The 112832-nt window shown below is 72.6% G+C and carries 101 protein-coding genes, 1 other RNA gene and 2 pseudogenes (2 of these 104 only partly in view); 58 read left to right on the top strand and 46 right to left on the bottom strand.

Features of this window, described 5'->3' with window-relative positions:
- From sucB to IE217_RS00750, 5 genes are all read left to right on the top strand, one after another.
- A protein-coding gene (gene sucB / locus IE217_RS00770; RefSeq protein ID WP_190175691.1) for a 2-oxoglutarate dehydrogenase, E2 component, dihydrolipoamide succinyltransferase crosses the window boundary here: on the top strand, positions 1-750 show its 3' portion. The gene continues 1107 nt to the left of window position 1, outside the view; the window shows 750 of its 1857 coding nt (coding positions 1108-1857); its start codon lies off the left edge, out of view; its stop codon occupies positions 748-750.
- 233 nt (positions 751-983) lie between these two features.
- Complete coding sequence (locus IE217_RS00765; RefSeq protein ID WP_189702964.1) at positions 984-1607, top strand: GntR family transcriptional regulator; 624 nt, start codon at positions 984-986, stop codon at positions 1605-1607.
- A gap of 1002 nt (positions 1608-2609) precedes the next feature.
- Complete coding sequence (aceE, locus tag IE217_RS00760; protein ID WP_190175690.1) at positions 2610-5312, top strand: pyruvate dehydrogenase (acetyl-transferring), homodimeric type; 2703 nt, start codon at positions 2610-2612, stop codon at positions 5310-5312.
- Between the two features lie 80 nt (positions 5313-5392).
- On the top strand, positions 5393-6394 hold the full coding sequence (locus IE217_RS00755) for a helix-turn-helix transcriptional regulator (RefSeq protein ID WP_190175689.1): 1002 nt from the start codon (positions 5393-5395) through the stop codon (positions 6392-6394).
- 56 nt (positions 6395-6450) lie between these two features.
- The gene (locus IE217_RS00750; protein WP_190176074.1) at positions 6451-6969 is read left to right on the top strand and encodes a DUF4240 domain-containing protein; all 519 of its coding nucleotides are present in this window, start codon (positions 6451-6453) and stop codon (positions 6967-6969) included.
- A 113-nt stretch (positions 6970-7082) separates the two neighbouring features.
- Here the strand turns inward: IE217_RS00750 and IE217_RS00745 are convergent, their stop codons facing one another.
- Complete coding sequence (locus IE217_RS00745) at positions 7083-7913, bottom strand: peptidoglycan recognition protein family protein (RefSeq protein WP_229864960.1); 831 nt, start codon at positions 7911-7913, stop codon at positions 7083-7085.
- 188 nt (positions 7914-8101) lie between these two features.
- Between IE217_RS00745 and IE217_RS00740 the strand changes: the two genes are divergently transcribed.
- A complete protein-coding gene (locus IE217_RS00740; protein ID WP_190175687.1) occupies positions 8102-9286 on the top strand; it encodes a MarP family serine protease in 1185 nt (394 codons plus the stop codon).
- Here IE217_RS00740 and IE217_RS00735 read toward each other — a convergent pair.
- A complete protein-coding gene (locus IE217_RS00735) occupies positions 9276-9770 on the bottom strand; it encodes a GNAT family N-acetyltransferase (RefSeq protein ID WP_190175686.1) in 495 nt (164 codons plus the stop codon). The two genes, IE217_RS00740 and IE217_RS00735, sit on opposite strands and share 11 nt — an antisense overlap.
- A gap of 72 nt (positions 9771-9842) precedes the next feature.
- On the opposite strand from IE217_RS00735, the gene IE217_RS00730 reads away from it, so the two are divergent.
- Positions 9843-10739, top strand: a complete 897-nt coding sequence (locus IE217_RS00730; protein ID WP_190175685.1) for a TIGR01777 family oxidoreductase — start codon at positions 9843-9845, stop codon at positions 10737-10739.
- 203 nt (positions 10740-10942) lie between these two features.
- On the top strand, positions 10943-12364 hold the full coding sequence (locus tag IE217_RS00725) for an NAD(P)/FAD-dependent oxidoreductase (RefSeq protein WP_190175684.1): 1422 nt from the start codon (positions 10943-10945) through the stop codon (positions 12362-12364).
- A 36-nt stretch (positions 12365-12400) separates the two neighbouring features.
- Here the strand turns inward: IE217_RS00725 and IE217_RS00720 are convergent, their stop codons facing one another.
- Complete coding sequence (locus IE217_RS00720) at positions 12401-14041, bottom strand: NsdA family TPR-like regulatory protein (protein ID WP_190175683.1); 1641 nt, start codon at positions 14039-14041, stop codon at positions 12401-12403.
- A 243-nt stretch (positions 14042-14284) separates the two neighbouring features.
- On the opposite strand from IE217_RS00720, the gene lipB reads away from it, so the two are divergent.
- The 4 genes from lipB to IE217_RS00700 all read left to right on the top strand — a co-directional run bounded on the left by lipB (position 14285) and on the right by IE217_RS00700 (position 17489).
- Positions 14285-15103 carry a lipoyl(octanoyl) transferase LipB gene (gene lipB / locus IE217_RS00715; protein WP_190175682.1) on the top strand — a complete coding sequence of 273 codons (819 nt, stop codon included), beginning with the start codon at positions 14285-14287 and terminating at the stop codon, positions 15101-15103.
- Between the two features lie 130 nt (positions 15104-15233).
- Positions 15234-16199: a lipoyl synthase gene (gene lipA, locus IE217_RS00710; RefSeq protein WP_190175681.1), complete on the top strand. Its 966-nt coding sequence runs from the start codon at positions 15234-15236 to the stop codon at positions 16197-16199.
- Between the two features lie 268 nt (positions 16200-16467).
- The gene (locus tag IE217_RS00705; RefSeq protein ID WP_190175680.1) at positions 16468-16668 is read left to right on the top strand and encodes an SCO2195 family GlnR-regulated protein; all 201 of its coding nucleotides are present in this window, start codon (positions 16468-16470) and stop codon (positions 16666-16668) included.
- Between the two features lie 119 nt (positions 16669-16787).
- Complete coding sequence (locus IE217_RS00700; protein ID WP_190175679.1) at positions 16788-17489, top strand: DUF4191 domain-containing protein; 702 nt, start codon at positions 16788-16790, stop codon at positions 17487-17489.
- Positions 17490-17609: 120 nt separating this feature from the next.
- Here IE217_RS00700 and IE217_RS00695 read toward each other — a convergent pair whose 3' ends face one another.
- Positions 17610-18077 (bottom strand): RDD family protein, encoded by a 468-nt coding sequence (locus tag IE217_RS00695; protein WP_190175678.1) that lies wholly within the window; start codon positions 18075-18077, stop codon positions 17610-17612.
- Positions 18078-18284: 207 nt separating this feature from the next.
- Between IE217_RS00695 and glnA the strand changes: the two genes are divergently transcribed.
- A complete protein-coding gene (gene glnA, locus IE217_RS00690) occupies positions 18285-19694 on the top strand; it encodes a type I glutamate--ammonia ligase (RefSeq protein WP_190175677.1) in 1410 nt (469 codons plus the stop codon).
- Positions 19695-19877: 183 nt separating this feature from the next.
- Here the strand turns inward: glnA and IE217_RS00685 are convergent, their stop codons facing one another.
- Positions 19878-20126 carry a hypothetical protein gene (locus tag IE217_RS00685; protein ID WP_190175676.1) on the bottom strand — a complete coding sequence of 83 codons (249 nt, stop codon included), beginning with the start codon at positions 20124-20126 and terminating at the stop codon, positions 19878-19880.
- A gap of 188 nt (positions 20127-20314) precedes the next feature.
- Between IE217_RS00685 and IE217_RS00680 the strand changes: the two genes are divergently transcribed.
- The 3 genes from IE217_RS00680 (at position 20315) to pspAB (ending at position 22265) form a co-directional block, all read left to right on the top strand.
- On the top strand, positions 20315-20572 hold the full coding sequence (locus tag IE217_RS00680; RefSeq protein WP_190175675.1) for an SCO2583/SCO2584 N-terminal domain-containing protein: 258 nt from the start codon (positions 20315-20317) through the stop codon (positions 20570-20572).
- Positions 20573-20754: 182 nt separating this feature from the next.
- On the top strand, positions 20755-21678 hold the full coding sequence (htpX, locus tag IE217_RS00675; RefSeq protein WP_190175674.1) for a zinc metalloprotease HtpX: 924 nt from the start codon (positions 20755-20757) through the stop codon (positions 21676-21678).
- Positions 21679-21680: 2 nt separating this feature from the next.
- Entirely contained in the window at positions 21681-22265 is a 585-nt protein-coding gene (gene pspAB, locus IE217_RS00670) for a PspA-associated protein PspAB (protein WP_190175673.1), read from the top strand.
- A 76-nt stretch (positions 22266-22341) separates the two neighbouring features.
- On the opposite strand, the gene IE217_RS00665 is transcribed toward pspAB, so the two are convergent.
- Positions 22342-22629 carry a hypothetical protein gene (locus IE217_RS00665; RefSeq protein WP_190175672.1) on the bottom strand — a complete coding sequence of 96 codons (288 nt, stop codon included), beginning with the start codon at positions 22627-22629 and terminating at the stop codon, positions 22342-22344.
- Between the two features lie 253 nt (positions 22630-22882).
- On the opposite strand from IE217_RS00665, the gene IE217_RS00660 reads away from it, so the two are divergent.
- Positions 22883-24067, top strand: coding sequence for a winged helix DNA-binding domain-containing protein (locus tag IE217_RS00660; protein ID WP_190175671.1), 1185 nt, complete (start codon positions 22883-22885; stop codon positions 24065-24067).
- A 145-nt stretch (positions 24068-24212) separates the two neighbouring features.
- Here the strand turns inward: IE217_RS00660 and IE217_RS00655 are convergent, their stop codons facing one another.
- Positions 24213-24521, bottom strand: a complete 309-nt coding sequence (locus IE217_RS00655) for a hypothetical protein (protein WP_190175670.1) — start codon at positions 24519-24521, stop codon at positions 24213-24215.
- A gap of 175 nt (positions 24522-24696) precedes the next feature.
- On the opposite strand from IE217_RS00655, the gene IE217_RS00650 reads away from it, so the two are divergent.
- From IE217_RS00650 to IE217_RS00625, 6 genes are all read left to right on the top strand, one after another.
- Positions 24697-25059: an arsenate reductase family protein gene (locus IE217_RS00650; protein ID WP_190175669.1), complete on the top strand. Its 363-nt coding sequence runs from the start codon at positions 24697-24699 to the stop codon at positions 25057-25059.
- Positions 25060-25177: 118 nt separating this feature from the next.
- The gene (locus IE217_RS00645) at positions 25178-25936 is read left to right on the top strand and encodes an SCO2207 family protein (RefSeq protein ID WP_190175668.1); all 759 of its coding nucleotides are present in this window, start codon (positions 25178-25180) and stop codon (positions 25934-25936) included.
- Positions 25937-26232: 296 nt separating this feature from the next.
- Positions 26233-27261 carry a glutamine synthetase gene (gene glnII, locus IE217_RS00640; protein WP_190175667.1) on the top strand — a complete coding sequence of 343 codons (1029 nt, stop codon included), beginning with the start codon at positions 26233-26235 and terminating at the stop codon, positions 27259-27261.
- 344 nt (positions 27262-27605) lie between these two features.
- Entirely contained in the window at positions 27606-28286 is a 681-nt protein-coding gene (locus IE217_RS00635; protein WP_190175666.1) for a winged helix-turn-helix domain-containing protein, read from the top strand.
- A gap of 85 nt (positions 28287-28371) precedes the next feature.
- Positions 28372-29382: an NAD-dependent epimerase/dehydratase family protein gene (locus IE217_RS00630; protein WP_190175665.1), complete on the top strand. Its 1011-nt coding sequence runs from the start codon at positions 28372-28374 to the stop codon at positions 29380-29382.
- A 173-nt stretch (positions 29383-29555) separates the two neighbouring features.
- The gene (locus IE217_RS00625) at positions 29556-31115 is read left to right on the top strand and encodes a DUF1996 domain-containing protein (RefSeq protein ID WP_190175664.1); all 1560 of its coding nucleotides are present in this window, start codon (positions 29556-29558) and stop codon (positions 31113-31115) included.
- A gap of 117 nt (positions 31116-31232) precedes the next feature.
- On the opposite strand, the gene IE217_RS00620 is transcribed toward IE217_RS00625, so the two are convergent.
- Entirely contained in the window at positions 31233-31640 is a 408-nt protein-coding gene (locus IE217_RS00620) for a hypothetical protein (RefSeq protein ID WP_190175663.1), read from the bottom strand.
- 142 nt (positions 31641-31782) lie between these two features.
- Here IE217_RS00620 and IE217_RS00615 point away from each other — a divergent pair, with 142 nt between their 5' ends.
- The 3 genes from IE217_RS00615 to IE217_RS00605 all read left to right on the top strand — a co-directional run bounded on the left by IE217_RS00615 (position 31783) and on the right by IE217_RS00605 (position 35009).
- Positions 31783-32283, top strand: a complete 501-nt coding sequence (locus tag IE217_RS00615; RefSeq protein WP_190175662.1) for a tetratricopeptide repeat protein — start codon at positions 31783-31785, stop codon at positions 32281-32283.
- 50 nt (positions 32284-32333) lie between these two features.
- A complete protein-coding gene (locus tag IE217_RS00610) occupies positions 32334-34250 on the top strand; it encodes a hypothetical protein (RefSeq protein ID WP_190175661.1) in 1917 nt (638 codons plus the stop codon).
- A gap of 69 nt (positions 34251-34319) precedes the next feature.
- Entirely contained in the window at positions 34320-35009 is a 690-nt protein-coding gene (locus IE217_RS00605; protein ID WP_190175660.1) for a TetR/AcrR family transcriptional regulator, read from the top strand.
- Positions 35010-35058: 49 nt separating this feature from the next.
- Here IE217_RS00605 and IE217_RS00600 read toward each other — a convergent pair whose 3' ends face one another.
- The 7 genes from IE217_RS00600 to IE217_RS00570 form a co-directional block, all read right to left on the bottom strand.
- Positions 35059-35415: a 5-carboxymethyl-2-hydroxymuconate Delta-isomerase gene (locus IE217_RS00600; protein ID WP_190175659.1), complete on the bottom strand. Its 357-nt coding sequence runs from the start codon at positions 35413-35415 to the stop codon at positions 35059-35061.
- A 36-nt stretch (positions 35416-35451) separates the two neighbouring features.
- On the bottom strand, positions 35452-40872 hold the full coding sequence (gene pulA, locus IE217_RS00595; protein ID WP_190175658.1) for a pullulanase-type alpha-1,6-glucosidase: 5421 nt from the start codon (positions 40870-40872) through the stop codon (positions 35452-35454).
- A gap of 129 nt (positions 40873-41001) precedes the next feature.
- Positions 41002-42384, bottom strand: coding sequence for an alpha-amylase (locus IE217_RS00590; protein WP_190175657.1), 1383 nt, complete (start codon positions 42382-42384; stop codon positions 41002-41004).
- Between the two features lie 362 nt (positions 42385-42746).
- Entirely contained in the window at positions 42747-44438 is a 1692-nt protein-coding gene (locus IE217_RS00585) for a glycoside hydrolase family 13 protein (RefSeq protein WP_190175656.1), read from the bottom strand.
- A gap of 182 nt (positions 44439-44620) precedes the next feature.
- On the bottom strand, positions 44621-45532 hold the full coding sequence (locus tag IE217_RS00580) for a sugar ABC transporter permease (RefSeq protein ID WP_190175655.1): 912 nt from the start codon (positions 45530-45532) through the stop codon (positions 44621-44623).
- 13 nt (positions 45533-45545) lie between these two features.
- On the bottom strand, positions 45546-46550 hold the full coding sequence (locus tag IE217_RS00575) for a carbohydrate ABC transporter permease (RefSeq protein WP_190175654.1): 1005 nt from the start codon (positions 46548-46550) through the stop codon (positions 45546-45548).
- 90 nt (positions 46551-46640) lie between these two features.
- Positions 46641-47915, bottom strand: a complete 1275-nt coding sequence (locus tag IE217_RS00570) for an extracellular solute-binding protein (RefSeq protein WP_190175653.1) — start codon at positions 47913-47915, stop codon at positions 46641-46643.
- Positions 47916-48275: 360 nt separating this feature from the next.
- On the opposite strand from IE217_RS00570, the gene IE217_RS00565 reads away from it, so the two are divergent.
- Both IE217_RS00565 and IE217_RS00560 read left to right on the top strand, forming a co-directional pair.
- Positions 48276-49304, top strand: a complete 1029-nt coding sequence (locus tag IE217_RS00565; RefSeq protein WP_268249121.1) for a LacI family DNA-binding transcriptional regulator — start codon at positions 48276-48278, stop codon at positions 49302-49304.
- 59 nt (positions 49305-49363) lie between these two features.
- A complete protein-coding gene (locus tag IE217_RS00560) occupies positions 49364-50182 on the top strand; it encodes a phosphatase PAP2 family protein (protein WP_190175651.1) in 819 nt (272 codons plus the stop codon).
- Positions 50183-50419: 237 nt separating this feature from the next.
- Here IE217_RS00560 and IE217_RS00555 read toward each other — a convergent pair whose 3' ends face one another.
- From IE217_RS00555 to IE217_RS00545, 3 genes are read right to left on the bottom strand one after another with little or no spacing between them, the layout of a single operon-like run.
- Positions 50420-53470, bottom strand: coding sequence for a bifunctional [glutamine synthetase] adenylyltransferase/[glutamine synthetase]-adenylyl-L-tyrosine phosphorylase (locus IE217_RS00555; protein ID WP_190175650.1), 3051 nt, complete (start codon positions 53468-53470; stop codon positions 50420-50422).
- A 55-nt stretch (positions 53471-53525) separates the two neighbouring features.
- Positions 53526-53714, bottom strand: a complete 189-nt coding sequence (locus IE217_RS00550) for a PIN domain-containing protein (RefSeq protein WP_373297936.1) — start codon at positions 53712-53714, stop codon at positions 53526-53528.
- A 4-nt stretch (positions 53715-53718) separates the two neighbouring features.
- Positions 53719-55392: a VOC family protein gene (locus IE217_RS00545; RefSeq protein ID WP_229864959.1), complete on the bottom strand. Its 1674-nt coding sequence runs from the start codon at positions 55390-55392 to the stop codon at positions 53719-53721.
- A 170-nt stretch (positions 55393-55562) separates the two neighbouring features.
- Between IE217_RS00545 and IE217_RS00540 the strand changes: the two genes are divergently transcribed.
- From IE217_RS00540 to IE217_RS00525, 4 genes are all read left to right on the top strand, one after another.
- On the top strand, positions 55563-56120 hold the full coding sequence (locus IE217_RS00540; protein WP_190175648.1) for a hypothetical protein: 558 nt from the start codon (positions 55563-55565) through the stop codon (positions 56118-56120).
- Entirely contained in the window at positions 56120-56956 is an 837-nt protein-coding gene (locus IE217_RS00535; protein ID WP_190175647.1) for a hypothetical protein, read from the top strand. Before IE217_RS00540 ends, IE217_RS00535 begins: the two co-directional genes overlap by 1 nt.
- Before the next feature lie 113 nt (positions 56957-57069).
- A complete protein-coding gene (locus IE217_RS00530; RefSeq protein WP_190175646.1) occupies positions 57070-57945 on the top strand; it encodes a helix-turn-helix domain-containing protein in 876 nt (291 codons plus the stop codon).
- Entirely contained in the window at positions 57942-58154 is a 213-nt protein-coding gene (locus tag IE217_RS00525; RefSeq protein WP_190175645.1) for a DUF397 domain-containing protein, read from the top strand. Before IE217_RS00530 ends, IE217_RS00525 begins: the two co-directional genes overlap by 4 nt.
- On the opposite strand, the gene IE217_RS00520 is transcribed toward IE217_RS00525, so the two are convergent.
- Positions 58102-58944 carry a PP2C family protein-serine/threonine phosphatase gene (locus IE217_RS00520; RefSeq protein ID WP_308432678.1) on the bottom strand — a complete coding sequence of 281 codons (843 nt, stop codon included), beginning with the start codon at positions 58942-58944 and terminating at the stop codon, positions 58102-58104. The two genes, IE217_RS00525 and IE217_RS00520, sit on opposite strands and share 53 nt — an antisense overlap.
- 383 nt (positions 58945-59327) lie before the next feature.
- Positions 59328-60689: a gamma-glutamylpolyamine synthetase GlnA2 gene (gene glnA2 / locus IE217_RS00515; RefSeq protein ID WP_190175644.1), complete on the bottom strand. Its 1362-nt coding sequence runs from the start codon at positions 60687-60689 to the stop codon at positions 59328-59330.
- A 334-nt stretch (positions 60690-61023) separates the two neighbouring features.
- Here glnA2 and IE217_RS00510 point away from each other — a divergent pair, with 334 nt between their 5' ends.
- The gene (locus IE217_RS00510; RefSeq protein WP_190175643.1) at positions 61024-62208 is read left to right on the top strand and encodes a globin domain-containing protein; all 1185 of its coding nucleotides are present in this window, start codon (positions 61024-61026) and stop codon (positions 62206-62208) included.
- A 33-nt stretch (positions 62209-62241) separates the two neighbouring features.
- Here IE217_RS00510 and IE217_RS00505 read toward each other — a convergent pair whose 3' ends face one another.
- Entirely contained in the window at positions 62242-62688 is a 447-nt protein-coding gene (locus IE217_RS00505) for an RrF2 family transcriptional regulator (protein WP_190175642.1), read from the bottom strand.
- Positions 62689-62891: 203 nt separating this feature from the next.
- On the opposite strand from IE217_RS00505, the gene IE217_RS00500 reads away from it, so the two are divergent.
- The 3 genes from IE217_RS00500 to IE217_RS00490 all read left to right on the top strand — a co-directional run bounded on the left by IE217_RS00500 (position 62892) and on the right by IE217_RS00490 (position 66481).
- Positions 62892-63620: a thioredoxin-like domain-containing protein gene (locus tag IE217_RS00500; RefSeq protein ID WP_190175641.1), complete on the top strand. Its 729-nt coding sequence runs from the start codon at positions 62892-62894 to the stop codon at positions 63618-63620.
- Positions 63617-64306: a DUF305 domain-containing protein gene (locus tag IE217_RS00495; RefSeq protein ID WP_190175640.1), complete on the top strand. Its 690-nt coding sequence runs from the start codon at positions 63617-63619 to the stop codon at positions 64304-64306. Before IE217_RS00500 ends, IE217_RS00495 begins: the two co-directional genes overlap by 4 nt.
- A 237-nt stretch (positions 64307-64543) precedes the next feature.
- Positions 64544-66481: a S53 family peptidase gene (locus tag IE217_RS00490; RefSeq protein WP_190175639.1), complete on the top strand. Its 1938-nt coding sequence runs from the start codon at positions 64544-64546 to the stop codon at positions 66479-66481.
- 69 nt (positions 66482-66550) lie between these two features.
- On the opposite strand, the gene IE217_RS00485 is transcribed toward IE217_RS00490, so the two are convergent.
- Complete coding sequence (locus IE217_RS00485; protein WP_190175638.1) at positions 66551-67432, bottom strand: alpha/beta hydrolase; 882 nt, start codon at positions 67430-67432, stop codon at positions 66551-66553.
- Positions 67433-67637: 205 nt separating this feature from the next.
- On the opposite strand from IE217_RS00485, the gene IE217_RS00480 reads away from it, so the two are divergent.
- Entirely contained in the window at positions 67638-69695 is a 2058-nt protein-coding gene (locus IE217_RS00480; protein ID WP_229864958.1) for an NAD(+) synthase, read from the top strand.
- A 26-nt stretch (positions 69696-69721) separates the two neighbouring features.
- On the opposite strand, the gene IE217_RS00475 is transcribed toward IE217_RS00480, so the two are convergent.
- From IE217_RS00475 to IE217_RS00450, 6 genes are all read right to left on the bottom strand, one after another.
- Positions 69722-70513, bottom strand: coding sequence for an ATP-grasp domain-containing protein (locus tag IE217_RS00475; RefSeq protein WP_190175637.1), 792 nt, complete (start codon positions 70511-70513; stop codon positions 69722-69724).
- A complete protein-coding gene (locus tag IE217_RS00470) occupies positions 70510-71475 on the bottom strand; it encodes an ATP-grasp domain-containing protein (protein WP_190175636.1) in 966 nt (321 codons plus the stop codon). The genes IE217_RS00475 and IE217_RS00470 overlap by 4 nt, the downstream gene beginning before the upstream one ends.
- A gap of 214 nt (positions 71476-71689) precedes the next feature.
- Positions 71690-72370 (bottom strand): class I SAM-dependent methyltransferase, encoded by a 681-nt coding sequence (locus IE217_RS00465; protein WP_190175635.1) that lies wholly within the window; start codon positions 72368-72370, stop codon positions 71690-71692.
- 9 nt (positions 72371-72379) lie between these two features.
- The gene (locus IE217_RS00460) at positions 72380-73429 is read right to left on the bottom strand and encodes an endonuclease/exonuclease/phosphatase family protein (RefSeq protein ID WP_190175634.1); all 1050 of its coding nucleotides are present in this window, start codon (positions 73427-73429) and stop codon (positions 72380-72382) included.
- A 197-nt stretch (positions 73430-73626) separates the two neighbouring features.
- Positions 73627-74265 carry a TetR/AcrR family transcriptional regulator gene (locus IE217_RS00455; protein WP_190175633.1) on the bottom strand — a complete coding sequence of 213 codons (639 nt, stop codon included), beginning with the start codon at positions 74263-74265 and terminating at the stop codon, positions 73627-73629.
- Between the two features lie 76 nt (positions 74266-74341).
- On the bottom strand, positions 74342-75931 hold the full coding sequence (locus tag IE217_RS00450; protein ID WP_190175632.1) for an MFS transporter: 1590 nt from the start codon (positions 75929-75931) through the stop codon (positions 74342-74344).
- 223 nt (positions 75932-76154) lie between these two features.
- On the opposite strand from IE217_RS00450, the gene panB reads away from it, so the two are divergent.
- On the top strand, positions 76155-77021 hold the full coding sequence (panB, locus tag IE217_RS00445; RefSeq protein WP_190175631.1) for a 3-methyl-2-oxobutanoate hydroxymethyltransferase: 867 nt from the start codon (positions 76155-76157) through the stop codon (positions 77019-77021).
- Positions 77022-77168: 147 nt separating this feature from the next.
- Here panB and IE217_RS00440 read toward each other — a convergent pair whose 3' ends face one another.
- Positions 77169-77330, bottom strand: a complete 162-nt coding sequence (locus IE217_RS00440; protein ID WP_190175630.1) for a hypothetical protein — start codon at positions 77328-77330, stop codon at positions 77169-77171.
- Between IE217_RS00440 and IE217_RS00435 the strand changes: the two genes are divergently transcribed.
- Together IE217_RS00435 and IE217_RS00430 are read left to right on the top strand one after the other, a co-directional pair.
- Positions 77329-78354 (top strand): ATP-binding cassette domain-containing protein, encoded by a 1026-nt coding sequence (locus tag IE217_RS00435; protein ID WP_190175629.1) that lies wholly within the window; start codon positions 77329-77331, stop codon positions 78352-78354. The genes IE217_RS00440 and IE217_RS00435 overlap by 2 nt on opposite strands.
- On the top strand, positions 78351-79178 hold the full coding sequence (locus IE217_RS00430) for an ABC transporter permease (RefSeq protein WP_190175628.1): 828 nt from the start codon (positions 78351-78353) through the stop codon (positions 79176-79178). Before IE217_RS00435 ends, IE217_RS00430 begins: the two co-directional genes overlap by 4 nt.
- A 55-nt stretch (positions 79179-79233) precedes the next feature.
- Here the strand turns inward: IE217_RS00430 and IE217_RS00425 are convergent, their stop codons facing one another.
- A complete protein-coding gene (locus IE217_RS00425) occupies positions 79234-83526 on the bottom strand; it encodes a BTAD domain-containing putative transcriptional regulator (protein ID WP_190175627.1) in 4293 nt (1430 codons plus the stop codon).
- 221 nt (positions 83527-83747) lie between these two features.
- Here IE217_RS00425 and IE217_RS00420 point away from each other — a divergent pair, with 221 nt between their 5' ends.
- Entirely contained in the window at positions 83748-84548 is an 801-nt protein-coding gene (locus IE217_RS00420; RefSeq protein ID WP_190175626.1) for a site-2 protease family protein, read from the top strand.
- Here IE217_RS00420 and IE217_RS00415 read toward each other — a convergent pair.
- Positions 84538-84789, bottom strand: a complete 252-nt coding sequence (locus tag IE217_RS00415; protein WP_190175625.1) for a hypothetical protein — start codon at positions 84787-84789, stop codon at positions 84538-84540. The two genes, IE217_RS00420 and IE217_RS00415, sit on opposite strands and share 11 nt — an antisense overlap.
- A gap of 4 nt (positions 84790-84793) precedes the next feature.
- Positions 84794-85507 (bottom strand): NADPH-dependent F420 reductase, encoded by a 714-nt coding sequence (npdG, locus tag IE217_RS00410; protein ID WP_190176072.1) that lies wholly within the window; start codon positions 85505-85507, stop codon positions 84794-84796.
- 226 nt (positions 85508-85733) lie between these two features.
- Here npdG and IE217_RS00405 point away from each other — a divergent pair, with 226 nt between their 5' ends.
- Both IE217_RS00405 and IE217_RS00400 read left to right on the top strand, forming a co-directional pair.
- On the top strand, positions 85734-86330 hold the full coding sequence (locus tag IE217_RS00405; protein ID WP_190175624.1) for a hypothetical protein: 597 nt from the start codon (positions 85734-85736) through the stop codon (positions 86328-86330).
- A 91-nt stretch (positions 86331-86421) separates the two neighbouring features.
- The gene (locus IE217_RS00400; protein WP_190175623.1) at positions 86422-87750 is read left to right on the top strand and encodes an MFS transporter; all 1329 of its coding nucleotides are present in this window, start codon (positions 86422-86424) and stop codon (positions 87748-87750) included.
- A 78-nt stretch (positions 87751-87828) separates the two neighbouring features.
- Here the strand turns inward: IE217_RS00400 and IE217_RS00395 are convergent, their stop codons facing one another.
- Positions 87829-88062 (bottom strand): hypothetical protein, encoded by a 234-nt coding sequence (locus IE217_RS00395; RefSeq protein ID WP_190175622.1) that lies wholly within the window; start codon positions 88060-88062, stop codon positions 87829-87831.
- 58 nt (positions 88063-88120) lie between these two features.
- On the opposite strand from IE217_RS00395, the gene map reads away from it, so the two are divergent.
- Complete coding sequence (gene map, locus IE217_RS00390) at positions 88121-88978, top strand: type I methionyl aminopeptidase (RefSeq protein ID WP_190175621.1); 858 nt, start codon at positions 88121-88123, stop codon at positions 88976-88978.
- Positions 88979-89164: 186 nt separating this feature from the next.
- Here map and IE217_RS35030 read toward each other — a convergent pair.
- Both IE217_RS35030 and IE217_RS00380 read right to left on the bottom strand, forming a co-directional pair.
- A pseudogene (locus tag IE217_RS35030) lies at positions 89165-89302 on the bottom strand (alpha/beta hydrolase fold domain-containing protein); the annotation flags it as partial.
- 156 nt (positions 89303-89458) lie between these two features.
- Complete coding sequence (locus tag IE217_RS00380) at positions 89459-90250, bottom strand: PhzF family phenazine biosynthesis protein (protein ID WP_190175620.1); 792 nt, start codon at positions 90248-90250, stop codon at positions 89459-89461.
- A gap of 157 nt (positions 90251-90407) precedes the next feature.
- Here IE217_RS00380 and efeO point away from each other — a divergent pair, with 157 nt between their 5' ends.
- Genes efeO through IE217_RS00360 form a run of 4 tightly spaced genes read left to right on the top strand, consistent with a single transcriptional unit; the run spans position 90408 to position 94695 of the window.
- Entirely contained in the window at positions 90408-91559 is a 1152-nt protein-coding gene (gene efeO / locus IE217_RS00375; protein ID WP_190175619.1) for an iron uptake system protein EfeO, read from the top strand.
- 11 nt (positions 91560-91570) lie between these two features.
- Entirely contained in the window at positions 91571-92857 is a 1287-nt protein-coding gene (gene efeB / locus IE217_RS00370; protein WP_190175618.1) for an iron uptake transporter deferrochelatase/peroxidase subunit, read from the top strand.
- 4 nt (positions 92858-92861) lie between these two features.
- Positions 92862-93734, top strand: a complete 873-nt coding sequence (gene efeU / locus IE217_RS00365; protein ID WP_190175617.1) for an iron uptake transporter permease EfeU — start codon at positions 92862-92864, stop codon at positions 93732-93734.
- Positions 93694-94695, top strand: a complete 1002-nt coding sequence (locus IE217_RS00360) for an SCO2278 family lipoprotein (RefSeq protein WP_190175616.1) — start codon at positions 93694-93696, stop codon at positions 94693-94695. The genes efeU and IE217_RS00360 overlap by 41 nt, the downstream gene beginning before the upstream one ends.
- 61 nt (positions 94696-94756) lie before the next feature.
- Here IE217_RS00360 and IE217_RS00355 read toward each other — a convergent pair whose 3' ends face one another.
- Complete coding sequence (locus IE217_RS00355; RefSeq protein WP_190175615.1) at positions 94757-95485, bottom strand: bifunctional DNA primase/polymerase; 729 nt, start codon at positions 95483-95485, stop codon at positions 94757-94759.
- A 317-nt stretch (positions 95486-95802) separates the two neighbouring features.
- Between IE217_RS00355 and ddaH the strand changes: the two genes are divergently transcribed.
- Complete coding sequence (gene ddaH, locus IE217_RS00350; protein WP_373297935.1) at positions 95803-96624, top strand: dimethylargininase; 822 nt, start codon at positions 95803-95805, stop codon at positions 96622-96624.
- Between the two features lie 27 nt (positions 96625-96651).
- On the opposite strand, the gene IE217_RS00345 is transcribed toward ddaH, so the two are convergent.
- The 3 genes from IE217_RS00345 to IE217_RS00335 form a co-directional block, all read right to left on the bottom strand.
- On the bottom strand, positions 96652-97662 hold the full coding sequence (locus IE217_RS00345) for a small ribosomal subunit Rsm22 family protein (RefSeq protein WP_190175614.1): 1011 nt from the start codon (positions 97660-97662) through the stop codon (positions 96652-96654).
- 845 nt (positions 97663-98507) lie between these two features.
- Positions 98508-99683, bottom strand: coding sequence for a serine hydrolase domain-containing protein (locus tag IE217_RS00340; protein WP_190175613.1), 1176 nt, complete (start codon positions 99681-99683; stop codon positions 98508-98510).
- The gene (locus IE217_RS00335) at positions 99635-100951 is read right to left on the bottom strand and encodes a multidrug effflux MFS transporter (protein WP_190175612.1); all 1317 of its coding nucleotides are present in this window, start codon (positions 100949-100951) and stop codon (positions 99635-99637) included. The genes IE217_RS00340 and IE217_RS00335 overlap by 49 nt, the downstream gene beginning before the upstream one ends.
- A 101-nt stretch (positions 100952-101052) precedes the next feature.
- Here IE217_RS00335 and IE217_RS00330 point away from each other — a divergent pair, with 101 nt between their 5' ends.
- Positions 101053-102102, top strand: coding sequence for a Gfo/Idh/MocA family protein (locus IE217_RS00330; RefSeq protein WP_190175611.1), 1050 nt, complete (start codon positions 101053-101055; stop codon positions 102100-102102).
- A gap of 100 nt (positions 102103-102202) precedes the next feature.
- Positions 102203-102961: an SDR family oxidoreductase gene (locus IE217_RS00325; protein WP_190175610.1), complete on the top strand. Its 759-nt coding sequence runs from the start codon at positions 102203-102205 to the stop codon at positions 102959-102961.
- 249 nt (positions 102962-103210) lie between these two features.
- Here the strand turns inward: IE217_RS00325 and IE217_RS00320 are convergent, their stop codons facing one another.
- Both IE217_RS00320 and IE217_RS00315 read right to left on the bottom strand, forming a co-directional pair.
- Positions 103211-104572, bottom strand: a complete 1362-nt coding sequence (locus tag IE217_RS00320) for a D-alanyl-D-alanine carboxypeptidase family protein (RefSeq protein WP_190175609.1) — start codon at positions 104570-104572, stop codon at positions 103211-103213.
- A 193-nt stretch (positions 104573-104765) separates the two neighbouring features.
- Complete coding sequence (locus IE217_RS00315; RefSeq protein WP_190175608.1) at positions 104766-105092, bottom strand: nuclear transport factor 2 family protein; 327 nt, start codon at positions 105090-105092, stop codon at positions 104766-104768.
- A gap of 132 nt (positions 105093-105224) precedes the next feature.
- On the opposite strand from IE217_RS00315, the gene IE217_RS00310 reads away from it, so the two are divergent.
- From IE217_RS00310 to IE217_RS34440, 3 genes and pseudogenes are all read left to right on the top strand, one after another.
- Entirely contained in the window at positions 105225-105770 is a 546-nt protein-coding gene (locus IE217_RS00310; RefSeq protein WP_190175607.1) for a DoxX family protein, read from the top strand.
- A gap of 42 nt (positions 105771-105812) precedes the next feature.
- Positions 105813-106172 (top strand): MazG-like family protein, encoded by a 360-nt coding sequence (locus IE217_RS00305; RefSeq protein WP_190175606.1) that lies wholly within the window; start codon positions 105813-105815, stop codon positions 106170-106172.
- A 173-nt stretch (positions 106173-106345) separates the two neighbouring features.
- Positions 106346-106450, top strand: a pseudogene (locus IE217_RS34440) (MerR family transcriptional regulator); the annotation flags it as partial.
- Between the two features lie 8 nt (positions 106451-106458).
- Here IE217_RS34440 and IE217_RS00300 read toward each other — a convergent pair.
- The 4 genes from IE217_RS00300 to IE217_RS00285 form a co-directional block, all read right to left on the bottom strand.
- Positions 106459-107700, bottom strand: a complete 1242-nt coding sequence (locus tag IE217_RS00300; RefSeq protein ID WP_229864982.1) for a phosphatase PAP2 family protein — start codon at positions 107698-107700, stop codon at positions 106459-106461.
- Positions 107701-107981: 281 nt separating this feature from the next.
- On the bottom strand, positions 107982-108443 hold the full coding sequence (locus IE217_RS00295) for a DUF3592 domain-containing protein (protein ID WP_190175605.1): 462 nt from the start codon (positions 108441-108443) through the stop codon (positions 107982-107984).
- Between the two features lie 123 nt (positions 108444-108566).
- Positions 108567-108971: RNase P RNA component class A (rnpB, locus tag IE217_RS00290), an RNA gene on the bottom strand.
- 55 nt (positions 108972-109026) lie between these two features.
- Positions 109027-109605, bottom strand: a complete 579-nt coding sequence (locus IE217_RS00285; RefSeq protein WP_190175604.1) for a Uma2 family endonuclease — start codon at positions 109603-109605, stop codon at positions 109027-109029.
- Positions 109606-109787: 182 nt separating this feature from the next.
- Here IE217_RS00285 and IE217_RS00280 point away from each other — a divergent pair, with 182 nt between their 5' ends.
- The 4 genes from IE217_RS00280 (at position 109788) to IE217_RS00265 (ending at position 112668) form a co-directional block, all read left to right on the top strand.
- The gene (locus IE217_RS00280; RefSeq protein WP_190175603.1) at positions 109788-110564 is read left to right on the top strand and encodes a MerR family transcriptional regulator; all 777 of its coding nucleotides are present in this window, start codon (positions 109788-109790) and stop codon (positions 110562-110564) included.
- Positions 110561-111142, top strand: coding sequence for a hypothetical protein (locus IE217_RS00275; protein ID WP_190175602.1), 582 nt, complete (start codon positions 110561-110563; stop codon positions 111140-111142). The genes IE217_RS00280 and IE217_RS00275 overlap by 4 nt, the downstream gene beginning before the upstream one ends.
- Positions 111143-111155: 13 nt before the next feature.
- A complete protein-coding gene (gene yaaA, locus IE217_RS00270; protein ID WP_190175601.1) occupies positions 111156-111938 on the top strand; it encodes a peroxide stress protein YaaA in 783 nt (260 codons plus the stop codon).
- 82 nt (positions 111939-112020) lie between these two features.
- Entirely contained in the window at positions 112021-112668 is a 648-nt protein-coding gene (locus IE217_RS00265) for a bifunctional 4-hydroxy-2-oxoglutarate aldolase/2-dehydro-3-deoxy-phosphogluconate aldolase (protein WP_190175600.1), read from the top strand.
- Here IE217_RS00265 and IE217_RS00260 read toward each other — a convergent pair.
- Positions 112643-112832, bottom strand: the final stretch of a protein-coding gene (locus tag IE217_RS00260; RefSeq protein ID WP_190175599.1) for a bifunctional RNase H/acid phosphatase. 1307 nt of this gene lie beyond the right edge of the window; the window shows 190 of its 1497 coding nt (coding positions 1308-1497); the start codon falls outside the window, past its right edge — the gene reads right to left on this strand; it ends in the stop codon at positions 112643-112645. The genes IE217_RS00265 and IE217_RS00260 overlap by 26 nt on opposite strands.

Genomic DNA, 112832 nt, shown 5'->3' with positions numbered 1-112832 from the left:
CGCAAGGCGCCGGTCCTCGAGGTCTCCCCGCTGCGCGGCCAGACCGTGAAGATGCCGCGGATCCGCAAGGTCATCGGCGACAACATGGTCAAGGCCCTGCACGAGCAGGCCCAGCTGTCCTCCGTGGTCGAGGTCGACGTGACCCGCCTGATGCGGCTGCGCGCCCAGGCGAAGGACTCCTTCGCCGCGCGCGAGGGCGTCAAGCTCTCCCCGATGCCGTTCTTCGTCAAGGCGGCCGCGCAGGCGCTGAAGGCCCACCCGGTCATCAACGCCCGGATCAACGAGGCCGAGGGGACCATCACCTACTTCGACACCGAGCACATCGGTATCGCGGTGGACTCCGAGAAGGGCCTGATGACCCCGGTCATCAAGAACGCCGGCGACCTCAACATCGCCGGCATCGCCAAGGCCACGGCCGAGCTGGCGGGCAAGGTCCGGGGCAACAAGATCACTCCGGACGAGCTGTCCGGCGCGACCTTCACCATCTCCAACACCGGTTCGCGCGGCGCGCTGTTCGACACGATCATCGTGCCGCCGGGTCAGGTCGCGATCCTCGGCATCGGCGCCACCGTCAAGCGCCCCGCCGTCATCGAGACCGAGGAGGGCACGGTCATCGGCGTCCGCGACATGACGTACCTGACCCTGTCCTACGACCACCGTCTGGTGGACGGCGCCGACGCCGCCCGCTACCTGACGGCGGTCAAGGCGATCCTGGAGGCCGGCGCCTTCGAGGTCGAGCTGGGCCTCTGACCCGACCACAGGATCCGCTCGGTCCGCAGGGACCACGGCTGTACGGCGCCCCCGTCCGGAGCTTTCCGGGCGGGGGCGCCGCGTTCGCCGCGTCTCGCACTGCGGACGTGTAAGTCTCGTCTCACCTGCGTGAAAGCACCCCCGCGCGCCCTTCCGGCGGGGCGAACCCGCCGTATTGTCTAAGCGTCGAACGCCCCCGGGGGCCAGTGGGGCCCCTCCCTAAGGAGCCCGCCATGACCGCGCCCGTCGTCCACTCGCTGCGCGAGCAGATCCGCGAGCACATCGTGGAGGGGATCGTCAGCGGGCGCTGGAAGCCGGGCGAGCGGATCGTGGAGCGGCGGATCGCCACGGAGCTGGAGGTCAGTCAGACGCCGGTCCGTGAGGCGCTGCGGGAGCTGGAGTCGCTGCGGCTGATCGAGTCGGCGCCGAACAAGGGCGTACGGGTACGGAATCTGACCGCCGCCGATCTGGAGGAGAGCTACCCGGTGCGGGCGGGGCTGGAGGCCATCGCGGCGGAGCTGGCGGCTGAGCGGCTGGCCGAGGACTGCTCGGCGCTGGAGCCGCATGTCGCCGCGCTGTACGAGGCCGACCGGGCGTCGGACGGTACGGGGCAGGTGCGGCACACGGTGGGCTTCCACCGGGAGCTGGTGCGGGCGGCCGGCAACTCCGTGCTGCTGCACACCTGGGAGGGGCTGGGGATCGAGGTCTTCACCGCGCTGTCCATCCGGTGGCTGGGGACGGTTCAGCAGTCCTACGCCGAGGAGCACGAAGAGCTGGTCCAGGCGTTCCGCCGCCGTGACCCACGCATCGCGGACCTGGTCAAGTCCCACGTCCTCGGCTGCGCGCCCCGCCCCTGATCTCAGGGCCCGCCACTTCTTCCCCCCACCCGGGGCGGCCCACCCGGGGCTCCGCCCCGGCCCTCGCCCACCCAACCCACCCAACTCGGCGGGCCAAACGGCCCCACCCCGGGGCTCCGCCCCGAACCTCGCCCACCCAACCCACCCGACTCGGTAGGCGAAAGGGCTCCGCCCACCGGGGCCCCGCCCCGGCCCCGGCGGGGGCTGCGCCCCCTGCACCCCGGTAGCCCCAGGCCGATCCCTTCGCGAGGCAGCGCCACCTGACCCACCGACGACCGAACAGGGATCCGGGACCGAAACCCAGAGGACGAAACGCCTCCCCCACCGAGACGGGCGGCCCGAACGGGCAAGGGCTGGGGCACAGCCCCCACCAGGGCCGGGGGGCGGAACCCCAAGGGGCGGGGCTCCGACCCTCACCGAGTCACGGCCCGGACGGGCAAGGGACGGGGGCATCCCCGGGGGGTAAGCCCCCTTGGCCTACCGAGACGGGGGGTTGGGCGGGCAAAGGCTGGGCCGCAGCCCCCACCGGGGCCCGGGGTGGAGCCCCGAGGGGCGGGGCTCCTTCCCTCACCGACACGGGCGGCCAGGGCGGGCAAGGGACGGGGCATCCCAGGGACAGGACCCCTCGGCCTACCGAGACGGGTGGGCTGGGTGGGCAAAGGCATGGGGTGCAGCCCCCACCGGGGCCGGGGCGGAACCCCGAGGGCCGAGACGGGCGGCCGGGGCCGGTGCAGGGTGCCGGGGGGCAGTCGAGCAACCCGGCGCTCACCTGGGGAAACCGTTCGAAAATGCGGCACCCGGTGCCTGCCCCAACGGCACCGCGTGCCGACTTTCTCGGAATCGAGAGGTTTTGCCTCTCAACCCTTTGATCGATCATCGATCAGGGAGTTATTGTCGCCGACGGGCTTCCACCGAGGCCCCAGCCCTGTCCTGCCAAAGACCAAGGGCACCCCCGAACCCTTACCGATGAGGGAACCCCCTTCGACTGAGGAAGGCGGCGACATGACCGACCCCCACGCCATCAGGCCGAGCGAGCTCGACCAGCTCCCGGACCGGGACCCCGAGGAGACCGCCGAGTGGCAGGCCTCCCTGGACGCCGTCGCGAAGGCGGCGGGCCCGCACCGGGCGGCCTACCTGATGCGCCGCACGCTGGAGCGCGCGGAGGGCACCGGGGTCGCCCTGCCCAGGCTGCTCGAGACGGACTACGTCAACTCCATCCCCACGGCCGCCGAGCCCGCCGTTCCCGGTGACGAGGCCATGGAGGCCCGTATCACCGCCTGGAACCGGTGGAACGCGGCCGCGATGGTCACCCGCGGCGCCAAGTACGGCGTCGGCGGCCACATCGCCACCTTCGCCTCCGCGGCCTGGCTCTACGAGACCGGCTTCAACCACTTCTTCCACGGCAAGGAGCGCGACGGCTCCGGCGACCAGCTCTACATCCAGGGCCACGCCTCCCCCGGCATCTACGCCCGCGCCTTCCTCGACGGCCGCCTGTCCGAGCAGCAGCTCGACAACTTCCGCCAGGAGGCCGGCGGCAACGGCCTGCCGTCGTACCCGCACCCGCGCCGCCTGCCCTGGCTGTGGGAGTTCCCCACCGTCTCCATGGGCCTCGGTCCGCTCTCCGCGATCTACCAGGCCCGCTTCAACCGCTACCTCACCAGCCGCGGCATCAAGGACGTCTCGTCCTCGCACGTGTGGGCCTTCCTCGGCGACGGCGAGATGGACGAGCCGGAGTCCACCGCGGCCCTGGCGCTCGCCGCCCGCGAGGAGTTGGACAACCTCACCTTCGTCATCAACTGCAACCTCCAGCGCCTGGACGGCCCGGTCCGCGCCAACTTCAAGATCGTGCAGGAGCTGGAGGCCCAGTTCCGCGGCGCCGGCTGGCACGTGGTCAAGACGCTGTGGGGCTCGGCCTGGGACGAGCTGTTCCAGCTCGACACCACGGGCGCGCTGGTCCGCCGGCTGCGCGAGGTCCCGGACGCGCAGGTGCAGACGTACCAGACGCGCGACGCCGCCTACATCCGCGAGGACTTCTTCGGCAAGGACCCGGCGCTCGCCGAGATGGCGAAGCTGCTGAGCGACGACAAGATCCTCGAGTGCTTCCACTTCTCCCGCGGCGGCCACGAGCCCCGCAAGGTGTACGCCGCGTACAAGGCCGCCCTTGAGTACAAGGGCGCCCCCACGGTGATCCTGGCCCAGACGGTCAAGGGCCACACCCTCGGTGCGGGCTTCGCCTCGAAGAACGCCAACCACCAGATGAAGAAGCTGACGGTGGACGAGTTCAAGGCGATGCGCGACCGCCTCGGACTGCCCATCAAGGACAGCGACTTCATCGACGGCCAGGTCCCCTACGGCCACCCCGGCGCCGACTCGCCCGAGGTGCGCTACCTCCAGGAGCGCCGCGCGGCCCTCGGCGGCCCGGCCCCGGCCCGCCGCGTGCACCCGGTGCCCGCGCTGCCCATGCCGGCCGACAAGGCGTTCGCCGCCTTCGACAAGGGCTCCGGCTCGCAGAACGTGGCGACGACGATGGCCTTCGTCCGCCTGGTCAAGGACCTGGTCCGCGACAAGGAGACGGGCAGGCGCTGGGTGCCGATCGTCCCCGACGAGGCGCGCACCTTCGGCATGGAGTCGCTGTTCCCCTCGCTCGGCATCTACTCGCCCAAGGGTCAGACGTACGAGCCGGTCGACCGCGACCAGTTGATGTACTACAAGGAGGCGAAGAACGGCCAGATCCTCAACGAGGGGATCACCGAGGCCGGTTCGATGGCCGACTTCATCGCCGCGTCGACCGCGTACGCGACGCACGGCGAGGCGATGATCCCGTTCTACATCTTCTACTCGATGTTCGGCTGGCAGCGCACCGGCGACCAGTTCTGGCAGCTCGGCGACCAGCTCGGCCGCGGCTTCGTGGTGGGCGCCACCGCCGGCCGCACCACGCTGACGGGTGAGGGCCTCCAGCACGCGGACGGCCACTCGCCGGTGATCGCCGCGACCAACCCGGCGGCGCTGACGTACGACCCGGCGTTCGCGTACGAGATCGCGGTCATCGTCAAGGAGGGCCTGCGCCGCATGTACGGCGAGGCGGCGCCGGGCGAGGACCAGAACGTCTTCTACTACCTGACCGTCTACAACGAGCCGCTGCCGCAGCCGGCGAAGCCGTCCGCGGCGGGTGTGGACGAGGGCATCCTCAAGGGCCTGTACCGCTTCAACACGGCGGAGTCGGCGGGCCTTTCGGCCCCGGCGAACGCGCCGCGCATGCAGCTGCTGGGCTCGGGCACGGCGATCCACTGGGCGCTGAAGGCGCAGCGGATGCTGGCCGAGGAGTGGGGCGTGGCCGCCGACGTGTGGTCCGCGACCTCCTGGGGCGAGCTGCGCCGGGACGCGATGGAGGCCGACGCTGCGCTGCTGCGCGGCGAGGAGCGGGTGCCGTTCGTCCGCCGGGCGCTCCAGGGCGCCGAGGGCCCGGTGCTCGCGGTCTCCGACTACATGCGGCAGGTCCCGGACCAGATCGCGCAGTGGGTGGAGCAGGACTGGTCGTCGCTGGGCGCCGACGGCTTCGGCCTGTCGGACACCCGTGACGCGGCCCGCCGCCACTTCGGCGTCGACGCGGAGTCGATCGTCGTCGCGGCCCTGGCCCAGCTGGCCAGGCGCGGCGAGGTGAAGGCCTCCGCCGTCAAGGAGGCCCGGGAGAAGTACGGCCTGTAGGCGGTAGGAGCGGTTGTGGTGAAGGGGTACGGCGGTCGCCGTGCCCCTTCGCTGTCGGTGGCGCCGGGCATGATGGGCGCATGCGTGCCGCCCGCCTCATCAAGATGGTGCTGCTGCTCCAGTCCCGTCCGGCCATGACGGCCGCGGAGCTGGCCCGGGAGCTGGAGGTGTCGGAGCGGACGGTGACGCGGGACGCGCAGGCGCTGTCGGAGGCGGGGGTGCCGGTGTACGCGGACCGGGGGCGCGGTGGCGGGTACCGGCTGGTGGGCGGCTACCGCACGCGGCTGACAGGGCTGGCGCGCGGCGAGGCGGAGGCGCTGTTCCTGAGCGGGGTGCCGGGCGCGCTGCGGGAAATGGGGCTCCAGGACGCGGCGTCGGCCGCCCGTCTGAAGGTGTCGGCCGCCCTGCTGCCGTCGCTGAGGGACGCCTCCCGTACGGCGGCGCAGCGTTTCCACCTGGACGCGCCGGGCTGGTTCACGCGGCCGGAGACGCCGGGGCTGCTGCCGGCGGTGGCGGACGCGGTGTGGGACGACCGGCGGCTCACCGCGCGCTACCGGCGCGGCGAGGAGGAGGCCGTACGGGAGCTGGAGCCGTACGGGCTCGTACTCAAGGCGGGCGTCTGGTACCTGTGCGCCCGGGTGACGGGGCGGGGGTCCTTCCGGGTGTACCGCATCGACCGGTTCACGGCCGTGGAGCCGTCGGCCGCGGACGGCGGCGGGCGCTTCGAGCGGGACCCGGACTTCGATCTGCCGGCCTTCTGGGAGGAGCGGGCGGAGCAGTTCGCCCGCTCGATCCTGCGCGCCGAGGTGGTGGTGCGGCTGTCCGCGCGGGGCACGCGCCAGTTGCCGTACGCCGTGGATCCCGCGGCCGCGCGGGAGGCGCTGGCCGCAGCGGACGCCCCGGACGAGGCGGGCTGGGTGACGGTGACGGTCCCGGTGGAGTCGGAGGAGGTGGCCCACGCCCAGCTCACCTCGCTGGGCCCGGAGGCGGAGGTGCTGGCGCCGGCGTCCCTGCGGGCCCGTCTCGCGGCGGACGCGGCCCGGCTCGCCGCGCTGTACGGGGGGCGTGCAAGGCATGCGTAACGATCCGCCGTACTCCACGTGCGCCCCCTGGGGTGAGGGCCGATGCTTGACCCGTGATGGACGAGACGGAGTTCTGGGAGCTGATCGACGGCAGCCGGGAGGCCGCCGAGGGTGATGCGGAGGAGCAGGCCGACCTGCTCGTCGAACGGCTGCTCGACTGCGATCCCGAGCTGGTCCTGGACTTCGCCCGTCACTTCGAGTCCCGCTACAACCGCGCCTACCGCTGGGACCTGTGGGGCGCCGCGTGGGTACTGCTCGACGGGGCGAGCGACGACGCGTTCGACTTCTTCCGCTGCTGGCTGATCGGCCAGGGCCGGGAGGTGTTCGAGGGGGCCCTGCACGACCCGGACTCGCTGGCCGAGCTGCTGGAGGACTTCGACGAGGAGATCGACGGCGACGGCGAGGAGCTCGGGTACGCGGCCGACGAGGCCTACGAGCAGCTCACCGGCACCGTCGCCCCCGACCTCGGCATCCCGCCCGCCCCGGCGGAGCCGGAGGGCACGCCGCTCGACCTCGAGGACGACCGGCTGCTCGCGGAGCGCTACCCGCGACTGTGGCAGCGGTTCCGGGAGTAGCACCCGCACCGGGCGGTGCCGGCCGGGTCCCGTTCAGGCGGTCCCGTCAGGCGGTCCCGTTGGAGCGGTCCCGTCAGACGGTGCCGCCAGGCGGTGCCGTTCGGCCGGTGCCCTCAGTTCCTGCCCTGGAGCCGTGCCGCGGCCTCCCTGATGGCGGGCAGGCGCAGGGTGAGGGCGGCGCCGGGGCAGTTGGTCATGTAGCCGTCGGTGTGCCCGGCCAGGGCGGGGAGCAGGGCGGTGGTGCCCTCCCGGTAGCGGCTGTGCGCGTTGCTCGACATCAGCGTGACGCTCCCGCGCGGGTCGATGCCCGCCAGGCCCAGCTTCCAGGCGGCCAGCGCGGCGATCGCGTCGGTCATGGCGCGTGGCACCTCCGCCCCGGCGGGGAAGGTGCCGATGGCCGCGATGCCCGCGGTGCGGTGGTTGAAGCCCTGGGTGTGGGCGCCGGTGACGGCGCGGTCGACGCCGCCGGCCCGGCCCTCGTAGATGGTGCCGCAGCGGTCGACGAGGAAGTTGTAGCCGATGTCGTCCCAGCGGCGCGCGCCGGTCTGGCCGGCGTAGAGGTGGCGGATGATGCGCGGGGTGTCGGCGCAGGAGTAGCCGTTGGGCGAGTCGGTGTGGTGAAGGAAGACGGCGACGACCTTGTCGTCGTAGCGCGGCGGCGGCTGCGCGTGCCGTGCGCCGGAGTCCAGCCAGGCGGTGCGGGGCACGATCCGCGGCCGGGGCGCGCCGTGGACGGCGGCGCCGTCCGGGCGGGCGCCGGTCACCCGCGCGGGCGCCCAGGCGGGCGCGGAGACGGATACGGCACGGTCGGTGCCGTATCCGTACAGCAGCAGGGCGCCGGCGGCGCAGGCCACCGGCAGACAGCACAGCAGCGCCACGGCGGCGCGGCGCGGCGGTCCCGGGCGCCGTGCCCCGGTCCGCCGCGCTTCTCCCAGAGCACGCATGTGATCACTCTCGGCCCCTGCCGCCCCGTCCGCGATGTGTGTTGTGCCACCCGGTGGAACCATCGTCCTGGTCAGGGACGTTTCTGTGGGTACACGTACACGTGGCCGGTTCCCGGACCCACGTGCGTGTGGCTGATCACTGGACCCGTCCCCCACGTACTTGAGGGTCCGAGAGAAAGGCGGCGTGCGTGGACCTGCTGGACCTCCTGCTGTTGCTGGTGATCGTCGCCTACGCCGCGTCCGGGTACCGGCGCGGGCTGGTCGCCGGATGTGTCTCGCTGGCCGGGTTCGTCGGCGGCGCGGTCGTCGGCGTGTGGATCCTGCCCTGGGTCATGGGCCTGGTCACACGCGGGTCGACGACGGCGACGGTCACGGCCGTGCTCACCGTGCTGGTCCCGGCGGTGGTGGGGCACGAGCTGGCGGGCCGGCTCGCGCTGCGGCTGCGCCGGGAGCTGGACCGCGGGCCGCTGCGGGTGGCGGACGGCGTGGGCGGGGCCCTGGCCAACTCGGCGGCGGTGCTGATCGTGGCCTGGGTGGCCGCGAGCGTGCTCGGCGCGTCCTCCTCCCCGGTGGTGACGTCGGCGATACGCGACTCGACGCTGCTGGGGGCCGTGCAGCGGGCGATGCCGGACACGACTCCGGCGTGGTTCTCGCGGGCCACCTCCGCGCTGACCGAGGCGGGTTTCCCGCAGGTCTTCAACCCGTTCGAGAACGAGCCGGCGGCGGGTGTCGCCGCGCCCTCGGGCGACAGCGTGACGGCGAGCGCGACCAGCGCGGCCCGCCTGAGCACGGTCAAGATCGAGGGCTCGTCGGGCAACCAGGGCCGCGAGGGCAGCGGCTTCGTCTTCTCCCGGCAGCACGTGATGACGAACGCGCACGTGGTGGCCGGCATCGACGACCCGACGGTCCGCGTCGGCGGCGTCGGCCGGTGGTACGAGGCGCGGGTGGTCCTCTTCGACCCGGACCGCGACGTGGCCGTGCTGTACGTGCCCGGGCTGCGCGCCCCGGTCCTGAAGTTCGACGCCACGGCGGCGCGCGGGGACTCGGCGGTGGTCGCGGGCTATCCGCAGGACGGCTCGCTGAACCTCCAGGCGGCGACGGTGGCCAACCGGATCCAGGCGACCGGCCAGAACATCTACAACGACGCGACGGTCACGCGCGAGATCTACTCGATCCGCTCCACCGTCCGCCCCGGCAACTCCGGCGGCCCCCTGCTGACCACGCAGGGCCGGGTCTACGGCGTGGTGTTCGCCCGCTCCACCTCGGACAACGACACGGGGTACGTGCTGACGGCGGCCGAGGTGGCCGCGGACGCCCGCCGCGCGGCGCACGCGACCGCCCCGGTGGACACGGGCTCCCTGGTCACGTCGTGAGGCGACGGGCCATCAGCACGTCGTCGACGTAGGCGCCGTCCAGCCGGAACTCCTCCGGCTGGACGCCCTCCACCACGAACCCCTCGGACTCGTACAGGCGGCGGGCCGGGGTGTTGTGGCCCAGCACCCGCAGGCTGATCCGGCGGGCGCCCTGCCGCCGGGCCTCCTCCACGGCCGCCCGCAGCAGGGCGCGTCCGACGCCCTTGCCGCGCGCGTCGTCGGCGACGGCGAGCCCGCGGATCTGCCGTACGTGCGCGTTGGAGGCCAGTCCGGTGGGGGAGCCGAGGCGGATGTAGCCGACCAGCCGTCCGTCGAGTTCGGCGACGAGGTGGTCGCCGGGCCCCGACCGGGGCGTGAAGAAGGGTTCGTACGGCTGTGCGGGCCGCGGGCCGACCGCGTGCAGCGTGGACCAGGTGGCGCGGTCGAGGCGGCCGAGGGCGTCCTCGTCGTCGGGCGTGGCGGGGCGTATGTGCGGAGCCGGCATGAGGGTCACTGTACGGCGGTGACCGCGCCGCGCCCGAAGGGTTTCCGGCGCCCGGCGGGGCAGGATGGGCGCATGGAACACAGGCGAATCGCGGTGGCCGGCGCGTCCGGTCTGATCGGCAGCGCGCTGGTGCGGTCCCTGGCCGCGGACGGGCACGAGGTGGTGCGCCTGGTGCGCCGTTCGGCCCGCGGCGGGGACGAGGTGTCCTGGGACCCGGACAGGCAGTACGTGGACGCGGCGGGGCTCGCCGGGTGCGACGCGGTGGTGAACCTGGCGGGCGCGGGGGTGGGCGACCACCGCTGGACGGACGCGTACAAGCGCAAGATCCGGGACAGCCGGGTGCTCGGCACGGCGGCGCTCGCGGAGGCGGTGGCCTCGCTCGACACTCCCCCGCGCGTGTTCGTGAGCGGCAGCGCGATCGGCTTCTACGGCGACACGGGCGACCGGGCCGTGGACGAGGACGCGCCGCCCGGGGACGGTTTCCTGCCGCGGTTGTGCGTGGAGTGGGAGGAGGCGGCGGCGCCGGCGCAGGAGGCGGGCGTCCGGACGGTGTTCGCGCGCACCGGGCTGGTGGTGGCCCGCGGGGGCGGGGCGTGGGGGCGGCTGTTCCCGCTGTTCAAGGCGGGCCTGGGCGGGCGGCTGGGGAGCGGGGCGCAGTACTGGTCGTTCATCGCGCTGCACGACGAGGTGGCCGCGCTGCGCCATCTCCTGGACAGCGAGGGCCTTTCGGGGCCGGTGAACCTGACCGCGCCCGAGCCGCTGACGAACCGTGAGATCACGGCGGCGATGGGGCGGGTGCTGCGGCGGCCGGCGCCGTTCGCGGTGCCGGCGCCCGTACTGCGGGCGGTGCTCGGGGAGATGGCGGGGGACGTGCTGGGGAGCGCGCGGGTGGTGCCGAAGCGGCTGCTGGAGTCCGGGTTCTCCTTCGCGTTCCCGGGGATCGAGGACGCCCTCCGCGCGGCCCTGTGACGCCTGCCGCGCGGCCGTTGGACGCCTTGCGATCGTGGCCGCGGCGGCTTGCGATCGCATGCGACCGCCGTGCGACCGTGCCCTGCCCATGCGCGACTGTTCGTGACCGGTAACGGCCCTAACCTCGACCCGAACTCGGGTATTCCCAAGGCCTGTTGAGGGCATCACTGACCCACCGGCCGCGCAACCTCGAGGAGGGGCACGTGCTTGAGCCCGCGTACCAGGCGGATGTCGTCGTGGTGGGAGCCGGAGTCGCCGGACTCTCGGCGGCGCATCGGCTGATCAGCGCAGGAGTGACAACCGCAGTGCTGGAGGCCGCCCCTTACGTGGGTGGCCGCATGTCGACGGAGAAGGTCGACGGGTTCCGGCTCGACCGGATCGGGCAGCTGCTGTCCACGTCGTATCCCGAACTGGAGCTCAGTCCCGGCCTGGACGCGCTGGTGCTGCGCGCCTTCGCGCCGGGAGTCCTGCTGCACAGCGACGGGCGGCGCCTCCGCGCGGGCGCCCCGGCGCGCGGAGGTAGCGCAAGGAGCGCACTGCACGCCGTACGCGCCCTTGCGAGCGCCCCCCGGTCGTCCGCCGCGCCCCCTGTCCGGGCGCGCGCCCTGCGTTCCGCCGCCCTGCCACGGCCCCGGACCGCCGCCCTGCCACGGCCCCGGGCCGGCGCCCCGCTGGGCACCGCCGTCGACCAGGCGCGGCTCGGCTCGGCGCTCACCCGGTTCGCCGCCACGCCCGTGGAGCGCCTGCTGGCCCGCCCCGAGATGCCCGCGGCTCAGGCCCTGGCGGCCCGCGGCCTGCCCGCCCGCACCGTGGACGGCTTCCTGCGGCCCCTGCTGGCCACCCTGCTGTGCGACCCGGACCTCACCACCTCCAGCCGGTGCGCCGACCTCGCGCTGCGCTCCTTCGCGAGCGGGCGGCTGTGTCTGCCGGAGGGCGGCGCCGAGGTCGTGCCCGAGCTGCTCGCCGCCGCGCTGCCGCCGGGCACCGTGCGCACCGGAGTGCGGGTCACCGCCGTCTCCACCACCTCGGTGACCACGGCGGAGCACGGCGAGATCCGCTGCCGGGCCGTGCTGGTCGCCACCGACGCGCGCGCCGCCGCCGAACTGCTGCCCGGCCTGCGAGTCCCGGACTTCCACCCCGTGACGGTCGTGCACCACACCACGGACGATCCCCCGGCCACGGGCGGCTACCTGCTGCTCGACTCCGACCGCGGGGGCCCGGTCGCGCACACGGCCGTGGTCAGCCGGGTCGACCCGGCCCGCGCGCCGGCCGGCCGGGCGCTGATCTCGTCGACCGTTCTCGGCCCGTGCCCGGCGGAGGCCGACACCGCCGTACGCATCCACCTGTCCCGGCTCTACGGCACCTCGACGGCGCGCTGGGAGACCCTGGCGGTGCACCACACCGCCGAGGCCGTGCCCGCCATGCGGCCGCCGCACGACCTGCGGCGGCCGGTGCGCCTGCTGGCGGGCCTGTACGTGTGCGGCGACCACCGGGACACCAGCACGGTCCAGGGCGCCCTCCACTCGGCCCACCGGGCCTCGGCGGCCATCCTCACGGACCTCTGCGCCAAGCGCCCCCTCCACCAGGCGGACCCACCCCCTGCCACCCCACGAGCGGCCGCCTGACACCGGGCCCTGGGCTGGCCGCCCGCGCGCGGGCGGTCAGCCCAGGGCCGCCACCTTGTCGCGGTAGGTGCGTACGGGTGCTGCGTCCCTGTAGGGCTCCAGGCGGCGTTCGAAGTCCCTGACGTACTCCACCGCCCGTACCGAGCGCATCTCGGCGGCCTGGGCCGCGGCCTCCGCGCCCAGCCGGCAGGCCTGGTCCAGGTCGCCGAGGCCGAGCCGGGCGGTGGCGAGGACGACCCGGCAGAACAGCCGGCTGCGGGCGTACGCCGGGGCGCGCAGTTGCAGGGAGCGCTCGGCGTACTGCGCGGCGGCGCGGTACTGCTGGAGGTCCCGGTGGCAGTGCCCGAACTCGTCGGCGAGCTGGGCCTCGTCGAAGAAGCGCGCCCAGAACGGCACCTCGTCGCCGGGCCGCGCTGCCTCCAGGGCGCGCTCGGCGCGCACCAGGGAGGCGGTGCAGGCGCGCGCCTCGCCGAGCACGCCGTGCGCGCGTGCCTCGGCGGCGTGCAGCAGCGCCTGGACAACGGGCGGCGCGGTGGTGCCGAGCCCCTGCTGGGCCACCCGCGCGAGCTGGACCGCCTCCCGCCCGTGCGCCAGATAGACGGCCTGCCGGCTCATGGTGACCAGCACGTAGGCGCCGTAGGGCCGGTCGCCGGCGGCCTGGGCTAGCCGCAGGGCCTGCACGAAGTAGCGCTGGGCGAGCCCGTGCGCGGCGATGTCGTACGAGGTCCACCCGGCGAGCCGGGTCAGGTCGGCGGCCGCGCCGAACAGCCGGCGGCCGCTCTGCTCGCCGTAGGTGCCGCGCAGCATCGGCTCGCACTCGTGCTCCAGGTAGCGCACGAGAGCCTGGCGGGCGTGGCCGCCGCCGTACATGTCGTCGAGGGTGCGGAACAGCTCTGCGACCGAGCGCAGCGCGCCGATGTCCCCGGCGGTGACCCGCTGGCCGGGCTCCCGCTCGGTCCCGCCCCGCTCGGCCTGCCCGCGCTGCCGGGGCACCCCGAGAACACCGAAGACCCCGGAGGCGCCGGCCGTACCGGGGCCCCCGGACGCTCCCGGCACGCCGGACAGCCCGGCCGCCCCGGGCACCCCGAACCCACCGCCCGCGCCGGTCCCGCCGGACGGGCCCGGCGTCCCCGGCCCCGGGCCCCCGGGCACCCCGGGCGGCCCCGGCGGGAGCTCGCCCGCCGGCCGGCTCTGCGCCGGGACGCGGCCGCCCGCCAGGTCCCCGCGGGCGACCCGGTCGTCCGCCCGCCCGATCAGCCAGTCCCGGCTGGGCACCACGAGCCCCGCCGGTGTGAAGGCGATCTTGCGCAGCTCGGCATGGCTGCCGGAGTCCTTGCGCCACAGCCCGCTGACGATGTCGACGGCCTCCTCGGGGGTGGCGGCGAACTCCAGCCCCGCGTAGACCGGCGCGCAGGCGTCCAGGCCGAGGTCCTGGGCGGTCAGCCGGCGGCCGAGGCGGCGTGTGAAGACCTCCGCGATCAGCGCGGGCGTGGTCCCGCGCGGTTGCTGGCCGCGCAGCCAGCGGGTGACCGAGGTCTTGTCGTATCTGAGGTCCAGTCCGTGTTCGAGGCCGAGCTGGTCGACGCGACGGGCCAGACCGGCGTTGGAGAATCCCGCTTCTGCGATGAGCGCGGCGAGCTGGCGGTTGGGAGTGCGCTGCGCGGGTCGTTCCGTCATCTGCGGTGCGGTCTCCTGCCTTTCGGGCACGCACGCGGCCGCGCGGTGCCCGGATTGCCTGTGAGCAGCCCTTATGGCCTCATGACGGCGCGAATGTAGCGGAGAGTGAGCATGCGACCGCGCTCTTCGACCCGCATTCATCCGATCGTGTGAGGATTGGCCCCTAGGCTGACGCGCGACAGCCGGACGTACAGTGGCGTGGGCATCTTTCGTGCCTTACGACCTTCCAGGGAGGCGCTTGCCGTGAGTGAGCTGCGGTTCGTCCGCATGGGATTCGGTGCCGAGGCCGTGGACTACCAGCTGGCCTGGGACGAACAGCGCCGGGTGCACGCCGCCCGGTTCGCGGACGAGATCCCCGACACCGTGCTGCTCCTGGAGCACCCCCCGGTCTACACGGCGGGCCGGCGCACGGCGGACAGCGAGCGCCCCCTCGACGGCACCCCGGTCATCGACGTCGACCGCGGCGGCAAGATCACCTGGCACGGCCCCGGCCAGCTGGTCGGCTACCCGATCCAGAAGCTGCCCCGCCCGGTGGACGTGGTCGCGCACGTGCGGCGCCTGGAGGAGGCCCTGATCCGCACCTGCGCGGAGTTCGGCCTGGAGACCACCCGGGTCGAGGGCCGCAGCGGGGTGTGGGTGCTCGGCGACCCGGTCGAGCAGCGGCCCTCGCTCGGCGGGCTGTCCCTGGACTTCGACCCCCGGCTGACCGACGAGGAGTTCGACCCCCGGCTCAACGGGCCGGAGTACGCCCCCTCCAACGCCGGCCAGCGCCGCGAGGACCGCAAGATCGCCGCGATCGGCATCCGCGTGGCCAAGGGCGTCACGATGCACGGCTTCGCGCTGAACGTGAACCCGGACAACAAGTGGTTCGACCGGATCATCCCGTGCGGGATCCGGGATGCGGGCGTCGCCTCGCTCGCCGGCGAGCTGGGCCGGGACGTGACCATCGACGAGGTGCTGCCGGTGGCCGAGCGGCACCTGCGGGACGTACTGGAGAACGCGGACCTCAGGCCCCGCGTGATCGAACGGGAACCCGCGCGGGAGAGCATGTCCGGCGCCTGAGCCCAAGGGCCGAACGGGCCCGGACCACGGGCCCCGCGGGCCGAGCTTCACAGGCCGGTACCTGCGACGGGCCGCCGGATCGACGGGCGTACCCTGGTGGACGCCGAAGAATCAACGCTAGGGAGCCGACGTGTCCGCAGTCGCACCCGACGGACGCAAGTTGCTGCGCCTGGAGGTCCGCAACAGCCAGACCCCCATCGAGCGCAAGCCCGAGTGGATCAAGACCCGGGCGAAAATGGGTCCCGAGTACACGAAGATGCAGAACCTCGTCAAGAGCGAGGGCCTGCACACGGTCTGCCAGGAAGCCGGCTGCCCGAACATCTACGAGTGCTGGGAGGACCGCGAGGCGACCTTCCTCATCGGCGGCGACCAGTGCACCCGGCGCTGCGACTTCTGCCAGATCGACACCGGCCGGCCCGAGGCCCTGGACCGCGACGAGCCGCGCCGCGTGGGCGAGTCCGTGGTCACCATGGACCTGAACTACGCCACCATCACCGGCGTCGCCCGCGACGACCTGGAGGACGGCGGCGCCTGGCTGTACGCGGAGACCGTGCGCCAGATCCACCGGCAGACCGCCGAGCGCGAGGGCGGCCGCACCAAGGTGGAGCTGCTGGCCCCCGACTTCAACGCGGTCCCCGAGCAGCTCGAGGAGGTCTTCTCCTCCCGCCCCGAGGTCTTCGCGCACAACGTCGAGACGGTCCCGCGGATCTTCAAGCGCATCCGCCCCGGCTTCCGCTACGACCGCTCGCTGAAGGTCATCACCGCAGCGCGCGACCACGGCCTGGTGACCAAGTCCAACCTCATCCTCGGCATGGGCGAGACCCGCGAGGAGGTCGTCGACGCGCTCGGGCAGCTGCACGAGGCGGGCTGCGAGCTGGTCACCATCACGCAGTACCTGCGCCCCAGCGTGCGCCACCACCCGGTGGAGCGCTGGGTGAAGCCGCAGGAGTTCGTCGAGCTGAAGGAGGAGGCCGAGCGGATCGGTTTCTCCGGCGTGATGTCGGGCCCGCTGGTACGGTCCTCCTACCGCGCCGGGCGGCTGTACCGGATGGCCGTCGAGAAGCGCGGCGCCTACATCGCCTCCCAGGCCGTCTGACGCTCCGTCACCCGCCGTTCTCCGCAAGCGGGCCGACATGCGTGTGAATTCGCGCACAAGAAACTACCACTCGGTAATGGCCGATACGACGCGGTCCTGACCGTCGCCGCAGATGAGGGCGTCCGTCAGGGCCGCGTCAGCCGTTTGGCCTGCGGCGTCGAGGCTTCATTGGTGTTTGACCGGCCGGTCACGCCCTGGTAACACCAAACAGTGACGCTGGACTCACGCCACGTACACCCGAAGCCCGTCATGAGGGGGGACCTCCACCATGCAGGCCGCGCCCGTTCGCGCCACCGCCATCCCGTCCTTCACCGACGCACTGCGCGCGGTCGAGTCGCTGCTCATGAGCAGCGGCCAGCGCACCGCCCGCCGCAACGCGTGGACCTCCGTCCTGGAGGACCGCCGCCGCGCCAAGGACCGCGTCGAGGCCCAGCGCGTGCTCGACCAGTTCACCGCCGCCGGCTCCTGACCGGCCGCACGGGGACCGCCGTCGCGTGACGCCGCCGTCACGGGCACTGCCGTCACGGGCACTGCCGTCACGGGCACTGCCGTCGTCGGCCGCTTCCCGGGCCACGTAGACTTCGTGGCATGGCGAGGAAGGAACCAGCAGCCGAGGCTGCCAATGCCGGGCGACTGAAGCAGATCGCTCTGACCTACAAGATGACCAGCAAGGCCGACCCGAAGATCGGTCTTGTACTCGGGTCCGTCTTCATCATCATCTTCGGTGTCCTTCTCGGCATCGGTTTCCTGATCGGCCACCCGGTATACCTCGGCATCCTGGGCCTGCTGCTCGGCTTCCTCGCGACGGCGATCGTCTTCGGTCGCCGGGCCGAGCGCGCCGCCTTCGGGCAGATGGAGGGCCAGCCGGGCGCCGCCGCCGCGGTGCTGGACAACATCAGCCGCGGCTGGACCACCACTCCGGCGGTCGCGATGAACCGCAGCCAGGACGTGGTGCACCGCGCGGTCGGCAAGGCCGGCATCGTGCTGGTCGCCGAGGGCAACCCCAACCGGGTCAAGAGCCTGCTCGCCGCCGAGAAGAAGAAGATGAACCGCATCGTGGCGGACGTCCCTGTGCACGACGTGATCGTCGGCAACGGCGAGGGCCAGGTCCCGCTGAAGAAGCTGCGCACCACCCTGCTGAAGTTCCCGCGCGTGCTGACCGGCCCCCAGGTCACCGCCACCAACGACCGGCTGCGCGCCCTGGGCGACCTGATGAGCAACATGCCGCTGCCGAAGGGCCCGATGCCCAAGGGCATGCGGATGCCGCGCGGCGGCCCCAAGGCCCGCTGAGGCCCCGTACAGCGCCTGCGAGGAGGGGGCGCCCGGAAAGACTCCGGGCGCCCCCTCCTCGTACGTCTCCAGCCCCGTACGGTTCGCGCCTCGTACGCCCCGGGCCTCGTACGGCCGGCGTCAGCTGCGGATCTCGACCGTGCCCGCGAGCCGGTCGTGCAGGCCGCGGCCGTCGCGGTCCCAGACCAGGGGCGGGATGGCCAGGAAGAACAGCACCGTGCGCAGCAGCGCGCGCAGCGGCTGCACCCGGCCGGTGTCCAGGGCCACCACCCGCAGGCCGAACAGCCGCTTGCCCGGGGTGAAGCCCACGGTGCCCAGGGTGAGCACCATCAGCGCGAACAGCACGAGCGGCGCCCAGACCTGCGCCGCGCTGTGATAGCTGTCGGCGATCAGACTGTATGCGATCAGCAGGCACAGGCCCCAGTCGACGGCCAGGGCGCCCAGCCGACGGCCCGGGCGGGCGATCGAGCCCGGCCCCTCCTCGGGGAGACCGAGCTGCTCGCCGCGGTAGCCGAGGTCGGCGCCGGCGTCCTCGATGGCCGCGCGCGGTCCGGACAGCCACGATCCCATTGCTTGCCTGTTGTCCACCCGACCACGGTACTGCGAGGCTGGAGGTACGGGGTCCGGCGGGGTGTCCACAGCCGTGACCGCACCCGGGCCGGTTAACTTCTGCGAAACAAACGGGTCACGCCCGAGAAATCACCCGTCCCTAGGGTCGACACAGCGTGTGCCACCGCACTGGCCGCACGAACGATCTACCACCCCGGCGGGACGGTCGGGAGTAGGAGGAGCTGGATGTTCCAGAACGCCGACGAGGCCAAGAAGTTCATCGCGGACGAGGACGTCAAGTTCGTCGACGTCCGCTTCTGCGACCTGCCGGGCGTCATGCAGCACTTCACGGTGCCCGTTGAGGCGTTCGACCCCGACGAGGAGCTCGCCTTCGACGGATCCTCGATCCGCGGTTTCCAGGCGATCCACGAGTCCGACATGGCTCTGCGCGCCGACCTGTCGACCTCGCGCGTGGACCCGTTCCGCCGGGACAAGACCCTCAACATCAACTTCTTCATCCACGACCCGATCACGGGCGAGCAGTACTCCCGTGACCCGCGCAACGTCGCCAAGAAGGCCGAGGCGTACCTGGCCTCCACCGGGATCGCGGACACCGCGTACTTCGGTCCCGAGGCCGAGTTCTACGTCTTCGACTCCGTGCGCTTCGCGACCAGCGCGAACGAGTCCTTCTACCACATCGACTCCGAGGCGGGCGCCTGGAACACCGGCGCGCTGGAGAACAACCGCGGCTACAAGGTCCGCTACAAGGGCGGCTACTTCCCGGTGGCCCCGGTCGACCACTTCGCCGACCTGCGCGCCGAGATCTCCCTCGAGCTGGACAAGCAGGGCCTGAAGGTCGAGCGCCAGCACCACGAGGTGGGCACCGCCGGCCAGGCGGAGATCAACTACAAGTTCAACACGCTGCTGGCCGCCGCCGACGACCTCCAGCTGTTCAAGTACATCGTGAAGAACGTGGCCTGGCGCAACGGCAAGACCGCGACCTTCATGCCGAAGCCGATCTTCGGCGACAACGGCTCGGGCATGCACGTGCACCAGTCGCTGTGGAGCAACGGCGACCCGCTGTTCTACGACGAGGCCGGTTACGCGGGCCTGTCGGACACCGCCCGCTACTACATCGGCGGCATCCTCAAGCACGCCCCGTCGCTGCTGGCCTTCACCAACCCGACGGTGAACTCCTACCACCGCCTGGTGCCGGGCTTCGAGGCGCCGATCAACCTGGTGTACTCGCAGCGCAACCGCTCCGCCGCGATGCGCATCCCGATCACGGGCTCCAACCCGAAGGCCAAGCGCGTGGAGTTCCGCGCCCCGGACTCCTCCGGCAACCCGTACCTGGCCTTCTCCGCGCTGCTGCTCGCCGGCCTGGACGGCATCAAGAACAAGATCGAGCCGGCCGAGCCGATCGACAAGGACCTGTACGAGCTGGCTCCCGAGGAGCACGCGAACGTCGCCCAGGTCCCGACCTCGCTCGGCGCCGTCCTCGACGCGCTGGAGGCCGACCACGAGTTCCTGCTCCAGGGCGACGTGTTCACGTCGGACCTGATCGAGACGTGGATCGACTTCAAGCGCACCAACGAGATCGCGCCCCTCCAGCTCCGCCCGCACCCGCACGAGTTCGAGCTGTACTTCGACGTGTGACGGACGCGTGACGGACGGACGCGTGACGGACGGACGCGTGACGGACGGACGCGTGACGGACGGACGCGTGACGGACGGACGCGTGACGGACGGACGCGTGACGGACGATGTCTTCGGACGACGTCCACGGATGCGGTGAGGGCCGCCACCCCCTGGGGGTGGCGGCCCTCGGCCGTGGTGCGGTCAGGACACTACGATGACCACGACGCCGCCGGTGCCGATGAGCCCGGTGCGGTTGAAGTCGCCCCGGTTACCGAATCCGCAGTCGCGGTCCCACCAGCCGCCCGACCAGCAGCCGTGACGGAGATTGGTGGGTGCCTGCGTCTGAGTGGCCGCGGAGGCCGTGCCGGCCGTGCCGATCGCTGCGCCACCGGCGAGCAGAACGCCGACGGCGGACGTCGCGAGGAGGCGCCTCGCACGTGATGCATTCATCGACATACCTTCCTTCCACCCCCTCGCCCGAAATGCGGCTTTTCACCCATCGAGGCTAGCCGGACACGGGGCGCGCGGCATCTCGGCGCGATCTCGCCCGTGGCGGACGCAACCATCGGCGCCGTACGGAGTCCTAGTCTCAGGGGGTCGTCCGTCACGCCTCCACGGGATGAGAAAGGTGCACGGGGATGTCCGAACAGGAGCACTGGGAGAAGGAGTTCGACCACAAGTGGGCGAGCGCCGCCGAGCACAAGGAGCCCTCCGCCCGGGCCCGGATGCTCGCCGCCCGCTGGAAGCACAACCCGCCGGGACCGGTCCCCTTCCGCGCCGACCCCGACCCGGTCGCGCCGCGCCGCTCGTCGTGGATATCCACCGCCGTGGTGCTGGGCTGCGTGGCCGCGCTGATCCTGCTGATCGGGTACGCCCAGACCCGTACCTCGTACTGATACGCGGCCCCCTACCCCGTACTCATCCGGCAACCGCGCACGCCGTGCCGATCCGGCCCGTCCGGCCGCGCCGGCGCGCAGGGACGTTTTGCCGCTACTAGGGCCGATCGGAACCCGTTCATGACGGGCCGCAGGTGCACACTGGATGGCGGGACGAGTGCCTGACTGCGGGGTGATGCAAGATGCAGAGCCGCTTCCGGAGCGACCGGCGGCTGACCGTGCGCATGGGGGTCACGCTGTTCCTGCTCGGGTTGCTGTACGTGGCGTTCGTGGCCGCGCTGATCGTGTTGCTGAAGTCCTGGGTGCTGGTCGTGGTGATCGCGGCGGGTGTGCTCGCCGCCCAGTACTGGTTCTCCGACCGCATCGCGCTGTTCGCGATGCACGGCCGGGTGGTGGAGCGGGAGGAGTATCCCGAGCTGCACGCGGTGGTCGACCGGCTGTGCGCCATCGCCGACATGCCCAAGCCGGTGGTCGCCGTGTCCAACATGGACATGCCGAACGCGTTCGCCACCGGCCGCAACCCGGACAACGCCGTCGTGTGCGTGACCACCGGGCTGCTGCGCCGGCTGGAGCCGGCCGAGCTGGAGGGCGTGCTCGCGCACGAGCTGTCCCACGTGGCGCACAAGGACGTCGCCGTGATCACCATCGCGTCCTTCCTGGGCGTGATCGCGGGTCTGGTCGTGCGGTTCGCGTTCTACTCGGAGATGTTCGGCGGGCGGGGCCGCAAGGACCAGAACACCCTGGCCGTGCTCGCCATGGTGATGGGCGTCTCGGCCGCCGTGTACGCGATCAGCTTCCTGCTGATCCGGGCCCTGTCGCGGTACCGGGAGCTGGCCGCGGACCGGGCGGCGGCGCTGCTGACCGGGCGGCCCTCCGCGCTGGCGTCCGCGCTCACCAAGGTCTCCGGGGACATCGCGAGGATCCCGTCGGAGGACCTGCGCACCGCCCAGGCGTTCAACGCCTTCTACTTCACGCCCGCGCTGGGCTCCGAGCCGGGCCTGTCCCGGCTGTTCTCCACCCACCCGAGCCTGGAACAGCGGCTCGAGCAGCTCGGGCGGATCTCCGCCGAGCTGGGCGAGGCCGCGACGCCGGGGAAGGCGGGCTGAGGATGGGGCTGCTGGACATCCTGCTCGGCCGTACGAAACCGGCGCTGCCGGACCTGGACCAGCTCTTCGGGCTGCCGTCTGCGGCCGTCACGCTGGAGGCGGCGGCCGGCTTCCGGCCGACCGGGCAGGGCGCGGTGTGCTTCGCCACGGTGGAGGGCGCCGCCTTCGAACAGGCGCACCGGGAGGTCCAGGCGCTCCTGGACGCGGACGCGGACCGCTCGGGCCCTCCGGTCGAGCTGTCCCAGGACGCCTACGGCTACTCGTGGCTGCTCTCCCGCCGCACGCCGGACCAGCTGCCGGAGCTCGTCAACGACCTGCACGCGGTGAACAGCGCGATGGAGGTCAACGGTTTCGGGCCCCAGCTGCTGTGCTCGCTGGCCGGGTTCCGCGACGACGCCGACCGGCGGCTCGCCCTGGTGTACCTCTACAAACGGGGCACGTTCTACCCGTTCGCGCCGCTGCCCGGCGGGGCGCAGCGGCGCGACAACGCGCTGGAACTGCGGGTGAAGGCCGCCCTCGGCGACGACCTGCGGATCGAGCAGGACCTGAGCCGCTGGTTCCCGGTCTGGGGCGCCCCGGGTCTGTGACCGCGGAACGCCCCGGCCGGTGCCCCAGTGCCCCGGTGGTCCGGGCGGTGCCCCGGTGGTCCGGGGGCGGCGGCTCTCACTTGCTCTTGTCGCGCTGCTGACGGCGGTACTCGAAGGGGCGCTCGCGGCGGTAGCGGCGCTCCCACTTGGCCTGCTGGTCGCGCCGGTCGCGGTAGGCCTTGTACGTGGCCGGCGTCGCCGCCGGTGCTCCGCCGGCGGGCGAGGAGGTGGACGACGTACGCCGCCCGTGGGCCCCGTACTGGACGTACAGGACGAGGACGGCGACGGCGAGCAGCCACCACAGGTGGTTTCCGAATCCCAGGACCACCAGGACGAGGGTCCCGGGTATGACGATGGTGCCCATGACGGGCCTCCCTGGGCGTGGAGTTGCGGCGTGAGTCGTTGACGCGTGGGTCGGTGAGGGCGTGGGTGATTGGTCGGTTTCGAGTCGGGGGCGGGCGGCCGGCCGCCGGTGCGAGGTGGACTCGTCCGCGACGCCTGTCCAGCGTAGGGATCCGGTCACGGTGCGTGCATCCGGTTTTCCGCGCCGCGTTGTCAGTGGCATCGGTCAGGATGGCGGCGAGGACGGCTGCGGGCGGACCGGGAGGCGAGGACGTATGGGGTCGCGGTACATCGGCGTGGCGGAGCGGCGGGACCGGCTGGCGGTGCGGCACCGGCTGGCGGCCGGGGCGCGGGCGGCGGGACCGGAGGAGGTCGCGCGGTCGCTGGTCGCGCTGCACGGAACGGATCCGGCGACGGTGTACGTGGGGGTCGGCGCGCGGCTGGCGGAGCCGGGCGGGACGGTGCGGGAGACCGAGCGCGCGCTGTACGAGGACCGCACCCTGGTGCGCATGCACGGGATGCGGAACACGGTGTTCGTCTTCCCCAGCTCCCTGACGGCCGTGGTGCACGCCTCCACGGGCATCGCGGTGGCCGCCCGGGCGCGGGCCGCGCTGGTCAAGGACATGGCCAAGGCGGGCGCGCCGGACGCGGCGTGGCTGGCGGAGGTGGAGGCCTCGGCGCTGGCCGCGCTGGCGCGGCGCGGGCAGGCCACGGCCGCCGAACTCGCCCAGGACGAGCCCCGGCTGCGCGAGCGGTTCGCGTACGCGGCCGGGAAGGACTACGAGGGCGTGCACACCGTTTCCTCGCGGCTGCTGCGGGTGCTGGGCGTGGAGGGCAAGGTGGTACGGGGGCGGCCGCTCGGGTCGTGGACGTCGACGCAGTTCCGCTGGGCCCTGGCGCCCGAGCATCCGGAGCTGGACGTGGCCGGGGCGCAGGCCGAACTGCTGCGCCGCTGGCTGGAGGTGTGCGGGCCGGCGACCGAGGCCGACCTGAAGTGGTGGACGGGGTGGCGGGTCACGGAGGTCAGGCGGGCGCTGGCCGCGATCGGGGCGCGGGAGGTGACGGTGGACGAGGGCACGGCGTACGTCACGGAGGGCGACGAGGATCCGGTGACCGGGCCGGCCGAACCGTGGGCCGCCCTGCTGCCGGCCCTCGATCCCACGGCGATGGGGTGGCAGGGGCGGGACTGGTATCTCGCGCCCGGCCTGCGCGCGGCCCTCTTCGACCGCAGCGGGAACGTGGGGCCCACGGTCTGGTGGAACGGGCGGGTGATCGGGGGGTGGGCCCAGCGGGCGGACGGTGCCGTGGTGTGGCGCGTCCTCGACCCGGAGGGCGTGCCCTCCGAGGCCGAGGCGGCGGTAGCCGAGCGGGCGGCCGCGCTGCGGGCGTGGCTCGGCGCCGGCCGGGTGACGCCGCGGTTCCGCACGCCGTTGGAGAAGGAGCTGTGCGGGAACCCCTAGCCGGGCGGTTCGTTTGCCCACCCGCCCGCCCGTCTCGGTGGGACAGGAAGTCCCGACACGGGGCTCCGCCCCGGACCCCATGCGGGGGCTTCGCCCCCTGCGCCCCCGCCCCCGTCCGGGGGCGGGGGCGGGGGCCGGTGGAACGTCAGCGGGAGTAGCGCATCAGGGCTCGGACCATGTGGCACGTGGTGTCCGACGGCGGGTGTACGCCGATGAGTTGGGCGGTGCTGCGGATCGTCTCGTTGCGGGCCTGGTTGGGCATGAGGACGCCCGAGTCGAGCAGGGCGATGGCGAGCCGCATCGCCTTCAGGCGGCGGTTGTGCGTCACGTACCACTCCCGCGGGCGTCCCGGGGGCAGCGGGCGCTTCTCCACGGGCGCGTAGGGCAGGTCGAGCAGGACGGGTCGCTTCGCGGTGGACTGGGTCGGCTTCGGCTTCAGTGCGGCAGCGGGCACAGGCATCCTCCTGTCGCGGTGGGAGCACCGCCGGACGCACCCGGCGACGCTCTCGAACACTGCTTCTATTCTACGTCCCCCCACTGACAAAAGCCCCTGGCCACAAGGGCGTTCGGGGCCTGTGGGACACGGGCCCACGAGGGGCGCGGAAGGGGTTCTCGCGTACGGTTGGGGCATGGAGATCTGGATCAATCCCGCCTGTTCGAAGTGCCGCAGCGCGATCGGGATGCTCGACGCCGAGGGCGCCGACTACACCGTCCGCCGCTACCTGGAGGACGTCCCCACCGAGGACGAGATCCGTGACGTCCTCGACCGGCTCGGGCTCGAGCCGTGGGACATCACCCGCACCCAGGAGGCGGACGCGAAGGAGCTCGGGCTCAAGGACTGGCCGCGGGACGCCGGTTCACGGGACCGCTGGATCGGCGCGCTGGCCGGGCACCCGAAGCTCATCCAGCGGCCGATCATCACCGCGGACGACGGCTCGGCGGTCGTGGGCCGCACGGAGGACGCCGTACGGGACGCGCTCTCACGGAAGTGACGCCCCCAATCCCCCTGTGACGCAGGTTACTTCAACTGACTCCCGCGACCGCTGAGTAACCCCGTTCGGCATCTCGTACATAGCGGCGTACGCTCCCCTACCTCTTCAGGAGGCGCGCATGTCGCGCAGGAGAACTCTCGGCACGAAGAAGAAGATCGCGCTGCTGGTCAGTGCGGCGGCGGTGGCGGGAGGCGGGGCCTTCGCCATGGCGGCCACGTCCAACGCCGCGCAGCCGGGCAACGCCCGTACCCTGTCCGCCGGCGACTCGACGGTCTGTCAGGGGCTCGCCACCGCCCTCGGCAACAACGAGCGGTTCATCGCGGGCCAGAAGGCGAACCCGGACGCGCAGTCGGCGGCCCGGATCGCCAACCGTGAGGCGGTCATCGCGCAGATCAAGGTCCAGCAGAAGGCTGCGGGCTGCACCGTTGGGGAGTCGGCTCAGGGCTCCCAGGCGGGACAGAACGGCCAGCAGGCGGGCCAGCAGAACGGACAGGCCGGCCAGCAGGCCGGCGGTGGTCAGCAGGCCGGCGGTGGTCAGCAGGCCGGTGGTGGTCAGCAGGCCGGCGGTGGTCAGCAGGCCGCCCAGCCCTCGCAGGGCGCCGGTGCGGCCGGCGGGGCCGCGGCCTCCGGCCAGCAGGTCTGCAAGGGCTGCACGGTCACGCTCTCCGGCGAGGGCGGTGCACCGGCGGCGTCCAGCAACCAGTTCCCGGCGGGTACGACGCTGAAGGTCACCAACCTGGACAACAACAAGTCCACGACGGTTAAGGTGACTTCGGTCTCCGGCAGTTGCGTCCTGCTCAACAACGCGGCCTTCGAACAGGTCCGGGAGGCGGGCAAGTTCCTGATCCGTCACGCCGTGATCGAGAAGGTGGGGTGACGCCCGGCTCTCCAGAGGAACACTGAGGCAGGTGTCGTGGGTCCTGCCGCTCCCGGCCAGGAGCGGCAGGACCGCCACCGGGCCGGTGACCGCGCGGGGGGCGCTCACCGGCCCGGCACGCATCCGCCCGGCGCACGCCCATGCGCGGCCTCGCGGCCGGCCCGCGGGAGAGCGCGCCGCGTGAAACGGGACACACCGCCCCCAGGTAACACGTGGTTCACACTCGGGCAACGGACGGGAAATCGCCCGTTGGCAATCTGCCCGCATCCCGTGAGCACCCCGAAGGATGTGGCCCCGTGAGCTTCAAGGCTGAGTACATCTGGATCGACGGCACCGAGCCGACGGCCAAGCTGCGTTCCAAGACCAAGATCCTCGGCGACGACGCCAAGGGCACGGAACTGCCGCTCTGGGGCTTCGACGGGTCCTCCACCAACCAGGCCGAGGGCCACGCCTCCGACCTCGTGCTCAAGCCGGTCTTCAGCTGCCCCGACCCGATCCGCGGCGGCGACGACATCCTCGTGCTGTGCGAGGTCCTCGGCATCGACCTGGCCCCCCACGCCTCCAACACCCGCGCCGCGCTGGCCGAGGTCGCCGAGCGGTTCGCCCCGCAGGAGCCCGTCTTCGGCATCGAGCAGGAGTACACCTTCTTCGCCGGCGCCCGTCCGCTCGGCTTCCCCGAGGGCGGCTTCCCGGCCCCGCAGGGCGGCTACTACTGCGGTGTCGGCGCCGACGAGATCTTCGGCCGCGACGTCGTCGAGGCCCACCTCGACAACTGCCTCAAGGCCGGCCTCGGCATCTCCGGCATCAACGCCGAGGTCATGCCGGGCCAGTGGGAGTTCCAGGTCGGCCCGCTCGCCCCGCTGGAGGTCGCCGACCAGCTGTGGGTGGCCCGCTGGCTGCTCTACCGCACCGCCGAGGACTTCGGCGTGTCCGCCACCCTCGACCCCAAGCCGGTCAAGGGCGACTGGAACGGCGCCGGCGCGCACACCAACTTCTCCACGAAGGCGATGCGCGAGGGCTACGACGCGATCATCACCGCGTGCGAGTCCCTCGGCGAGGGCTCCAAGCCGCTGGACCACGTGAGGAACTACGGAGCCGGCATCGACGACCGCCTCACCGGCCTGCACGAGACCGCCCCGTGGAACGAGTACTCCTACGGCGTCTCCGACCGCGGTGCCTCGGTCCGCATCCCGTGGCAGGTGGAGCGGGACGGCAAGGGCTACATCGAGGACCGCCGCCCCAACGCCAACGTCGACCCGTACGTCGTCACCCGCCTGCTGGTCGACACCTGCTGCACCGCGCTGGAGAAGGCCGGCCAGGTCTGACCCGCGCCCGAGCGGTGCCGTCCGAGCAGTGACCCGGGCGGTGCCGTCCAAGCAGTGAGAGGAGGCTGCTGGCCGTGCGAGGTGTCTGCTTCAATGGGGGCATGGCCAGTTACCAGGAGAGCACCGCGACGGGTCGCCATGACCTCGAGCCCTTCTGGCCCTCCCGTCAGCACCACGACTACGACCGGGTGTGTTGCCGCGCGGTGAACGCGCGGGCCCTCTAAAGCCGTACACCCCGGCCTTCGGCCCAGCGCGAAACGACGTACGTCCCCCGGCGCGCCCGACCACGAACTCGCGGCCGCCGGTCTTCCGTCGAACCTCTCGCGCGAAAGAGCTGACCTCCCATGGCGACCACTCGTTCCCTGACCACCGCCGCCCTTCCCGCGTCCCTTCCCGCATCCGTGCCCTCCCCCGCCTCCTCCCCCACCGCCCCGCGGCACCGGCTGCGCGCCGTCGACCGGGACGAGGTGGTCGACGTCGCGGACCTGCTGCCGCCGGGCGCGACCTGGCTGCCGGCACCCCAGCACGCCCTGCCGGCCCTGCCGGGCCATCCGCAGATGATCGGCTACCTCGTGCTCGTCCCGGCCGACCGGCAGCCGCTGTTCCCGCCGTTCCCGCCCGTGGCGATGCCGGACCACCGGCCCGCGGGCGGCGAGGCGCCGGCGAAGGCCGCAACTGCCACGGACGGCACGAACGACACCGGCGAGTCCGACACCGGCGAGTCCGACAGCGCCCCCCTCCTCCGCGTCGACACCGTCCGGCGCACCGCGGCCGTGGCCGGGCGCGAACTCGACCTCACCTACCTGGAGTTCGAGCTTCTCGCGCATCTCGTCGCCCACCCCCACCGGGTGCACACCCGCGACCAGCTGGTCACCACGGTCTGGGGTTACAGCCACGTCGGTGACGGCCGTACGGTGGACGTCCACGTCGCCCGGCTGCGGCGCAAGCTGGGCGCCGAGCACCGCAAGGCGATCCAGACGGTGCGCCGCGTCGGCTACAAGTACGCCCCGCCGATCGGCCGCTGAGGTCCTGCCCAGGGCGGGGGCTCCGCCCTCTGCCGAGGGCAGAATCCGGTTCCCCCGCCCGTCCCGTGCGGGCACAGTCACCCGCATGAGACTTCTGGTGCTGGGTGGTACGGAGTTCGCGGGGCGGGCCGTCGTCGAGGCGGCGGCCGGGCGCGGCTGGGATGTGACGGTCCTGAACAGGGGGCGGCACGCGCCCGTCCCCGGGGCGCGGTCGCTGGTGGGCGACCGCACCGCGCCCGGCGGGCTCGCCGCACTCGCGGACGGCGAGTGGGACGCGGTCGTCGACACCTGGTCGGCCGCGCCCCGCGCGGTGCACGAGTCGGCGCGGCTGCTGCGGGGCCGCGCCGGGCGGTACGTGTACGTGTCGACGTGCTCGGTGTACGACTGGGCCCCGCCCGCCGATTACACCGAGGACGCTCCCCTGGTCGAGGGCGCCGCCCCCGACGCGGAACAGAGCGACTACGCGCGGGACAAGCTGGGCGGCGAGCTGGCCGCGTCCGGCGCCTTCGGTCCGGGCGGCTCCCTGCTGGTGCGCTCGGGGCTGATCCTCGGCCCGTACGAGAACATGGGCCGGCTGCCCTGGTGGCTGACCCGGATCGCGCGGGGCGGTCCCGTCCTGGCGCCCGGTCCGCGCGAGCTGCCCCTCCAGTACGTCGACGTGCGCGACCTGGCCGAGTGGATCCTCGGCGCGGTCGAGCGCGAGCTGAGCGGGCCGTACAACCTGATGAGCCCGCAGGGGCACACCACCATGGGCCGTCTGCTGGAGGCCTGTACGCGGGTCACCGGCGCGGAGGCCGAGCTGTGCTGGACGGACCCGGAGACGGTCCTCGGCGCGGGCATCGAGCCGTGGACGCAGCTGCCGGTGTGGGTGCCCCCGGGCAGCGAGGAGCACGACGCCCTGCACCGCGCGGACGTCTCCCGGGCGCTCGCCACGGGCCTGGACTGCCGTCCCGTCGAGGAGACGGTCGCCGACACCTGGCGGTGGCTGACGGCGATCGGCGGTACGGCCCCGCGGTACCCGGACCTGCCGGCCGTGGGGCTGGACGCGGCAGTCGAGGCGGAGGTACTGGCGAAGGCAGCCGGCCACCGGCAGTGAGGCGTCGGCAACTGCTGGTGCGCGAGCGGCAGTTGAAACGCGAGGTGCCGAAGAATCCGGCATCGGTTTCCGGGACGGCTGAACACCTCGGTGACGCCGTCCGTATGAGATGGAGCCGCTTCACTCCTGTCGGGCGCCTCGATGCTGCCCCGCAAGGAAGTCAGAGGAGTTCCATGGGACGCAACACACGAAAACGCCGTACGCCGCTGGCCACCAAGGCCATAGCCGCATCGGCGGCCCTAGCGCTCGGTGGGGGCGGGCTGATCTGGGCGAACTTCTACGCATCCGCGCACGAGTCGAACAACGACGCCTGGGGCAACCGGACGAAGGCCGCGAACGCGCAGGTCGCGACGGTCTCATGCCCGGACATCGGCCAGAAGCTCACCAACGTGCCCCGGCAGGCGCGCACCGAGGTCGACGGTGAACTGGCGAACCTGGACCGCCAGATCACGGACGCCTACCAGCGTCTGATGACCACGCGCCAGGCCCAGGCCCAGGACGCGAGTTTCGTCCAGAACTCCATCCTCCAGCCGTTGAAGGACCGCCGTAAGGCGATCATCGACCGGATCAAGCTGGAGATCACCCGGGTGGGCGGCACCTCGCCCAGCGATCTGGACGCCCTGGCCGCCTGCACCGGAACCCCGGCCAACCAGACCAACACGGGCGGTCAGCAGCAGAACGGGGGCCAGAACAACGGCGGCCAGCAGCAGGGCAACAACAACGGTGGCCAGCAGCAGAACGGCGGCCAGCAGGGCAACAACAACGGTGGCCAGCAGGGCAACAACGGTCAGCAGCAGGGCAACGGCGGTCAGGCCGGCAACGGCCCGGTCGCGGCCGACTTCGTGGACATCACCAAGGTCCAGCCGAACGTCGCCGCCAAGCCGCAGCAGTCCGGCAACGCCTCGACCGGCAGCTTCACCACCCGCTGCGGTGTGAACGCCAACAAGAACCACAACACCGACAACGTGATCGTGGCGCCCGGCGTGACCAACGGCGCGCACCACCTGCACGACTACGTCGGCAACCAGAAGGTCAACGCGTTCTCCAGCAACCAGACGTTCCTCCAGGGCGGCACCAGCTGCCAGAACAGGAACGACCTGTCGGCGTACTACTGGCCGGTGGTCCGCGTCCAGGACGGCACGCAGGACTTCGACCAGAACGCGGACGGCGGCGGCAAGGAAGGCAACGTCGGCAAGATCCTGACGCCGGTCCAGGCGCAGATCAAGTACGTGGGCAGCCCGACCAGCAAGGTCGTCGCCATGCCGCAGTTCCTGCGCATCATCACCGGTGACGCCAAGACCACGACCAACGGCCTGGCCAACGCCAACGCGCACTGGAGCTGCACCGGCTTCGAGAACAAGGTCCAGCTGACGACGCAGTACCCGATCTGCCCGCAGGGCAGCAACGTGGTGCGCACGTTCGCCTTCCAGAGCTGCTGGGACGGGCAGAACATCGACAGCGCCAACCACCGTACGCACGTCGCCTTCGCCGACGCCAACGGCAACTGCCAGAACGGCTTCAAGGCGATCCCGCAGCTGACGATGCGGCTGGTCTACAAGATCAACCCGCCGACCGTCCAGAACGGCGTGGTGAAGAACGCCTACGCGGTGGACGGTTTCCCGGAGCAGCTGCACAAGCCGGCCACCGACCACGACGACTTCATCAGCGTCACGACCGGCGGCCTGGCCAACAAGATCGCCAACTGCATCAACAACGGGCAGCGGTGCCAGTGACGCACTGAGCCGGTGACCAGTGAGCCACCGGTCCACTCGTCCAGTGATCCAGTGGTTCACTGAGAAGGCCGGCGGCGGGAGATCCCGCCGCCGGCCTTCTCGCGTGTGCTCCCGGGCTCAGCCCGTGTGCGCGTGGTGGTCGGCGCCGATCTCCACGTCGCCGCCGAGGGTGCCGCGCAGCGCGGTGACCACGCCGTCGTCGCCGACGGCGACCCACTTGCGGCCGACCAGGTAGAAACCGCCGTAGTCCTTGGCCTCGTTGATCCACTCGCGCTGGCCGCGGTCGGTGGAGAAGGTGGCGAGGACGAACTTGCCGGCGGGGTTGGTGCAGATGGCCTGCCGGATGGTGTCGGCGTCGGTCTGGATGTCCGGCTTGCACTTCACCTGGGCGGCGAGGCTCTCCAGGCTGCCGGTCGCCGTCGGCGGCGCCTTCGCGGCCGCGTCGCCACCGGAGCCGCAGCCCGCCAGCACCGCCGTCGCCACCGCGGCTCCGGCCACCGCGAGCATCGGTCGGGTCACCCTCATCAGTTCCTCCGGTCTTCACGCATCACGCTCGAGCACGCCGCGGAGAGCCCCCGGCGAGGAGCCCCGCCCTTCGATACGGGCAAGGGACCCCCGGCGCTCAAATCAGTGGGCCGCCCGGGCACATCCGTGCGAGGGTGGGCCGGTGAACCAGGACTGGGAAGACCGCGTGGCCGCCGCCTGGGCCCGCTTCGACGACTACGGCGAGGACGAGGCCCCCGCGTTCCGCGCGGAGATCGACGCCCTCGTCGCCGAACTGCCCGCCCACAGCCCGCTCGGCCCCTTCGAGCGGGCCTGTGCCTGGGACTCCACGGGCCACTCCGACCGTGCGGTGCCGTTGTACCGGGAGGCGCTGGAGCGGGGGCTCAGCGGCTACCGGGGGCGGCGGGCCCGGATCCAGCTGGCCAGTTCGCTGCGCAACACCGGGCGGGCGGCGGAGGGCGTCGAGCTGCTGACCCCCGAACTCGACGCGCCCTCGGACGAGTTGGACGACGCCGTACGGGCGTGTCTGGCGCTGTGCCTGTCCAGCCTCGGCCGGGACCGCGAGGGCCTGTCCCTCGTGCTGGGCGCCCTCGCCCCCCATCTCCCCCGCTACCAGCGGTCGATGGCGAACTACGCGCGCCTGCTGGTGGCTTCGGACGCCTGAGTCGCACGGGTGGCGGGTGACCAACCACCGGTTCGCTCGTTCTGCGATACGTGCAGTCACAGGATGTCGCCCCGCGCCCCTCGTCCTCCTCCGAGCCGCTCGTCGACGTCGAGCAGGCGGAGGCCGCGCTCGTCGAGCACTACCCGCGGCTGGTCCGGCTCGCCTACCTGGTGCTGCCGCCGCGGCTGGGCCGGGGCCGGCGGGTCCTGACCGCGCACGCCCTGGTCCAGCGGGCGCTCCCCCGCGGCAGCTCCCCGGCGCAGGCGATCCCGGCCCAGTCCACCGGCCGCGGCACCGACCCGGGTTACTCCTACGTCCGCCTCCACGTCGTCCGCGCCGCCCTGGAGGCGGACCGTCCCCGGGCAGGCCGGTCCCGCTCGCTGAGCGCCCAACTGCCCCCGCTGCTGCCCCAGGTGTGGGGGCTGAGGCTGTTCCCGCGCTCGGGCGGCGCCGACGAGCTGGCCCTGGACCAGCGGCTCGCCGCCCTGCCGGGGCCGGCCCGCGCCGCGTACGTCCTGCGCGGACTGGAGAAGCTCGCCGACCACACCGTGCGCGAGGTGCTGGACGCGGCGGGCGTGGCCGACCCGGGCGCCGCGCTGCGCCAGGCCGACCGCGTCCCCGCGCAGTACGCGCTGCTGGAGTCCCCCGAGTTCGACCCCTGCTCGCTCCAGGCCCGGCCCACCGACCTGATGCGCCGCCGCCGGCACACCAGGGCCGCGCTCGCCGCCGCCGCGGCCCTCGCCGTGTGCGGGGCGCTCCTCGTCCTGCCCGGCGGCGGCTGGGGCCCCGACGGCGCCGCCGCGCCCGCCTACGCCCGCAACCCCTCCGCCGAGGCCGCGCTCGACCCGGGCCGGCTGGTCAGGGCCGCGCCCACCGCCTGGCGGACTTCCGCGCGCCTGGACTTCTCGGTCTGGCCCGCGCGCGGCGGCCTCACCGCGGACACGGCCCTGCTGCGGCGCGCCCTGGCCGTCTGGGCGCGCCCCGGCGAGTCCGTGCGCGTCTCGGCCACCCCCGGCACCGCCTCCGGCGGCCCCGCCGGACCGCCCCAGCTGCTCTACGCGGGCACCGTGGACCACGCGCGCGTGGTCCTCCTCTACGACGGACTGCGCATCGCCCGCTACGCCGAGCCGAAGGACTCGACCGCCGGCGCGGTCCTGGACCTCGCGCGGGTCGACGGCGCCGCCGGCGGGCGGGCGGCGGCCGTCGTCCTCGGCCGCTCCGACGGCAACGTCCGCTATCTCGCCGCGCCCTGGGTGCGCGGGGCCGCCGAACGGGACCTGATGAAGCCCGCCGCCGCACCCGTGGACCTGGGCCTGACGGACGGGGTCACCGGGTCGCTGGCGAGCCCTGTCCAGCAGACCGGCGCCTGCGCCTCGTGGCACGTGCTCCAGCTGACCGGCGCCTCTGGCACGCACCTGCTGACCGACCTCGGCGAGCTGGTCCCGGCCGGGCTCACCACCGGCCGGCCCACCGCCCCGCACGAGGTGTCCGGGGAGGCCGGGCTGCGCGCCTGGGCGCCGCTGGCCTGCGGGCTCGCCGCGGTGCGCGCGCAGGGCGTGCGGTCGGTCAACACCTGGGAGTACGCCGAGCAGCCGCTGCCCGACGCGAGCGGCACCGCCACCTGGGCGTGCACCCGGGCCGACACCTGGCGCGGCGACGGCCCGCGGGTGCTGGCCCAGTTCCGCGCCCCCGGCGGGAAGTACGCGGCGGTGGCCGCGCAGGGCGAGGACGTGCCGGACTGCGGCGCCCGCGATCCGCACGTGCTGGCCGGGGTGCTGTGGAAGTCGGGGGCCGGCGACTGGTACCTGCTCGCGGCGGGCAGCCGGGACACGGAGTCGATCAACGCCTCGGGCGGGGTCCGCGGGGCCTCCCAGGGCCATCTGCTGGCCGTGGCGGCGACCCGGGGCGCCCAGGCCACCCTGAAGGGCACCCTGGCGGACGGCAGGCCGGTCGAGCCCCTGCGATAGCCGAGCCCGCGCGAACACCGTGTCCGATCCCGTCCGTTCGAGGCTGGAATCGATCGGTAGGGTGTGCGTATGACTACCGGGGTTCGCCGCAGAATGGGAGTGGACGAGCGGCGGCAGCAGTTGATCGGCGTCGCCCTCGAACTGTTCAGCCGTCGCTCGCCGGACGAGGTCTCCATCGACGAGATAGCGTCGGCGGCGGGCATCTCCCGACCGCTGGTCTACCACTACTTCCCCGGCAAACTCAGCCTGTACGAGGCCGCGTTGCAGCGTGCCGCGGACGACCTCGCGGCCCGTTTCGCGGAGCCGCACGAGGGCCCGCTGGGCGCCCGGCTGCTGCGCGTGATGCGCCGGTACTTCGACTTCGTGGACGATCACGGCCCCGGTTTCTCCGCGCTCATGCGCGGCGGCCCGGCGGTCGGCTCCTCGACGACCAACGCGCTCATCGACTCCGTACGGCAGGCCGCCTACGACCAGATCGTCGCGCACCTCGGCGTCGAGAACCCGCCCGCGCGGCTGGAACTCGTCGTCCGCTCGTGGATCTCGCTCGCCGAGTCGACGGCGCTGATCTGGCTGGACGGCCGGCGCATCCCGCGTGCCGAGCTGGAGGTCCAGCTGGTGCACGACTTCGCCGCGCTCGCGGTGGTCGGCGCCGCGCAGGACGAGGAGATGGGCGCGCTCGTCCGCCGGGTCTTCAAGGCGGAGCCGGCCGAGGGCCCCTTCGGGGACCTGCTCGGCCGGCTCGTCACGCTCGCCTCCTGAACCGCCTGAGTCTTCTGAACCGCCTGAACCGCTCGGGAGCCCCGCGGGCTCAGGCGTCGTACTTCCGGTAGGAGGGGTCGAGGTCGCGGACCTCGGCCGACGCGTGCAGCGCCAGCCCCTCCACCGGCTTCACGTGCGCGCGCAGCGCCTCCAGCACGGCCTCGGCCAGGCGCGCCTTGGTCTCCTCGGTGCGCCCGGCCAGCAGGCCGATGGTGACGTGCACGATCGCGTGGCCCTCGGTGTCCGGGCCGACGACGGTGTCCTCGGTCCGACGGAACCGCGTCTTGCACGCCGGGGGCTTCGCGTCCGCGATCTCGACCGCGCGGGCGTGCGCCTCGACGGCGAAGGCCCGCCGGTCGAAGGCGTCCGCGAGCCGCTCCGAGTAGTCGACGGTGATCTGCGGCATGTGCACTCCTGCTTTTCCGGCTGTCCGCTGCTCAGCCTAGTTCCTGAACACCGCCACCGTCCGGGCCGGAACGGTGAACGTGCCGGTCGCCGCCTCGTACGCCGAGGTCTTGACCACCGCGTCCGAGCCCGCCGCCTGCACCGGGTGCAGCCGGTAGTGCGCCCCGGCGAGCGAGGCCACGCGCTGCCGCTGCCGCTCGGGCGTCGCGTTGAACACCACGACGAGGTCGCCCAGCCTCATGGTGATCACGCCGGGCGTCTCGTCCGCGCCGGAGAGCGGGAAGGACAGGGCGGACTGCACCTGCGCGGCCGTGGCCAGGGAGAACGCCTTCTCCGTCGTACGGATCCGCAGCAGGTCGCGGTAGGCGGCCGAGGCGCCCCGGATCTGCGGGCAGCCGACCTTGACGGAGGTCAGCAGCGGCTTGGCGTACTGCCACTTGGACTGGTTGTCCGCCGCCATGGGCAGGCCCCGGCCGAAGCCGTTGCCGTCCGCGCAGTTCCAGTGGATGGCGTTGAACCAGTCGCCGCTGTCGAAGGAGTTGCGGTCCAGCGACTTGGAGCGCAGCAGGTCGGTGCCGGCCTGGGAGAGCGCCGGTCCCTGCGAGAGCGCGGCCGTCGCCATCGCCAGCACCTGCATACGGGCGCGGTCCGCCGCCGAGGTGCCCTGGGGCAGCTTGAAGGTGAGGGCGTCGAACAGCGACTCGTTGTCGTGCGCGTCGACGTAGGCGAGGGCGTCGCCCGGCGCGTCCGCGTATCCGGCCGGGGCGCCGTTGTAGTCGATCTCCGCACCGGTGACCTCCTTGCCGCCGGTGTCCGTGAAGCGGTACTTGGCGAGGTTGCCGCTCAGTCCCACCTTGATCAGGTCCTGGTAGTGCAGCAGCCGGGCCTTCTGCTCGGCCGTGGTGCCGTTGGCCGGCGAGGAGTTGGGGTCGGTGTAGAGGCCGGAGGCGAAGCCCTGGACGCCGGGGTCGGAGTCGAAGGGGCTGCCGCCGCGCACCGCGTCGCGGGCCCGGTCGGAGAAGGTGGCGATGCCGGTGCCGGCCATGTTCTTCTGGGTGGCCTGCACGAACCGGGCGTCGTCGGCGACCTCGCCGAAGTTCCAGCCCTCCCCGTACAGGATGATCTTCTTGCCGTCCACGCCGTCCTTGGCGGGCGTGAGCGCGTCGAGGGCCTTCCTGACCGCGAGGATGTTGGCCTTGGGGTGGTGGCCCATGAGGTCGAAGCGGAAGCCGTCGACCTTGTACTCCTTGGCCCAGGTGACGATCGAGTCGACGACCAGCTTGCCCATCATGGTGTTCTCGGGCGCGGTGTTGGCGCAGCAGGTGCTGTTGGCGACCGAGCCGTCGGGAAGGAGCCGCTGGTAGTAGCCGGGGACGACCTTGTCGAGCACGGAGGTGTCCGCCTGGCCGCTGGCCGCCGTGTGGTTGTAGACGACGTCCATGACGACGCGCAGGCCGTCCTGGTTGAGCGCCTGCACCATCCGCCGGAACTGGACCGTGCGGGCCGTGCCGTCCGGGTCGGTCGCGTACGAGCCCTCGGGGACCGTGTAGTGGTACGGGTCGTAGCCCCAGTTGTAGGCGTCCTTCGCGGCGGTCTTCGCCACGCAGGCCTGCTGCTGCTCGGAGTCGGCCGGGTAGGAGGCCAGGTCGCAGCCGGGGGTGGCCTGGTCGGCCTTCCTCTCGGGGATGGTGGCGATGTCGAACGCCGGCAGCAGGTGCACGTAGGACGTGCCGGCCCCGGCCAGCTCCCGCAGATGCTTGGAGCCGTCGCTGTTCTTGTCGGTGAACGCCAGGTAGGTGCCCTGGTCCTTGGCCGGGACGGTCTTGTCGGCCACCGAGAAGTCGCGGATGTGCAGCTCCTGGATCTGCGCGTCGCGCAGCGGCACGGCCTTCGGCTTGGCGAGGTGGGACCAGCCGCCCGGGGCGAGCGTCTTGTCGTCGAGGTCGACGACGAGGCTGCGCTCGCTGTTCGCGGTCAGGGCGAGGGAGTACGGGTCGGTGACCTTGTTGGTGACGACCTGGCGCACGGAGGGCGCCCACACCTTCACCACGTACCGGTAGGGCTTGCCCTTCCAGGAGGCGGGGCCGGTCACGGACCAGACGCCGGTGGCGTCGTCGCGGTGCATGGCGACGGCCCTGCCGTCCAGCTCCAGCGCCACGCTCCGCGCGGTCGGCGCCCACACGCTCAGCGTGGGCCGGCCGTGGTGGAAGACGGGGCCGAGCTGTGCCTTGGCGGCGGCGCCGCCGTAGACGTCGTCGAGGACGCCGGCGAGCTGGACGCCGGTGGCCGCGAGCACGGCGCCGTTGGCGGCGCGCTGGGAGGCGACGACCTGGCCGCGCAGGGCCTCGCGGACCCGGTCGCGGTCGCGCGGGTCGACGGACCAGGCGGTGTAGTCCTTCAGGTACGGGAACTTCGCCTTCTGGGCGTCGGTGAGCGTGGTCCTGGCCAGTCGCAGCCAGCGCTCGTCGTCGCTGGTCAGCGCGCCGTCCTTGACCTTGACGGAGCCGTCGTGGGAGTAGACCAGCTGGGTGGAGGCGGCGCCGTCCGCGCCGTTCCACGCGACCGTGTCGCGGTCGATCCAGACGGCCTTGGACGTGGTGAGGTCCAGGGCGGCCGAGCTGCCCGTGGGCTGCGGCAGCAGGGGCCCTTCCTGGCCGCTCACCAGCCACACCTCGTGGCCGTTCGCCGCCTTGAGGTCCAGCGACTGGTCGGCGGGCAGGTCCTTCTCGTCGCCCTTGTGGATGATGTAGCTGAGGCTGGTGGCACCCTCGGTGAGCGGCACCTCGTAGACCGCGCCATAGGAGTCAGTCTTCACCGGCATGAGCGGCTTCGACCAGTCGGTGGGGTTCGCGGCGCCCGTCCACACGTGCAGGCCCCAGCCGTCGTAGTTCCCGTCGGCGCGGTGGTAGTGGAGGACGGCCTTGGTGGTGTCCTGCGGCGGGTAGTCGGCCGTGGGCCGCTCGGTCCGCACGTCGTCCTTGCCCTGCTCGATCCACACCTCGCCCGTCTTGGTGACGTCGACGGACCGGTCGGCGGAGACGTCCTTGTTGCCGTCCTTGTCGATGACCAGGAAGCCCACGCTGGAGGCGCCGGGCTTGAGCTTGACGTAGGCGAAGGCGCCGTAGGCGTCGCGTCCGGTGAAGGGGTGGCCGGCGGGCCAGGTGGTGGACTCGCCGTCGGCGAGGTCGCCCCAGGCGTACAGGCCCCAGTTCGCGTAGTCGCCGTCCGCGCGCTTGTAGTGGACGACCGCGTACTGGCGCGAGGAGGCGGTGGGGATCTCGGGGGCGGGCGGGGTGCCGGTGGTGGAGGACGCCGTGGCGCTCGCGGTGCGGCCGGCGGAGTCGACCACTACGGCCTTGTAGCGCAGGGCGGTGCCGGCCGGGACGGTCCTGGCGATGGTCTGGGTGACCTTGTAGGGGGCGTGGTCGGCGGAGCCGAGCACCTGCCAGGGGCCGTCGCCCACCTGGGCGGCGAAGACCACCCGGTTCAGCCGGCCGCCGCCGGTGTCCGCGCCGGCCTCGACCGTGCCGGTGGCTCCGGCCGCGGGGGCCGTCAGGGTGATCGTCGGCCTGGTGGTGGGCGCCTGGAGCCGGCCGGCCGCCTTGAGGACGACGGCGGAGCCCGCCGGGACGGTGACGGTGACCTGGCGGCCCGCGTCGGAGGAGACGGACGCCTTGGTGCCGTAGATGCCCCGGTACGTCATGTCCGCCGAGTCGGTGGCGAAGCTCGCCGTCTTGTCGGTGTCCGCGTTGTTGAGCGCGACGACGTACTCGGCGCCGGTCCTCGCGTCCGTGCGGGTGAAGGCGTAGACGCCGGCGCCGTCGGCCGCGTAGCGCTCGGTCTGCACGCCGTCCGTGAGGGCCGGGTTGTCCTTGCGCAGCCGGGACAGTTCGGCGATCTGGCGGTAGAGGGGCGCCTTGGGGTCGTAGGAGTCGCTGGCGTGGGTGCGGTCGGTGCCGATCTCGTCGTCGTCGAGGTAGTCGGGGACCTTGGAGGCGAACATGGTCTGGCGGGCGTCCTTGTCACCGCCGGCGCCGGTGAAGCCCTGCTCGTCGCCGTAGTAGACGACCGGGTTGCCGCGGCTGAGGAACATCAGCTCGTTGGCGAGTTCGTCCTTCTTCAGGATCTCGGCGTCGGTGGCCTTGGGGTTGTCCTGCTTCAGGAAGTACCCGATGCGGCCCATGTCGTGGTTGCCGAGGAAGGTGACCTGTTCGTAGGCGTTGGCCTTGTCGGTCGTGTACTTGTAGTCGTCGCCGAAGACGGCGGCCAGCCGCTTGGCGCTGCCGCCCTGGGAGGCGTAGGCGCGGGCCGCGTCCTGGAAGGGGAAGTCGAGCGTGGCGTCGAGCCGGCCCCGGGTGACGTACGGGGAGGTGACGGAGGTGTCGGCGGAGTAGACCTCGCCGAACATGAAGAAGTTCTTCCGGCCGTGCCGGGCGGCGTACTGGTCGAGCGCCGTCGCCCACTGGGTCCAGAACTCCATGTTGACGTGCTTGACGGTGTCGATGCGGAAGCCGTCGACGCCGAAGTCGCGCACCCAGCGCTCGTAGATCTTCTCCATGCCGCTGACGACCTCGGGACGCTCGGTCCACAGGTCGTCGAGGCCGGAGAAGTCGCCGTAGGTGGCGTTCTCGCCCGCGTAGGTGGAGTCGCCGCGGTTGTGGTACATCGTCGGGTCGTTGAGCCAGGAGGGAACCTTGAGGTTCTTCTTCGCGGCGGGGACCGTCGGGGTGTACGGGAAGGAGTTCTCGCCGACGGCGGGGAACTTCCTGGTGCCGTCCGCGTAGTCGGCGTCGTCGAAGGGGCGGCCGTCCTTGGTCAGGTACGGGAAGGCGCCCTTGGACAGGTACTCGTGGGAGGCGCCCTCGTAGTCGACGACGTCGGCGGTGTGGTTGGTGATGACGTCGAAGAAGACCTTCATGCCCTTGGCGTGCGCCTTGGAGATGAGGGCACTGAGGTCGGCGTTGGTGCCGAAGTGCGGGTCGACCTTGGTGAAGTCGGTGATCCAGTAGCCGTGGTAGCCGGCGGAGGCGTCCTTGCCGGTGCCCTGCACGGGCTGGTTCTTGAAGATGGGGGCGAGCCAGATGGCGGTGGTGCCCAGGCCCTTGATGTAGTCGAGCCGCTTGGTCAGGCCCTTGAGGTCGCCGCCCTGGTAGAAGCCCTTGTCGGTGGGGTCGTAGCCGGTGGCCAGGCGCGAGCCCGTGAGGCCGCCCCTGTCGTTGGAGGTGTCGCCGTTGGCGAAACGGTCCGGCATGACGAAGTAGAACTGCTCGCGCGTGTCGTCGTGCCGGGCGGGCTGGGCGGCCAGCCGGGCGTCCGAGGGCGGCGCGGGCGGCGGTGTGGCGGCCGACGCGGCCAGTGGCTGGATCAGTGCGGCGGCGAGGGCGGCGGCGGTGACGGCCGCTGCCCGTCTGACGTGGGCGGTACGGCGCCGGCCGGGCGCCGGCCATCTCGGTATCACAGGCGGGAACTCCTTGCGATTCATGGCTCATTGGGTCGACCCCGCCGGGACCGTACCGCCCACGAAAGGGTTGCAGCAAGACTTGTGAAACTTGGAGAAAGAAGTTTCACGTACCGTCAGCGGCCCAGCTCAGCAGCTCGGCTTGCCCGCGTAGACGGCCAGTGCCGTGTCGGGGCCCAGGGCGGCGGTGAGCTGCCCGGAGCCGTTGACGGTCACCGTGGTGTTGTTCTGCACGTCGCAGTAGGTGCCCGCGGGCAGCGAGGTCTCGTAGGTGCGGCTGACGCCGTACGACTCGTGGTTGATGGCCACGAAGCCCCTGCCGCCCCGGCCGAAGGCGATGGCGTTGTTGCCGTCGTCCCACCAGTTGGTCACCGGCTGGCCGCGCGTGGCGTTGCGGAAGGCGACCATGGAGATGATCTCCGGCCACTTGTGCTGGCACTTCCAGCCGTCCTGCCAGCAGGCGTTCACCTGGCCCCCGTTGGGCGGTCCCGCGTCCGTGTCGGACCACTCGTAGCCGGAGTTGATGTCGGGGGCGCCGTAGGGCCAGGCGAGCATGAAGACGTTCGCCAGGGTGTACTTGGCGCCGTCCTTGTAGTTGAGGGTGGAGCCGTTGCGCTCGGTGTCGTGGTTGTCGACGAAGACGCCGGCCACCGAGTTGCTCAGGTAGCCCCAGCCCTCGCCGAAGTTGTTCAGGTAGGCGAGCTTCTCGTTGTTGAAGACCCGCTTGAGGTCGAAGGCGTAGCGGAACTCCTGGACGTCGCCGTTGCCGGTGTACTCGGTGGGCTGGACCGCCTCGCCTGCGCCGTAGATGACCTCCTGCTTCCAGTAGGCGCCGGGGTTGGTCAGGCGGGACTTGATGTTGGCGAGGTCGTCGGCCGGGATGTGCTTGGCGGCGTCGATGCGGAAGCCGTCGACGCCGAGGGAGAGCAGGTCGTTCATGTAGCCGGCGATGGTCTTGCGGACGTACTCCTCGCCGGTGTCGAGGTCGGCCAGGCCGACCAGCTCGCAGTGCTGCACGTTCCACCGGTCCTGGTAGTTGTTGACCGGGGACATGCAGTCGTCGAAGTCGTACACCGAGTACAGGCCCGGGTAGTCGTACTTGGTGTACGAGGACCCGCCCGTGCCGGTGCCGCTGCCCGCCGACATGTGGTTGATGACGGTGTCGACGACGACCTTCACGCCCGCCGCGTGGCAGGTGTTCACCATGTTCTGGAAGGAGGCGCGGTCGCCGAGCCGGCCGGCGATCCTGTAGCTGACGGGCTGGTAGGACGTCCACCATTGCGGGCCCTGGATGTGCTCGGCGGGCGGTGAGACCTGGACGTACCCGTAGCCGGCCGGGCCGAGGGTGCCGGTGCACTCCTTGGCGACCGAGGCGTAGTTCCATTCGAAGAGCACCGCGGTGACGTCCTTGGTGCCGGGCGGCGCCGCGTGGGCGGTCCCCGCGGGGACGGCTAGTGCGGCCGACGCGGCGGCCACGAGGGCGAGCGCGCCGGAGAGGGCTCTGTTGGCCATGTGGGGGTTTCCTTCTCCGTTGAAGGACTCGAAGACCCCGAGGGCCCCGGAGATGCGCGGAAATCCGGGCAACTCAAGGGATTCGAGGGACTTCGAGGGACTCATGGGTCCGGGAAGATCCTGGGGAGGACCGGACCCCTTGAAGGGAGTTGCTGCAAGTTTTCAACCACTCGCAGTGCAGCAGACCGTACGAGCCCCGCCCCCGGCGGTCAATACCCTCGACATGCTCCTGTCACCTACGCGAAATACGGGCCGTATAGGGCCAGTTGAGCTGGAGTGCCGCCCGTGCCCACACGAAGTGGCCCGCCGTCACCATGGAACGGCGGGCCACTGAAACCGGACGAAAGTCCTTGCGGCAATGCTCAGCCGGTGGTCCACCACACGGTCGTGTCGGCGGGCACCTTGGCCTCGCCGTCGGCCTCCGTGATCTCCCCGCTCGCCAGCAGCAGACGGCCGTACGCCGGGGTCGTGACCGCCTCCCCGCCGGTGTTCGCCACGCACACGAACTCCCCGCGCCGGAAGGCCAGCACGCCCTCGGGCGCCCGCAGCCACTCCACCGCCTCGCCCGCGCCGAGGTCCGGCCGGGACCGGCGCGCGGCCAGCGCCTCGCGGTACAGCTCCAGCGTCGAGCCGGGAACCCCGGTCTGCGCCTCCACGCTCAGCTCCCCCCAGCCCGCCGGCTGCGGAAGCCAGCTGCCGCCGCTGCCGAAGCCGTACGAGGAGCCGGCGCGCGTCCACGGGATCGGCACCCGGCAGCCGTCGCGGAAGCCGTCCTGGCCCTCGCCCCGGAAGTAGGCCGGGTCCTGGCGCACCTCGTCGGGCAGGTCCACCACGTCGGGCAGGCCGAGCTCCTCGCCCTGGTAGACGTAGGCGGAACCGGGCAGCGCCAGCATCAGCAGGGTGGCCGCGCGGGCCCGGCGCAGCCCGAGGGCGCGGTCGCCGGCGGTGCGGATCTGGGTGCCGAGGCCGGGCGGGTTGGCGAAGCGGGTGGCGTGCCGGGTGACGTCGTGGTTGGACAGCACCCAGGTGGCCGGGGCACCGACCGGGCGCATGGCCTCCAGGGTGCGGTCGATGACGGCGCGCAGCTCCTTGGCGTCCCAGTCGGTGCCCAGGTACTGGAAGTTGAAGGCCTGGTGCAGCTCGTCCGGGCGCACGTACAGGGCGGTGCGCTCGACGGTCGGGGTCCACGCCTCGGCGACGAAGATCCTCTCCCCGGAGTACTCGTCAAGGATCAGCCGCCACTGCCGGTAGACCTCGTGCACGCCGTCCTGGTCGAAGAACGGCATGACATCGTTGCCCAGCAGCTTCAGCTGGTCGTGGGTGCCGAGGTCGGGCAGCCCGTCCGCCTTGACGAGCCCGTGGGCCACGTCGATGCGGAAGCCGTCGACGCCCATGTCGAGCCAGAAGCGCAGGATGGAGCGGAACTCGTCGCCGACGGCCGGGTGTTCCCAGTTGAAGTCGGGCTGCTCGGGCGCGAACAGGTGCAGGTACCACTCTCCGGGCGTGCCGTCCGGTTCGGTGACCCGGGTCCAGGCCGGGCCGCCGAAGATGGACTCCCAGTCGTTGGGCGGCAGTTCGCCGTTCCTCCCCTTGCCGGGGCGGAAGTGGTAGCGGTCGCGCAGCGGGGAGCCGGGGCCCTCCGCGACCGCGCGCCGGAACCACTCGTGCTGGTCGGAGGAGTGGTTGGGGACGAGGTCGACGATGATCCTCAGGCCCAGCTCGTGGGCGTCGCGGATCAGGGCGTCGGCGTCCAGGAGGTTGCCGAACATGGGGTCGACTGCGCGGTAGTCGGCGACGTCGTAGCCGGCGTCGGCCTGCGGCGAGGCGTAGAAGGGGCTGAGCCACACGGCGTCCACACCGAGGTCGCGCAGGTAGGGCAGCCGGGAGCGTACGCCCTCCAGGTCGCCCATGCCGTCGCCGTTGCTGTCGGCGAAACTGCGCGGGTAGACCTGGTAGATCACCGCGTCCCGCCACCAGTCGCGGGGCGGGGCGGCGACGGTGGCGACGGCCGCTTCGGTCAGGGAGGATCCGGACGGGGAGTGCTGCTGGCTCATGGCGTCCTTGTGCGTAAGGGTGGTCGGGTCATGAAAGGCGTGGGGGCCGGGCCAGGTTCCGGGCGGCCGCGGTGACGGCGGGGTCTGGGGGCACCCCCTGCTCGAAGAGCTTGGGGGAGGACACCGCGGCCGCCTGCCCGCGCGCGGGGCGCGCGGGAGTCCTGGTTCCGGCGGCCCGCGGGTCAGCCCTTGGTGCCGCCCGCGGTGAGTCCGGCGACGAGGTTCTTCTGCACGAGGTAGAAGAAGGCCGAGACGGGTATCGCGATCAGTACCGCGGTCGCGGCCATGAGGTTGCGCTGGGCGTCGTGCTCGCTGATGAAGCTCTGCAGGCCGACGGCGAGCGTGTACTTCTGGTCGTCGAGCATGAAGGTGGTGGCGAAGGCGACCTCGCCGAACGCCGTGATGAAGCTGTAGAAGGCGGCGACCGCGAGGCCCGGCTTGGCGAGCGGCAGGATCAGCCGCGCGAACGTGCCGAAGGGGGTGAGCCCGTCGACGCGTCCGGCCTCGTCGATCTCGAAGGGGATGGTGTCGAAGTAGCCCTTGAGCAGCCAGGCGCAGTACGGCACCGCGGTGGTGCAGTAGACGAGGATGAGGCCGAGGTAGCTGTCGATGAGGCCCAGGTCGGCGAGGATCTGGTACATCGGCACCATGAGCACGGCCACCGGGAACATCTGGGTGACCAGCAGCACCCACATGAACTTCCGGTAGCCGGGGAAGCGCATGCGGGAGACGGCGTAGCCGGTGGTCGCGGCGACCAGGACACCGAGCACGGTGGTGCCGAGCGAGACGATCAGCGAGCTCTTGAGCCACTCGAAGAAGTTGGTGTGCTGCAGCACGAACGAGTAGTTGCTCAACGACATCTTGTGCCAGATGCCGCCGGGGTGCAGGTAGTCGTCCTTGTCCGGGCCGAGGGACAGGAAGACCAGCCAGGCGACCGGGAAGAGCGCGACGAGGCTCCCGGCGAGCAGCAGGCCGTGGGAGGCGAGGGACGCGGCGGTGCCGCGCCGCCCGCGCCGGCGCGCCGTGCGCGGCGCCTTTCCGCCCGGCTCCGGCTCGGTCGCGGCGGAGGAGGTCTCGACTGCGGTCGTACTCATGGGAACTCCTGCCTCAGATCGCGAGCTGCTGCTCATTGCGGTTCAGCCAGCGGCGGTAGAACGAGGTGAAGACGATCAGGATGGCCAGCAGCAGGATGCCGTAGGCGGCGGACTGAGCGAAGTCTCGCGGCTGCTGTCCGAAGCCGAGGTAGTACGCCCAGGTGACAAGGATCTGCGCGTCGGGGGCCGTGTTGCCGAAGAGCAGGAAGATGACGGCGAACTGGTTGAAGGTCCAGATGATGCCGAGGAGCACGACCGTGGAGCTGACCGACCTCAGACCCGGAAGGGTGACGTAGCGGAAGCGCTGCCAGGCGTTGGCGCCGTCCATCTCGGCGGCCTCGTAGAGCGAGGAGTCGATGGACTGCAGTCCGCCGAGCAGCGAGACCATCATGAACGGCACACCGCACCAGGTGTTGACCATGATGGCGGCGAACCGCTGCCAGAAGGTGTCCTCCAGCCACTGTGGCTCCGGCAGGTGCAGGGCGTGCAGCGCGGAGTTGATGATGCCGCCGTCGGCGAGCATGAAGCGCCAGCCGAACACGGTGACGAAGGTGGGCACGGCCCAGGGCAGGATCAGGATCAGCCGGTAGAAGGTGCGGCCGCGCAGCTTCTGGTTGAGCACCAGCGCCAGGCCGAGCCCGATCGTGTAGTGCAGGGTGACGCACAGCGCCGTCCACACGATCGTCCAGACGAAGTGCGACCAGAAGCGGTCGTACGACGTCGGGCCGAACAGGATGTCCTTGTAGTTGTCCAGACCGATGAACTTGTACGTGGCGTCGATGTGGTTGACGCCGATCGTGCGAGCGGTGTTGAGGCTGTTGGCGTCGGTGAGGGTCAGATAGAGGCCGTAGACCAGGGGGTACAGCACGAGGACGCCGAGCACGACCGCCACCGGGGCGATCATCACGTAGGCGTACCAGTGCTTCTGGTAGCTCTGCCTGAGGCGCGCGGCCGGCCCGGGCCTCGGCCCGCGGTCACCGCGCCGCTTGCCGGTCGCTCGATCGATGGCGACTGTCATGGTTCGACACCTTCTGGATGTTCAGGAGTACGGCACACGGGCCGGTGGCCGCCGGGCCCTCCCCCCGGGGAGTCCGGCGGCCACCACGGCTCACTTGCTGAAGTCGTTGACCAGCTTGGAGATCGCGAGTTCGGCGTTGTTCAGGCCCTGGTCCAGGGACTCCTTGCCACCGGCGATCTTGGGCAGCTCGGTGTCGAGCGGACCCCACAGGGAGCTGTACTCCGCGAGGGCGGGGCGCGGCTGGGCGGCGGACAGCACGCCCTGGTAGCCGGCGATGCCGGGGTCGGCCTTGACCTGGGCGGTGTAGGCGTCGTCGCGGGTGGGCAGCGTGGAGTTCTTCAGGGCGATGGTCTCCTGGGACTTCGCCGAGGTCATGAACTTCACGAACTTCAGGGCCGCTTCCTGGTGGGCCTTGTCCGAGCCGGCGTAGACCGAGAGGTTGTGGCCGCCGGTCGGGGCGCCCGCCTTGCCGGTGGAGCCGGCCGGGACGGTGGCGATGCCGAGGTTGGACTTGTCCTTGAAGGCGCTGCCCTTGTAGAAGTTCGTGATCTCCCAGGGGCCCTGGATGATCGCGGCGACCTTGCCGTTGACGAACGCGTCCTGGATGTGGGCGTAGGCGTCGGCGGTGGTGTCGGCCTTGTGCAGGCCCTTGCCGGAGAACAGGCTCAGCCAGGTGCCGTAGGCCTTCTTCGCGGGGGCCGAGGTCACGGTGATCTTCTTGGCGGCGACGTCGACGTTGTCGGTGCCCTCGCCGTAGAGGAAGTTCATGGCGTAGTAGGCCTGGGTGGAGCCCCAGTAGCCGTCGACGCCGTCCTTGTCCTGGACCTTGGCGGCGTCGGCCTTCAGCTCGTCCCAGGTCTTGGGGGCCTCGGTGATGCCGGCCTTCTTGAACAGGGCCTTGTTGTAGACCAGGGCCAGGGTGTCGGTGACCAGCGGCACGCCGTAGGTCTTGCCGTCGTACTGGGCCTGCTTGATCAGGTTCGGCTTGAACTTGCTCTGCTCGGACAGGGCCTCGGTGCCGTCCAGCGGCAGGAAGTAGCCCTTCTTGGCGAAGGCGGGGGTCCAGCCGACCTCGGAGCGCAGGATGTCCGGGGCGCCCTTGGAGCCGGCGGCCGTGTCGAACTTGTTCTGCGCCTGGTCGAACGGCACGTTGACGTACTTGACCTTGATGTTCTTGTTGGCCGCTTCGAACTGCTTGACCAGAGCCTGGTACGTCGGCGCCTCGTTGGTGGCGTTGGAGGTGTCCCACCAGGTGATGGTCACCGGACCGCCGGACTTGTCGCTGCCGCTGTCGCTCCCGCCGCACGCCGTCGCCGCGAGGGCAATGGACGCCACCAGCGCGGTGGCCGCTATGCCACGCCGCATGAGTTTCTCCTTGAGGGTGAAAGCCCGTAACAGGGGCCGGTCCCGTCTGCCGCCCCTGCCGAGTTGCCGATGGCGCCGTTGCCGCCGCCGGGCGACGGTGAACGTAACAGCGTTGCAAGCGCTGCGAAAGACCTTGCAGCAAAAAAGTGCAAGAGATCGCCGGAGTTACCCTCCCGTGACCTGTCACCGGGCCTCCAGACCCCTTGACTTCACGCCGATCAGCGGCTCCCCGGACACTTGTGCAAGACTCTGCAAGGTCTTGCCACACGGCGCCGACGGGGGAATCATCCCGTTGCGGACCGGTACGCCGAACAGAACACGAGGAACGCGATGACGCCCCGACCGGTACAGTCCACTCCTGTGACCACACGGCTTGCCGACATCGCCGCCCAGGCGGGGGTGAGCGAAGCGACCGTCAGCCGTGTCCTCAACGGCAAGCCGGGCGTCGCCGCCACCACCCGCCAGTCCGTGCTGGCCGCCCTCGACGTGCTGGGCTACGAGCGCCCGGTACGCCTGCGGCAGCGCAGCGAGGGCCTGGTCGGCCTGATCACGCCCGAGCTGGAGAACCCCATCTTTCCCGCCCTGGCCCAGGTCATCGGCCAGGCGCTGACCCGCCAGGGCTACACCCCGGTGCTCGCCACCCAGACCCCCGGCGGCTCCACGGAGGACGAGCTGACCGAGATGCTGGTGGACCGCGGGGTGGCCGGCATCATCTACGTCTCCGGCCTGCACGCGGACACCACGGCCGACATGGAGCGCTACGAGCGGCTGCGTGCCCAGGGCGTGCCCTACGTCCTCGTGGACGGCTTCTCCCCCAAGGTGCAGGCCCCCTTCATCTCCCCGGACGACCGCGCGGCGATGACCCTGGCCGTCACCCACCTCGTCTCCCTGGGCCACACCCGCATCGGCCTCGCCCTGGGCCCCAAGCGCTTCGTCCCGGTACAGCGCAAGATCGAGGGATTCGTACGGGCCATGCAGGACCAGCTCTCCCTGCCCCCGGGCGTCATCGAGTCGGACCTGGTCCAGCACTCCCTCTACACCCTGGAGGGCGGCCAGGCGGCCGCGACGGCGCTCATCGACCGCGACTGCACGGCGATCGTCTGCGCCAGCGACATGATGGCGCTCGGGGCCATACGGGCGGCCCGCCAGCGCGGCCTGGAGGTCCCGAAGGACGTCTCGGTCGTCGGCTTCGACGACTCCCCCCTGATCGCCTTCACCGACCCGCCGCTGACCACGATCCGCAAGCCGGTGCCGGCCATGGGCCAGGCGGCCGTGCGCACCCTGCTCGAGGAGATCGGCGGAACCCCCGCCCCCCACAGCGAGTTCGTCTTCATGCCGGAACTGGTGGTGCGCGGCTCCACGGCCTCGGCCCCGGGCAGTCGCCCCTGAGCCGCACCCGACCCGCGGATGACCGGCGTCCGAGGACTCATCTGGCAGACTCTGTCCCTATGGGTGACACGACCGTGACGCGACCGGAGGCCGTCCGGCACCGCGTCACGCACGAGCGCACCCTCCTCACCCGCCTGCGCACCCCGCGCCGCCCCCGGCTGTGGTTCGAGATCCTGCTGATCGCGGTCAGCTACTGGACGTACTCCCTGATCCGCAACGCGGTCCCGGAACAGAAGGCCGAGGCCCTGCGCAACGCCGACTGGGTCTGGCGCACCGAGCACCAACTGGGCATCGCCGTCGAGCAGTCGGTCAACCACGCCGTCAACTCGGTGACTTGGCTGATCATCGGCATGAACTACTACTACGCCACCCTGCACTTCGTAGTGACGATCGGCGTCCTGGTCTGGCTCTACCGCAGCCACCCCGGCCGCTACGCGGCGACCCGGCTCGCCCTCTTCGCCACCACCGGCGTCGCCCTGCTCGGCTACTACCTCTTCCCCCTGGCCCCGCCCCGCCTCATGACCGGCGCCCACTTCGTCGACACGGTCCAGGTCCACCACACCTGGGGCTCCATGGCCTCCGGCGACCTGAAGGACATGTCCAACCAGTACGCCGCGATGCCCTCGATGCACATCGGCTGGTCGCTGTGGTGCGGCCTGACCATCTACGCCCTCACCAGGATCCCCTGGCTCCGCGTCCTGGCCCTCCTCTACCCCACGACCACGCTCCTGGTCATCGTCTGCACGGCCAACCACTTCTGGCTGGACGCGGTGGGCGGCCTGCTCTGCCTGGCCTTCGGCTTCACCCTGGCCCGCCTCTGGTACGGCGCCCTCCCCCACACCCTCCCCCGCACGACCCGGACCCTGCAGCCGACGTAGCGCCATCACCACGACGATGGCGGCACACGCGCACGGGCGGAAGGGGCGGTGGGGGCGCGTCACAGCCCGCCGCGTACAGCAGTCTCTGCCGACAGCCACCGAACACCCACAGCAGTACGTCCCACGTGCGGCGGGCTGGACGCACCCCCACCGCCCCGACCCCCCACGCACCGCACGCGCGACGACGCCGCAGGCACCGCACTACCGCACGCACCACAACGCCGCACGCACCGCGCGCTAAGACGCCCCGTAGAACAGCTCCTCCACAACGGACCGAGCCCGCCGGGCGGTACGCCGGTACGCGTCGAGCATGTCCCCCACGTGCCCGGGCCCGTACCCCAGGTACCGCCCCACCGCGGCAAGTTCCCGAGGCTCCGTCGGAAAGGTGTCCCCCGCCCGCCCCCGCACCAGCATCACGGCGTTGCGCACCCGGGTGGCCAGCACCCAGGCCTCGTCGAGGATCGAGGCCTCCTCCTCGGTGACCAGCCCGCCCTCCCGAGCCGCGGCCAGCGCCTGCCGCGTACGAGTGGTCCGCAACCCCGAAAGAGGACCACCCGCACCCCCCTCGGCCCCGTGCCGCATCTGGAGCAACTGCACGGTCCACTCCACGTCCGACAACCCCCCGGGCCCCAGCTTCGTGTGCAGCTTGGGATCCGCCCCCCGGGGCAGCCGCTCGGACTCCATCCGGGCCTTGAGCCGCCGGATCTCCCGCACGGCGTCGTCCCCCAGCCCCCCGGAGGGATACCGCAGCGGATCGACCAGCGCGACGAACCGCCGTCCGAGCTCGGCGTCCCCCGCCACCGGCTCCGCCCGCAGCAGCGCCTGGGCCTCCCACACCAGCGACCACCGCCGGTAGTACGCCTCGTACGACTTCAGCGTCCGCACCATGGGCCCGTTGCGGCCCTCGGGCCGCAGATCCGCGTCGATCAGCAGCGGCGGATCCGAGCTGGGCACCTGCAGCAGCCGCCGCATCTCCGCCACGACCCGGTTCGCCGCCTGAGCGGCCTCCCGCTCGTCCACCCCGTCCCGGGGCTCGTGCACGAACACCACGTCCGCGTCCGAGCCGTAGCCCAGCTCGTGCCCACCGAACCGCCCCATCCCGATGATCGCGAACCGGACCGGCAGGGCGTCCTCGCCGTCCCCCCACCCGTCCCGCACGACCGCCCGCAGCGTCCCCGCCAGCGTCGCCGCCGTCAGGTCGGACACCGCACCGCCCACCCGGTCCACGAGCGCGCCTTGGTCGGCCTCGACGGGCTGCGCCTCGGTGCCGTAGGAGCCGACGATGTCCGCGGCGGCCGTACGGAACAGCTCCCGCCGCCGCACGCCACGCGCCGCGGTGACGCCCTGCTCGGCGCTCTCGGCGCGCCCCACCGCGGCGAGGATCTCCTGCTCCAGCTGCGCCCGCCCGCGCGGTTCGAGCCCTCCGCCGCCGTCGGCGCCGCCGCCCGCTCCGCCCCCGCCGCCGAGCAGGGCCACCGCCTCGGGCGCCCGCATCAGCAGGTCGGGGGCGAGCCGCCCGGCGGACAGCACGCGGGCGAGGTTCTCGGCCGCGGCGCCCTCGTCGCGCAGCAGCCGCAGGTACCAGGGCGTCTTGCCGAGCGCGTCGGACACCTTGCGGAAGTTCAGCAGCCCCGCGTCCGGATCGGCGGAGTCCGCGAACCAGCCCAGCAGCACGGGCAGCAGGGTGCGCTGGATGGCCGCCTTGCGCGTCACACCGGACGCCAGCGCCTCCAGGTGCCGCAGCGCGGCGGCCGGATCGGCGTACCCGAGGGCGACCAGCCGCTCGCGGGCCGCCTCCGCGCTCAGCCGCACCTCGCCTGGCGCCAGCTGGGCGACGGCGTCGAGCAGCGGCCGGTAGAACAGCTTCTCGTGCAGCCGCCGTACGACGCCGGTGTGCCGCTTCCACTCCCGGGTGAGCTCGGCGACGGGGTCGCTGCGCAGCCCGAGCGAGCGGCCGATCCGGCGCAGGTCGGCCTCGTCCTCGGGGACGAGGTGGGTGCGGCGCAGCCGGAACAGCTGGATGCGGTGCTCCATGGAGCGCAGGAACCGGTACGCCTCGTCGAGCTGCACGGCGTCGGCCCGCCCGACGTACCCCCCGGCGGCGAGCGCCTTGAGCGCCTCCAGCGTGCTGCCGCTGCGCAGGGAGGTGTCGGTGCGCCCGTGCACCAGCTGGAGCAGCTGCACGGCGAACTCGACGTCCCGCAGGCCGCCCGGCCCGAGCTTCAGCTCGCGCTCGACCTCGGCGGCGGGGATGTTCGCCACGACCCGCCGGCGCATCTTCTGCACGTCGCCGACGAAGTTCTCCCGCTCGGCGGCCTGCCACACCATGGGGTTGAGCGCGGCGATGTACTCCGCGCCGAGCGCGGGGTCGCCGGCGACCGGGCGGGCCTTGAGCAGCGCCTGGAACTCCCAGGTCTTGGCCCAGCGCTGGTAGTAGGCGACATGGCTGCTCAGCGTCCGCACCAGCGGGCCGTTGCGGCCCTCGGGCCGCAGGTTGGCGTCGACCGGCCAGATGCTGCCCTCGACGGTCGTCTCGGAGCAGATCCGCATCATGTGCGAGGCGAGCCGGGTGGCGGCGCGCAGCGACTTGTCCTCGTCCGCGCCGTCCGTGCTCTCGCCGACGAAGATGACGTCGACGTCGGAGACGTAGTTGAGCTCGTGGCCGCCGCACTTGCCCATCGCGATGACCGCGAGCCGGCACAGCGCGTCGTCCTGGGGCGCGGCGGCGCGGGCGAGGCGGAGGGCGGCGCGCAGGGTGGCGGTGGCGAGGTCGGCGAGCTCGGCGGCGGTGTCGGCGACGCCGGTGGTGCCGCAGACGTCGCGGGCGGCGATGGACAGCAGGCAGCGCCGGTAGGCGACGCGCAGCGAGACGGGGTCGTCGGCGCCGGCGAGCCCGCGCTCGAACTCCTCCACGCCGGGGTGCAGGTCCCGGGGCTCGTAGGTGACCAGCGCCTGCCAGTCGCCGGAGTGCCGTGCGAGGTGGTCGCCGAGGGCGGCGGAGGCGCCGAGCACGCCGAGCAGCCGGTCGCGCAGCGGTTTGGCCGCTATCAGCGTGTCGAGCAGTTCCCGCCGGGCGGTGGGCGAGGGCTGGGCCTCCAGCAGCCGTACGAGGCCCAGCAGCGCCAGGTCGGGGTCGGCGGTGGCGCCGAGCGCCTCCAGCAGCACCGGGTCGTTCCTCACCGGCGCGAGCTCCGGGCTGTCCAGCAGCCGCTCGGCGGCGGAGGCATCGGTGAAGCCGTGCCGCAGCAGCCGTGTGAAGGTACTGCTCCTGCGCCCCGGCGCCGTCATCCCGGCCTCCCGTCGGATCAAGCACGTCCTGGCCAGAGCCTAGCCGCAGTGCCGCTCAGAGGTCGTCGGGGAGGACCCGGAAGCAGGGATGACGGCCGCCCACGGGACGCACGGCGCGGAAGCCGCGGAGGTCCCTGGTGAGGACCGCGTCGGTGCCGTACTCGGCGGCCAGGGCGACATCGACCGCGTCGACCAGCCGAGGCCGAGCGAGGTGTACCGCGCCCGGACCGTCGGCGCGACGCACCGGTTCAGGCGCCGCCCCTGCGGCGGCGGGCCAGGACGAAGACGCCCGCTCCCACGATCACGGCGAGGAGGCCCGCCGTCCCGGCGATCCAGGGGAGCGTGCCGGCGCCCGTGCCGGCCATGGAGCCGCCGGTCACCGAGGACTCCTGGGCGCCACCACCGGTCGTACCGCCCGACGCGGCGGTGCCGCCGGAGGCGCCCCCGTTCCCGTTGCCGCCGGAGTCGCCGCCACCCGTGGTCCCGCCGCCACCCGTGGTGCCGCCCACGCCCGGCACCGTCACCGTGACGGCGGCGGTGTCGTTGTCCGGGTCGCTGTCGCTCTCGCTGAGCACCTTCAGCGTGACCTTGCCGGGCCTGAGCGCGGACGGCTCGTCGATGTGCAGCCCGAAGGACCACACCAGCCGCGCGCCGTTCTCGATCACCCAGTCCGTGGTCTCCTGCACGCACTCGTACACCTTGCCGCCGGGCGCGGTGGAGTACTTCCCGTCGATCGTCGTGTGGCACCGGTCCGGCACCTTCACGACGGTCGTCCCGGACGGCACGGTGAAGACCGTCCGCACCGAGGGGTCCTCGATCGGCCTGCTCCCGGTCCAGGTGGCCGTGCGCGCGGGGCCGTTGTTGTGGAACCCGATCTCCGCGGTGACGGTCCCGCCCGGTCGCCCCCGCACCGAGTCCCCGACCGCCTCGATGTCGGTGGTGTTGTCGACCGTGTAGCCGACGTGGTGGAGCCCCAGCCGGGGCTTCCCCTCCGGCGCGTTCGCCGGCCGCGGCACGAGTTCGAGCTTCGGACCGTGCCCGGCGTGGATGTCGGTGAGCTTCTTCAGGTCCTCGGGCTTGGACTCGAAGACGTCCCAGCCGGCGCCCCGCACGTCGCGGGCGATCTTCAGCTCGCCCGGGTACAGGTCGTAGGACCGACCCGGCTCGACGGTGTCCTCGACGTGGCAGAGGGCCGCCGGGTAGGAGACGTCGGTGAGTTCGCCGTCGGGGGCGCCGTTCATCCGGACGGGCAGCGTGCCGTACGTGCAGTTGCCGAACTCCTGCTGGAACGAGGCGCCCGCGCCGTACATGAGGAAGTACGCGCCGCCGATCGGCCCGGCGCCGTAGTTGGTGTACCCGATGCCCGGCCGCACGAGGGCCCCCGGCTCGACCTTTCCGGCGACGGTCCCGATCGTGCGGTCCGCGACCAGCCCGGCGTCCTTGACGGTGACCGTCCAGACCTTCTCGGTCATCGCCACGCCGTCCGCCCGGCCGCCGATCCGGATCTCGCCGGTGGCGCCGACCTTCGCCCCCTTCAGGGTCCGCGCGCTGAGCGTGCCCAGCGAGGCCCCCTTGCCCGGGGCGGGCGGATAGGCGGGCGAACAGCTCAGCACCCCCTCGGAATTCTGCCCGCACCCGGGGAGGGTGACCTCGGCGATTCCCTTGAGGGAGGTGTAGTCGACCGTGATCGTGTACGACTTCACCGTCTTCGTGCCGGTGTTCAGCAGCGTGAGGCTGTCCCCGGAGCCGCCGTCGTCGGTGTAGGGCGTCGCGTCCAGCGCGTAGTGCCCGAGGTCGGAGCGGACCTCCAGCCCGCCCCCGTCCGCCGCGGCCGTCCCGGCGGCCCCGCCCACCCCCAGGGCGGCCAGCACCAGCACCCCGCCGGCGGCCCCGGCTCCCCAACGCCCCTCGCGCACTCTCACAGATCCCCTCCACGCATGTCCCGCGCCCGGCGGCAACCCGAACACCAGCCGAACGCAGTGACCATGACCGCGCACAGCGCCGGAAGGTTGTACGCGGCGGAGGTGGGTCCCTTCACGGGAACCTGCCGCAAATCTCCCGCACGCCCCGCCCCGCCCCGTAACCTCCCTCCATGGAGTGGTTAACGGCCGCCTACTGGGGCGCCTTCGGCGGCTTCGCCATCGAGGTTCTCGACTACTGCAGAGCCGTGCGGTGGCACCGGAAAAGGCCTTGGAACGTCTCTTCGGCGAGCGTCGGCGCGGGCCCCTCGGCCCCCAGGGCGCAGTCGCGGCCCGGCGACGAGGAGCTACCGGCTCCCGGGTGGCTCGCCTACCTGCTCGGCGCGGTCCTGCGGGTGGTCGTCGGCGGCGGCGTCGCCGGCGCGCTCGCGGCGAGCCCGCCGCACGGCACGACACCGTGGATCGCCCTGATCGTCGGCGCGGGCGCCCTCACCGTCATGGAGAAGTCGCTCGCGCTGGTCACCCTGGTCACGCAGGTGAGCAAGGACGCCGTGATCGGCGCGGTGATGCAGCACCAGAACAACCAGCGAGCGCAACTGGACGCTTCCCAGCCGGTGGCGCCTCCGCAGGAGTCCGCTCCGCTCGTTCCGCGACAGGACGCACCGGGTACGGATACCCAGAGCAATACGGCAGCGGTGCGGGATCCGGGCACCCCAGGGGGGAGCGTGTGATGGCGCTGGCAGCAGAGTCGTTCGCGGGCCGGCTGGTCGCCGTAATCTCCCGCCGGGCGCCCGCCTTTCGCCGCCCATCGCCCCCCGCGCGGGAAGGGCTGGCCCCCAGGAGGGAGCAGTTTCCGCTCGCGAGGTCGACGTATGAAGCGGCCCTGGCGGACTACGAGAAATACGTGAGGCACCTCGCGGAACTGAGAGACGTCGCAGCGGAACTATCCGTCAGGGAGAGGCTCAGGTCCCGGGACGCGGTGCAGGCTCTCAGAAGTGCCTTCACCCAATTCATGGAACCGGTCGACGAACTGTCGCATCTCAACCTCACACCGTACGCCTCCTCCGAGCAGTACCGGCACCGCACTGCCGTCTCACTCCGATCCGCGGCACAGGCGCTGGTCTTGAGGAAGCAGATCAACGACGAGGTCCTGGCACTGCTCGACTCCCACCCGGGGACCGGACTCCGTCACCTCTTCGAATCCCTGCTGATCACCACCGATCTCCTCACCCTCTCCCTGGACTCGTGCGCCGTGTCCCTCAACGGTCCCCGCCTGATGGGCTCGGCCCCGAGGCTCACACGCGTCGGCATGACGATCGCCAGGGCCCGTGTCACCGTCACGATTGTCTCGGACCTCCTGAACGAGATCTCCGACGATTACGGCGGCGCGGACATGCGAGACGTGGACCTGGACGACGTCGATCTCTCCTGGCTCCGCTGGGACGAGGAAACCCAATGGCCACCGACCTGGGCGACCCGGATCCGCCGCATGTCCATCGAGATGTCCCCGGGCCACTGGGTGGTCCAGCCGATCGACACCAACGAGGACGTCGAACTACTGGTCTGACGACGCCGCGTCACCCTTAGGCGTGCCGCTGAGCTGCTTCCGGCCACCCGGCGCCGCCCGGGCCTCTACGGTCGGCCCTGCAGCGACAGGACGCGCAGGATCCGGGGGCATGGATGACGGTGGACGGCGAGGCGGCGGGCCCGAGGAGCGAGGCGGACGAGCCGGGCTGGGAGGTGGACCCGGACGACGACTGGGGCGTGGCCGTGGTGGCCACGGTGGGGCGGCAGTTGAAGCTGCGGCGCGAGGCGGCGGGCATGCGGGCCGCGGAGTTCGGGCTGGCCGTGGGCTACGGCGAGGACCTTGTCTACAAGATCGAGGGCGGCAGGCGGATCCCGCGCCCCGAGTACCTGGACAGGGCGGACGAGGTGCTGGCGGCCGGCGGCCTGCTCTCCGCGATGAAGGAGGACGTACGGCGCGTCCGCTACCCGAAGAAGGTACGCGACCTGGCGAAACTGGAGGCGCAGGCGGTCGAGATCGCGCTGTACAGCAACCACAACGTCCACGGACTGCTGCAGACCGAGGAACACATGCGGGCCCTGTTCGACGCGTGGCTTCCCGCGTACTCCGAGGAGGAGACCGAGCGCATGGTGGCGGCACGGCTGGCCCGGCACGCGGTGTTCGAGCGGTCGCCGGCACCGGCCCTGAGTTTCGTCCAGGAGGAGGTGACGCTGCGCCGCCCGGTCGGAGGCAGAATGGTGTGGCGTCGTCAGCTCGAACGCCTCCTGGAGTTGGGGCAGTTGCGCAACGTCTCGATTCAGGTCATGCCGACCGACGCCGAGGACCATGTTGGGACCGGCGGCTTGATCGAGGTGCTGAAGTTCCCCGACGGCACCGCCGTGGGCCGCTCCGACGGGGCCTTCTGCGGCCGGCCGGTGACCGATCCGAAACAGCTGAGGATCCTCGAACTGCGCTATGGCATGATCCGGGCCCAGGCCCTCACGCCCCGCGAATCGCGGGCCTTCGTCGAGCGAATGCTTGGAGAGTCATGATCCGCACCTCCAAAACCGTGAACGCCTCTTCACTGACCTGGTTCAAGAGCAGCTACAGCAGCAGCGGGGACGGGAACGACTGCGTCGAGGTCGCCATAGCCCCCGTCGCGATCCACGTCCGCGACTCCAAGCACCCCCACGGCCCCCGCCTCGCCCTCACCCCTGCCGCCTGGAGCGGCTTCCTGCCGTTCGCCGGCGGTCCGCGATGATCATGGCGACGTCGTCGGCGAGGTCGCCCTCGGTGTGCCGGGTCAGGGCCTGGTGGAGTTCGTCCAGGAACCGGGCCGGGGCGACGCCCGTGCCGATCCGCTCCATGGTCTCGGGCAGGTCGAAGAACTCACCGGCGCCGTCGCGGGCCTCGATGACGCCGTCGGTGTAGAGGAGCAGGCGGTCGCCCGGGAGGAACTCGTAGGTCTCGGGCTTGGTGGGGAGGCCGGTGGCGAGGTCCTCGAGGCCGAGCGGGGGCAGGGGTGTGGCCGGCATGAGTGCCATCGCCTTTCCCCGGTGCAGCAGCAGGGGCGGCGGATGGCCGCGGTTGACCAGTTGCACGACGGCGTCCTCGGGCACCTGGGCGATCAGCGCCGTGGTGAACCCTTCCAGCAGGACTTCCTCGTCGTACGCCCCCGGTACGGCGGCTTCCCGGCGCAGCGCGGCGGCACAGCGGTTCATGACCTCGACGAGCTCGTCCTCGTAGTGCACGGCCTCGCGGAACGCACCGAGGGCCACGGCGACGGCCCGGACCGCGGTCAGCCCCTTGCCCCGCACGTCCCCCACGATCATGCGGACGCCGTACCGCGTCTGCAGTGCCTCGTAGAGATCCCCGCCGACCCGGGCGCCCGTGCCGGCGGCGAGGCACAGGCTGCCCGCCTCGACGGGACCGAGCCGCGCGGGCACGGGGCGCAGCACGACGTCCTGGGCGGCGACGGCGATCCGGCGCATCTGGTCGAGTTCGCGCTGTCTGCGGGCCTGCACGGCGCTGCTCGTGAAGACGCCGGCCACGGTGACCAGGGCGAGGGCGAGGAAGTTGGTGTAGACCTGCAGCGTGCCCCAGGCGCCGTTCCAGGTCGCGTGATGACGCTGATCACCAGGGCGAGGGCGGCCGCCGCGCCGGTGCCCCTGGGCCCCATCGCGACGGCGGCCAGCGCGGGGACCGCGGTGAGGAACGGGCCGGTGTAGATGAAGTGCGCGGGCGTGAGCTCGATGACCAGCACGGCGAGGGCGATCAGGAAGGGCACGCACTGGGTCAGCGTGAAGAGGGCCCGGCCGCGACGGCCCGCTCCTCGCGGCGGAGGCGACCGCAGAGGCGACTTCATCCCCCAAGCCTGCCCCGTCGGCGCCCCGACCTCCACTCCGCCGACGGCGCCGACCGGCCCCTCCTGCCCCTACAGCACCGGCAGGTGCTTGCGCAGCTCGTACGCCGTGACCTCCGAGCGGTACTCCTCCCACTCCTGCTTCTTGTTGCGCAGGAAGAAGTCGAAGACGTGTTCGCCCAGGGTCTCGGCGACCAGGTCGCTGTTCTCCATGAGGGTCAGGGCCTCGCCGAGGTTCTGGGGGAGGGGTTCGATGCCCATGGCGCGGCGTTCGGCGTTGGACAGGGCCCAGACGTCGTCCTCGGCGCCGGGCGGGAGCTCGTAGCCCTCCTCGATGCCCTTGAGGCCGGCGGCCAGGAGGACGGCGTAGGCCAGGTACGGGTTCGCGCCGGAGTCGATGGAGCGGACCTCGACGCGCGCGGAGCCGGTCTTGCCGGGCTTGTACATCGGGACGCGGACCAGGGCGCTGCGGTTGTTGTGGCCCCAGCAGATGTACGAGGGGGCCTCGCCGCCGGCGCCGGCGGTGCGCTCGGAGCCGCCCCAGATGCGCTTGTAGGAGTTGACCCACTGGTTGGTGACCGCGGAGACCTCGGCGGCGTGCCGTAGCAGGCCGGCGATGAAGGAGCGGCCCACCTTGGAGAGCTGGTACTCCGCGCCGGACTCGTAGAACGCGTTGCGGTCGCCCTCGAAGAGGGACAGGTGCGAGTGCATGCCCGAGCCGGGGTACTCCGAGAACGGCTTCGGCATGAAGGTCGCCTGGAGCCCCTGCTCCAGCGCGACCTGCTTCATGACCAGGCGGAACGTCATGATGTTGTCCGCGGTGGACAGCGCGTCGGCGTAGCGCAGGTCGATCTCCTGCTGTCCCGGGGCGCCCTCGTGGTGGGAGAACTCCACCGAGATGCCCATCGACTCCAGCATGGTGATCGCCTGGCGGCGGAAGTCCATGCCGATGGCCTGCGGGGTGTGGTCGAAGTAGCCGGAGTTGTCGGCCGGGGTCGGGCGGGAGCCGTCGAGCGGGCGGTTCTTCAGCAGGAAGAACTCGATCTCGGGGTGGGTGTAGAAGGTGAAGCCCAGGTCGGAGGTGCGGGCCAGGGCGCGCTTGAGGACGTAGCGCGGGTCGGCGAAGGACGGGGAGCCGTCCGGCATGAGGATGTCGCAGAACATGCGGGCGGTGCCGGGGGCCTCGGCGCGCCAGGGCAGGATCTGGAACGTGGACGGGTCGGGCTTGGCGATCATGTCGGACTCGTAGACCCGCGCGAAGCCCTCGATGGCCGAGCCGTCGAAGCCGATGCCCTCGTCGAAGGCCTGCTCCAGTTCGGCGGGGGCCACGGCCACGGACTTCAGGAAGCCCAGCACGTCCGTGAACCACAGGCGTACGAACCGGATGTCGCGCTCCTCCAACGTCCGGAGCACGAACTCCTGCTGCTTGTCCATCTTCCGCTTCCCCATCCTTGCTGGTCAGGCCGCCTGTGCCCGCGTGCCACGGGGAAGGCGGTCGGGCACCTGAGCATCACACCACAACCGCGTTTCGCGCGCGTTGCGGAACCTGCTCGCCAAGCCGTCCCCGGCCCGAACGGCTCGCGTACGGCAGGTGAACTGCTCTGCCGCCCATCTTGCCTGTTCGCACCGACATCCGTAATGGCCGAAGTCTTTCCGGAGTGAGCGAGACCACGCCCTCTAAATTTGCATCTCAGATGCAATTTTCTCTAGCGTCTCGATCAGTTGATCGATCGACCCCATCGACGATCGAGCCCATCGAGGAGTCCTGATGCTGTCCGAGCAGTCAGCAGCCACCGTCCGCGCCACCCTGCCCGCCGTCGGCGCGGCCATCGGTGACATCACCGAGCGCTTCTACGCCCGACTGTTCGACGCCCACCCCGAGCTGCTGCGCGACCTGTTCAACCGCGGCAACCAGGCCGCCGGCACCCAGAAGCAGGCCCTCGCCGGCTCCATCGCGGCCTTCGCCACCCACCTCGTGGACAACCCCGAGCAGCGGCCCGACCTGATGCTCGACCGCATCGCCCACAAGCACGCCTCGCTGGGCATCACGCCCGAGCAGTACCCGATCGTCCACGAGCACCTGTTCGCCGCCATCGCCGAGATCCTCGGCGACGCGGTCACCCCCGAGGTCGCCGCCGCCTGGACCGAGGTCTACTGGCTGATGGCCAACGCCCTCATCGCCATCGAGAAGCGGCTGTACGAGCAGAGCGAGCAGCGCGGCTGGCGCGAGTGGAAGGTCGTCGAGCGCATCGAGGAGACCGCCGACGTGGCCACCTTCAGGCTGCGCCCCGTCGACGACGGCCCCGTGCCCGGCTACCGCGCCGGACAGTACGTCTCGGTCGGCGTCGCCCTCGCCGACGGCGCCCGCCAGATACGCCAGTACAGCCTGACCGCGGCCCCCGGCTCGCCCGAGCGGCAGTTCGCCGTCAAGCGGGTCGCCGGCGACGCCGCCACCCCCGGCGGCGAGGTCTCCAACCACCTGCACGCCCACGTCCGCGAGGGCGACGTCCTCCAACTGTCCGCCCCCTACGGCGACCTCGTGCTCGAGGACACCGAGGCGCCGCTGCTGCTCGCCTCCGCCGGGATCGGCGTCACCCCGATGATCGCCATGCTGGAGCAGCTCGCCCTCACCGGCCACCGCGCCCCGGTGACCGTCGTGCACGCCGACCGCTCCCCCGCCGTGCACGCACTGCGCTCCGACCACGAGGCCTACGCCGGCAAGCTCGCGGACGGGCGGTCCGTGTTCTTCTACGAGCAGGACGCCGAGGGCGCCGGACGGCCCGGCCTGGCCGACCTCGCCGACGTCGAGGTCCCGGCCGGCACGCACGCCTACCTCTGCGGCCCGCTGCCCTTCATGCGCGCGGTGCGCGCCCAGCTGATCGGCAAGGGCGTGGCCCCGGCCGACATCCACTACGAGGTGTTCGGCCCGGACCTCTGGCTCGCCAAGGACTGAGGTCCCGGGTACGGCCCTCCTCCGCGGCCTCTGCTACGGCGCCCTGCCGATGCCCAGCAGCAAGGGGCCCGTCGGGGCGGCGACGATGTCCGTGACCGTCAACGGGTCGAGCGCGGCGAAGAACGCCTCCTGGGCCTGGCGCAGCGCGCCCCGCAGCCGGCACCCGGAGCTCAGCGGGCAGGGCGTCCCGGCCTGGCCGGCGCCCTCGCAGTCCACCACGTCGCCCTCGCCCTCGAAGGCGCGCACGAGCGCGCCCACGGACGCCGTACGCCCCCGCTCGGTGAGCGCGAGGCCGCCGCCGCGGCCGCGCCGGGCGGTGAGCAGGCCCATGTGGGTGAGTTCGGCGACGACCTTGGCGGCATGGGTGTAGGGCACGTCCATGTCCGCCGCGACCTGCCGGGTCGTGGGGCTCGACTCGCCGGCGACCGCGAGCCGCATCAGGGCGCGCAGCGCCAGGTCGGTGGAGCGCAGGAGCCGCATGCTGCCAGCGTAGATAATGCGCATCTGCGGTTCAAGTTTTCGGACAGCCTTGCCTCAGCCGCTTCGGCCGGGTCCGGATGTGCCCGGATGGTCCGGATGGGTCCGACCGGCTCCGTGCCGGCTCACCGCGGACTCCCCTCGGCCCGTCCGCCCCACTACGATCAGCGGGCCCCTCCGCCACTCCCGCACCGAAGGACTCCGCCATGGGTTCCGTCCACCAGACCGGCACCGACCCCCGCAGGGCGCGCATAGAGGAGATGCGCCGCGCCGAGCAGGCCCGGCAGCGGCGCAACCGCGTCATCGTCGTCGCGGCGAGCGCGGTCGTGGTCGCCGGGCTGGTGGCCGGCGGCGCGGTGTTCGTGAACACGCGGTCCGGTGACGACAAGTCGACTTCGGCGGGCACCGCCAAGGCCGGCGGGACGAGCGGCGCGAAGAGCGGCACGAACGGGGCCAAGAACGGCGGGCAGACCGGTTCCGGTCACTTCGTGACGGGCGCCGACGGCGTGCGGACCTGGAAGGGCACCCTCACCCGCAATCACGTCGCCGGCCCGGTGACGTACCCGATGGAGCCCCCGGTCGGCGGCGACCACAACCCGGTGTGGCAGAACTGCGACGGCGAGGTCTACACCAAGCCGGTCAGGAACGAGAACGCCGTGCACGCCCTGGAGCACGGCGCGGTGTGGGTGACGTACAACGACAAGGCGCCCAAGGCCGACGTGGCCGCGCTGGCGGCGAAGGTGCGCCGGACGCCGTACACCCTCATGAGCCCGGTGGCGGACCAGAAGGACCCGATCATGCTGTCGGCCTGGGCGCACCAGCGCACGGTGACGGGCGCGGGCGACCCGAACGCCGACAAGTTCCTCGCCGAGTTCGTGCAGGGTCCGCAGACGCCCGAGCCGGGGGCCGCCTGCACGGGCGGGCTCGGGCAGTGAGGCTCGTCGGGCTGGTCGCGGGGGCGGCGGCCACGGCGCTGGTCGCCGTCGGGGCGATCACGTACGCGGTCGCCGAGGGCGACACGGGGGCCGGGGCCGGCGGCCGGGCCGCGTCCGCATCCGTGGCCCAGGCCGGGGCCGGGGACGGGGCGGGCTCCGGGCTCACGCCGCCCGCCGCCGACTCCGCCGACGCCGGTTTCGCGCGGGACATGGCCGTCCACCACCAGCAGGCCGTGGAGATGTCGTACATCGTGCGCGACCGCACGAAGGACACCGAAGTGCGCCGTCTCGCCTACGACATCGCGCAGACGCAGGCCAACCAGCGCGGCATGCTGCTCGGCTGGCTCGACCTGTGGGGGCTGCCGAAGGTGTCGGCCGGGCCGCCGATGGCCTGGATGGGCATGAGCGCGCCCGCCGGCGAGGACGGCGCGCTGATGCCGGGCATGGCGACCGACGCGCAGATGAAGCGGCTGGGCCAACTCGACGGCAGGCAGGCCGAGGTGTACTACCTTCGGCTGATGACGGCGCACCACAGGGGCGGCATCCACATGGCCGAGGGCTGCGTGGCCCGGTGCACGGTCGGGGTGGAGAAGCGGCTGGCGCAGGGCATGGTGGACGCGCAGCAGTCGGAGATCACGATGATGGCGGACATGCTCAAGAAGCGCGGGACGTCGGACGGTTCGTGATACGGACACACCCGAGACGGCACCACGAATGCGGCAAATCGGCCGTAACTCTCCACTCCTGACGGTTCCTTGGGTGTCTCTTGGCTTACCCATTCCCCTGGCATGAACGGTTCATCGGGAAGAGTGGCCCTCGATCGTGTGATCCATTGTTGGGCCAAACCGCCGCGGCTCCACGCGGATGACGCGAGGACCAACCACTCATTGCGTTCCGTACGGAACCGCATCGCAGGGGGTTCTATGAGATCCAACCGCGCCATCGCGCGCGCCGGTATGAGCATGGCGGCGACACTGCCGATGCTCGCCGGTGCGCTGGCGCTCGGCATACCCGCGGCGCACGCCGCGGACAACCCGGGCCGCAACGCGCTCGCGGGCACCAAGCCCGTGTGGGCGACGGCCAAGGCGGACAAGGGCGCGACCCCGAACAGCGCCCCGGTCAACGCCCGGGTCTACCTGGCCGGCGACTCCGCCGGTCTCGCCGCGTACGCCAAGGCGGTCGCCGACCCGTCCTCGCCCGCGTACGGCAAGTACCTGAGCGCCAAGCAGGCGCAGCAGCGCTTCGGTGCGACCAAGGCCCAGGTGGCCGCCGTCAAGTCGTGGCTGAAGTCGGCGGGCCTGAAGGTCACTTCGGTGACCCCGCACTACATCGCCGTCTCCGGTGACGTCGCCGCCGCCGAGAAGGCGTTCGGCACCCAGCTGCACAACTTCGCCAAGGGCTCCAAGACCTACCGCGCGCCGGCCCAGTCGGCGTCGGTCCCGGCGGCCCTCAAGGGCGCCGTCCTGACCGTCACCGGCCTGGACAACGCCCCGCACAAGGCGAACCACAAGGACCAGCTGCCGCCCCCGGACGCCGTGTTCAGGAACTCCGGGCCGTTCTCCTCGTACTACGGCTCGAACGTCGCGAGCACGCTGCCCAGCGCGTACGGCTCGAAGATCCCGTACGCGGTCGAGGGCTACACGGGCAAGCAGCTGCGCGCCGCTTACGGCGCGGGCAAGTACACCGGCAAGGGTGTGCGCATCGCGATCACCGACGCGTACGCCTCGCCGACCATCGCCTTCGACGCCGGCACCTACGCGAGCAAGCACGGTGACGCGGCGTGGAAGACCGGTCAGCTGCACCAGGCGCTGCCGAAGAACTACACCAAGACCCAGGAGTGCGGGGCCGCCGGCTGGTACGGCGAGGAGACCCTCGACGTCGAGGCCGTGCACGCGGTCGCGCCGGCCGCCGACGTCACGTACGTGGGCGCCGCGTCCTGCTACGACGACGACCTGCTCGACTCGCTCAGCAAGGTCGTCGACAACCACCTCGCCGACATCGTCTCCAACTCCTGGGGCGACATCGAGGCCAGCCAGACGCCGGACCTCGCGGCCGCCTACGACCAGGTGTTCCAGTTCGGCGCGGTGCAGGGCATCGGCTTCTACTTCTCCTCCGGTGACAACGGCGACGAGGTCGCCCACACCGGTACGAAGCAGGTCGACACCCCGGCCAACTCGGCGTGGGTGACCGCGGTCGGCGGTACCTCGCTGGCCGTCGGGAAGAACGACACGTACCTGTGGGAGACCGGCTGGGGCACCGAGAAGGCCACGCTGTCCGCCGACGGCAAGAGCTGGACCGGGTTCCCGGGCGCGTACACCTCGGGTGCGGGCGGCGGCACCAGCAAGACCGTGCCGCAGCCGTACTACCAGAAGAACGTGGTGCCCAAGGCGCTGGCCACGGCCAACAACGCCGCCGGCAACCGCGTCGTCCCGGACATCGCGGCGATCGCCGACCCGAACACCGGTTTCAAGGTCGGCCAGACGCAGACCTTCCCGGACGGGACGCAGCGCTACAGCGAGTACCGCATCGGCGGCACCTCGCTCGCCGCGCCGGTGATCGCGGCCGTCCAGGCCCTCGCCCAGGAGGCCCGCGGCGGCAAGGCGATCGGGTTCGCCAACCCGACCATCTACGCCAAGTACGGCTCGAAGCTGTACCACGACGTGGTGGACCAGCCCACCGGCAAGGACCTCGCGGTCGCCCGCGTGGACTTCGTCAACGGCTACGACGCCACCGGTGGCCTGAGCGTGTCGGTCCGCAGCCTCGGCAAGGACTCCTCGCTCACGGCGGTCAAGGGCTACGACGACGTCACCGGCGTGGGCTCGCCCGCGCCCGGCTACATCGACTCGTACCGTCGCCACTGACGCCTGAGGGCCTTACGGCCTGACCGCGTGCGCCCGCCTCTCCTCCGGGAGGGCGGGCGCTCGCGCGTCTCAGGGCGGATTCCGGCGGGACGCGGGGCGGGGCGAGGGCGTGCGGACGCCGAGCACCGCGCCGGCCACGTCCTCCGGCCGGTCGAACATGAGCAGGTGGCCGGCCGGGCCGCTGGCGCGGAAGGTGCCGCCGAGGTCGGTGGCCAGGGCCCGCTGGCGGGCCAGCCAGTGCTCGCGCCGGTGCGCGGGCCGGCGCGGGTCGTCGGCGGCGAGGACGGTGACGGGCAGGCCCGGGGGCAGAGGGCGCTGCGCCCGCAGGGCGGCCAGGGCGACGGCCTGGTCGGTGTAGGTGGTGTTCTCGGCGACGGCCGCGTGCAGCCAGCGGCTGGTCGAGTACACGCGCCGCACGAGGTCGTACGGCACCGCCTCGCCGCCCCCGGCCCGGCCCGCCCGGACCGCGGCGCGCCGCAGCGCGGGGCCGGCCACGCGGGGCAGCCCGGCCGCGCCGGCCAGCGCGGCGCACGCGCGTGCGGCGGTGTCGCGGGCCGCGCGGGCCCGGCGGGGGCGCGGTTCCTCCTCGACGCTGGAGTCGACCAGTACGAGCCCGGCGGCCCGCGCGGGGAACAGCCGGGCGAAGGCCTCCGCGTGGAACCCCGCGAGCGAGTGCCCGACGACGGTGGCGGGTCCGTCCAGCCCGAGCACGTCGAGGACGGCGGCGATGCGCCGGGCCTCCCCCGCCAGCGTCGGCCACGCGCGCGTGCGCGCGCTGAGCCCGAGCCCCGGCCGGTCGAACCGCACGACGGTGCGGTGCGGGGCGAGCAGCGGCACCACGGGATCCCAGTCGAACCAGCACATCCCGAGCCCCGGACTGAGCACACACGGCGGCCCACTGCCGTCGACGACGACGTGATGCACGACGCCCCCGATCCCGACGAAGGTCATACCTGCCTCCCCTGCTGCCCTGACGGCATCATGTCCGCCTGCCCCGGCGGGCGCCCGCGCGGGACCCTCCGGGTAACCGCGCGGGGCGGTCCGGGCAACCGCGCGGGGCCGTCCGCGCACCCTCGCGGGGCCGTTCGCGCACCCTCGCGGACGGGTGCGCCCCCCGCTCCAGGTATCGCGTCGACCTGACGATTACACTGGGCCCGTGCCTGAATTGAACTTCTGGTCGATCTATCAGCACGGCTTCGCGCGGGTCGCCGCGTGCACGGGTCACACCGTCATCGCCGACCCGCCCGCCAACGCCGAAGCGGTCCTGCGCCAAGCGCGCGAGTGCCACGGGGAGGGGGTCGCCGTCGCCGTCTTCCCGGAGCTGGGCCTGTGCGGCTACTCCATCGAGGACCTGCTGCTCCAGGACGCGCTGCTCGACCAGGTGGAGGAGGCGCTGGCGCGGGTGGTCGCCGGGTCGGCGGACCTGCTCCCGGTCCTGGTCGTCGGCGCCCCGCTGCGCCACCGCAACCGGGTCTACAACTGCGCGGTCGTCGTGCACCGCGGCCGCGTCCTCGGCGTCGTACCCAAGTCGTACCCGCCGAACTACCGCGAGTTCTACGAGCGCCGCCAGATCGGCGACGGCGCCGACGAGCGCGGCGGATCGATCCGCCTCGGCGGCGGGCTCGGCCGGTCCGTGCCCTTCGGCGTGGACCTGCTGTTCGCCGCGGACGACGTCCCCGGCCTCGTGCTGCACGCCGAGATCTGCGAGGACATGTGGGTGCCGGTGCCGCCCAGCGCCGAGGCGGCCCTCGCCGGCGCGACCGTCCTCGCCAACCTCTCCGGCAGCCCGATCACGGTCGGCCGCGCCGAGGACCGCAAGCTGCTGTGCCGCTCGGCGTCCTCCCGCTGCCTGGCCGCCTACGTCTACGCCGCCGCCGGCCTCGGCGAGTCGACCACCGACCTGTCCTGGGACGGCCAGGCCATGGTCCACGAGAACGGCGTACTGCTCGCCGAGACCGAGCGCTTCCCCCTCGGCGACTCCCGCGCCGTGGCCGACGTCGACCTGGACCTCCTGCGCCAGGAACGCCAGCGCATGGGCACCTTCGACGACAACCGCCGTACGCACCGGGCGCGTACGGGCGACTTCCGTACGGTCTCCTTCGAACTCGCCCCGCCGGCCACCGACCTCGGCCTGCGCCGCCGCCTGGAGCGCTTCCCGTTCGTCCCCGCCGACGCCGACCGGCTCGCCCAGGACTGCTACGAGGCGTACAACATCCAGGTCGCGGGCCTCCAGCAGCGCCTCGCGGCGATCGGCGGCCCGAAGGTGGTCATCGGGGTCTCCGGCGGCCTGGACTCCACGCACGCGCTGATCGTCGCCGCCCGCGCCATGGACCGCGCGGGCCGCCCCCGCAGCGACATCCTCGCCTGGACCCTGCCCGGCTTCGCCACCAGCGACCACACCAAGGACAACGCCCACAAGCTGATGAACTCGCTCGGCGTCACCGCGGCCGAGCTGGACATCACGCCCACCGCGCGGCTGATGCTGGAGGAGATGGGCCACCCCTTCGCGTCCGGCGAGCCGGTGTACGACGTCACCTTCGAGAACGTGCAGGCGGGTCTGCGCACGGACTACCTCTTCCGGCTGGCCAACCAGCGCGGCGGCATCGTGCTCGGCACCGGCGACCTCTCCGAGCTGGCGCTCGGCTGGTCCACGTACGGCGTGGGCGACCAGATGAGCCACTACAACGTCAACGGCGGGGTGCCGAAGACGCTGATCCAGCACCTCATCCGCTGGGTCATCACCAGCGGCCAGTTCGACGAGGAGACCGGCCGGACGCTCGCCGCGATCCTCGACACCGAGATCAGCCCCGAGCTGGTGCCCGGCGAGGAGATGCAGTCGACCGAGTCGAAGATCGGCCCGTACGCGCTGCACGACTTCACGCTGTTCCACGTGCTGCGCTACGGCTTCCGTCCCTCCAAGATCGCCTTCCTGGCCTGGCACGCCTGGCACGACCCGGAGTCCGGCGACTGGCCGCCGAACTTCCCCCAGGCCAAGCGGGTCGCCTACGACCTGCCCGAGATCCGGCACTGGCTGGAGGTCTTCTGCCGCCGCTTCTTCGCCTTCGCCCAGTTCAAGCGCTCCGCGATGCCCAACGGCCCGAAGGTCTCGGCCGGCGGCTCCCTCTCCCCGCGCGGCGACTGGCGGGCCCCGTCCGACGGCAACGCGCGCGCGTGGCTGCGGGACCTGGCCCGCTTCGACCCGCCGGAGGCGTGAGGCTCACCGCCTGCCGGAGCCGGACATCACGTCCTCGACTCCCGTGAGATCAGCGCTGCCAGCGCCTCGGGCGCGCCCGGCTGGTCCCGGATGCCGGGGAAGGCGTTGATGTCCACGATCAGTGGGTCACCGTGGCCCAGGTCGACGACGTCCACGCCGTAGACGTCGAGGGAGAAGACCTTTCCGACGCGGTGCACCAGGTCCGGCCATCCGGGCGGCAGGTCGTCGAGGGGAAGCGTTCGGGTGGCGCCGCGTCCCTCCGGGGAGAGCTCGGAGCGGCGCAGGCCGGCGAACAGCCGGTCGCCGACCGCCCAGAGCTTGTGGTCCCACCCGTCGCTGGGGGCGAAGTCCTGCACCACGACCGGCTCGTCCGGGTGGGCGGCGGCCAGGTCCCGCAGGTGTGCGGCGCTGTCGACGCGAGCCACCACGTCGTGCCGCCGGCTGTGGCGGCTCTTGACCACCACCGGTCCGGACAGCGCCGGCCCGGACGCCAGCTCTGCCAAGGTGGTGGACGTGCGCGTGGCCGCGAAGGGCAGGCCGGCGTCCAGGGCCAGTGCGGCCATGGCCGTGCGGTCCTGGCACAGCGCGGTCGCGGCGGCCGAGTTGATCACGCGGGCGCCACGTCGCTCCAGGTTCCTGGCGAGTGCGAGGGCCTGGGGCGTGCGTGCCTTCAGCAGGTAGACGCCGGCGAGCGGTTCGGGGACGGGCGGCGGCGTCCGCGGGTCCAGCACGTCCACCGGGTGGCCGGGCGCGAGCAGGGCCGCGGTGCGGCTCAGGAGCGGGTGGCCGGGCTCGGAGGTGATCAGGGCGACTCTCATGCCTTCCGGCCTGCCGTCATGGGGACCGGAACGGCGCCGAGCAGCGGCTGCGCGGTGGAGGTCGCCGTGGCCTGGGCCGGAACCGGGGTCGGAGTCGGGGTGATGGTCGCCGTGGCCGCGGTCGCGGCGGTGGTCGCCGTGGTCGCGCCGCCCGCGCCGGCCGCCAGGGCGAGGACGGCTCTTGCGAGCCGTTTCGGCGCGTCGGGGACCTGGCGGAAGCTGGGGAAGTCGTTCACGTCCACGACCACGGGACCGTCCGGTCCCAGCACCACGTCGACCCCGTAGAGGTCGAGGCCGTAGACCACGCCGACCCGGGCGGCGATCTCGGCGATCTCGGGCGACAGCGGCACGTGGCGCTCCCGTACGGCGTGGTCCGGGTGGAGCGGGGAACGGCGCTCAGTGGCGTACAGCTCGCCGCCCACGCTGTACACCTTGATGTCGACACCGGAGTTGGGCACGTACGGCTGGGCGATCAGCATGCCCTGTCCGGCCAGTTCGGGAAGCATCTCGGTGAGCCGGCCCGGGGAGGACACCAGGTGCACGGCCCGGCCGGAACTGCCGTCAGCCGGCTTGACCACGAGCGGGTACTCCGACTCGGGTATCTCCAGCAGCAGTTCGGGCACGGCGGCCGCGTAGGTCGCGGGCAGGGGCAGCCCGCGGCTGAGGCCGATGACGGCGGCCAGGGCCTTGTCCCGCACGCCGCGTATCGCCCGGACGTCGTTGATCGTCGTCAGGCCGGCCCAGGCCGCCGCTTCGAGCGAGGTGAGGCCCGGGCCGCCGGAGACGGTCTTGAGCACCCATGCGTCATGGGCGCTCGTCCGTACGGCCTCCGTCAGGCGCAGCAGGGAGCCACCCGGACGTACCACGTCGACGTGGTGTCCCCATGCGGTGAGTTGGTGGATCACCTCGACCGGCATGCCGTCTCGGCGGTACTGCTCCTCCACCAGAAAGCAGAGCTTCATCGTTCGTCCCCGTCACTGCCGGGCGGCCGCCTTGCCGCCTGTCGTCCGGCATTCCGTCATCTCGTGTGGCGTCACAGGATGTCATGATCGGGGGGCCACGCAGTCGGCTTCGGAGCAGCGTCATGCCGCGGAAGCCGTCGCGCGGGACGGGACGGCGGGGGCACGCCGGTGACCGTACGCGTCACCGGCGTGCCGGACGGCCTTACAGGATTCGTCAGCTGGCGGGGGCGTCGGGGCGCTTGGCGTGGACGACCACCGTGGGGCCGCTGAACTCGTTGGCCGGGAGGCGGAGTTCGGCCATCGGGATCAGGCCCGCCTGTTCGATCAGGGCCAGGTACCGTTCCGGGCGCCATTTGTGGGTGGTCCAGCGGACCGGGACACCTCCGTAGGCCTCGGTGCGGACCTTGTCCTCGTCGCCCACGTGAGTGCCGGTGAGGAAGTGGCCGCCGGGCTTCAACGCGCGGGCGAACATGGCGAGTACCTGCGGGAGGATGTCGCGCGGGAGGTTGAACAGGGACCACCAGCCGAGGATGCCGCCGAGCGACGCCTCCTCGAGGTCGAGTTCCGTGGCCGAGGCGACGCTGAAGCGGCACTCGGGGTGGAGGCGGCGGGCGTTCTCGATCATGCGGGGCGAGAGATCCACCCCGGAGACGTCCAGGCCGCGTTCGGCGAGGTAGGCGGTGACCGTACCGGGGCCGCAGCCGACGTCGAGGACGGGGCCGAGGCCGCGCACGGAGTCGGCGAAGGCGTCCATCGACGCCGTGAGCCAGGGGTGGCGGCGGATGTCGCCCATTCCCGTGGTCGCCACCATGTGGGCGTATGTGTCGGCCACGCGGTCGTAGGACTCGCGGACCACGTCGAGGTCGGCCGGCCGGTCGACAGAGTGTGAGCGCATCGGCCAACGCTACGACGTGGAACCGACGTTCACACGGGCCGCGACCGGAAGGTGGTCGCTGCCGGTGCTGGGCAGGGTCCAGGAGCTGACCGGTTCTACGCCCTTGACCATGATCTGGTCGATGCGGGCCATCGGGAAGGACGCCGGCCAGCTGAACCCGAAGCCGCTGCCCACCGCGCCCTGGGTGGAACGCATCTGGGAGGTCACGGCGTTGAGCGAGCGGTCGTTCATGGTGCCGTTGAGGTCACCGAGCAGGATCACCCGGGGCTGCCGCTCGGCGGCGATCGCCTCGCCGAGCGCGTCGGCGCTCTGGTCGCGCTGCGCGGCGGTGAACCCGGCGTTCATCTTCACCCGCACCGAGGGCATGTGGGCGACGTAGACCGCGACCGGGCCCTCGGGTGTGCTCACGGTGGCGCGCATCGCCCGGGTCCAGCCCAGCCGGATGTCGACCGAATGCACGTCGGCGAGCGGGTACTTGCTCCACAGCCCGACCGTGCCCTGCACCGAGTGGTACTTGTACGCCGACGCGAGCGCGCTCTCGTAGACCGGGACGGCGGAGGCCTTCAGCTCCTCGAGGGCCAGCACATCGGCGCCGGCGGCGGCCACCTCGCGGGCGGTGCCGGAGGGGTCGGGGTTGTCGGCGTTGACGTTGTGCGTGGCCACCATCAGGTCGCCGCCGCCGGCCGTCTTGTCGGTGAGCAGACCGCCGAAGAGGTTCAGCCAGACGATCGCGGGCAGCACCACCGCGATCAGCGCGGTCGCCGACCTGCGCACCAGCGCCCCCACGAGCAGCAGCGGGATGAGCAGGCCGAGCCAGGGCAGGAAGGTCTCGGTGAGACTGCCGAGGTTGCCGACCCGGTTGGGGATGCGCGAGTGCAGCGCCATCACCAGGGCCAGGACGACCGCGACCGCGGCGAGCAGCACGCCCCGGCGCCAGATCCGCGGGTCGCCGCGCCAGCCGGACAGGAAGCGGTTCAGCAGGCGCCGAAGCCGGGATCCTGGCCGCCCGGACCCCGAGCCGCCGCCGTCCGTCTCCGTCGTGTAAGCCTGCTGCGCCATACCGTCGCCTCACTGCCTGCCGTGCACACCGTTCGCCCCCTGGTTCACGACCCTAGGGGATGATCGGCTCCGTCCCCGCCGTCCATGACGGCCGTACTCGCAGGAGGACGAAAGCGTCGGCACGCCGGGTTCCGGTTGCGCCGCCTGGATCATGGTCTGTGACGGAACGCGCACATTACGGCGGGGCGATCCGAGCCCTACGAGGAGGAGCTGACTGGGCGTAGTCCGTCGAGCACCGCGTCCACGATCTGCTCGGCCAGGCCCTCGGGCAGGTCGGCGTCCCGGCGCATGACGCTGCGCACGAGCATGGGGCCCACAAAGATGTCGTTGAGCACCTGGACGTCGATGTCGGTGCGCAGTTCGCCGTTGCGCTGCCCGCGGCGCAGGATCTCGATCTGGAGCCTGCGCCGCGGCTCGACGACGGTGGCGTCGTAGGCGCACCAGAGCTTGGGGCTCGACTTCATCTGGGCGTAGACGTTGTGCAGGATCGCGGAGGAGCGGCTGACCAGGCCGCGCCTGCGCAGTTGTTCCAGCAGGGCGACGAGGTCGTCGCGCATGGAGGTGCCGGGCAGTTCGGGGTCGGCGGGCTCGGCGGCCCGCACGACGTCGACGAACAGTTCCTCCTTGCCGCTCCAGCGGCGGTAGATGGTGGCCTTGCCGACGCCCGCGGTGCGGGCGATGCGCTCTATGGAGAGTTCGGCGAGCGGTACGCCTTCCTCCAGCAGCTTCATCACGCCCTCGACGATGGCGCGTTCCACCGCTTCGCTCCGCGGGCGGCCCCGGGCGGGGGCCTGGGCCTCGGGAGCGGCCCGGCGCTCACTGTCGGCAAGGCTCACTTGGGACGTCCTTTCGTCGTACAGGGAGATTGTCCCCCCTGCTGCTCCGCCCCCGTTGACCACACCTTGCCGGTGGCTACTCGACCGCCGCTACAAGCTCCGGCTCCTCCTTGCCCTTTTCGGACGCGGGCGCCTTGCCCGGCAGGAAGACGGCCACCACGACCGCGCCGACCAGGGCGACCCCGGTCCCCCACAGGGCGGTGACGTGCATGGCGTGCAGGAAGGAGTCGTTGGCGGGGCCGACCAGCGCCTGGCCGCGCGGGCCGAGCTTGGCGGCGACGCCGAGGGTGGCCTCGATGGACTCGCCGGCCGTGCCGCGCAGGCCCGGCGGCAGCAGGCCGAGCTTGCCCTCGATGCCGTTGCGGTAGGCGGTGGAGAGCACCGAGCCGAGGACGGCGATGCCCAGCGCGCCGCCGACCTGGCGGAAGGTGTTGCTGAGCGCGGAGGCCGAGCCGGCCTTCTCGCGGGGCAGGGCCTGCATGATCACGACACTGGTCGGCGTCATGATGTGGGCCATGCCGGCGCCCATCAGGAAGAAGATGACCTCCAGGATCCAGATGGGGGTGTCCGCCTCGAAGGCGGCGAAGGAGGCCAGCGTGGCGGCGATGACCAGCAGGCCCGCGGTGGTGGTGGCCTTGTTGCCGAAGCGGTCGACGACCAGCCGGGCGCGGGGCGCGAAGATCATCTGCGCGGCGGCGAGCGGCAGCATCAGCAGACCGGACTCCAGCGGCGAGTAGCCGCGCACGCTCTGGGTGTAGAAGACCGAGAAGAACGTGACACCCATCAGGGCGAAGAACACCAGCGCGATGGCGCTCATGGCGGCCGAGAAGACCTTGTTCTTGAAGTACGAGACGTCCAGGGACGGGTGGTCGCTGCGCTTCTCGAAGATCACGAAGGCGGCGAGGACGACCACGCCGGCCGCGATGGTCGCGAGCACGGTCCCGTTGGTGAAGTCGGCGAGCTCGCCGCCCTTGATGATGCCGTAGACCAGCAGGACCAGGCCGACGACGGACAGCACCACGCCGAGCGGGTCGACGCGTCCCGGCCTCGGGTCGCGGGAGTCGGGAACCAGCCACACCATCAGCGCCAGCGCGATGATCACGATCGGCACGTTGATCAGGAAGACCGAGCCCCACCAGAAGTGGTCGAGCAGCAGGCCGCCGGTGATCGGGCCGATGGCGATGGCGAGGCCGACGCCGCCGGCCCAGATGCCGATGGCCTTGGGCTGCTCCTCGCGCTCGAAGACGTTCATCAGCACGGCGAGGGTGGCCGGCATGACGAAGGCGGCGCCGAGGGCCATCAGGGCGCGGAAGGCGATCAACTGGGCCGGCGAGCCGGACTCGGCGGCCAGCGCGGAACCGGCGCCGAAGATCACCAGTCCGCCGAGCAGGACCTTCTTGCGGCCCAGCCGGTCGCCGATGAGGCCGGCGGTGAACAGCAGACCGGCGAAGACGAGGGTGTAGGCGTTGATCGCCCACTCGAGCTCGCTCTGCGTGGCGCCGAGGCCGGTGGGGGCCGGCGTCGAGATGGTCTTGATGGCGACGTTCAGGATCGAGTTGTCGAGCACCACTATCAGCAGGCTCAGCATCAGGACGCCGAGGATCGCCCAGCGGCGGCGGTGCACCGCTTCCGGAATCCGGTGGGCGGATGCGGCAGGTGTAGTCATGTCCGGAAGCCTATGCCACTTCCGATACGAGACCGTCTCGTATCGGAAATCCTTTACTCAGATCTTACGTGCCCGGAGCCGCTTCGCTCCGGCGGGACCCGCCGAGATCTTGAGCACACCCCCGTACGGGCCCCCTGGCAGCGGACGGCACGAGGTGCCACCATGGAGCCGAGTCCGGGGACGCCGTCAGGGCGCCTCGAGATGACAGAAGGAGCTGTTGGGAATGACGCAGCTTTCGGCTGCCCAGACGACGCCCTCCGACGGCAGCAAGGCGCTGTACGGGGGCAAGGGCACGCGCCGGATCACCGTCCGTGACATCGCCCTCGCCAAGGAACGCGGCGAGAAGTGGCCCATGCTCACCGCCTACGACGCGATGACCGCCTCCGTCTTCGACGAGGCCGGCATCCCGGTGATGCTCGTCGGAGACTCCGCGGGCAACTGCCACCTCGGGTACGACACCACCGTGCCCGTCACCCTCGACGAGATGACCGTGCTGTCCGCCGCGGTGGTGCGCGGCACCAAGCGCGCCCTGATCGTCGGCGACCTCCCCTTCGGTTCGTACCAGGAGGGCCCGGTGCAGGCGCTGCGCTCGGCGACCCGGCTGGTGAAGGAGGCGGGCGTCGGCGCGGTGAAGCTGGAGGGCGGCGAGCGCTCGCACGAGCAGATCCGCCTGCTGGTGGAGTCCGGCATCCCCGTCATGGCCCACATCGGCCTGACCCCGCAGTCCGTCAACGCCATGGGCTACCGCGTCCAGGGCCGCGGCGAGGAGGCGGCCGCGCAGCTGCTGCGGGACGCCAAGGCCGTGCAGGACGCGGGCGCGTTCGCGGTGGTCCTGGAGCTGGTGCCGGCCGAGCTGGCCGCCGAGGTGACGCGCGTGCTGCACATCCCGACCGTAGGCATCGGCGCGGGCCCCGAGACGGACGCCCAGGTCCTGGTGTGGACCGACATGATGGGGCTGACCGGCGGGCGGGTGCCGAAGTTCGTCAAGAAGTACGCCGACCTGCGCACGGTCATGGGCGACGCGGCCAGGGCCTTCGCCGAGGACGTCGTCGGCGGGACCTTCCCGCTCGAGGAGCACTCGGTCCACTAGGTCACCCGTTCGCCGGTCTCGCCGGCCCTTGTAGCCACAGCGGTACCACGGGCAGCCCGCCGATCATCCCCCGTCGGCGGGCTGCCCTTTTTTTGCGCCTGAGCCGGCGCCGCTCTCGCGGAGGGGGTTGGGCGCCGTCGTGGTTCCTCAATTGGTGGTCGCGGTGGTCGTCGCCGTGTTGTCGGCGGCCTTGTCAGTGTCGGCGGCCTTGTCGGTGTCGGTGGCCTTGTCGGTGTCGGTGGTTTGTCGGTGGCCTTGTCGGTGGACTGTCGGTGGTTTGTCGGTGGGGGGTGCGACCGTCTTCCCCATGACGCGAAACGACAACAACCCTGACGGCGGACGCAACGCCGTGACCGTACGGGGGCTGGTCAAGCACTACGGCGAGACCAGGGCGCTGGACGGCGTGGACCTCGATGTGCGCGAGGGCACCGTGATGGGCGTGCTCGGACCGAACGGCGCCGGCAAGACCACCCTCGTACGCATCCTGTCCACCCTGCTGGCCCCGGACTCGGGGCACGCCACCGTCGCCGGCTACGACGTCGTGCGCCAGCCCCGGCAGCTGCGCCGGGTCATCGGCCTCACCGGCCAGTACGCCTCGGTCGACGAGAAGCTGCCCGGCTGGGAGAACCTGTACATGATCGGGCGGCTGCTGGACCTGTCCCGCAAGGACGCCCGCGCCCGCGCCGACGAGCTGCTCGAGCGGTTCTCGCTCACCGACGCGGCCCGGCGCCCGGCGAGCACGTACTCGGGCGGCATGCGGCGCCGTCTCGACCTGGCCGCCTCGATGATCGGGCGCCCCACGGTGCTCTTCCTGGACGAGCCCACCACCGGACTCGACCCGCGCACCCGCAACGAGGTGTGGGACGAGGTCCAGGCGATGGTCGGGGACGGCGTGACCGTCCTGCTGACCACCCAGTACATGGAGGAGGCCGAGCAGCTCGCCTCGGAGCTGACCGTGGTCGACCGCGGCAAGGTCATCGCCGGCGGCCGCATCGAGGAGCTGAAGGCGAAGGTCGGCGGGCGGACCCTGCGGGTGCGGCCGGCCGACGCCCGGGAGCTGAGCCCGCTCGCCGGGATGCTCGACGAACTGGGCATCACCGGGCTCGCCTCCACCACCGTGGACGCCGAGACCGGCTCCCTGCTGGTGCCGGTCCTGAGCGACGAGCAGCTGACCGCGGTGGTCGGCGCGGTCACCGCGCGCGGCATCACCATCGCCTCCATCACCACCGAACTGCCCAGCCTGGACGAGGTCTTCCTGTCCCTCACCGGCCACCGCGCCAGTGCCCCGCAGGAAGCCCGTCCCGCCGAGTCCCGCGAGGAGGTCGCCGTATGAGCGCCGCCACCGCCACCGTCCCCACCGCCGGCGTGAAGGCCGACGCCCGGATCCCGCTGCGCGGCCACCTGCGCCACACGGGCGCGCTGATCCGCCGCAACCTGCTGTGGATCCGCCAGGACCCCGAGTCCATGTTCGACGCGCTGCTGATGCCGGTCGTCTTCACGCTGCTGTTCGTGTACGTCTTCGGCGGCTCGATCGGGCTGGCCCTGGGCGGTGGTCAGGACCGCTATGTGCAGTACGTCATCCCCGGCATGATCGCGATGATGAGCATGACGCTGTCGCAGGGCGTCGGCACCGGCTTCAGCCAGGACTTCAACAGCGGGGTCATGGACCGCTTCCGGTCCCTGCCGATCGGGCGCGGCTCGGTGCTGTTCGCCAAGATCGCGGTGGAGCTGGCGCGGATGCTGTTCGCGACGGCGGTGCTGATGGTGGTCGCCGTGCTGGTCGGCTTCCACATCAGCCACTGGGGCGGGCTGCTGGCCACCGTGGCCCTGTCCGCGGCCTTCGCCTCGTCGATCATGTGGGTGTTCCTGACCCTCGGCGTGGTGCTCAAGAACGCCCAGTCCGTGCAGGCGATGGGGTTCCTGGTGCTGTTCCCGCTGCAGTTCGGCTCGTCGATCTTCGCGCCGACCAAGTCGATGCCGGGCTGGCTGCAGTCGTTCACCGACTACAACCCGCTGTCCACGCTCGCCGACTCGGCCCGCGGACTGATGGTGGGCGGCCCGGTCGCGCACGACCTGTGGGTGACGCTCGCCTGGTCGGCCGCGATCACGGCGGTGATGGCGCCGGTCGCCATCCACAAGTTCCGTACGAAGAGCTGACGTTCACCCAGGAGTGCGGCGTGCGCCGCGCACCGGGCCCCGTGCGGCAGGGACGTCAGACCAGGGCGGTGGCCTCCCCGGGGGAGAGACCACCGCCCTGCGCGTACGCCGCCTCGAAAGCCTCGTCGTCGAGTACGGCCCGGACGGCCGCCTCGGCGCGCTCGCGCACCGCGCGCTCGATCGTCCCGGCGACATGACCGGCGGGCAGCATCGCCTCGGCGGCGCCCAGGCAGCGGGCCGCGTCACCGGCGCGCCCGCCGCCGTCCAGCGCGGCCAGCGCCGTCGCCGCGATGACCAGGTACAGGGGCCGCATGTGCGGGGCGATGGTCTGCGACAGCGGGTCGGCGGCCCGGCCGAGCGCCTGGCGGATCTTGAGCAGCGCCTCCTCGGGACGGCCGTCCACGCTGTCCACCCACGCCTCCTGGCCGAGGATGAAGGCGTCGAAGACGACGAAGTGGGAGATCCCGAACTCCTGGCGCAGCAACCGCAGTTGCTCGCGGGCCTCGGAGACGCGGCCGGTCAGGGACAGCCAGCCGGCCAGGAACAGCCGGGCCATGGGCATCGCCTCGTGGGCGGTGCCGTACTCCTGGGCGAGGGTGTCGCGCAGCATCCGCTCGCCGCGCTCCGGCTCGCCCGTCTCCAGCAGTACGGCGCCGAGGCGGACGCCGAGCACCGCCGCCTGGGCGTGGGCGCCGAGACGTTCGGCGTGCTCGATGGCGGAGCGGAAGTCGGCGGCGGCCGCCTCGTACTCGCCCTTGCGCTCGAAGGACTCGCCGCGCGCGGAGAGCGCCTCGGCGGCGCCCCAGTCGTCCCCGAGGCGCTCGAAGATCTCCAGCGCCTCGTCCGCGTCGCGGGTGGCGTCGCCCGCCCACTCGATGCGGTTGGCGAGGATGTTGGCGCGCATCTGGAGGGTGCCGGCGAGCTCCCACTCGTAGCCCGGGGTCCGCCGTGAGGTCTCGACGCAGGCGTCGATGATGGCGCGCATCCGGTCCATGCCCTCGGTGAGCAGCACGGCGAAGAACCACAGCAGGCCCGGGGGCCGGCAGGTCTGCGGCATGCCGGGCTCGTACACCTGCGTGATCACGCGCAGCTTGGCCTGGGACTCGGGCGTCTGCCAGGCGTCCAGCTCGGTGTCCATGCAGGCGAGGTGGGCCAGGTGCAGTCCGCGCCGGGCCTCGGCGAGCAGTTCGCCGCTCAGCGGGGGCGGGACGTCCGTGCAGCGCTCCCACACCGGTTCGGCGCGGCGCACGGGCTCGGCGAACGGGTCGGGGCCGAGCGCCATCACCTCGCGGCACAGGTTGCGGGCCTCGATGCGCAGGTCGCGCATCTGCCAGTACCAGACCAGCGACAGGACCAGGCAGAGCGCCTCCTGCTCGTCCTTCTCGGTGACGGCGTGGCGCAGGGCGGTGCGCAGGTTCTCGTACTCCAGCTCGAAGCGGGCGATGGCGGTGGCCTGGCCGGGGCCGCGCAGCAACGCGTCGGTGGTGCGCGCCAGTTCGCGGTAGTACGTCAGGTGCGCGCGCTCGGCCTCGGCGCGGCCGCCGGTCTCGTCGAGGCGTTCGCCCGCGTACTCGGCGACGGTCTCCAGGAGCCGGTAGCGCATCTCGCCGTCGGGGGCGGGCGCGGCGACCACGAGGGACTTGTCGACGAGGGAGCCGAGGGCGTCGAAGGCGGCGGGCCCGCACACGGCCTCGGCGGCGGCGAGGTGGCAGCCGCCCGCGAAGACGGACAGCCGGCCGAGGACGTACCGCTCGTCCTCGTCGAGCAGGTCCCAGGACCAGTCGACGACGGCCCGCAGGGTCTGCTGGCGGGGCAGGACGGTACGGCTTCCGGAGGTGAGCAGGCGGAAGCGGTCGTCCAGCCGGCCGGCGATCTGGGCCGGGGTGAGCATCCGCAGCCGGGCGGCGGCCAGTTCGATGGCCAGGGGCAGGCCGTCCAGGCGGCGGCAGATCTCGGCGCAGGCGGCCTCGGTGTCCTCGTCGGCGTCGACGCGGAAGCCGGGCCGTACGGCCGCTCCCCGCTCGGCGAACAGCCGCAGCGCGACCGGGTCGGGCAGCGGCTCCACCGGACGGACCAGTTCGCCCGGCACCCCGAGGGGTTCGCGGCTGGTGGCGAGCACGGTCAGGTGCGGGCAGCGGGCGAGCAGTTCCTCGACCAGGCGGGCGGCGGAGTCGACGACGTGCTCGCAGTTGTCGAGGAGGAGCAGCACGCGGCGCCGGGAGCAGTGCTCGACGAGCCGCTCGACGGGTTCGTCGTGCCGGTCGGCGACCGCGACCCGCATCTCCTCGGCGCCGGCGCCGTACAGGACGGTCTCGCGGGCGCCCACGGCCGTGAGCACGGCCTCGGGCACGGCCGCCGGGTCGTCGACCGGGGCGAGCTCGGCCAGCCACACCCCGTCGCGGGGCACCGGCCGCACGGCCTCGGCGACCTCCTGCGACAGCCGCGTCTTGCCGGCCCCGCCCGGCCCGAGCAGGGTGACCAGCCGCGCGCCGGCGAGGTCGGCGCGGATCGCCGCGATGTCGTCCTCCCGGCCCACGAAGGAGGTGAGCCGGGCGCGGATGTTGCTGGGGGGCCGGGAGGAGGGCGCACCGGCGGCCCCGGAGAACTGCTCCCGCTCACCCTCGGCGGGCGCGGGGGCCTGCGCGGAAGCACCGGGCGCGGATGCCGCTGCCGCGGCGGGCGGCCAGGAATGGACGGCACGGGCACCGGGCTGATGGACGGCGGGGGGTGCGGAGGCTCCGGGGGCGGGGGGTTCGGACACGCCGTGGGCGGGTGATCCGGACACGCTGTGGGCGGACCGTCCGGGCGCTTCGTAGGTGGGCGATCCGGGCGCTCCGTCGGCGGGCGATCCGGGCACTCCTTGGGCGGACGGTTCGGACACACCGTCGGCGGGCGACCCGGACGCTCCGTCGGCGGGCGATCCGGGCACGCCTTGGGCGGACGGTTCGGACACACCGTCGGCGGGCGACCCGGGCGCTCCGTCGGCGGGCGACCCGGGCGCTCCGTCGGCGGGCGACCCGAACGGCCCGTGGAAGGGCGACCCGGATATTCCCCCGGCGCGCGGGCCGGACGCTTCGTCGGCGGGCCGTCGGGACTCTCCGGAGGCGGACGGTCCGGACGCTCCGGAGGCGGACGGTCCGAACGCCCCGCGGGCGGGCGACCCGGACACACCGTGGGCGGCCGCTCCGGACATCCCCACGGCGCGCGGGCCGGACGCTTCGTCGGCGGGCGGTCGGGACCCTCCGGAGGCGGGCGCCCCGGAGGCTGCGGAGGCGGACGGTCCGAACGCCCCGCGGGCGGGCGACCCGGACACACCGTGGACGGGCGATCCAGACACTTCCCCGGCGCGTGAGCCGGACGACCCGTCCGCACCCGGGCCGGACGGCGCGGCGGAGCCGGGCGCGTCCGGGGCAGGCGGTGTGGCGAAAGCGGGGGTGTCCGCTGCGGAGGCGGCGGCTTCCCGGGGTCGGGGTGTACCGGTGGCTGTGGGGCCGGGCGGCGGGGCCGCGCCGGTGTGCGGCTCACGGGCGGAGAAGCGGCCGGCCGCCGGCGAGCCGTGACCGCCGGCGGAGGGGTGGCCGACCGTCGGCGAGCCGGGAACGCGCCGCCCGTCGCGGTCGCCCGGCCGCAGCAACTCCTCGTGCAGGGCGCGCAGTTCGGGACCCGGGTCGGAGCCGAGGCGGTCGGCCAGCAGGTGGCGTACGTCCTCGTAGGCGGCCAGGGCCTCCGCCGGGCGGCCCGCGTCGCGCAGGGCGCGCAGGCGGAGGGCCTGGAGGGGTTCGTCGAGGGGGTGGGTGTCGCACAGAGCGGTGAGGTCGGGCAGCACCTGGGCCGCGTGGCCGAGGGCGAGGGCGGCGGCCAGGCGCGCGCGGCGCACGTCGCGGTGGCGGGTCTCCCAGCGGGCCGCCTCGGCGGTGCGGTCGGGCAGGTCGGCCAGGGCGGGGCCGCGCCACAGGGCGAGGGCGTCGTCGAGGACGACGGCCGCCTTGGCCGGGTCGCCGTCGGCCAGGGCGCGCAGGCCCTCGCCCGCCAGCCGCTCGAAGCGGTGCAGGTCGATGTCGTCGGCCGCGGCGGCGAGCCGGTAGCCGCCCTCGGCGGAGGCGACCGCGTGCGCGCCGAGCGCCCGGCGCAGCCGCCCGACCAGGGCCTGGAGGGCGCCGGTGGCGTCGGCGGGCGGATCGCCGTCCCACACCTCCTCGACCAGGACGCCCACCGGGACCGTACGTCCGGCCCGCAGGGCGAGCACGGTCAGCAGGGCGCGCAGCCGTGCCCCGCCGACCGGGACGGCGGTGCCGTCGGGGCGGAGTGCCTGAGTGGTGCCGAGGATGCGATAGCGCACGGGGTCCATTGTGTCCGGGGACGCACGCACACCGCTTCCGGGTTTCCGGCGGGCGTGAACCGCCCGGATCCGAGCACGAGGGGACGAGGGCGCCGGAAGGAACCTCCCGGCCCGGGCGGGACGTTCACCTCGCGTGACCGGTACGGTCGACCCCGCACCGGCCGCGAGCACCCCGCCGGCGCCCGTACGACAGCCGACCCGAGCCGAGCCACGCCCAGGAGCCCTCCCCCATGACCACCGCCACCAGCCGCCGCAGTGACCGGCGGGTCAGTCCCGTCTTCCTCGGGATCCTGGCCGTCACCGCCGTCACGGGGTGGGCCACCTGGACCGGGTTCGCCCAGCAGCCGGGCGTGGCGGTGTTCCTGTTCGTGACGGCGGCCTGGATCGTCTCGCTGTGCCTGCACGAGTACGCGCACGCCCGCACCGCCCTGCACAGCGGCGACATCACGATCGGCGCGAAGGGCTACCTCACGCTGAACCCGCTGAAGTACACGCACGCGCTGCTGAGCATCGTGCTGCCGGTGCTGTTCGTGATCATGGGCGGGATCGGCCTGCCGGGCGGCGCCGTGTTCATCGAGCGCGGCCGGATCAAGGGCCGGTGGCGGCACAGCCTGATCTCGGCGGCGGGCCCGCTCACCAACGTGCTGTTCGCGCTCGTGTGCACGGCCCCGTTCTGGCTGCACGCGCTGGACGGGGTGCCGCGCGACTTCCGGTTCGCGCTGGCCTTCCTCGCGCTGCTCCAGGTCACGGCCGCGATCCTGAACTTCCTGCCGGTGCCCGGCCTGGACGGCTACGGCGTGATCGAGCCGTGGCTGTCGTACAACGTCAAGCGGCAGGTGGAGCCGTTCGCGCCGTTCGGGCTGCTGTTCGTGTTCGCGCTGCTGTGGGTGCCGTCGCTCAACACCGCGTTCTTCGACCTGATCGACGCCATTCTGCGCCCGCTGGGCATCGGGGGGTTCGACCAGTACTGCGGTCAGGAGCTGTACCGGTTCTGGCAGGGCACCAACGAGTTCTGCTCGGTCAGCCGGTGACGGACCCGGGGCCGTCCTGGCGGACCCGGCCGCGGCGGGCGTAGTACCAGGTCATGTTGGACGACAGGCCCGCCAGCAGGACCCACACGATCCCCAGCCAGCTGCCCTCGACGAACGAGACGACGGCCGCGGCGACGGACAGCACGCAGACGGCGAGGGCGTAGAGGGCGAGACGGGGCATGGCGGCGGGCTCCTGTCGGGGACACTGCTCGGGACTGCTTCGCCGACCAGTGTCCCCCATCGGCTCACACGTCGGTGACCCGGAGGCCCGCGTGCGCCCTGTAGCGGCGGTTGACGGAGATCAGGTTCGCCACCAGCGACTCCACCTGGTGGGCGTTGCGCAGCCGGCCCGCGAAGACGCCGCGCATGCCGGGGATGCGGCCGGCCAGGGCCTGGACGATCTCGACGTCGGCGCGCTCCTCGCCGAGCACCATCACGTCGGTGTCGATCCGCTCGATCCCGGGGTCCTGGAGCAGTACGGCGGACAGGTGGTGGAAGGCGGCGGTGACCCGGGAGTCCGGGAGCAGCGCGGCGGCCTGCTCGGCGGCGCTGCCCTCCTCGGGCTTGAGGGCGTAGGCGCCCTTCTTGTCGAAGCCGAGCGGGTTGACGCAGTCCACGACGAGCTTGCCGGCCAGTTCCCCGCGCAGGGACTCGAGGGTCTTGCCGTGGCCCTCCCAGGGCACGGCGACGATCACGACGTCGCTGCGGCGGGCGGTCTCGGCGTTGTCGGCGCCCTCGACCCCGTGCCCGGTCTCCTCGGCCGCGGCCCGTGCGCGCTCGGCGGCCCGGGATCCGATGATCACCTTCTGTCCGGCACGGGCGAGCCGGTAGGCCAGCCCCTTGCCCTGCGGCCCGGTGCCGCCGAGTACGCCGACGACCAGTCCGGAGACGTCGGGCAGGTCCCAGGGATCCTTGGCGGGCGCCTTCGCGGGCTGCTGTGCGCTGTCACTGGAGGTCATGGGGTCACTAGAGGTCATGGGCCGACTCTACGTCCGTGGAAGCGGGGTGAGCGGCCGCCCGGGCACCGGGAGGCGGCCGCCCGGGCACCGGGAGGCGGCCGCCGGTCGCCGGGCGGGGCGGCCGCACGTGACCAAGGCGGGCGAGGCGGCCGTACGGTCCCCAAGGCGGGCGAATCCGGAGCGAACCGCGCCTCGGATGGCGCCGTTTGGGGCAGGATGCGGTCGTATGGATGCCGTACGGGTCGCGTTGCTGCGTGAAGTGCTCGCCGGGACCGAGTGGCTGGGGGCCACGCGGCGGTTCGCTGGGGCGCTGCGCGGGTCCGTGGTCTCGCACGGGGGCGGGCTGCTGCTGGTGGGGACCCCGGCGTACGAGCCGTGGCACCTGGCGGCGCATCTGGTGGACGAGGCCGCCTGGTCGGGCACCCCGGAGCTGGCCCCGACCCTGGTGCGGCACGAGCCCCGGCCGGGCGATCCGGCCCACCTCTCCGTGGGTCTCGGACGGCTGGAGGCGGCCAGGCGGGACGAGACGCTGCTGGTCGTGGCCCCGGAGGAACCCACCGCGCTGCTGGAGCGGGTGCACGAGGCGCGCCGGGCCGGGGCGACGGTGCTGGCGCTGGGCTGCGAGGAGGGCGAGCTGGGCGCGATGGCCCACGAGACGCTCGCGGTGCCGCCGGGCGCGGAGCTGGACCTGGACACCGTGCAGCACCTGGTGAGCGCGGCGGCCGGGGAGAACGCGGTGCCCGCGCCCAGGGGCGGCCGCTTCCGGGACCGCCTGTCCCGGCTGACCGAACAGCTGACGGCTCCCCCGCCGGCGCGCTGGTAGCGGCGGGTTCCGGAAGCGGCCGGCCGAGCAGCGGGGGCGGCGCGGAAAAGCGGTTGCCGCCGCCGGGCGGGCGAGCCGAGCATGGCCGCTCGTGACCGACGACGCCCCCGCGCCCCGCGAACCCGCCGACGCCCCGCCCTCCGGCCTGAGGGCGCTGCTGCCCGACCTGGCCCCCTGGCGGGCCTCGCGGGACTTCCGGCGGCTGTGGGTGTCGGGGCTGATCTCGAACTTCGGCAGCTTCCTGACGTTCGTCGCGCTGCCGGTGCAGATGAAGGAGCTGACGGGTTCGGCGGCCGCGGTGGGGGCGCTGGGCGCCGTGGAGGTGGTGCCGCTGGTCGTGTGCGGGCTCTACGGCGGCGCGCTGGCCGACGCGCTGGACAAGCGGCGGCTGATCGTGTGGACCGAGGTGGGCCAGGGGCTGCTGAGCGCGGCGCTGCTGGCCGGCGCCCTGCTGCCGCACCCGGCGGTGTGGCCGCTGTACGTGGTGGCGGCGCTCTCCTCCGCCCTGACCTCGGTGCAGCGGCCCGCGCTGGACTCGTTGTGGCCGCGGATCGTGGCGCACGAGCACCTGCCCGCGGCGACCGCCCTGAACTCGCTGCGCTGGACGGTCGGCGGGGTGGCCGGCCCGGCGGCGGCGGGCGTGGTCGTGGCCTACGCGGGCCTCGCCTCCGCCTACGCCGCCGACCTGGCGACGTTCGCCGTCTCGGTCGTCCTCGTCGTGCGCATCGCCGCCCAGCCGGCCGCCCACGAGGCGGTGAAGCCGTCGTTGCGGGCGATCGCCGAGGGCGCCCGGTACGCCTGGGGCCGCAAGGAGCTGCTGGGGACGTACGTGGTCGACCTGGCCGCGATGTTCCTGGCGATGCCGCTGGCGGTGCTGCCGTTCCTCGCGGACGAGCTGGGGGCGCCTTGGTCGTTGGGCCTGATGTACGCCTCCGTGCCGCTGGGGTCGCTGCTGGTGAGTCTGACCAGCGGCTGGACCTCGCGGGTGCACCGGCACGGACGGATGGTGGTGCTGGCCGCGCTGCTGTGGGGCCTGGCGGTGGGCGCGGCCGGTGCGGTGGGGAACGTGTGGCTGGTGCTGCTGTTCCTGACCGTGGCCGGCGGCTGCGACATGGTCAGCGGGATCTTCCGGGGCGCCCTGTGGAACCAGACCATCCCGGACGAGCTGCGCGGCCGGCTGGCCGGCATCGAGCTGCTGTCGTACTCGGTGGGCCCGCAGCTGGGCCAGGTCCGCTCGGGCGGCGTGGCCGCGTGGTGGGGCGTGCGGGCGTCGGTGTGGTCCGGCGGCCTGCTGTACGCGGGCGCGGTGGGCCTCCTGGCCCTGTGCCTGCCGGGCCTGATGACGTACGACGTCCGGACGAACGCGCACGCGGCACGGCTGCGCGAGCAGTGCGCCGCCACGGCCCGCGCACCGGCCTGACCGGCGACCGGCCCCGGGCCCGGCGGACACCCGCCCGGCCGGCCCCCGGCCCGCGTCCCCCGGGCGCGGACCGGCCGCCTACCGGTCCCCGTCCGCGTCCGGGGTCTGGGCGTCGTGCCAGCGGGGGTCGTTCTCCCACTGGAGGTTGCGCTCACGGGCGGTGTCCATCGCGTGCTGGGCCTCCTCGCGGGAGGCGTAGGGACCGAACCGGTCCTTGGCGGGACACTCGGGTCCCTCCTCGACCGTGCCGTGCTCGAGGCAGTAGAACCACTCGCCCGGCTTTCCCGCGGTCCGCTTCTTGAACAGGGGCATGACCAGCTCCTCTCACCACCGACATGTTCCCCCATCGGCCCCGGATAGACTCGCCGGCATGTCTGGCCAGTCGCTGCTCGTGCCCGGGGAGCTGTCCCCCACCCGTTCCGTGCCCGGAAACATCCGGCGTCCCGAGTACGTCGGCAAGCCCGCGCCGAAGCCGTACACCGGGCCGGAGGTGCAGACGCCTGAGACCGTGGAGGCGATGCGGATCGCCGGGCGGATCGCCGCGCAGGCCATGGAGGAGGCGGCGAAACACATCGCGCCGGGCGTCACCACCGACGAACTGGACCGGGTGGCGCACGAGTACATGTGCGACCACGGCGCCTACCCCTCGACGCTCGGCTACCGGGGCTTCCCCAAGTCGCTGTGCACCTCCGTCAACGAGGTGATCTGCCACGGCATCCCGGACTCGACGGTGCTGCGCGACGGCGACATCGTCAACCTGGACGTGACGGCGTACATCGGCGGGGTGCACGGCGACAACAACGCCACCTATCTCGTCGGCGACGTCGACGAGGAGAGCCGCCTGCTGGTCGAGCGCACCCGCGAGTCCCTGAACCGGGCGATCAAGGCGGTCAGGCCGGGCCGGCAGATCAACATCATCGGCCGGGTCATCGAGTCGTACGCCAAGCGCTTCGGCTACGGCGTGGTCCGCGACTTCACCGGCCACGGCATCAACTCCTCCTTCCACTCCGGCCTGATCGTCCCGCACTACGACAGCCCGCACGCGACCACGGTCATGCAGCCCGGGATGACCTTCACCATCGAGCCGATGCTGACGCTCGGCACGCACGAGTACGACGTGTGGGACGACGGCTGGACGGTCGTCACCAAGGACCGCAGGCGCACCGCCCAGTTCGAGCACACCCTCGTGGTCACGGACACCGGCGCGGAGATCCTGACGCTGCCGTAGCGCGCCCCTGGACTCCTTCTCCGCCGTCCTGCGCACCCCACCCGGCAGCAGCACAGGGCGGCGGGGTCCGCGCACCGGACGATCAGGGCTGGCGGGCGCTGAACTGGCGGCGCAGGTATCCGTGCCAGGCGTGGAATACGCGGCACTGACGGCGGCTTCGGGGGCGAAGAGGTCCCAGGCGTGGTAGGCGCCGGGGTACAGGTGCAGTTCGACGGGCACACCGCCGGCCTGGAGCCGCGTCGCGTAGCTCAGGTCCTCGTCGCGGAAGACGTCGAGTTCGGCGGCCGCGATGAAGGTCGTCCTTGAGTCCCGCGAAGGCGAACAGCATGGTTCCCGACGTGGTCACCAGGGGCTTGCCGGTGCCGGCGAGCGCGTCCCCGAGCGTTCGCCCTCAGCACCGATGTGCTGTGGAGGAGCCGCACGCGGGACGGCCGGTGCGCGCCTTGAGGTTCCGGGCCCGGAACCTCAAGGCGCGGAACCTCAGACCTGCGACCGCGGGCCCAGGACCTCGGCCTGGAACCTCAACCCGCCGCTGAGCGGCCGGAGTCCGGCGCCGATGGTGAGGGACGGGCGCCGGCCCTCGGAGCCCTCCAGGCGGACCCGGCCGCCGACCTCGACCCAGCCGCCGGGCTGGGGGGCGGTGAGGATCTGGGAGCCCGCGCCCTGGGTGATGTTGAGGGCGCGGCCCAGCCGGTCGGTGAGCAGCAGCGCGGCCGCGCCCGTCGCCTCGTCCTCGTCGGCGCCCCCGGTACAGGCACCGGCTCCACCGGGGCGGCTGCCGCCGCGCTCGTCGACCCGGCCCGGGAACGCCCGGGCCCGGATCCGCCCCGCCGGCTCGTCCTCCCAGGCCCACGCGTAGATCGACTCGCCGGCCGGCGGCACGGCCAGGTCGTCGACCTCGGCGGCCGTGGCGTACTGGCGCAGGGTCCGCGGCGCGGCCCACTCCGGGCGGGCCTCGATCCAGGTGAACTCGCCGTCCAGGCGGGCGCCCACCACCCCGGCGGGGGTGACCAGTTCGGGCACGTCGAGCAGCCAGGCCGTGCCGACGCAGGAGTGAGCGGCGAAGGGCAGGCGCAGGGTGGGGGTGTGGACGTCGATGACGCCGCGCTCGGGGTCGTCGACGAACACGGTCTCGCCGAAGCCGAGTTCGGCGGCCAGGGCCTGGCGGTCCTCCTGGCCGGGCAGGCGGGAGCCGTCGCGCACGACGCCGAGCTCGTTGCCGTAGCCGCCGCTCGGGCCGCAGAAGACGCGCAGCACGTCGTAGTCAGTCACCCGGGCATTGAAACATCACCCGGGACGGCGCGGGTGCGAGCTGAATCACGGCCCCCGGTGGACACGAGGAAGGTAAGACTCAGGTAAGTTAGGCAAGCCTCACCGAACCGGACAACCGAGTCGATGCGTCATCGACCCGTTCCCTCCTGGAGCCTGCATGCGAGCCGTCCGACGTACCGTCGTCACCGCCGCCGCCACCGCGGCCGCTCTGACCGCCCTGACGGCCTGCACCGCCAAGAGCGACGCCGAGGACGGCGACGCGATACGGGTGACCGCCGCGGACGACACCTGCGAGACCTCCGCCGGCACGGTCCCGGCCGGGCACGTCACCCTGAAGATAGAGAACAAGGGCTCCAAGGCGACCGAGGTCGAGATCGTCTTCCCCGACGACCGGATCGTCTCCGAGAAGGAGAACATCGGCCCGGGCACCAAGTACACGCTGACCGCGGAGGTCAAGGCGGGCTCGTACGAGATCGCCTGCCGTCCGGGCATGAAGGGCCACGGCGTGCGGCAGAAGCTGACCGTCACCGGCGGCGGCACGGCCGCGAAGCGCGACCCCCGGCTGGACCAGGCCGTCGCCGAGTACCGCCAGTACGCGCAGGACCAGGCCGACGGGACCCTGCCCCGCGTCGAGACCTTCGTGAAGGCCGTCGAGGCCGGTGACGTGGCCGCCGCGAAGAAGGCGTACGCCGTCTCGCGCCTGGGCTGGGAGCGCACCGAGCCGGTCGCCGAGTCCTTCGGCGACATCGACCCCAAGGTGGACGTCCGCGAGGACGGCCTGGAGGACGGCCAGAAGTGGACCGGCTGGCACCGCCTGGAGAAGGCCCTGTGGCAGGACGGGAGGATCGGCGCCGAGGAGAAGGCCCTCGCCGGCCGGCTCGTCACCGACCTGAAGGACTGGCAGAAGCGGGTCGGCAGGGCCGAGATCACCCCCACCTCCATGGCCAACGGCGCCAAGGAACTCCTCGACGAGGTCGCCACCGGCAAGGTCACCGGCGAGGAGGACCGCTACGCCCACACCGACCTGGTCGACTTCAAGGGCAACGTCGAGGGCGCGCGCAAGGCCTACGAGCTGCTCGAGCCGGTGGCCGCGAAGAACGACCCGGCGCTCACCGCCGAGCTGGACAAGCAGTTCGCCGCGCTGGAGACCCTGCTCGACAAGTACCGCACGGACAAGGCCGACAAGACCTCCTACGAGTTCGTCTCGTACGACAAGGTCGGCAAGGAGCAGCGCAAGGAGCTCTCGGACGCGGTGAACGCGCTCGCCGAGCCGCTGTCCAAGCTGGCCGCCGCCGTCGTCGTGAAGTAGCGGGAGCGACCATGACCGAGACCGACCAGATCCAGGAGCCCGGCGGGGCCCGGGCCGGCGCGACGCCCTCGCGGCGGGCCGTGCTCGGCTGGGGCGGGGCCGGGCTCGCCCTCGGCGCCGCCGCGGCCGGCGGCGCGGTGGCGGTGGCCACCGGCGGCGACGAGCGGGCGGCGGGCCAAGCCGCGGGCGGCGCGGTGGAGTTCCACGGCGCGCATCAGGCGGGCATCGCCACCCCCGTGCAGGACCGGCTGCACTTCGCCGCGTTCGACGTCAGGACCGGCGACCGCGCCGAGTTCGTACGGCTGCTGAAGGACTGGACGGCCGCCGCGCGCCGGATGACCGCCGGGAAGGCCGTCGGCGACGGCGCCTACGGCGGGCTCGCCGAGGCGCCGCCCGACGACACCGGCGAGGCCCTCGGCCTGCCGCCCTCGCGGCTGACGCTGACCATCGGCTTCGGCCCGTCCCTGTTCGGGAAGTTCGGCCTGGCCGGGAATCGGCCGGCCGCCCTGGCCGACCTGCCGAAGTTCCCCGGGGACAACCTCGACGCCTCCCGCAGCGGCGGGGACCTGTGCGTCCAGGCCTGCGCGGACGACCCGCAGGTCGCCGTGCACGCGATCCGCAACCTCGCCCGCATCGGCTTCGGCAAGGTCGCCATCCGCTGGTCCCAACTCGGCTTCGGAAAGACCTCCTCGACCACCCCCGGCTCCCAGACCCCGCGCAACCTCTTCGGGTTCAAGGACGGCACCCGCAACATCGCGGGCACCGAGACCGGCCGGCTGGAGAGGTTCGTGTGGGTCGGCGAGGGCGACGGCGGCCCGGACGACGCCTGGATGGCCGGGGGTTCCTACCTCGTCGCCCGGCGCATCCGGATGAACATCGAGACCTGGGACCGCACTTCGCTCCAGGAGCAGGAGGACGTCTTCGGCCGCGACAAGGGCGAGGGCGCACCGGCCGGCAAGGCCAAGGAGCACGACGAGCCGTTCCTGAAGGCGATGAAGCCCGACGCGCACGTGCGGCTGGCGCACCCCGACGCCAACGGCGGCATCACCGTCCTGCGCCGGGGCTACTCCTTCACCGACGGCACCGACGGGCTCGGCCGCCTGGACGCGGGCCTGTTCTTCCTCGCCTACCAGCGGGACGTGCGCGAGGGGTTCATCCCGCTCCAGCGCCGCCTGGCGGCGCACGACGCGCTCAACGAGTACATCCAGCACGTGGGTTCGGCGGTCTTCGCGATCCCGCCCGGGGTGCGTGACGAGAACGACTGGTGGGGCCGCACCCTGCTGTCCGAGGAGGCGTAGGTCCGTGTTCTCCAACTACCTGATCGGTCTGCGCGAGGGGCTGGAGGCCAGCCTCGTCGTGTGCATCCTCATCGCCTACCTGGTCAAGACCGGCCGCAGGGACGCCCTGAAGCCGATCTGGGCGGGCATCGGCATCGCGGTCGCCATCGCGATGGGCTTCGGCTGTGTCCTCGAATTCGGCTCCCAGGAGCTGACGTTCGAGGCGCAGGAGGCGCTCGGCGGCTCGCTCTCGGTGCTCGCGGTGGGCCTGGTGACGTGGATGGTGTTCTGGATGCGGCGCACCGCCCGGCACCTGAAGTCGGAGCTGCACGGCAAGCTGGACGCGGCCCTCGCCATGGGCACGGGCGCGCTGGTCGCCACCGCGTTCCTCGCCGTGGGCCGGGAGGGCCTGGAGACCGCGCTGTTCGTGTGGGCGTCCGTGCACGCGGCCTCCGACGGCACCCCGCGCCCGCTGGCCGGCGTGGCGCTCGGCCTGGCCACGGCCGTGCTGCTGGGCTGGCTGTTCTACCGGGGCGCGCTGAGGATCAACCTCGCCAAGTTCTTCACCTGGACCGGCGCCATGCTGGTGGTGGTCGCGGCGGGCGTGCTGGCGTACGGCATGCACGACCTCCAGGAGGCCGGCTGGCTGCCGGGGCTGAGGAACCTCGCCTTCGACATCAGCGGCACGATCCCGCCGGACAGCTGGTACGGCACGCTGCTCAAGGGCGTGTTCAACTTCCAGCCCGATCCCACCGTCCTCCAGGTCACGGTGTGGCTGCTGTACCTGGTCCCGGTGCTCGCCCTGTTCTTCGCCCCGGTAGGGTTCGCCTCCGGGAAGGGGAAGGTGACGGTTGCCGATGAGCAGGGTTCGCGGCCCTCGAAGGCCTCGCAGGCTTGAGCGGGGGGCGCTGATCGCGGCCCTGCTGACCGCTCTGTCCCTGACGGCGAGCGGGTGCGTGGTGGTGCACGGGGAGCGCGTGGTGCTGCCGTCCGCCGACCGGGCGGAGGCGCAGAAGGCGCTGGACGACTTCACGGCCGCGTACAACGCCGCCGACAAGGCCAACGACCGCTCGCTGGACGCCGGTCACGTCACCGGCGCGCTCGGCGCGATCGACGGGGCGCGGCTGAAGGCCGGGCACGTCAACAGCCCGTCCGGCAACGCCGCGCACACTCCGCTGACGCTCACCGACGCCAGGTTCACCATCCCGAAGAAGGCCGGCTGGCCGCGCTGGTTCCTGGCCGACGCCAAGGGCAACAAGGGCGGGGCCGCGCGCTGGCTGCTGGTGTTCACCCGGGCCGGGCTCGGTGAGAAGTGGCGGGTGGCGTATCTGACGCTCGTCGCGCCCGGTGACGTACCGAAGTTCGAGGTGGACGCGGACGGCTGGGCGCGGGCCGTGCCGGCGCGGTCCGCCGGACTGGCCGTCGCGCCGGGCGACTTGAGCCGCGCGTACGCGACGTACCTCAAGAACGGCGGGAAGGGCTTCGCGGCGGGCGTGCACACCACCGGCTGGCGCAAGCTGCGGGCGGGTTCCGCGAGCCGGCCGGGCCTGGCCACCCAGTTCATCGACGAGCCGCTGACCGGCGGCGACTTCGCCCCGCTGGCGCTGCGCACCGCGGACGGCGGCGCGCTGGTGTTCTTCGCCACGCACCACTACCAGAAGCAGACGGCGGCGCCCGGGGCGACGGTGCCCGCCCCCAACCAGGACGTGCGGGCTCTGACCACGGGCGAGATCAAGCAGTCACTGACGATGGAGTTCGTCTCGAACGAGACGGCCCTGGACCCACCCGGGGGCGCGGGCGACGGGCAGGTGTCGATCGTGGGCCGCGTACAGGGACTGACGGCGGCGCAGGGAAGCTGAGGCTCAGCGGGCTGAGGCTCATGGGGGCTAGGGCTCACGAGGGGGGCTGAGCTCGTGCCCGTCAGCGGCGCAGGGGCCAGGCCGTGGAGGCGGGGTCGGCGATGTGGCGGGCGCAGGCGTCGGTGAGGTCTTCCAGGAGGCTCAGCGGGTCGGGGAGCGGATGCTCCGGGCCGCGTACCCAGCGCACGCGGCGGTCGTCGCCGCCGGGCAGCCGGGCCGGGGGCACCAGGACGTAGGAGCCCCGGCAGTGCCAGCGCAGGCCGGGGTGCTCATCCATGGTCTCCGGGTGGCAGTCCAGCTCGCACGGCCACCACTCGTCCTCGTCCTCGGGCGTGCCGCGGGTCAGGGTGAAGAACAGCATGCGGCCGTCGTCGCTCTCGGCGACCGGGCCGACCTCGACGCCGGCGGCGAGCAGCCGCTCCAGGGCCTCGCGCCCGGCCTCCAGGGGCACGTCCAGCACGTCGTGCACCATGCCGGTCGCGGTGATGAAGTTGGCCTCCGGCTGGTGCCGCGCCCACCGCTCGATCTGCGCGCGGTCGGTCGTGGACTGCGTCTGCCAGGCGAACGACACCGGGTGCCGGGCGGGCGTGGGACAGCCCACGCGGTCGCAGGAGCAGCCGTAGCCGGCCCCGGGGTGCGCGGCGGGCGCGAGCGGCAGTCCCGCGGCGGCGGTGGCCAGCAGCAGGGCCTCACGGCCGCCGTCACCGGCGGTCTCCTTCGGCCGGCGCCCGCGCAGCCACTGCGAGATCCTGCCCTGCCGGTCGCCACGCCCACCGAACTCCGCGCTCATCTATCTCCTCGCCTCGCCACCGCGAACACCTACCACCATGCTCCCACCATCCTCCGCCCCGAACGTCCACGGGCGGCACCCGGGGTGGCCCCGGGGGAAACGGGGGCCGTCCGGGCGGGGGCACGGGGGGGCGGGGGCGGGGTCCGCGCGGGGGCCGCCCCGGGCCGACGGACCGGGGTGCGCCCGGTGTCCGCCCGGTGTCCGCCACTCACGCGGGCGAAGGACGGTGACGGGCCCGCGCGCGGCCGCCGTCGGCGGCGCACCATGGGCTGCAAGTGAATCCTGCGGTATTCCCTGCGGTATTCGAGGAGCCCACCTTGGCCCTTTCCCGCCGCGCCCGACCTCGGCGCTACCTGATGTGCCCACCCGCACACTTCGACGTCACATACTCGATCAACCCCTGGATGCACCCGGCCAAGCCGGTCGACACCCCGCTGGCCCTCGCCCAGTGGGAGCAACTGCGCGCGCTGTACCGCGACCTCGGTCACACCGTCGAGCAGATCGAGCCCCGGCCCGGGCTGCCCGACATGGTGTTCACGGCCAACGGCGCCACGGTGGTCGACGGCCGGGTCTTCGGCGCCCGGTTCGCCCACCCCGAGCGGGAGCCGGAGGCCGGGAAGCACCTGGAGTGGTTCGCCGCGCACGGCCTGGCGCACCTGCACGTGCCGGTCCACATCAACGAGGGCGAGGGCGACTTCGCCGTCACCCGTTCCTGCCTGCTGGCCGGCCGCGGCTTCCGCACCAACCCGCTCGCGCACGGCGAGGCGCAGGAGTACTTCGGCCGCCCGGTGATCGGCCTCGAACTGGTCGACCCACGCTTCTACCACCTCGACCTCGCGCTCGCCGTCCTCGACGACGCGGCGGACGAGGTGGCGTACTACCCGGCCGCCTTCTCCCCCGGCAGCCGCGAGGTGCTGCGCCGGCTGTTCCCGCACGCGCTGATCGCCACCGAGGGCGACGCCCTCGCCTTCGGCCTCAACGCCGTCAGCGACGGCCATCACGTGGTGCTCCCCCAGGCGGCGGCCGGCCTGTACGGACCCTTGCGCGAGCGCGGCTTCGACCCGGTCGGCGTGGACCTCAGCGAGCTGCTCAAGGGCGGCGGCAGCGTGAAGTGCTGCTCGCTGGAGCTACGGCCGTGATCCCCCGTCCACGGCCGTGATCCGGGCCTACGGTTCGGCAGGCGCCGTGGGCGGGGCCGGCGGCGGCCAGTCGTCGCCCCAGTCCGCGTCACGCGCCGCCTTGTAGAGGTCGCCGTGCCGCTTGGTCACGGTACGGCGGCGCAGCTGCTCGTCGGCCTCGCACAGGTCGAGCAGGACCTGCCCCTTGCGGATCTGCGGGCGCCGTACGATCCGGGCGGGCGCGGGAGCGGCCGGCAGGCGGGTGGCGGCGACGTAGGAGAACTTCTCGTCCTCGTAGGCGAGGGAGCCGCCCTTGACCTGCCGGTGCAGGGAGGAACGGCTGACCCGGGCGGAGAAGTGGCACCAGTCGGTGCCGGGCACGATCGGGCAGGCCGCGCTGTGCGGGCAGGGCGCGGCGACACGGAAGCCGGCCGCGATCAGCCGGTCGCGGGCGGCGATGACACGGGCGTAGCCGTCGGGCGTGCCGGGCTCGACGACCACGACGGCCTGCGCGGCGGCCGCCGCGGCGTCGACGACGGCGGCACGGTCGGCCTCGGTCAGCTCGCCGAGGACGTAGGAGACGGTGACGAGGTCGGCGGGGTCGAGCGTGAGCGCGGCCCCGATCCGGGCGCGCTGCCAGCGGGCCTCGCGCAGCAGGGGGTCGGCGCCGGCGATCTCCCGGCCGAGGTCGAGCGCGGGCTCGGCCCAGTCCAGCACGGTGACCGGCCGGGCCCCTTCCCAGGTCGCCCGGACGGCCCAGGTCGCCGCGCCGGTCCCGCCGCCCACGTCCACGTGACTGCCGGGCGCCCAGCCGGGCACGGCCTCCGCGAACGCGGCGAGCGCCCCGCGCACGGCCTCGAAGGTCGCCGGCATGCGGTACGCGGCGTAGGCGGCCACGTCCGCGCGGTCCCGGAGAATCGGCGCGTGGGTCGGGGTGTCCCCCCGATAACTGGCGATCAACCGCTCCACGGCCCCCGAGGCCTGCCGCGCCGGCAACCCCTCGAGCACCCCGGCAAGCGCCCCCCGAAGAACCCCCGAAGCACCCAACAACTCATCCACCCCCCAATCCTCTCAGCCCAGCCGCCCTCCAAAGACCGGGGGGACTGCCTCAGGCCGGGGGGGTCCCTGGGCCGGGGGCGAGAACCGGGAACCGGGGGCTAGGGACCGGGGGCGAGGGACCGAGGACCGGTGGCCGAGGACCGGTGGCCGAGGCCGGACGAAGGCCCGGGCCCCGGCCGGGGCCTGGGGGCCGGGGCAGAGGGCCGGGGGCCCGAAGGCCGGTGGTCAAGTGGCCGGAGGCCAGGGCCGCGGGCCCGGGCCACGGACCGGGGCCGCGGACCGGGGCCGCGGACCGGGAGATCCGGAGGCCGGGTGCCCGGGGGCCGGGGGCCGGGGGCGAGGGACCGAGGGCGAGGGACCGAGGACCGGTGGCCGAGGACCGGTGGCCGAGGCCGGACGAAGGCCCGGGCCCCGGCCGGGGCCTGGGGGCCGGGGCAGAGGGCCGGGGGCCCGAAGGCCGGTGGCCGAGTGGCCGGAGGCCGGGGCAGAGGGCCGGGGGCCCGAAGGCCGGTGGTCGAGTGGCCGGAGGCCGGGGCCGCGGACTGGGGCCGCGAGCCGGGAGGCTCGGTGGCCGGGGGCCGGTGCCGGACGGAGGCCGGGCCCCGGGGGCGCAGCCCCCTGGGGCTTCAGGGGCGCGGGGAACTGCGCGATCAGCCCCCACCCACCCGCACCCGGCAACAAAACGCCAGGCCCCCAGAGACGGGCAGCCCCAACTCAGGGCCCGTACACCACCCGCCCCCGGCGGCCCACCCCAGCCTCAGGGGCGCGGGGAACTGCGCGATCAGCCCCCACCCACCCGCACCCGGCAACAAAACGGCAGGCCCCCACGGACGGGCAGCCCGTACTCACGGGCCGCACACCGCCCGCGCGAGCAACGTCGCCACCCGCGCCCGCCCCCGGCTGTCCGCCCCCACCCTGCGAGGATGGACCGTGTTGCCCAGCAACACGACAAACGCCTCGGTGGCCGGATCGATCACCACCGAAGTCCCCGTGAACCCCGTATGCCCCGCGGCCCCCCGCCCCGCCAGCTCCCCCATGAACCACGGCTGGTCCACGGCGAACCCCAGCCCCGGCGGCGCCAGCAGCAGCTCCACGAAGTCCGGCCCGAGGATGCGCGCGGGGCCGTAGGACCCGCCGGCCAGCAGCGCACGGCAGAACACCGCCAGATCCCCCGCCGTGGCGAACAGCCCCGCGTGCCCGGCCACCCCGCCCAGCGCCCAGGCGTTCTCGTCGTGGACCTCCCCCCGCAGCATCCCCCGGTCGGCCTTGGCCCACGGCCGCCGCTGGTCCTCGGTGGCCGCCGCGCCGGGGCACGGCCCGAAGCAGGTGGAGGTCATGCCGAGCGGCCGGGTGATCCCGTCGCGGATCAGCACGTCCAGCGGACGCCCGGTGATCCGCTCCAGCACGTGCTGGAGCAGGAGCATGTTGACGTCGGAGTAGGTGTACGTGCCGGGCACCCCGACCGGCGGCTCGGCGCGCAGCATCGCCAGCCGGGCCGCGTAGTCGGGGCAGTCGTACAGCGGCAGCTCGGGCCGCATCCCGGAGGTGTGCGTGAGCAGCTGCCGTACGGTCACTCCGTGCGCGGCCGCTCCCCGGAACTCGGGCAGGTACGCCCCGACCAGCGCGTCGATGCCGAGCGTGCCCCGCTCGATCTGCTGCACGGCGGCGACCGCGGTGAACAGCTTGGTCAGGGACGCCAGGTCGAAGGGCGTGTCCACGGTCATCGGCACCCGCTCACCCGGCGGCAGCTCGACGCCGCGTCCGGCCTCCGGGTCGTAGGCCGCGTACCGTACGGCCCACCCGGCGGCCGCCTCGACGGCGATCACCGGGCCGCGCCCGGCGACCACGACGGCGCCGGCCGCCCAGGGGCGGTCGCCGGTGGTGAGGGCGTGGACCTCCTGTACAAGGCGGTGCAGTCCCCGGGGGTCGAGTCCCGCCTTCTCCGGGGTGTCCCGGCGCAGTCTCGGCGCGCTCAGTTCCGTACTCCCTCCGCGCCCGCGGATGCCTTCCAGGGACGGCACATAATCACGAAGCAGGCCAGTGCCACCAGTGCGGCCGCCAGCTGGACGACCGCCATGGGCACGGCGGTGCGCTCACCGGCGATCCCGACGAGCGGCGAGGCCACGGCGCCGATGAGGAAGGAGGAGGTGCCGAGCAGCGCGGAGGCGGAGCCGGCGTGCCGGCGGGTGCGGGTCAGGGCGAGGGCCTGGGTGTTGGGCAGGGTGACGCCCATCGCGGCCATCAGCACGAACAGTGCGGCGGCCACCGGCGCGAGCCCCACCGCGCCGAACGCGCCCACCGCCATGAGCAGCAGCGCGGCCGCGGCCACGATGACCACCGCGAGCCCGGCGCCGAGCACCCGGTCAAGCCGGACCCGGCCGGCCAGCACCTTGCCGTTGACCTGCCCGGCGACGACCAGCGCGACCGAGTTCAGCCCGAACAGCAGGCTGAACGTCTGCGGGGAGGCGCCGTAGATCTCCTGGATCACGAACGGCGAGGCGCTGATGTACGCGAACAGCGCGGCGAAGGCGAACCCGCCCGCGAGCAGGTAACCGGCGAAGACGCGGTCGGCGAGCAGGGCGCGCATCGAGCCGAGCGCCTCGCCGACGCCTCCCCCGTGCCGCGCGGCCGGCGGCAGGGTCTCGGGCAGCCGCGCCCACACGAGCGCGCCGAGCAGCACCCCGACGACCGTGAGCACCACGAACACGCCCCGCCAGTCCGTCACCCGCAGGACCTGCCCGCCGATCAGCGGCGCCACGACCGGTGCGGCCCCGGAGACCAGCATCAGCGTGGAGAAGAAGCGGACCATGGCCACTCCGTCGTACAGGTCGCGCACGACCGCGCGGGCGATCACTATCCCGGCCGCGCCCGCGAGTCCCTGGACCAGCCGGAAGGCGACCAGCACCTCGGCGTCGGGCGCGAACGCGCACAGGGCGGTGGCCAGCACGTAGACGGCGAGGCCGGTCAGCAGCGGGCGCCTGCGGCCCAGGCGGTCGCTCATCGGGCCGACGACCAGCTGCCCGAGCGCCATGCCGGCCAGGCAGGCGGTCAGCGTGAGCTGCACGGTGGCGGCCGGGGCGTGCAGGGTGCGGGTGACCTCCGGCAGCGAGGGGAGGTACATGTCCATCGCGAGCGGGGGTGTGGCGGTCAGCCCGCCGAGGATCAGGATCACCAGCAGCCCGGCGCGGCTGGATGCGCCGGTCCCGGTCCCCGGAACGGGGAGTTCGTCCCCGGTCCTCCGTACGGCCGGCCGCCGCGCGTGCGGTGCCGACGCCCCGCCCTCGGACATGTGTCCCTCCCTCTCCCGCTGCTCCGCGACCTATGCTCTCAGCTCGTACACGGTGCCTCGCACAAGGTGCCGAGGGACGCATGAGCGAGGGTGGGGTCCGGATGTCTGGGGTGACCGGGTTTGCCGGTGGGGCGGAACAGAAGGTGCGCTGGGGGATCCTGGCGACCGGCGGGATCGCGGCCGCGTTCGCGGCGGACCTGGTGGACCTCCCGGACGCCGAGGTGGTCGCGGTGGCCTCGCGCCGGAAGGAGTCCGCGGAGGGCTTCGCGGAGCGGTTCGGGATCGGGCGGGCGTACGGCGGCTGGGAGGAGCTGGCGCGGGACGAGGACATCGATGTCGTCTACGTCGCCACCCCGCACGCGGCCCACCGGCTCGCCGCCGGACTCTGCCTGGAGGCGGGCCGGAACGTGCTGTGCGAGAAGCCGTTCACACTGAACCTGCGCGAGGCCGCCGAACTCGTCGCGCTGGCCCGTGAGCACGGCCGCTTCCTCATGGAGGCCATGTGGATGTACTGCAACCCGCTGGTCCGGCGCCTCAAGGCGCTGGTCGAGGACGGGGCGATCGGTGAAGTACGCACCGTGCAGGCCGACTTCGGGCTGGCCGGCCCCTTCCCGCCCGCGCACCGGCTGCGGGACCCGGGGCTCGGCGGCGGCGCGCTGCTCGACCTCGGCGTGTACCCGGTGTCGTTCGCGCACCTGCTGCTGGGCGAGCCGTCGGACGTGACGGCCCGTGCGGTGCTCTCGCCCGAGGGCGTCGACCTCCAGACCGGCGCGCTGCTCGCCTACGAGGGCGGCGCGCTGGCCTCGGTGCACTGCTCCATCACGGGCGGTACGGCGACCTGCGCGTCCGTCACCGGCTCGCGGGGCCGCATCGACGTACCGGACGGGTTCTTCCACCCGGAGCGGTTCGTGCTGCACCGCGACGGGCGCGAGCCGGAGGAGTTCGTCGCGGACCCGGCCGACGGCCCGCGCACCAGCCTGCGGCACGAGGCGCTCGAGGTGATGCGGGCACTGCGCGCGGGCGAGACGGAGTCCCCGCTCGTGCCGCTGGACGGCACGCTCGCGGTGATGCGCACCCTGGACGCGGTACGGGAGCGGATCGGGGTGCGCTACCCGGGGGAGACGGGGGAGCCCGAGCCCGCTCTGGTGTGAGGCGGGGAGGCGATGACCGGCCCGGCCGGCGTCAGCCGCGTGGCGGGCGTGTCCTGATGCCGGGCGGATCCCGCGGGTCCACCTCGTACGCTGCGGTGCCATGACTGTCAGGCATGCACAGATCGCCGTGGTGACCGGCGCGGGCTCCGGCATCGGGCGGGCCGTCGCGGTGGAACTGCTGCGCGCGGGCTGGTCCGTGGCGCTGGCCGGCCGGCGCACGCGGGCCCTCGAGGAGACGGCGGCGCTCGCGCCCGGGGCCGCCGCCATCGCCGTACGCACCGACGTGGCCCGCCCGGACGACGTGACGGAGCTGTTCGCGGCCACGGTCCGCCGCTTCGGGCGCGTGGACCTGCTGTTCAACAACGCGGGCACCTTCGGCCCCGGCGGGGTGCCGGTCGAGGACCTGCCCTTTGAGGCGTGGAAGCACGTGGTGGACACCAACCTCAACGGAGCGTTCCTGTGCGCGCAGGCGGCGTACCGGCAGATGAAGGACCAGGATCCGCAGGGCGGCCGGATCATCAACAACGGCTCCGTCTCGGCGCACACGCCCCGCCCGAACTCCGCCCCGTACACGGCGACCAAGCACGCCCTGACCGGCCTGACCAAGGCGCTGTCGCTGGACGGGCGGCCGTACCGGATCGCGGTCGGGCAGATCGACATCGGCAACGCGGCCACCGAGATGACCGCGCGGATGGAGTCGGGCGCGCTCCAGGCGAACGGCGAGGTGGTCCCGGAGCCGACGATGGACGTGGCCGATGTGGCGCGGACGGTGCGGCACATGGCGGAACTGCCGCTGGAGGCGAACGTGCAGTTCGCCACGGTGCTGGCGACGGCGATGCCGTACGTGGGCCGGGGCTGAGCGGGAGCGCGCGATTCACACAAGCGGAATATGAAACTCCGCACCATATGGCCTCGGTGGCGGGCTTATGCTCGAGATCTCCTCCACGAGAGCTTCACAGTTGGAGCACTGGACTTCCATGTCCGGCCGACGGGCCACATCCAGGGGGGGGAGGCGGCAGCCGTTCCACGGCACCGGGTTGGGGGTGGACCCCGCGCGGGACCGCGGGGTACGCACCGGTGAGTGGAACGGCTGCCGCACGGACGGCGCTCAACGCCGGTGCCGGCCCCCGGAGTCGCCCGTCGGAGCACTCCTCGGGGCACTTCTCGGGGCACTCGTCCGGCCACTCGTCGGGGCACTTCTCGGCGCACTCGTCGGGGCGCTCGTCGAGGGGCCCGGTTCGCCCGGCCCGCCCGGCGCCACCGCCGCCTTTCGTCGCCGCAGCCGCCTGCGCAGGGCCCACGCCCCGCCCGCGAGCAGGGCGACGGTGCCGGCCCCGCCCTCCAGCAGCCGCAGGGCCGAGGGCCCGTCCGCCGCCGCGCCCGGCGCACCCGCGGCCGCACGCGCGGTCTTCCGGCCGGCCGGCCCGGACCCGGCGCCCGCAGGGGCCCCGCCCTCGCTGATCGCCTCGACCAGCGTGCCCACCGGCTGCGCCGAACGCCCGTGGGCGAAGCCCCAGTCGAGCAGGGCGGCGGTCTCCTCGTAGACGGCGTTGCTGCCGGCCTCCGGATGCATGACCGTGACGAGCAGGGTCCGGCCGTCGCGGACGGCGGCGCCGGTGAACGTGTTGCCGGCGTGGCTGGTGTAGCCGTTCTTCACCCCGATCAGACCGTCGTACGTCCTCAGGCCCCACGCTCCGGTCAGCAGGCGGTCGGTGTTCTGGATCTGGAAGGTCTTGGTCCCGCCGGCCGGGAAGTCGGCGGTGCGGGTGCCGCAGTAGGCGCGGAAGTCGGCGTTGCGCAGGCCGTGGCGGGCGAAGAGGGTGAGGTCGTAGGCCGAGGACAGCTGGCCCGGGTGGTCGAAGCCGTCCGGGCTGACCACGTGGGTGTCCAGGGCCTGGAGGTCGTCGGCCCTGGCCTGCATCTCGGCGACGGTCCTGTCCACACCGCCGTTCATGTGGGCGAGCACGTGCACGGCGTCGTTGCCCGAGCGCAGGAACACGCCCTGCCACAGCTGTTCGACGGTATAGGTGACGCCGGGCCGGATGCCGACGAGGCTGGAGCCTTCGGGGATGTCGGCCAGGTCGGCCTCGGTGACGGTGTGCCGCTCGGCGCGGTCGAACTTCCGCAGCACCGTGTCCGCGAACAGCATCTTCAGGGTGGAGGCGGGCGCGAGGCGCTGGTGCGCACAGTAGGCGGCCAGCACGTGGCCGGTCTCCCACTCGGCGACCAGCCAGGCACGGGAGTTGAGCTTCGTGGGCAGCCCGGTGGCGTCGCTCACCTGCACCCCGGCGCGGGCGAGCCGCTCGCCGCCGACCGTGGGGGCGCCCTCGGGAGCCGGGGCGGCCGCGGCCGGCCGGCCCGTGGCGGCGGCCAGCGGCAGGGCCGCGGTCAGGGCGAACAGACTCCGCCGGGACAGGCCGCGGGGCAGGCCACGGGACGGGTCGTGGGGGGACCGAGTGGATTTGCGCACCCCGGGACCGTACAAAGCGAGCCTGTGCCCGCGCACGACGGGTCTTCAAAGGCTGATCAAAGGATCATCAAAACGCTTGCCTGTACTCCCCCTCCCGGCCCCTCGGCCGGGTCCGGGCCACATCGGGGCCGGGTCCGGGCCAGCTCCAGGCCGCCGGGTCCGGGCCGAGTCCGGGCCGGTCCGGGCCAGGCCCCTAGGCCTGCCCGGTCTCGAACCGGGTGATACGCCCGTCGTCCGCGACGACGAAGCTCCAGCGGGTGCGCATCTCGCCCCAGGTGTCGTTGCTGTAGCGGGCGACGAGGGCGCGGCCTCCGGAGGACTCGTTGTCGACCTCCATGTGGCCGTGGGTGGCGAAGATCTCGTCCTCGATCCACTCGGCGAGGTCGCGGTCGGAGCCGTCGTCCGACATGGTCGCGCCGGGCGCGAGGAGCTGCATGAAGCCCTCGCGGTCGTGGGCGTTGACCGCGGTGACGAAGGCGCGGACGGCCGGGTCGCTCAGTTTGGCGGTCTGAATCGTCATGTCGGCAGCGTCACACCGGGATCAGGGCCCCGCCACCCGAACGGCGCGCCGGACGGGCCGGGCGGGTGTAGGCGGTGTCAGCCTGGAAACACAACCCGCTGTTCGCCCGTCCGCATCCCCCGGGGAGTCACCGTGACCTGTTACGACCGACGCGATCTGGGCCTGCTGCTGCTCCGGCTGGGCACCGGCGGCGTGCTGGCGGCGCACGGCGCGCAGAAGCTGTTCGGCTGGTTCGGCGGGGGCGGGATCGAGGGCACGGGCAAGTTCATGGAGTCCGTCGGCTACCGCCCCGGCAAGGCGAGCGCCATGGCGGCGGGGCTCGCGGAGGCGGGCGGCGGCCTGCTGCTGGCGATGGGCCTGGCGACCCCGGCCGCGGGCGCGGCGGCCGCGGGCGCGATGGCGGGCGCGGCGGCGGTGCACGCCCCCAACGGCTTCTTCGCCCAGACCGGCGGCTACGAGTACGCCGCCTCCCTCGGCCTCACCTCGGCCGGCCTCGCGGTCACGGGCCCCGGCCGGCTCTCCCTGGACCACGCCCTCGGCCACGCGGTCAACCGCGGCTGGATGGTCCCGGCGGCCTTCGCGACGGCGGCCGCGGCGACGGCGGTGGTGGTGGGAGCACGGGTCAAGCACCTCCGTGAGGAGAAGGAGGGCCAGCAGGAGGCCCTGTTCGAGGAGTAGGCGGCTCACGGGGCACTCGCCCGCCCATGGCAGGCTGCCCCCATGACCGACACGACGACCACCGCGCCGGGCGCGCCCACCCCGGACGTATGGAACTCCATCGAAGCCCTGTGGACCTGGCTGGAGAGCAACACCCCGTACGAAGGCACGACCCGTGAAGGCCTCCTCCTGCGCCTGCTGAAACTCTCCGAGGAGGTCGGCGAGGTCGCCCAGGCGGTGATCGGCGCCACGGGCCAGAACCCCCGCAAGGGCAGGACCCACACCTGGACGGACGTCGAGTCGGAACTGTGCGACGTGATCATCACAGCTCTGGTGGCCCTGCGCACCCTGACCCCGGAGGCCCGAGAGGTCTTCACGACCCACCTGACGAGGGTGAGGGAACGCTCGGTGGGCACAGCCTGATTCCGAACCGGACCATCAGGTTGGCGAACAGGGTCTGCCACAGGTCGGGTTCGGGCAGAGTACCGAGTCCGACCGTGCTGCCGAACGATGACAGCGCGTCGTGTACGAGCGCGTAGGTCCACGGAGTCGCTTGCCGCGCAGGCAGGCATGAGCAGGGACACGATCCGGTTCTAGAGAAGATCCAGGTCGTCGACACCCGTATCGCCGAGCTTGCCGCTCTGCGGGCCGAACTGGCGGCGCGCGTCGGCACCGGATGCCCGCTGCGGGCGTCCGAGTAGCCCGCCGCTCACACCGGTTCGGGTTGCAGTTCCGGTTGCCGTGCTGGCGCGGCCGTGGGTTCCCAGTGTCTGGTGGTCCGCAGGTAGCCGTAGACCACTGAGGACATCGCCAGAATGAGCAGCGGGCCGAAGACCACCGGATGTCTGCCCATCTCCAACGGCAGATAACGGTACGACGCCAAGAGCGCGCCGAAGACCACGGTGCCGTAGGCGACCATCCGGATTCCGCCCGGGTCCCAGCCGCGTCGGCTCGAGCGCATCGCCACCTCGATGGTCAGTGCGAAGACCACGCCGACGATGAGGTCCGCGCCGTAGTGGTAGCCGAAGCCCAGCGTCGCGCAGAGGGTGGCGATCAGCCAGAAGGCGCCCGCGTACCGCAGCAGACGTGGGCCTTTGCGGGTATGGATGAAGATCGCGGTGGCCCATGCCGTGTGGAGGCTGGGCATGCAGTTGCGCGGGGTGATCCCGTCGTACGGCACCGGGTGCGGGGTGTTGACCGGCGGTGGCGTGCTGGGCCACAGGTCGGCCACCGCCCAGTGCACGCCGCCTGTGCCGGAGGCGCCGGGGCCGTAGGCGAAGACCGGTCCGACCACCGGGAAGATCATGTAGACGGCAGGCCCGAGGAGGCCGATCACCAGGAAGGTGCGCACCAGATGATGCCGGGGGAAGCGGCGCTCGACCGCCACGTTGCGCAGCTGGTACAGCGCGACCACGACCGCGGCCACCGCAAGCTGTGCGTACACCAGGTGGACAAGGTGGGTGCCGACCGGGCCGGTGGCCTTGAGTATCCGGCCTGCCGGCCACGACGGGTTGCCCAGCGCGTGATCGACGGTCGCCACGTACTGGTCGAGCACCAGCGGGCGGGCCTTCGCCGTGATGTACAGCCAGGTGTCGCCGGCCTTGCGGCCGGCCACCAGCAGCAGGCCCAGTCCGACGCCCTTGAGCAGCAGAACGCGTTCCTGGCCGGTGCGGCGTGTGACAGCGATGACCGCACAGCCCAGCATCACCCACAACGCGCCGCCGCCGAAGAGATGGCTGTCGGCCATCCTGGCGCCGGCCGCCCAGCGCACCAGCAAGAAGACGATGTCGATACCGATCGCGGCGCCGATGGCGACGAATCGCTGCCGCCAGGTGAGCACCACCGTCATCAACGCCATACCGCCGTACAGCGGGCCTGGTTTCGGGGCGGATATCAGGTCGGTCACCTGGCTGCTGATCGGCCCCGGTTGACCGTAGTGGCGTGCGGCCATCTCCAGCGCGAGGAGGAATCCGAGGGTCACCACGCCCACCGCGGCCCACAGCGTCACTCGCCGTCGACGCAGCGCAGCCGGCACAGTCCTGCCGCTTATTCGCGGAATCACCCGCGACGCTCTGAATATCAATCGTCTGGCCGATGCACTCAAAATGGGTTGAACAGATCAAAAGCGACAGGCCTGGTCATCGCTTTCCGAACAGATTACGTAACGCCGCAAGCCCCAGGAAGATCAGAAGGAGCCTCCGTCAAAGGCCGGAGACTTACGACGGCAACGGGCTACGGCAGCAAGCTGTCCACCGTGCTGAACATGAAGTGGACGACCAGGATGAAGATCACGCAGAACGCGAGGCCCACCCCGTAGAAGACCAGCACGCAGCCGGTGCCGGCCGCGAGCTTGCCGTGGGCCGGCGCGTGGGCGGTGGCCTGCTCGGGCCGGTCGGGCAGGTAGTGCACGGTGACGAGGTCGCCCTCGATGACGGTCGAGGGGCCGTTGGCCTCGTCGAACCGGATGACGCGGCCGTCCCGGGCGATGAACTCGTAGACGTGGTGCAGGGTGGTGCTGGCCGAGCTGTCCCCGCCGCCGCTGGTGCTCGTGTACGACCGCAGACAGCGCGCCTGAGCTGTCACGCCCCCGTCCCAGGCCCGGCCGATCTGCCTCGAGCGACGCAGCGCCGTGGCGATCCCGACCAGCAGGAATGTGATCATGAGGCACGGTATGACGTAGAAAAGCAGTTCCATGAGGTCCCCCGAGGTCAGTGCGCCGGCTTGGTCGGACAGCGTGGCGGGAAACTACACGCTCATCCGGTCCGGCGACCTCAGAAGGACCTCAGCTTTTCCCTGGCCCGGGCCGGAGGGGTGTGGCAGACGAGTCGGGCTGTACGCCGGGTTCTGTGCCCCGGGTCCTCGCGGACTCCGGGGTGACGGCCATCCATCTAGGACCGGTGTTGCCACCGGCCTCGTGCGGTCTACCCGCGGACTCGGGCGGGCAGCCCTCGAACGTCCGCGCAGGAACCCCGGAGGGTTCCCTCTTGACCTTGCTCCGGGTGGGGTTTACCTAGCTGCCCAGGTCACCCTGGGCACTGGTGGTCTCTTACACCACCGTTTCACCCTTACCGAGGGCCTGAGCCCCCGGCGGTCTGCTTTCTGTGGCACTGTCCCGCGGGTCACCCCGGGTGGCCGTTAGCCACCACCCTGCCCTGTGGAGCCCGGACGTTCCTCGGGAAGCGCCCCGCAAGGGGTGCTCCACGCGGCCGTCCGCCCGGCTCGTCTGCCGTATCGACCATGGTACCGGGCGCGGCGAGCGCGCAGCCCCCGGCACGGGTCAGAGGAAGTCGGCCGTCTCCAGGTCGAAGGCGAAGGGCTCGGGGAGGGTCAGGGGCTTGCCGAAGGGGAGGGTGCACAGCCTGCGGTAGTCGTCGTTCTCCGGCTGGCTGAACAGGGTGACCGAGGATGCCTCCCGATCGACGAGCAGGTAGAGCGGGATGCCGCCGCGGGCGTAGCATCGGCGTTTGGTCTCTCGGTCGGCCTTGGGTTTGCTGGAGGTCACCTCCAGGACCATGGCGACGCCGTCGCAGGGCATCCACGAGTCGGCGCCACGGTAGAGGCGCAGTGCCGCAGGGGCGAAGGTGCCGTCCGGGATCACGTGGTCCTTCGGGCAGTCACCAACGCCCTTCAGCTTCAGGCCCTTGTTCCCCGAGAACTGCATATCGGTACAGGACCGCCTGATCACTTGGCTCACGATCAGGCCGATGTAGTCCTCGTGGTCCCCGTCCGGCGGCGGCGTCACGACGATCTCCCCCTCGATCAACTCCGCCCGGAACCCTTCCGGAGTGCCCAGGGCGAGAAAGCCCTCCAGCAAGACCTGTGCCTGCGTGAGCGGCTCATGAGCCACGGCGGTCATGTCACGCCCCTCCTTCGGTCGCTGGCCAGACTCGGACATCCCGGGATCACCTGTCCATGAGATCGGGAACCGTTCCTTCGATCGTGGCACAGCGGTGCGTTCCCCGTCAGGCGCCGAGCCGTTCGCCCCCGGCCCGGTGCCGGGCTTGACCCTCACGCGGCGTCAACCTCTTCACTGGTCCCATGCGGATCGGAGAACTCGCCGCGGCCGTCGGGGTGACCACGCGGGCCGTGCGGCACTACCACCATCTGGGGCTGCTGCCCGAGCCGGAGCGGCGGGCCAACGGCTACCGGCGCTACACGTTGCGGCACGCCGTCGTGCTGGCCCGGATCCGGCGGCTCACCGAGCTCGGGCTGGGCCTGGCCGAGGTGCGGGACGTGCTCGCCGAGGACGCAGGGCGGGACCTCAGCGAGGTGCTCGAGGAACTCGACGCCGATCTGGCCCGGCAGGAGGCGGCGATCCGGGACCGGCGGAGCCGGCTGCGCGTGCTGCTCGACGCCGGTGAGCTGCCGGCCGAGGGGCCGGTCTCGCCGGAACTGGCCGCGCTGTTCGCCGAGACGGCCGCCCGCCTGCCCGACTCCCCCATGGCGGCCAAGGACCGGCAGATCCTCGCGCTGCTGGAGACGGCCGCCTCCCCCGCCGAGCGCAAGCGGCTGACGGACGCCCTCAGCGGCGTCTTCGCCGCTGAGGACGGGGCCGCGCGGGCGCAGGAGGCGTACGCCATGCTCGACGCGCTCGCCGACGCGGACCCCGGCGATCCCCGGGTGGACGAGACGGCGCGGGTCATCGCGCGGTGCGTGCCGCCCGGGATGCTGCCCGAGGCTCTTGTCGAGCTGCTGCCCGGACCCGGCCCCGAGAGCGAGAACAGCTTCCTGCGCGCCCTGTTCGCGGACTTCACGCCCGCCCAGGCCGAGGCGGTCAGGCAGGCGCTGCGCATCCTTACCGAGGCGCGGGCATGAGGGCCGTCCTCGCGCTGGCGCGGCACGAGGCGCGGCTGCTCGGGTGTCTGGTCCTCTGGGTCGTCCGGCGCGGCAGGCCCCGCGGTGGGGGGCAGGTCTTCGGGTACGCGCGCGGGCAGGGGCCCGTGATGGCGGGGCTGGCGTGCGTCTGCCTGGTCGAGACGCTCACCATGTCCGTGCTGCTGCGCCACTGGCCCACCGTCCACGCCGTCGTGCTCTTCCTCGACGCGTACACGGTCGTCTTCGTGATCGCCCTGTACGCGTCCTGCGTCATCCGCCCGCACCTGCTGACCCCGGACGCCGTGCGGATACGGCACTCCGTCCACCTCGACCTGCGCATTCCGCCGGACGCCATCGCCGCCGTACGCCACGAGGTGCGCACCACGCACGCGCCGGCCGACGGGGAGCTGAACGTGCCCGTCGGCTCCCGGACCTCCGTCACGATCGAGCTCGCCGCGCCCGTCACCCACATCACCCTGTTCGGCGGGCGGCGGGAGGTGCGGGTGGTGCGCTTCCAGGTGGAGGAGGCGGAACGGATGGTGCGCTCGCTCAGTACGCTGGCGCGGAGTGCTACCTGAAGGAGACGCCCCCGTGCTTGTGCTGCTGCCCCCGTCCGAAGGCAAGGCCTCCGCCGGCCGTGGCACCCCCCTGAAGCCCGGATCGCTGTCGCTGCCCGGGCTCGCCGGCGCCCGCGAGGCCGTGCTCACCGAGCTGGTCGAGCTGTGCCGCGGGGACGAGGAGAAGGCGCGGGAGGTACTGGGGCTGAGCGAGGGGCTGAGCGGGGAGGTCGGCAAGAACGCCCGGCTGCGCGAGGCGGGCACACGGCCCGCCGGTGAGATCTACACCGGTGTCCTCTACGACGCCCTCGGCGTCGCCTCCCTCGACGCCGCCGCCAAGAGGCGCGCCGCGCGTTCGCTGCTCGTCTTCTCCGGGCTGTGGGGCGCGGTGCGGGTGACGGACCGGATTCCTTCCTACCGGTGCTCGATGGGGGTCAGGCTGCCCGGCCTCGGGGCGCTCGCCGGTCACTGGCGGGCGCCCATGGCCGACGCGCTGCCCGAGGTCGCGGGCGGCGGGCTGGTGCTCGACCTGCGGTCCGCCGCGTACGCGGCCGCGTGGAAGCCGAAGGGCGAGCTCGCGGACCGTACGGCGACCGTACGGGTACTGCACGCGCCCACCCGCAAGGTGGTCAGCCACTTCAACAAGGCGACCAAGGGGCGGATGGTACGGAGTCTGCTGACCGCCGGGGCCGCCCCGGCCCGCCCCGCCGAACTGGTCGAGGCGCTGCGGGACCTCGGGTACGTCGTGGAGGCGGAGGCTCCCGGGAGGCCGGGGCGCAGCTGGTCGCTGGACGTGCTGGTGGACGAGGTCCACTGACGCGGCGCTATTCCCGACCTGCCATGTTGCAGCATGCGCAATGGTCGTTGCGCTTACTGCTCTGCCTCGGCACGATGAGTGCATGTCCGCGCCCTCGCCCACGTCCCTGCTCGCTCTCGCGCCCGTCCTGCCCGTGGTCGTGCTGCACGACGCCGCCGATGCCGTACCGCTCGCGCGGGCGCTGGTGGGCGGGGGGCTGCCCGCGATCGAGGTGACGCTGCGGACGCCGGCCGCGCTGGACGGGGTGCGGGCGATCGCCGGTGAGGTGCCGGACGCCGTCGTCGGCGTGGGGACGGTGATCCGGCCGGAGCAGGTGGCCGCCTCGGTGGACGCGGGGGCGCGGTTCCTGGTCAGCCCGGGCTGGACGGAGGCGCTGCTCACGGCGATGGCGGCCTCGGGGGTGCCGTATCTGCCCGGGGTTTCCACGACGTCGGAGGTCGTGGCGCTGCTGGAGCGCGGGGTACGGGAGATGAAGTTCTTCCCGGCGGAGGCGGCGGGCGGCACCGCCTATCTGAAGTCGCTCGCCGGGCCACTGCCCCAGGCCCGGTTCTGTCCGACGGGGGGCATCGGCCCGGACACCGCGCCCGGCTACCTTTCTCTGCCCAACGTCGGTTGCGTGGGCGGGAGCTGGATGGTCCCGCCGGACGCCGTCGCCGGCCGTGACTGGGGGCGCGTGGAGCGGCTGGCCCGTGCGGCGGCCGGGCTCAGCGCAGGTGGGACGTGTCGTTGAGGAGGCGGACGCTCGCGTTGCCGTCGGCGTAGTACGCCACCGCCGAGAGCGAGGCCGCCGACAGTTCCATGCGGAACAGGGACTCGGGCGGGGCGCCCAGCGCGAGCCGCACGAAGGTCTTGATCGGGGTGACGTGCGTGACGAGCAGGACGGTCCGGCCCGCG

Origin of the sequence: Streptomyces naganishii JCM 4654 (assembly GCF_014650575.1) — a bacterium.
GTDB classification, from domain to species: domain Bacteria; phylum Actinomycetota; class Actinomycetes; order Streptomycetales; family Streptomycetaceae; genus Streptomyces; species Streptomyces naganishii.
Note: the sequence above shows the minus strand (reverse complement) of the source record. Positions and strands in the feature narration are given on the sequence as shown.

Bases quoted from the DNA above. Each gene is read 5' to 3' on its own strand.
- IE217_RS00765 (WP_189702964.1), top strand. From the start codon at position 984: ATGACCGCGCCCGTCGTCCACTCGCTGCGCGAGCAGATCCGCGAGCAC.
- aceE (WP_190175690.1), top strand. From the start codon at position 2,610: ATGACCGACCCCCACGCCATCAGGCCGAGCGAGCTCGACCAGCTCCCG.
- IE217_RS00755 (WP_190175689.1), top strand. From the start codon at position 5,393: ATGCGTGCCGCCCGCCTCATCAAGATGGTGCTGCTGCTCCAGTCCCGT.
- IE217_RS00750 (WP_190176074.1), top strand. From the start codon at position 6,451: ATGGACGAGACGGAGTTCTGGGAGCTGATCGACGGCAGCCGGGAGGCC.
- IE217_RS00745 (WP_229864960.1), bottom strand. From the start codon at position 7,913: ATGCGTGCTCTGGGAGAAGCGCGGCGGACCGGGGCACGGCGCCCGGGA.
- IE217_RS00735 (WP_190175686.1), bottom strand. From the start codon at position 9,770: ATGCCGGCTCCGCACATACGCCCCGCCACGCCCGACGACGAGGACGCC.
- IE217_RS00730 (WP_190175685.1), top strand. From the start codon at position 9,843: ATGGAACACAGGCGAATCGCGGTGGCCGGCGCGTCCGGTCTGATCGGC.
- IE217_RS00720 (WP_190175683.1), bottom strand. From the start codon at position 14,041: ATGACGGAACGACCCGCGCAGCGCACTCCCAACCGCCAGCTCGCCGCG.
- IE217_RS00705 (WP_190175680.1), top strand. From the start codon at position 16,468: ATGCAGGCCGCGCCCGTTCGCGCCACCGCCATCCCGTCCTTCACCGAC.
- IE217_RS00700 (WP_190175679.1), top strand. From the start codon at position 16,788: ATGGCGAGGAAGGAACCAGCAGCCGAGGCTGCCAATGCCGGGCGACTG.
- glnA (WP_190175677.1), top strand. From the start codon at position 18,285: ATGTTCCAGAACGCCGACGAGGCCAAGAAGTTCATCGCGGACGAGGAC.
- IE217_RS00685 (WP_190175676.1), bottom strand. From the start codon at position 20,126: ATGAATGCATCACGTGCGAGGCGCCTCCTCGCGACGTCCGCCGTCGGC.
- IE217_RS00680 (WP_190175675.1), top strand. From the start codon at position 20,315: ATGTCCGAACAGGAGCACTGGGAGAAGGAGTTCGACCACAAGTGGGCG.
- htpX (WP_190175674.1), top strand. From the start codon at position 20,755: ATGCAGAGCCGCTTCCGGAGCGACCGGCGGCTGACCGTGCGCATGGGG.
- pspAB (WP_190175673.1), top strand. From the start codon at position 21,681: ATGGGGCTGCTGGACATCCTGCTCGGCCGTACGAAACCGGCGCTGCCG.
- IE217_RS00665 (WP_190175672.1), bottom strand. From the start codon at position 22,629: ATGGGCACCATCGTCATACCCGGGACCCTCGTCCTGGTGGTCCTGGGA.
- IE217_RS00660 (WP_190175671.1), top strand. From the start codon at position 22,883: ATGGGGTCGCGGTACATCGGCGTGGCGGAGCGGCGGGACCGGCTGGCG.
- IE217_RS00650 (WP_190175669.1), top strand. From the start codon at position 24,697: ATGGAGATCTGGATCAATCCCGCCTGTTCGAAGTGCCGCAGCGCGATC.
- IE217_RS00645 (WP_190175668.1), top strand. From the start codon at position 25,178: ATGTCGCGCAGGAGAACTCTCGGCACGAAGAAGAAGATCGCGCTGCTG.
- IE217_RS00635 (WP_190175666.1), top strand. From the start codon at position 27,606: ATGGCGACCACTCGTTCCCTGACCACCGCCGCCCTTCCCGCGTCCCTT.
- IE217_RS00630 (WP_190175665.1), top strand. From the start codon at position 28,372: ATGAGACTTCTGGTGCTGGGTGGTACGGAGTTCGCGGGGCGGGCCGTC.
- IE217_RS00625 (WP_190175664.1), top strand. From the start codon at position 29,556: ATGGGACGCAACACACGAAAACGCCGTACGCCGCTGGCCACCAAGGCC.
- IE217_RS00620 (WP_190175663.1), bottom strand. From the start codon at position 31,640: ATGAGGGTGACCCGACCGATGCTCGCGGTGGCCGGAGCCGCGGTGGCG.
- IE217_RS00605 (WP_190175660.1), top strand. From the start codon at position 34,320: ATGACTACCGGGGTTCGCCGCAGAATGGGAGTGGACGAGCGGCGGCAG.
- IE217_RS00600 (WP_190175659.1), bottom strand. From the start codon at position 35,415: ATGCCGCAGATCACCGTCGACTACTCGGAGCGGCTCGCGGACGCCTTC.
- IE217_RS00590 (WP_190175657.1), bottom strand. From the start codon at position 42,384: ATGGCCAACAGAGCCCTCTCCGGCGCGCTCGCCCTCGTGGCCGCCGCG.
- IE217_RS00585 (WP_190175656.1), bottom strand. From the start codon at position 44,438: ATGAGCCAGCAGCACTCCCCGTCCGGATCCTCCCTGACCGAAGCGGCC.
- IE217_RS00580 (WP_190175655.1), bottom strand. From the start codon at position 45,532: ATGAGTACGACCGCAGTCGAGACCTCCTCCGCCGCGACCGAGCCGGAG.
- IE217_RS00575 (WP_190175654.1), bottom strand. From the start codon at position 46,550: ATGACAGTCGCCATCGATCGAGCGACCGGCAAGCGGCGCGGTGACCGC.
- IE217_RS00570 (WP_190175653.1), bottom strand. From the start codon at position 47,915: ATGCGGCGTGGCATAGCGGCCACCGCGCTGGTGGCGTCCATTGCCCTC.
- IE217_RS00560 (WP_190175651.1), top strand. From the start codon at position 49,364: ATGGGTGACACGACCGTGACGCGACCGGAGGCCGTCCGGCACCGCGTC.
- IE217_RS00555 (WP_190175650.1), bottom strand. From the start codon at position 53,470: ATGACGGCGCCGGGGCGCAGGAGCAGTACCTTCACACGGCTGCTGCGG.
- IE217_RS00540 (WP_190175648.1), top strand. From the start codon at position 55,563: ATGGAGTGGTTAACGGCCGCCTACTGGGGCGCCTTCGGCGGCTTCGCC.
- IE217_RS00535 (WP_190175647.1), top strand. From the start codon at position 56,120: ATGGCGCTGGCAGCAGAGTCGTTCGCGGGCCGGCTGGTCGCCGTAATC.
- IE217_RS00530 (WP_190175646.1), top strand. From the start codon at position 57,070: ATGACGGTGGACGGCGAGGCGGCGGGCCCGAGGAGCGAGGCGGACGAG.
- IE217_RS00525 (WP_190175645.1), top strand. From the start codon at position 57,942: ATGATCCGCACCTCCAAAACCGTGAACGCCTCTTCACTGACCTGGTTC.
- glnA2 (WP_190175644.1), bottom strand. From the start codon at position 60,689: ATGGACAAGCAGCAGGAGTTCGTGCTCCGGACGTTGGAGGAGCGCGAC.
- IE217_RS00510 (WP_190175643.1), top strand. From the start codon at position 61,024: ATGCTGTCCGAGCAGTCAGCAGCCACCGTCCGCGCCACCCTGCCCGCC.
- IE217_RS00505 (WP_190175642.1), bottom strand. From the start codon at position 62,688: ATGCGGCTCCTGCGCTCCACCGACCTGGCGCTGCGCGCCCTGATGCGG.
- IE217_RS00500 (WP_190175641.1), top strand. From the start codon at position 62,892: ATGGGTTCCGTCCACCAGACCGGCACCGACCCCCGCAGGGCGCGCATA.
- IE217_RS00490 (WP_190175639.1), top strand. From the start codon at position 64,544: ATGAGATCCAACCGCGCCATCGCGCGCGCCGGTATGAGCATGGCGGCG.
- IE217_RS00485 (WP_190175638.1), bottom strand. From the start codon at position 67,432: ATGACCTTCGTCGGGATCGGGGGCGTCGTGCATCACGTCGTCGTCGAC.
- IE217_RS00475 (WP_190175637.1), bottom strand. From the start codon at position 70,513: ATGAGAGTCGCCCTGATCACCTCCGAGCCCGGCCACCCGCTCCTGAGC.
- IE217_RS00470 (WP_190175636.1), bottom strand. From the start codon at position 71,475: ATGAAGCTCTGCTTTCTGGTGGAGGAGCAGTACCGCCGAGACGGCATG.
- IE217_RS00465 (WP_190175635.1), bottom strand. From the start codon at position 72,370: ATGCGCTCACACTCTGTCGACCGGCCGGCCGACCTCGACGTGGTCCGC.
- IE217_RS00460 (WP_190175634.1), bottom strand. From the start codon at position 73,429: ATGGCGCAGCAGGCTTACACGACGGAGACGGACGGCGGCGGCTCGGGG.
- IE217_RS00450 (WP_190175632.1), bottom strand. From the start codon at position 75,931: ATGACTACACCTGCCGCATCCGCCCACCGGATTCCGGAAGCGGTGCAC.
- panB (WP_190175631.1), top strand. From the start codon at position 76,155: ATGACGCAGCTTTCGGCTGCCCAGACGACGCCCTCCGACGGCAGCAAG.
- IE217_RS00435 (WP_190175629.1), top strand. From the start codon at position 77,329: ATGACGCGAAACGACAACAACCCTGACGGCGGACGCAACGCCGTGACC.
- IE217_RS00440 (WP_190175630.1), bottom strand. From the start codon at position 77,330: ATGGGGAAGACGGTCGCACCCCCCACCGACAAACCACCGACAGTCCAC.
- IE217_RS00430 (WP_190175628.1), top strand. From the start codon at position 78,351: ATGAGCGCCGCCACCGCCACCGTCCCCACCGCCGGCGTGAAGGCCGAC.
- IE217_RS00425 (WP_190175627.1), bottom strand. From the start codon at position 83,526: ATGGACCCCGTGCGCTATCGCATCCTCGGCACCACTCAGGCACTCCGC.
- IE217_RS00420 (WP_190175626.1), top strand. From the start codon at position 83,748: ATGACCACCGCCACCAGCCGCCGCAGTGACCGGCGGGTCAGTCCCGTC.
- IE217_RS00415 (WP_190175625.1), bottom strand. From the start codon at position 84,789: ATGGGGGACACTGGTCGGCGAAGCAGTCCCGAGCAGTGTCCCCGACAG.
- npdG (WP_190176072.1), bottom strand. From the start codon at position 85,507: ATGACCTCCAGTGACAGCGCACAGCAGCCCGCGAAGGCGCCCGCCAAG.
- IE217_RS00405 (WP_190175624.1), top strand. From the start codon at position 85,734: ATGGATGCCGTACGGGTCGCGTTGCTGCGTGAAGTGCTCGCCGGGACC.
- IE217_RS00395 (WP_190175622.1), bottom strand. From the start codon at position 88,062: ATGCCCCTGTTCAAGAAGCGGACCGCGGGAAAGCCGGGCGAGTGGTTC.
- map (WP_190175621.1), top strand. From the start codon at position 88,121: ATGTCTGGCCAGTCGCTGCTCGTGCCCGGGGAGCTGTCCCCCACCCGT.
- efeO (WP_190175619.1), top strand. From the start codon at position 90,408: ATGCGAGCCGTCCGACGTACCGTCGTCACCGCCGCCGCCACCGCGGCC.
- efeB (WP_190175618.1), top strand. From the start codon at position 91,571: ATGACCGAGACCGACCAGATCCAGGAGCCCGGCGGGGCCCGGGCCGGC.
- IE217_RS00360 (WP_190175616.1), top strand. From the start codon at position 93,694: ATGAGCAGGGTTCGCGGCCCTCGAAGGCCTCGCAGGCTTGAGCGGGGG.
- IE217_RS00355 (WP_190175615.1), bottom strand. From the start codon at position 95,485: ATGAGCGCGGAGTTCGGTGGGCGTGGCGACCGGCAGGGCAGGATCTCG.
- IE217_RS00335 (WP_190175612.1), bottom strand. From the start codon at position 100,951: ATGTCCGAGGGCGGGGCGTCGGCACCGCACGCGCGGCGGCCGGCCGTA.
- IE217_RS00330 (WP_190175611.1), top strand. From the start codon at position 101,053: ATGTCTGGGGTGACCGGGTTTGCCGGTGGGGCGGAACAGAAGGTGCGC.
- IE217_RS00325 (WP_190175610.1), top strand. From the start codon at position 102,203: ATGACTGTCAGGCATGCACAGATCGCCGTGGTGACCGGCGCGGGCTCC.
- IE217_RS00315 (WP_190175608.1), bottom strand. From the start codon at position 105,092: ATGACGATTCAGACCGCCAAACTGAGCGACCCGGCCGTCCGCGCCTTC.
- IE217_RS00305 (WP_190175606.1), top strand. From the start codon at position 105,813: ATGACCGACACGACGACCACCGCGCCGGGCGCGCCCACCCCGGACGTA.
- IE217_RS00300 (WP_229864982.1), bottom strand. From the start codon at position 107,700: ATGGCCGCACGCCACTACGGTCAACCGGGGCCGATCAGCAGCCAGGTG.
- IE217_RS00295 (WP_190175605.1), bottom strand. From the start codon at position 108,443: ATGGAACTGCTTTTCTACGTCATACCGTGCCTCATGATCACATTCCTG.
- IE217_RS00285 (WP_190175604.1), bottom strand. From the start codon at position 109,605: ATGACCGCCGTGGCTCATGAGCCGCTCACGCAGGCACAGGTCTTGCTG.
- IE217_RS00280 (WP_190175603.1), top strand. From the start codon at position 109,788: ATGCGGATCGGAGAACTCGCCGCGGCCGTCGGGGTGACCACGCGGGCC.
- IE217_RS00275 (WP_190175602.1), top strand. From the start codon at position 110,561: ATGAGGGCCGTCCTCGCGCTGGCGCGGCACGAGGCGCGGCTGCTCGGG.
- IE217_RS00265 (WP_190175600.1), top strand. From the start codon at position 112,021: ATGTCCGCGCCCTCGCCCACGTCCCTGCTCGCTCTCGCGCCCGTCCTG.